We start from the raw sequence: 115343 nt of genomic DNA, 5'->3' as shown, positions 1-115343 counted from the left end.
TCCCGCCGCGGTTTCGTGCGCGCCGAGCGCACGCAAGGCGCGGCCGAAACGAGAATCCACAATTCTGAAAGAGAACAGGAACAGCACGATCGCGATGCCCCAGATGAGGTAGTACATCTTGAGTTTGGTGTCGAAGCTGAACCCAAAGACAGAGAAGTCCGGCACGCCGGGAATACCGGTCAGCCCGCCGGTGACTTCCGTCCAACGCGTACTGACGATGATCACGACCTGGCTAAAAGCCAGCGTAATCATCGCGAGGTAATGTCCTCGTACGCGCAGAATGGGCGCGCCCATGATGAACGCTACCAATCCGGTGCTGGCCGCGGCGGCAATCATGGCCGACAACGGCGACCATTCGTAACGAACGGTCAGTATTCCGGAAGCATAGGCGCCCATCGCCATGAAAGCGTTGTGCCCAAATGAAATCTTGCCGGTGTATCCGACCAGAAGGTTGAGACCGATCGCAACGATGGCGTAAAGTCCGCCCAATGCCATGACAGTCACGGTGGACGCGCCGCCGAAAAGCGGGAAAATGATGGCGATGGCGGTCAACGCCACCACGCCCGCGGTGTTGGTAGGACGCCAGCTCATATTTCTTCGTGCTGCAGTTCGATGAGCGGCCGGAAGAAACCGGCAGGCCAGATGATCAAAAGCACGAACAATACTCCGTAGATCACGGCGTCGCCGTAGACGGAGGAAATAAAGGCCGTGCTGAGCGATTGAAGAACTCCGATCACGAGGCCGCCGACGATGGCACCGCGGATATTGCCCATGCCTCCGATGATGGCAGCCGCAAATCCGTTCAGCGTCATGGCAACGCCGGTATCGAACTGGGTGCTTATCAAAGGTGTAAACACCACGCCGCCAATCGCGCTCAAGAGGGCCGCGAGTCCAAAAGACATCGCTACCATTCGCTCGACCGGTATTCCCAGCCACGCCGCGACGCGAGGATTGATCGCGGTCGCTTTCATGGCCTTGCCAAGCAGGGTGCGATCAAAAAAACCTTGCAGCGCGACAACCACGACAACGGTCACGACCAGCACCCACAAGGCCTGGCTGCTCAATGTGGCTGTACCCAGTTGGACCGACGGCAACCCGCCAAACGAAGGGAAGGTGAGGGGATCGCGGCCGATGCCGAGCATGGCAAGGTTTGGAAGCACGGTCGCAACGGCAAACAGCATGAATACGTAAGTCCAGTCCTTGGCGCCGCGTCGCCATAGCGGTCTGATGACAATCCGCTCGATCAGCAGGCCGATGATGACGGTTGAGATGACGCCAAAGACGATCGCGAGCGGCAAGGGCAGGCCGACGTGGCCATAGAAGTATGCAGCCGTCATGCCTCCAAGCATGACGAAATCACCTTGGGCAAAGTTGATGATTCCCGTCGTGTTATAGACGATGCCGAGGCCAATGGCGTTGATGCCGTAGATCGCGCCGAACACGACACCGTTCACCAGCAGCACCGGTAGCAAATCCATCATGAGGATTCCCCCGCAGACCCGAGATAAATCTCTTCGACCAAATCGAGACCGGCTTCGCGCAACTCGGAACTCGATCCCTCCGTTATGATTTGACCGGTTCGAAACACGTAGCTTCTGCTGGTGGTCTCCAGCGTCACATGCGCATCCTGCTCAACCATCAGACATGCAAGACCTTCTTCGTGCAGTCGTCGCAACGTGCCGAGGATTTCGTCGAACACCATGGGCGCCAATCCAAAGGACGGCTCGTCCAGCAGCAGCAGGCGCGGCTTGCTCATGAGCGCGCGGCCAATCGCCAGCATCTGTTGCTCGCCACCCGACAGGGTCGCCGCGAGTTGTCTGGCGCGCTGGCGCAGGATCGGAAACAGGTCGAGCATCATCTCCTGATCCCTGGCGATCTCGGCCCGGGACGCGCCGCGACGGTGGAATCCACCTAATTCCAGATTTTCCATCACCGTCAGCGGTCCCAAAACCTGGCGACCTTCGGGGACAATGGCGATGCCGTTACTGACGCGCAGATGCTGGGGCAGATGAGTCACATCCCGGCCGTCCAACATGACGCTGCCGCCCTTCGTTCGCACCGCTCCCGAAAGCGCCATCAAAAGCGATGTCTTGCCGGCCCCATTGGCGCCGATCACGCCGACGAATTCGCCACGATCGATTCGCATCGAGACGCCCTTGAGCGCCTCGATCTGACCGTAGGATACTTTCAGGTCCTTGACCTCAAGCACCACGTTCACCGCTTCCGAGATAGGCTTTGATCACTTCGGGATTGCGACGCACTTCCTGCGGCGTGCCGCCGGCCAGCTTGCGACCGAAACTGAGGACGGTGATCTGATCGCAAATCTTCATGACCAGGCTCATGTCGTGCTCGACCAGCACCAGCGTCTTGCCTTGCTCACGAATGGCGAGCAGCAGGTCGGCAAGACGGGCCGTCTCGGATGCGTTCAGGCCGGATGCCGGCTCATCGAGCAACAGGACCCGGGGCTCGGTCACGAGGCCGCAGGCCAGTTGCAACATGCGCTGATGCCCGAGCGGCAAGGCGTCGGCGAGCGTGGCCGTCTGCGCTTCGAGCCCGACGAACGCCAACGCGGACCGGGCGGCGTCGCGAATACGCCGCTCCTCTTCCCTTACCCAGGGAGGGCGCAGCATGGCGGAAAGCAACCCAGCGCGGCTGCTCGTGTGGCAGCCGACCATCACCGATTCAATCACGGTCATTCCATGGAACGGGTGAATTTTCTGGAAGGTGCGCACCATTCCCAGGCGGACCCGGGCATGGGGAGGAATGCCGTCCATCGGCTTGTTGTTGAACCAGATCTCGCCGCCATTGCTGTTTAAGACACCTGTCAGAACATTGAAGAAGGTCGACTTGCCAGCGCCGTTGGGGCCGATCAAACCGGAGATCTGTTGCGGCTCGACCGAAACACTAACCTTGTCCAGCGCGGTTACGCCGCCAAATTTCTTGGTGAGATTTCGGACGTCGATTAACGAGGTGGACATCACTTTACCAGCACGACCTTCCCATCCTTGATTTGCGCCACGACGACGCCACTAACGCCCGAATGGTGCTCAGGAGAGAAATTGAAGCTGACGCCGAGGACCCCCTGATAGCCCTGAATGCTTTCAAGCGCGGCCTTTAGCGTTGCTCCGGTGGCATCTGGACCGGCGCGCTTGATGGCTTCGGCGAGCAACATGCCGATGTCGTAGTTCTGCGCAATCCACCAATGGCCGGGTTCCGGATAGTTGTTGTACTTGGCCTTGAATGCCTCGCGGAACTCACCGATGGCTTTGTAGCGGGGGTCTTCCGGAGGAAACGCATCCCAAACCGAGAAGGGTGCTGTGGCGAAATAGGTTCCATCGACCGCCGCGGGGCCACCGATTTGTACCAGCGTTGATATTCCCGCGACCGGGAAGACCGTGCTGCCAAACACATTGGCGGTGTAACCGATTTCAGCCTTCTGTTTCAAAATCAGGCCGGCCGCGGGTCCGGCACCCGTGACCAGGATCCAGTCAGCGCCAGCCGACTTGAACTTGGATAACTGCGGGATGAAGTTCTTGTCGGTGGCGGAGTTATAGCTTTCGGCGGCCACCACCTTGAGGCCCTGCTTTTCGGCTTCATCGGCCCAAGTCTTGGCAAGCGTCCTGGCCCAGACATCGATGGCGCTCAATATCGCGACCGACTTCGCGCCGCTCTTTTTCAGGAACGCGATCGCAACCGGCGCTTCCTCTTCCGGCGTGGGCGCAGTGGCGAAAGCATAATTATGCTTGGTGGGCAGTATCGTCGAACCCACCATGTCCACGACCTGGCTCTTCTCCATCATCGGAGCCACGGCTTCGACGATATCGCTTCGCACCGGCCCGACCACGGCCAGGACCTTTTCGCCCTCGAGCAGACTGACCGCCAAGGGAACTCCTTTGGTCGCATCCGATTCGTCGTTCAGCGGAATGATCTTGATCATCCGGCCGTTGACGCCGCCGCGCTTGTTGATCTCATCGACCGCCAGCATCAGGCCGTCGCGGCCGCCGAGACCCATATTCGCGACGTAGCCAGAAAATGAACTCAGCATGCCGATCTTGTAGGGCTGGTCGGCGCCATACGCGCTGGTGTCGGCAATGCTCAGCGCAACAGTCAGCATCGCCTGCGCAAGCCTGCGAATTCTCATGTAATGTCTCCCCACTAATTCTTTTTCGTTACTGCCTCGTCGGCGATACCTGTTGCGCCCGTTACGAAGGGCATTTCAAGCGATGCATCTTATGGAAATCTGCTCCCATGCGAACCGGTTAATTCCTGATAGGAAGCATCACAAAAGATGATAATGCACCTGCGAAAACTGATAACCGCGGACACGATCGGCTCCGGCGGCGGTTTGCCGCATGCTCGGCCACTCCGCCGATATCTGCTGCCGGGCGATTGACCCGAGGCGGACCGACATCCGATCATATCCGCACCACCATAGGCAGACCGCGATTCCAGGATATCGCGCCGCACCATCATCACGGCGACCGATAGTTAGTATCAAGATTTGGCCAATTCCGTCGCACGCCGATCGACGAATAAATGGCAATACCGATCCAGCGTCGGTCCTGGCCACGAATCCAAATCGGCTAACCAGGGATCTAATCAAAGCTCATGCGAATGAAACAGGCGATCAATTTCGACGACGTCAGGGTGCTTGCGCGAAAGCGTCTGCCGCGCATCGCGTTCGATTTCATCGACGGCGGGGTGGATGGCGAGGCGGGGCTCGAGCGTAACCGTGCCGCCTTTGATCGCTACAAGCTTTTGCCGCGTTATTTGATCGACGTCGCCAACCGCAGCCAGGCGGTGAAGCTGTTTGGTCACGACTATGCAAGCCCGTTCGGCATCTCGCCGATGGGGATTGCCGGGTTCTTTCGTCCTGGCGCGGATTTGATGTTGGCCCGCGCGTCGGCGCGCTTCGACATCCCCTACATCATGTCGAGCGCAAGCTGCGACTCCATCGAAGCCGCCATGGCCGAGGCGCCCAAGACGACGTGGTTTCAGATCTACGGCACGCGCGACCCGCATATCACGCTCGATCTGGTCCGCCGCGCCAAGGCGCTCGGCGTGCGCGTGTTGCTGATGACGGTCGATACGCCTGTCATGGGCAAGCGCGAGCGCAATATTCGCAACGGGTTTCGCCGGCCGATGAAGATGACCCCGTCGGTGATCCTGCAGGGATTGAGCCGGCCGGGTTGGACCTTCCGGTACCTAACCAAGGGAGGGATCCCGACGATGGAAAACTGGCGTCCTTACGCCCCCACCGGCGCAACTGCGAATGCGATAGCCGACCTCTATGGCGAGCAGACCCCGGCGCCGGCGCAGACCTGGTCGATCTTCGAACAGGTTCGCAAGGCCTGGGATGGCCCACTGGTCGTCAAGGGCGTGATGCATCCGGCGGATGCGCTGAAATGTCTCGAACTCGGCGCCAACGGCATCATGGTGTCGAACCATGGTGGGCGGCAACTCGACAGCGCGCCCGGATCGATCGACATGCTGCCTGCGATCGCCGACGCCGTCGGCGGCCGGATGGAGGTGCTGATCGACAGCGGCTTCCGGCGCGGCAGCGATGTCGGGAAAGCTTTGTGCCTCGGCGCCAAGGCGGCGTTTTTCGGCCGGCCGGCGATGTTCGGCGTTGCAGCCGGCGGCGAGACGGGGGCAGGCGAGGTGATCAACATCATGCGCCAGGAAATCAGCCTTCTCATGGGCCAGCTCGGCTGGACCGATCTCGATAAAGCGGGGCGAGACAGCCTCATCGATCTTTTGGATCCCCGAACGGGACGGAATTAGCAACCAGCACGAACCGGCAGATATCAGTTCAAGAGTGACCGACGAGGACCGCCGTGACCAAACGCATGCATTTGATCGGCTTCTACATGCACAGCCCGATCAATCATACCACGCTGAGCTGGGCCGATCCCGAGGACGACCGCGTGGAAGGCATGCGGCAGTTCGAGCATTGGAAGAACCTCGCACGGACACTCGAGCGCGGAAAATTCGACGCGGCGTTCTTCGCCGATACGCCGGGTGGGATGGAGCGCTACAAGGAGAGTTTCGAAGACTATGTCCGCTACGGCGTCACCTGGCCGAGCCACGATCCGATGGCGCTTCTGGGCGTGATGCTGGCGGAGACGAAGCATCTCGGGCTCGCGGTCACGGCATCGACGGCGGGAACGCATCCTTACCATACCGTGCGCCGCCTCTCGACACTGGACTATCTCAGCGGCGGCCGCGTCGGCTGGAATATCGTTTCAGGTCATCTGCGCGGCGAGCATCGTGCGCTCGGCCTCGATCAGATCGAACACGACAAGCGTTACGACCAGGCCGACGAGTACATGGATATCTGTTACGCGTTGTGGAATGGCGTCAAGCCCGGTGCCATTCTCTTCGACAGGCAGACGGGTAAGTTTGCCGATCCGGCCAAGGTCGACGTGATCGATTTCGTCGGTTCGCACTATCGCTGCCATACCGTTCCGCCGACGATGCCATCGGCCCAGGGACGCCCGGTGCTGTTTCAGGCCGGATCCTCAGGGCGTGGACAGAAATTCGCGCTGAAACATAGCGACGTCGTGTTCTCGATCCAGGCGCGCGGTGTCGATGGAATGAAGTCTTTCATTGAAAAACTCAACGTCTCGTCGCAATCCGAGGGACGTGCCGAGCCGCCGAAGGTCGTGTTCGGCATTCAATGCGTGCTCGGCGGCACCGAAGCCGAAGCCAAGCGCCAACAGGCCGAAATTTTCGATCGCATTCCGCTCGACGCCGCGTTGAGCCGGATGTCCGGCACGCTCGGCATCGACTTCAGCAAGATCGACCTGGATACCCCTCTTGCGGCGAATACCACCGATGCATCGCGTGGCATGCTGACGGCGCTGGCGAACATGGCCGGAGATGGCAACGCGACGGCGCGCGACGCAGCGCAAATCTTCGGCGCGACCTGCGGCATGCCGCAACTGGTCGGCACGCCGCGGCAGGTGGCCGATCAACTGGAGCATCTGTGGCGCGCCAGCGGTTGCCACGGCTTCAACATCACGCCGACCACCAACACCAGGAGCATCGAGCATTTCGTCGATGAGGTCGTGCCGCTGCTTCAGGCCAAAGGAGTCTTCCGGACGGATTATGAAAGCGAAACGTTTCGCGACAACCTGATGAACTGACAGATGCCGGACAGACCGGATACACGAACTCCGAAACTTGAGGTGCCCTCCGGCGCCTGCGATACGCATATGCACATCTATGACAGCGCATATCCCGCATCGTCGAAGGCCTGGCTTTTCCCGCCTGATTTCAGCGTCGATGACTATCGCAAGGTGCAGGGGCGTCTTGGGCTGCAACGCACGATCATCGTGCAGCCGGTGACGTATGGGTTCGACAATAGTTGCACGCTCGACTCGGCCGCCTTGTTCAGCGGCAACGCGCGCACGGTCGTGACAGTTCCGACCGGCATTACCGACAGCGAGCTGAAGCAGCTCTGGCAACGCGGCGCGCGCGGCCTGCGCTATCACCAGATGCGGGGCAGCGTCACCGAATGGCCGGATGTTCCGGTCATGGCCGAGCGGATTAGTGGTACTGGCTGGCATCTTCAGATTCAGTTCGATGGGCTGGAATTTCCCGATCATGAAGACCTCATCGCGCGTTTGCCTTGCACGGTGGTGATCGATCACATGGGCCGATATGCCCGGCCGCTTCCGCTCGAACACCCGGCCGTCCAGTCGCTGTTGCGTGTCGCGGCGCGCGAGAACGTCTATGTCAAGCTGTCGGGCGCCTATCACATCGCGCATGGGAGCGGCCCCGATTACAAGGAGGTCGCGCCGCTTGCGCGAGCCTTGGTCGAGCAGGGGACCGACCGTTTGCTTTGGGGATCGGACTGGCCGCATCCGACCGAGACCGCGGAGACGATGCCTGACGACGCCGACCTGCTCGATCTTCTTTTGGCATGGGTGCCTGATCCCGCGGCCCGCCGCGCCATTCTCTCCGACAATCCCGCGCGTCTTTATCGGTTCGGGCCTTAGATCAGCGCAGGAAACCCGGTATGTCATTTGCTGCGCTGCAATATACCTCACGCCGGAGCTCTGATCGAAACGGATGCCCCGCCCAAGTATCAGATATATTGATGCAGGGCCCTGCTGACCATTTCATCTACCTGATGGGAAGGCCGGCACGGCCTGACGCAAACCATTGGGTTAGGTGGAACATGCTCTCCAGAATGACGCTGGATCAACTCCAGATGCTGATCGCTGTCGCGGACACCGGTAATTTCTCGGCGGCTGCGCGCAAGGTCAACCGCGTGCAGTCCGCCGTCAGCCAGTCGATCCAATCGCTCGAAGACGCGCTTGAGCTCGAGCTGTTCAATCGTTCGAGCAAGCTGCCGCGCCTGACCGATGCCGGCAAGGCGATCGTCCAGGATGCGCGGCGGATCATCAGCAGCACGGACGCACTTCGTGCGCGCGCGAAGAACATGGCCTCGGTGGCCGAGCCGGAGATCAGCCTCTCGATCGAGCAGGTGTTTCCGAGCACGGTGCTGATCGAAAGCCTGCGCGCGTTCCGGGAGCGTTTCCCGCTCGTCTCGGTGAATTTGTTCGCCGAAGGGCTCGGGGCACCGGAGCAATCGCTGTTCGAAGGAAATGCACGGCTGGCGATCTACTCGACCGCCCTCGATGGCATGCCGGGCTTTCAGATGGAATTCCTCGGCGATGTGCCGATCTCGCTGGTTGCATCGTCCCGGCACCCGTTGGCGCAAATCGAAGGACTCATTTCGCAGTCCACCCTCGAAGAGCACATTCAACTGACCATGATCGACCGCACCAAACGCTATCGCGGCGTGGTGATGGGAACGCGCACCTGGGCCTTCATCGATCAGTTCAGCCGTCTTGATTTTGTCCGCAACGGCTTCGGCTGGTGCGCCATGCCGACGCATCTGGCCCAAAGCTATCTCGACTCCGGCGAGTTGGCGGAATTGAAGCTCGCCACCCACAAGGGCGAGCCGCTTCGGTTTCCGCTTTATGCCGTCCACAAAATCGAGCAACCGCCGGGACCGGCGGCGAAATGGCTGTTGAGCGAATTGCGCCGCCGTTTTTCCGATTGGATCGAAGTGACTGCCGACGATCAATCGCATCGCAGGGGCATTCAGATCCGCGTGACCACGGTTTGAACGGGAAGTAATGGCGGCGTGTGCCGCGGAATTGACGCTGAGGATATGATGGGCCAAGCCGCTGAACAGAAGCCGTCGACGAGGTCGCCTGTCGAGAGCGGCGATCCTCGCGTCGAGACCGACGGATTTCGCCGCAGCCTGGCCGAATTCGCAACCGGCGTCACGGTGATCGCTACGTCTGTTGACGGCGAGCGGTTTGGCCTGACGTCGAACTCCTTTGCCTCGGTCTCGCTTGAGCCTCCGCTGGTCTTGTGGTCGATACGCCGCGAGAGCAAAAGTTTCGCGGCCTTCGCGGCCTGCTCCCATTTTGCCGTGAACATTCTCGCCGAGGAGCAGATCGAGCTGTCGCAGCGCTTTGCGCGGTCGGGGCCGGACAAGTTCAGGGATTTGGATTGCGGTGTCGGGCAGGGGGACACGCCGATATTTGCGGGCGTGGCGGCTTCTTTCGAATGCGTCCGCACGCAAACCTATGATGGCGGCGATCATCTCATTCTGGTTGGGCGGGTCCTGCGTTACAGCCGCTATGAACGCCAGCCGCTTTTGTTCGTCAAAGGCCGCTATGCCGTCTCGGCCGATCACCCCGACACGCGCATTTTCACCACGGACGCAAAAACCGGCCAGCTTGAAGACGGCGAGGAGCGCGTGCTGTCCAATCTCATGATCCGAGCCTACAGCGCGATTGCGTCGCGGCTGGAGCGAGGGCGGCAAACCGCGGGCCTCGGGCTCACGCTGATGCAGGCCCGTCTGCTCCGGGCCGCGGCGTCGTCGCCGGATCGCACCATCGACGAATTGATGCCGGAGCTGTTGCTTGATTTCAACGCCAGCCGGAATCTTCTGGGATCAGTCGTGTCGTTGGGCCTCGTTGCCGTCGATGATCGCGGTCGCGTTCGCCTTACGTCGGAGGGCGAAGCGCGTCTTCACGCGATCGTGGCGCATGCGCATGCCAACGAGGAGATCATGTTCCAGGGTATACCCGATACGGATCTCGCGACGGTCAGGCGTGTTCTCAACACGATGGTGTCGGAGCAATTCGGCCAGGCGAAGCCGGCCGCTGCGCGATGATCTGACAGACCGAAAGCGCGCACAGGCAATCGCGAATTTTTCACCCTTCGGAAAGGAAATCACATTGCAGTCAGTCGTATACAAACGAATTCCCAGGCTTGATCCAGTCCTCATCGAACGCGCCAAGCGCATCAACGTCGCCGATCTGCATGAAGGACTGGGGCCGGTCATCGGGCGGCAGTGCCTGATGCAGACGCAAATGCGCGCACTCTTTCCGACGGCGCGAGTGTGCGGACAGGCCATCACGTCCTTCAATTTTCCCGGCGACAATCTCATGCTTCATGCGGCGTTTCGGGTCGCCGAGCCCGGCGACATTCTCGTTCTGACTAACGGTGGCAGCCCGCAAGGCGCCTTGTGGGGGGAAATAGCGACCTACTACAGCCAGATCAGGAAGCTCGGAGGCGCCGTGATCGACGGCGCGACGCGCGACACGTTGCAGATCACCGAGATGGCGTTTCCGGTTTTCGCTTCGCATATCTCGGTGTCCTATCCCGGCAAACGGGGACCCGGCGCGGTCAATGTCCCGGTGGTAGCGGCCGGTGTGACGGTCAATCCCGGCGACCTGGTGGTTGGAGATGCGGATGGCGTCATAGTCATTCCGCCAGCTCATGTCGAAACCGCGGTTCGCAATGCCGAAGCGCGGATTGCGAAGGAGGCGGAGATCAAGCGGGGGCTCGACCAGGGCAAGGCGCTGTACGATCTGGGCAACATGAAACCGCTGTTTGAGGCCGCCGGTATCGTGGAGATCGACGGCGTCTGGAGCGATAGCTAGATCCCCCGGCGAAGTGCGGTTGGCTAAAAAGCCATTTTTAACAGCACCTGGGATGCAAAAGTACGGCTCGCGGCAAAACCCGCGGGTCCGCTGGTTCCAGTCCGGCCACCCGACCGCTCTCATATCCGACGAAACGATCCTGAAACCATTTTGATCGGGGCGCGAAAACGGCAGGAAACGATGCAGTGCGACAGTCTCATCCGCCTCAGCCGAGGTGGAATTTTGGAGGTCGCCAATGACTGCACTCGTCCAAGCTTTTTCTCGCCTGTCGGGAACCGAAACCGAGACGGATGTTTTCATGATCGTCGCGATATTCTGCGGCGTCGGTCTGTTTGTCTCTCTTACGATGGCAACTTACGGCCTCGATCTGAGCCCGGGCTTCTTCTAACTGCCTGTGGCTGGTCCGGCTTTTTGCGTTAGTGGTTCTAGCCCCGGCAATTCGACGCTTTGCCGGAACGATTTGTGAACGGATGGTCTCCAGGATAGCGGCCTGTCGAGACGGATATCGAATCGGGACCGGCCAAGTGAGTGCCAATGACTCAGGCGATACGACGCGCCGATGCTGGATGTGCGGTGCGCCTGCCGTTCCCGGATGTCACGCCAAACTGGTGATGACAGCGTTATCCTCCCGCCATCTTGACGGGCTCGGTTATCCTGTTCAGAGGGGCCGAGCCCAGGACAAAGTCCGTATCGAGGTGCCGCGTTGCGCGGGCTGCCGTAGCTGGGTCATCGGCTGGATTGCGGTTTTGGCCGTTGTGACGGTAGTGGCCGGTATCGCTGGTACGCTCTTACAATCTTTTGGGTTTCCCACAGCAGCAGCGCCGGCGTGGCTCAAGGTCTATCACCATGGCATCGGCAACGTCGGGACCGTCATCGGACTCGTGCTCGGTTTCGTGGCGGTCCTATGGGGGATGGCGCGGGAGCGCAAGCGATCAGGGCGTCAATCGGCCAATACCTACCCGCCTGTCGTGAGCTTGCGCCAGTTGGGCTGGAGCTTCATATCGGATTAGAGTGGCAACTCGCCGATAAATCACGACCGCAGTTGGTCGGCGCCGGGGAGTTGAAATATCGATGCATGAAGTACCATTCGATCTCGTCAGCCTGTCGCGCGGCGTGAGAGCACAATGACGGCCACGTCGCGCCGTTGCGCGCTCGTTACAGGCTCAAGCGGGGGGCTCGGCTATGCGATCGCCGAGAGCCTCGCCGCTGCCGGACATGACATCGTGCTGCATGGGATCGAAGAGCCGGAAAAGGTCGAGCCGGTGCGGGCAGCGTTGCAAGGCCGCCACGGCGTGACGGTGGCTTACTGCCGGGCCGATCTGTCCGAACTCACCGGCGTCGAACGGCTGATGACGTTTACGCGGGAAACCGTCGGTGGTCCCGATATCATCGTCAACAACGCCGTGATCCGGCATTTCGCACCGATCGAGCAGTTTTCGAGCGCCGATTGGCAGCAATCTCTGGCCGTCAATCTGACGGCGCCATTTCATATTATTCGGATGGCGCTGCTTGCGATGCGAGCGAAAGATTTCGGCCGCATCATCAACTTGTCCTCGCACTACGGCCAACGCGGCGCGCAGGGCCGAGCCGATTACGTGACAACCAAGACTGGCATTATCGGCCTGACTCGCGCCGTGGCGATGGAGACGGTTGGCACCGGCATCACCTGCAATGCAGTCAGCCCCGGGACGTTGCCGACGCCCGCGATCATGAGCCGTATCGATGCCATGGCGTCTTCGCGCGGCATCTCACGCGAGGAAGCGACGCGCGAATATATGAAGGAACGCCAGCCCAGCGGCCGTTTTGTCCGTCTGGAGGATGTTGGAGCGATGGCGGCCTTTCTGTGCAGCCCGGCTGGCCGCGACATCACGGGCACAGTTATCCCGATCGACGGCGGCTGGTCGGTGGCTTGAAGTCTTGGTGCTTGAAGTCTTTGGGCTTGAAGTCTTGGGGCACCGGGGCAACGCCGCGGAACCCGAAGGCTTCTAGCCGCGTTCAAGAGGTCACCGGAGGACCGCCATGCTGACCGATACGCAAGTATCCGTGCTCTGCGATATCGCCCAATCGGTTCCGCTCGCCGGCGATCGCAGGGCGGAGGTCGATCGGCTGGTGAAGGAGGCATACGTCGCCAAGGACGGCGACCTCTACGAACTGACGCCCAAGGCAGAGAAAATCCTGTCCGACCGTGGCGCCGGATTGAACGAGGCCTGATAGCGCTAACTTTCCTCAGACCTGAACGCGAGGGTTAGAGCCTGCAACTCGTCTCTCACGCGGTCGAGCACGCTCCCGTATTCGCGGGTTTCACTTTGCCGGAAGAGCCGCACGCTCGGGTACCATGGGCTGTCGGTGCGATCGAGCAGCCATCGATAGTCCGGCGTGTAAGGCAGCAGAATCCAGGTCGGACGCCCGAGCCCGCCGGCGAGGTGGGCCACGCTGGTATCGACGGTGATAATCAGATCGAGACAGGCAACCAGTGCAGCGGTCTCGGTGAAGTCGCCGAGGTCGGCGGTCAGGTCGATAATGTCGTCTCGTTCCTGCAGCATCGCCGCATCGCCAGGGCGCAGATCTTTCTGCAGGCTGATAAAGGTCGCGTCGACGTCGAACAGCCGTGCAAGGATTTGCAGCGGAACCGATCGGTTGTGGTCGTTCAAGTGGTTTGGACTCCCCGACCACACCAGGCCGACGCGAAATTTGTTTCGCGGACCGAGGCGGTCCTTCCACGCTTGCACACGATCGGCCGCGGGTGAAGGCAGATAGGATGCCGCCGACGGGATCGTTTCGATCCGAGTTTTGAAAGCCATCGGCAGGCTGGATATCGGACAATGCAGATCGAAAACGGGCAACGTGCTCACCGCCGATGTCGGCGCGCACTGTACGACGCCGCTGAGACCAGACAGCAGACGATGCAATGAGTCCTGAACCACCAGGAGGACGCGTGCCCCGCGTTCTGCGAGCATCGGCACATAGCGGACAAACTGAATTGTATCTCCCAGCCCTTCGTCCGCGGCGATGAGAATCGTCTTGCCTTCGATGTCCTGCTCGCCGAGCCACATCGGCCGCGGAATTTGCGGATACGTCGCCGATGGCAAGGTCAACCGCAACTGGTGGCCGTTCCAGCCGGCTTCAAAGTTACCTGTCAGAAGATGGACGAGGGCCACATTCCAATCGGTGAGCGTGTGCTTCAGTCCGAGGGCCTTCATGCGATCGTGGAGCGCAAAAACCTCGTCGAAGCGGTTAAGATGGAAGAGCGCGATGATCTTGTTACCGAAGGCCGCTGCAAAGTTCGGTCGAATTTCGATGGCCCTGTCGTACCAGGGCAACGCCTCTTCGTTCCGGCTCAGCCGCCACAACGCAAGGCCAAGGTTATTGCAAGTATCGGCGTTGCCCGGATCGAGCTCATAGGCTTTCCTGGCTTCGGCCAGGGACTCTTCCCACCTTTTCAAGTGGTACAGCGCCCACGCACGAGCTTGCCGGGTTGGAACGTGGCTTGGCGCCGACACGTCGCTGCGATCGAGAAGGGCAAGCGCCTCTTCGTGCCGCCCGAGTTGGTTCAGGAGAGCCCCGCTTTTAGACAAGGCGTCCTGATGATGCGGGTCGAGTTGTAGGGATTTATCGAATACCTTGAGCGCGTCCGCGTGTCGTCCTTGCTGTTGCAACGCTGTCCCGAGGCTCACCAGGTATTCCGGGTTGGGAGCGAGCCGGATCGCGCGGGTGAGCCACTCGGTCGCGTGGTCGTATTGTTTGGCGTGCAGGGACAATAGCCCCATCAGGTGCAGGGCGGCCGCGTGATCGGGTTTCGCCTCGAGCGCCTGCTGACAGCAAAGCTGAGCATCGAGATACCGGCCCGCGCGGAAATGACGAAGGCCTGTTTCACAAAGCGCGTCAGGCGCGCCCTTTGCCGATGTATTGCGCGCTACCCTGGAGCTCTTGGTCGTTGCCCGGCGCTCGCGGCGATTCATCAAAGCATCGTCAGGTTTAATGGACAGAATATCTGCAGGAGTAGAGGTAGGTGATTCTCTCCGTGATAGTGTAATGGAAAGTAACCCTTCCAGGCCTTGAGATATCGATGAACAGCCCGCCTCCGCAATTTCCTGTCCAACCGTTCCCCCTCGAACACGGTTTGCCAAACCTCGCCAAGGCGATAGGCGGCACGGAAGCCGTCAAGATCGTCGCGCTCGGGTCTTCGACAATGGAAGGTGAGGGCGGCATCGTGGCCTTTCCCTACCGTCTGGAAGCGGCGCTGCGGCAGGCCTATCAGGAAAGGCACCTCAATCAGCGGCGCATGATCGATGTGCTCAATCGGGGGATCGGCGGCGAGGAAGCGCCGAAAGAATTGGGCCGAATGGATCAAGATGTCCTCGCCGAGAAGCCTTGCCTTGTCATCTGGCAGATTGGCACCAATTCGGTCTGGCAGAAGGACGCAGATACGCCCTCAGCAGAAAAGACTATCGGTGCTCTCGGCGATGGGGTCGACCGGCTTCGCGAGGCGGGCGAGATCGACATCGTTCTAATGGATTTGCAATACACTCCGGCGATGCTGACGCCGGAACTACTGGGTGCGACCAACGCCATGGTGTCGGCCATCGCAGCGGTCGCGTCCGAAAAGAAGGTCAACCTGTTCCGGCGTTTTGAGCTCATGAAAGCGTGGCATGAGCTCGGACAAATTCCAATCGACGATCTGGTAGACAAGAATGACCCAAATCATCTGCACGACAGCGATTGGGCGACCCAGATTCTGGCTTCTATGCTTTGCCAATTCATGTGGGACGCCATCGACAAGAGCCAGGCGCCGCAACCATCCTGAGAATTGTGTCAGGTCACCGGCGCAGGATTGAACAGCGTGAGATCGTTGTGAATGCCCCAGTGGTCGGACCAGACCTTGGTGCGGCCGCTGGCGACATCGAGGATCAGGCGGAACAGTTCCCAGCCGGTTTCTTCGATCGTCATCTCGCCGGTGGCAATGCGGCCAGCATCGAAATCGATCAGGTCTTTCCAGCGCCGCGCCAGTTCACTGCGGGTTGCGACCTTGATCACCGGCGCTGCCGCGAGCCCGTAAGGTGTGCCGCGGCCGGTCGTGAACACCTGCAAGGTCATGCCGGAGGCAAGCTGGAGCGTGCCGCAGATGAAATCGGAGGCCGGCGTGGCCGCAAATAGCATGCCCTTCTGCCGGGCCTTCTCGCCCGGCGCCAGCACGCCGGCGATCGGGCTAGAGCCTGACTTTACGATCGAGCCGAGCGATTTTTCGACGATATTGGCGAGCCCCCCCTTCTTGTTCCCGGGCGTCGTATTGGCACTGCGGTCGGCGCCGCCGCGCGCCAGATAACTGTCATACCAAGCCATCTCGCGGATCAGTGCCTGGCCGACGTCTTCGTTGATTGCCCGGCGCGTCAGAAGCTGGATGGCGTCGCGCACCTCGGTCACCTCGGAGAACATGACGGTTGCGCCAGCGCGCACCAGCAGATCGGCGACAAATCCGACAGCAGGATTGGCGGTAACGCCAGAGAAAGCGTCGCTGCCGCCGCATTGCAGGCCGATCACGAGATCGGAGGCCGGGCAGGTTTCCCGGCGGCGCTTGTTGAGCACAGCCAATTTGGCCTCGGCCATCGTCATGATGTGTTCGATGATCGTACCGAAGCCATCGAAGGCTTCATCCTGCATTCGCACGATGGCATCGCCCAGACCTTCGGGCACCAGCCGTTCCGGGACGAGCTTTTCGCAGCCAAGTCCGACGACCATGACCTCGCCGCCGAAGTTCGGATTGAGGGCGATATTTTGCAACGTCCGTATCGGCACGACGGCGTCTGGGGCCGAGATCGCCACGCCGCAGCCATAGGCATGGGTGACCGCGATGACGTCGTCGACGTTGGGATATTTCGGCAGTAACTCGGCGCGGATGCGCTTGATCGCATATTCCAGCGTGCCCTTGACGCACTGGACCGACGTCGAGATGCCGAGAAGGTTCTTGGTGCCGACGGAGCCATCCCGGTTACGATAACCTTCGAACGTAAAGCCTTCCAGCGGCGGCAGCGGCTCGGGCACGGCGGTTGCGATTTCGAGCCTGTCGAGCGCGGGAGCGTCGGGCATTCGGATGCGTGCTTCGTCGACCCATTCGCCCGCGAGAATAGGGGAGGCGGCATGGCCGATGACCTCGCCATAACGCAGGATCGGCGCACCTTCGGCGATATCGACAAGCGCGGTCTTGTGCCCTTGCGGAACGAAAGCGCGAAGCTCGAGGCCGCAGGCGAAGCGTGAGCCGACCGGAAGGCCGAAATCGTTGACGACGATCGCGACATTGTCGCGCTCGTTGAGCTTGATGTAACGGGGTTGTTCGGTGACGAGTTCTCTTTTGCCCATCGTCAAAACTCCTGCCGGGCCGGATCAGACCAGTCCTAAGGGACGTATAGAGGGTTTTTCCGACGCCGTATAATCCCGTTTTCAGGCCGTCCGCAGCTTCACCCGCTCGATCTTGCCGACGATCACGAGATAGGCGAACGCGGCGACCAGCGCATTGGCGCCGACAAAAACCAGCGCGCCGTTGAATGAGCCGGTTGCGGCCAGAATATAGCCGATGATGATCGGGGTCGTGATGCTGGACAGGTTGCCGAAGGTGTTGAACAACCCGCCCGAGACGCCGCCGGCTTCCTTCGGGGAGGTGTCGGAGACGACCGCCCAGCCCAGCGCGCCGATGCCCTTGCCGAAGAAGGCGAGCGCCATGAAGCCGATGACGAGCGCCTGGCCCTCGACATAGTTGCAGGCGATGATCGTCATCGACAGCAGCATGCCTCCGACGATCGGAATTTTGCGCGCCAATGTCAGCGAATTTGTCTTGCGCAGAATGGCATCGGAAATGACGCCGCCAAGTACGCCACCGATAAAGCCGCACAGTGCGGGAAGGGTCGCGACAAAACCGGCTTGCAAAATCGACAGGCCGCGTTCCCTGACCAGATAGACCGGAAACCAGGTCAGGAAGAAATAGGTCAGCGTGTTGATGCAGAACTGACCGATATAAACGCCGAGCATCATGCGGTTGGACAATAGCTGGCCGATATAATTCCATTTCGGACCGTTATCGGTGGCGCTCGCGTTCTCTGTCCCATCGAGATCGACCAGGCCGCCGCCATCCCTGATGTAGTCGAATTCAGCTTCATTGATGCCGGGGTGATCCTTCGGACCGTACATCGTCTTGATCCAGATGATGCCGACGAGAATGCCGAGTGCGCCCATTACATAGAAAACGTAAGGCCAGCCGAAATCGTGCGCGATCCAGCCCATCAGCGGCGCGAAGATGACGGTCGCAAAATATTGTCCGGAATTGAAGAATGCGGATGCGGTGCCGCGCTCGTTGCCGGGAAACCAGGCTGCCACGATGCGGGCATTGGCCGGGAAGGACGGTGCTTCGGCAAGCCCGACCAACAGCCGCAGCAGGAATAACACTGTGACCGCGGTGGCTCCTGTGAAGAATCCGACCATACCTTGCAGCAGCGTGAAGAACGACCAGATCAGAATGCCGAAGGCATAGACCCATTTCGACCCGTAACGATCGAGCAGCCATCCGCCGGGAACCTGCGCCGCCACGTAGGACCAGCCGAAGGCAGAGAAGATGTAGCCCATGGCGACGGGATCTAGGCTCAAGTCCTTGGCCAGCGCGGTGCCGGCAATCGAAAGTGTGGCGCGGTCGGCATAGTTCACGGTCGTCACGAGAAAGAGCAGCGTCACGATCAGGAGGCGGACGCGAGACCTCCGCGCGTCGACGGCCGACGCTACCGTACTGCTCATCCTTGAACCTCCCGACGTTTTTGTTTGGGGATCGTAGAACTTCTGCGGCCCGTGTAAACCCGGGCCGGATATGGGAAACACCCATCCGAATGCGCCCCCCCCCCGACGAACGGCCGGTTAAGCGATCTAGCCGAATTGCGGGCCGTCGTCCGCTGCTTGGACCGGCCCTTGGGTGACGCCGCGGCCGAGGGCAAATAGACCGACCGGGCCTTCAGTGGAGAATTCCAGTCCGGTCATTCGCGCGAACCGGTCGATATTATTGGTGCCTATCGCGCATCCACCAAGTCCCATGTCGGTCGCCGCCAGATAAAGCGTTTGCGTCAGCACGCCGACGTCCTTGAGGATCAGCGAATAGGCTACCGAACTATATTTCCAGGAGACCCGGCCGAACCGCGCCGCAATGACGATCAGGACCTGCGGTGCGCCGGAGGCGCCAATGGCGAACTCGGCATCTGAAAGCTGCGCATCGAGGTCGTCAGGGCGGACTTCGATCGGCGTCAATGCATGCCGCTCGGCATTGTAGTGGTAAAATCCCCGCGCTAACCCTTCGCATTGGTTGACCGCGAGATAAAGTTCCAGCTCGTAGGCCGCGCCGCCCGATGGATACGGCCGCGACGCGTAGGATACTTCCGGGCCTTCCTCGCCCATGTCGGAGGGAGCCGTCCATTTTGCGCGCACGCGCGCGGTGGTTTGCAGCAGCGTGGCCAATTCGCCCAATGTGATCGGATGCCTATCGTCGAAGTCGCGTATCGAGTGCCGCGCGTCGAGGAGAGCTGCGAAGGGCGACGGCGGAGGCGTTACCACGCCGTCCAGGTCCGCGCTGTCGAGGCCAATGGCTTTTCCGGGCCATGGCGGGCGTACCGCGGGCAGAGGCGCCATGAGATCGGAGTAGGAATAAAGTCCGCCAATCGGATTGGCTTGCCGGCCCTCGGTGCTGTGGGTGTGAAACAGCAGATCGTGAAAGTCCCACAGCACCAGGCTCGAGTCACCTTCCGACGGGCGCAAGCCGTCGGTGTCGCCGGCCCCGAGCTTGAACAGGATTTGGCAATCCATCAGCAATCCCAGGAATTCCAGTCCGGGAAAGCCGCGCTCCTTGCGATAGCGGCTGATCTTCTGCGGCGTCGACAACGTGACGAGCGCGGCGGCCATCTTCGGATCGGCGATCCTGAACAAGGCGCTCGCACGCGGCGATTCCAGCACCAATTCCGTGCCCCGGCGCCGCAGATAGGCAAATCTAGACAGCGCGATCGTATCCGTGTTGGCGATCTTCGAGATTTGCGGCGAATAGTCCGCAAGCTGCGGCTCGATCACGACGCTGTCGCGGCTGCCGCGTGCGGGACCAAGGCGGTATTCCAAAAGACCGCTTCGCGCCAAACGCTGCACCAGCAGATTGATTTCCTTGTCGCCGGCGCGGCCACGCGCCATCGAGGCAAGCGGCAGTCCGGTGCGAAGTTCAGGGAGGCGCTTGACGGTTGCAAGCGCAAACTTTCCGAGACGCTGGGCGTAGCCTTGGAAGCGCGCAACGACATTGCCGTCTGCCTGCCCCTCAAGCGCGACATGGTCACTCAAGCGGACGGCGATGACCTGCGGCGCGATCTTGCGCCCTTGTTTTCTTCCGGAAGCGGGCAAGCCGGATTCACTCCATCAGAGCGTTTTCGAGCGAAGTGGAAATCGGTTCGCGCGAAGAAAACGCGGCAAAACAAAATGGCGAGCCAGGTTCTGATTCAATCAGAACCGAATGGGCTCTAGTGTGGCCGTCTAGAAGTCCGCATTGTTTATGCCTCAAGCTCGTTATGCGGACTTCTGAACGAAAGCCACACTAGATCAATAAGTTTGCTAGTGTCCCATCGATTCCGAAGTTCGAAACGTGGCTCCGCAAAGGCTGCGAACATCGGAATCGGGACACTAGGTATGAGGCACGTACTGCGTCAGTTCGTTCTCCGTCAACGGCACGTCGCGCAGGCCAAGCTTCACGGGAACGTCGTAGAGCCGGCCGGGGCCAAAGCGGCGATAGAAATGCCGCAGGCCGGGAACGATGACTCGCGCAATCGAGGTTTCGACGTCCGGCCTCGTCTGGTCGAGAACGAGAAAGTCGAGGCCCGCTTGTCGCGCGATCTCGACGCAAGCATCGACCTGTTTGCGGGTATCACCGAGCGGACCGAATTTCGAGCCCGAGATGATCGGATTGGCCGGATGGCCGTTCGGCGACAGGAACGGGTAATTTTTCAGCTCTAGCGGCGTGATATTATCGAGGCTGGGCTTCTCGCCCGATCCACCGTTCATCAAGCCGATCGACAGGAACTGATTGAGTTCGGTCAGCGTGCGGAGCAGTGCGATGCGGCTATCGAAATGCGCGCCGGAGCCGAACTCGATGTTCTCATGCCCGTTCTGCATCCAGTGCAGTATCGCGACATAGGTCGGAATGCCGAGATCACTGGTGATGTCGAGCACCCAGAGCTTGCGGCCCTGGTCGCCGAGTTGAGTTCGCAGATCCTGCACGTAGGAATCGTCGAACTGGCTGAGGTCCAATTCCGCGCGCTGCAAGCGATTGTACCACCAGATGGCGTAGGCATCGCGCTCCACGAGCTCGAGGAAGCCCTGGACAATCGCTTCCTGAAGCGTGTTGCCGGCCGCGCAGCCGTTGGAATCGGCGTTGTAGGCGGCTTCGCCGCCGCCGTAGAAGAAATACATCAGGCTGGTCGGCAGATATTTGAAACGTTGATCGCGGAGCGACCAGACCGGCGACCACTCGATCTTGGCCGAGGGATCGAAGCGCGCCGGCACCCGATGGGAGTCGTCCGGCTCGGCCTCGGGGGAGCGATATTGCGCGTCGCTAAACAGCAGCACGTCCTCGGGATTGACGACCTCGCCAGGTTCGAAGTCGGTGAAACGCTTGGCGGTGCGGATTTCATCACCCTGGAAAATGCCGGAATAGCGCTCGATCGCCTCCATCAAGGCGCTGGCCTCAGCCTGCTCGGCGGTCGAGCCCTTACCGAAGCTTCCGCCCGTCAGTCCCTCCCGGAGCGTATCGACGTTCAGCGCCGGTCCGGAGAAGTTGTGGCTGGCGAAGTAATTCGTGTTCAGCGGCAGGTCGGCCTCGATCCGTTCCAGTTTCTTGACGACGCCGGTGAGCGGGCTGACGTGCTTGCGGAAGCGCGCCACCGTCGCGCGCGACGATACGGTGCGAAATCCGCCGCTCGTCATTGTCAGCTTGAGCCCGGGCCCGAGTTCGATCGGCGCCGGCGCTCGGCGCGGATCGCGCAACTTCTTGCTGCCGCAGGTCGGGCACTGCGGACGATGCGCCACATAGTGCTTGACGGTCGTCGAACCCAACAAATCGTGACTGACGATGTGATTATTCAGGTCGGTACGAAAACCGCTGGCGATCGCCTTGGCGACTTCAAGCGCGGCAAACGGAATCGCGCCTTGACCGAGCGGACTACGTACCAGAGGCGAGGCGGAGACCACGTGCGCATCGGTGCGATCGAGGAATCCCTTGACCTCGCGATTGCGGATCATGCGATCGAACAAACATGTCCAGCATGGACCCTTGCCCGGATTGAGCAGGGGGCCGAGGAGCGGAAAAGCCCCAGAGGGCTGCGCCAGCAGCCAAAGCGTGCCGTCCGATACCCGTTTTTGATTCAATTCGGCAAGGCGCCGCTCGAGATAATCGTTGGTGAGCGTGATCGTCAGATCGGCCGCGCGGCCGGTGACGACGCGCACGCCGAGGTCGCTGAGCGCTTTCGCGAATTCTTTGGCGCCCTCAACATCAATGGCTTCAATTCGCACGCGGCAATTGGCAAGATTTTGCTCGGCCATACCAGGCGGCAGGCCAAGGCTCGCCCAATAGCCGGCCTGCACGCTGTTTGAAGTGCGAGATGCTTCGACGACGTATTGTCGTTCGATCAGGCGCTTGAGCGCTTCCTGGACCTTCTCGGGCGGAAAACGTTTTCCTAGCTCGACCACGAGCTGTTGCAGGCTTTTCCCACCTTTGCCGATGGCAGTAGCCAGCGCGCAGTAGAGCTCGCCGTGCAGAAAGAATTTGCGATCTTCGGAATAGAGGCAGACTTGATCCGGCGGTAGCACGTAGACCGTGAAATTCGGCGCAAATTGCGCGATGTCCTTGGCCGCCTCCTTGGCCGCGCGGCGCCCCGGAGTGGCCTTGCGCTTGGGTTTGGACGGAACAGTCTTGCGTTTTGTCTTCATGATCTAGCACACGGAGCTTGTCTGTGACGCCGGTCTGCACATGCGGGATGTTTCCTGGATGAGAGTATCGCTCGATCCAGTCGGCGTGCGGACGTGTTTAGGGAGGCGGGATTTCGGCGTGATCGCGATGCGCCAAAAGAGCGTTTTGAACGACACCGGCAGTACACATGCATAGGCCGGGTCGACGGTGTCGAACCCGGCCATGATTGTTGTTGGTGTCGATCACGCGAGGCAGATGACCTCGTTTAGCACCAGCGGCACGAACCCCAGGATGCGCAGCAGGCGCCCCAGCCAACACCGCAACCGCAACCGCGGCCACAGCCACGGCATCCGCGGCAACCACGACCGCCGCAACCACGGCAACCGCAACCGCGGGCGAGCTGAACGTTGCCGTCCTTCGCTGCAGCGGTGCTCTCTTTGTCGAAGACATAGAAGGTGGCGAGGCTGACGTCAGCGATTTCTTCCTCACCGAGCGTGATCTGATGATTGGGTGTATAGTTGGTCGTTTGAGTTGCGTCGTTAGCCGGCACAGCTGCTGCCGACGCGCCGCCTACCATCGAAAAGGTCAAGCCGGCTGCGCCCAAGGCCGGTAGAGCGGCCTTAATGCGCTTCGAAGATTGCTTCTGTCGTGCCATTATTCGAATCCTCCATTTTCTCGCAAGCGGTTCGAGTAGGATAACTTTACTGCATGGGTTGGTCGCCCGCAAGCTGAGGAAGGTTCACGAGAGCTCAAAGGCCCTTCAATGGCCAAGATTTCACATTCATGAACGTCGCCTGAATCGCCATTTATTCATGCTCCGTTCATCATTCCCGGTATCGGGAAAATCCGTGTCATTTCTTGGAATCCGTCAGCCGCGTGCGGAGCAACATCAAACCTCTTTCAGGCACCGGACAAGTGAGGCGAGTTGTTTCTGGTTGTCTCGCGCTATGTCTACTTGTCTACCAAAAGGCTCAGCTGCGCACCTTGCACTGGAACTGAGCGGCCAGTACGGCTGAGCCGCGCTTCGGGTTTTGCAGGCGCGAACGGAGAAGTGAACTTGGCGAACGACCCCCGTTATTTCACCTGGTACGAGTTGATCACCACCGACGTGACGGCGGCTGCCGTTTTTTATAGTGACGTCGTTGGTTGGGGTACGCAGGCAACTTCGACCTCGCATCTGCCTTATGTGCTGTTCACGGCTGGAGAGGTTCCTGCGGCCGGTATGATGGAGTTGCCTGAAGCGGGCCGCAAAATGGGCGCGATGCCGAGATGGATGGGGTACGTGGGCGTCACGGATGTGTACGCTACAGCGGATCGGATCAAGCGCCTGGGTGGGGATGTGTATGTGCCGCCTACCGATACCAATATCGGCCGGATTTCGGTTGTGGCCGATCCCCATGCCGCAACGTTTGGGGTCGTCGATCGCCTGCTGGTAACGGCACAGCTTTCGACTGATTCCGGCAAGCCGGGCCGGATCGGCTGGCAGGAGCTGTTTGCGACCGATCCGGATAAGGAAGTTGCGTTCTATTGCGACCTGTTCGGTTGGCAGAAGGCGGACACCGAAAACCATCTGACGGATGCCTATGTTGCGTTATCGGCGGGCGGGCAGGTTATCGGCGGCGCGTTCAAGAACCCCTCCAAAGGAGCGCCACCGTTCTGGCTCTTCTACGTTAATGTCGTGGATCTGGATGCCGCGGCAGAGCGCGTGAAAGCGGGAGGCGGGCAGGTTTCCGGTAACGATGTAGAATTACCCGGCGGATTGTGGGTCGCCCACTGCGTCGATCCGCAAGGCGCGGCGTTTGCCCTTCAGGGAAAGAAGGGCCACGGCCCGAAAGTCGGGTGGAGCACGCAGTGGCAGGGCTTCTCCTCGCGCGGGCAATTGGTCGCGCCGAAACCACAGCGGAAATCCGAAAACTAGCGCCGCCTTCGTCGTCAGGCCGGCTTCGGCGCCGGCGCCTTGGCTGGCTTATCCTGTCGCTTCGACCATGAGATGTAGTAGGCGACGACGGTCATGATCGCTATTCCGGTCACGCTGACAAAGAGCTGTGCGAACAGTGAGCCCGAACTCATCATCAGCTCGAAATGTCCGACAAAGGACAGGAAGACCCCGACGCAGAATACAGCCAGTGACTGCTGGCCGCAGACAATCAGCGGATCAAACCCTTTCCATTCCAGCCCCGGCCAATCCTTGGGCAGGAAGCGAATGACGAGAATGACGATCATCACAAAATGGATGAAGCGATAGGGCGCGAGGTTGGTCTTGTCGTTCGGGTTGAATGTCGCAAACAGCCAGTGCGGGAACATGTTGCCGAAATCCGGAAACCGGCCCGCCATGGTCATCACCAGCGCAAACAAGAGATACGCGATACACACCCAGAGCGTGATCGGGGAATCGATCAGCCAGCGGTTGCTCCGCGCGCCGCCAAGTGCGCACCATGAGCCGAACACGAAAAGCACCTGCCAGCAATACGGATTGAAATACCAGGTTCCGGCAGGATAGGCCTGAAAATTCCAGCCGAATTGGCGGGCGGTCAACCACAACACGATCGAGGCAAGCATCGTCAGGTTGGGTTGCCGCAGCATGATCCAGAGAACCGGCGGAAAAAATCCCATCAGAACGATGTAGAGCGGAAGCACGTCCAGGTTGACCGGCTTGAATTTCAACAGCAAGCCCTGGCGTAATGTCTCGGTCGCTTGATCGACGAGCCCTGCGACGTTGAATTCGTTGATGATCTCTGAATCGCCGAAGCGCAGCGCCAGATAGCTGATCGAGGCGATGTAGATGACGAACAGAATGATGTGAGCGACATAGAGCTGCCAGACCCGTTTGGTCAAACGGGTGGCGCCGACGATAAAGCCGCGGTCCAGCATCATCCGCGCATAGACGAAGGAGGCCGTGTAGCCTGAAATGAATACGAAGAGGTCGGCCGCATCGCTGAAACCGTAGTTCCGGGTGGTAACCCAGTTCACGACGTTGTCCGGAATATGGTCCAGAAAAATCGCCCAGTTGGCGACACCGCGGAACAGATCGAGCCGGAGGTCGCGTCCTTTTTCCGGCAAAGTGGCGTTGATTTTCATGGGCGGCGGTTTCGATGTGATGCGTCCGTGGAGGACAGGGCGGCGGGCAATCGGCCTTTTAGCCCGGCAAGATTGTCACCGGACGACATAATGAATATACCATTTTGGCAGATGTTACATCACAGGCCGCAGAATCGATCGATCTGGCTTCGGGATGGGAATTTTGCGTGATCCCCGGCTATTTCGACCTGCGCCATTCAATGCTTTCTCGATCCAATGCTCTTAAAGGGGCCGACCTCCATGACCGCCCGCATTTTCAAGCCCGTCAAAAACGCCATGCAATCCGGCAAGGCCAAGACCAAGGATTGGCAACTCGACTATGAGCCGGAGCAGCCGTGTTTCGTCGAGCCTCTGATGGGCTGGACCAGTTCTGGCGACATGAAGCAGCAGGTGACGATTCGCTTTGAGACCAAGGAAGAGGCAATCGCCTATTGCGAGCGCGAGGGCATCGCTTACCAGGTGTTCGAACCGAAGGAATCGGCGCATCGGCAAATCGCCTATGCCGATAATTTTGCATTTCGCCGCGGCGAGCCTTGGACCCATTAGAAATTGGACCCGTTAAGAATTGGACTCGCTGGAAACTGGATCGACCAGAAGTTGGTCCACTCAAAATGCGAATCCGCCGGAAATCGGATTCGCAGGCTGAGACAAAGGTTCGCGAGCGAGCAGCCTAAAATAACCCATCAAAATCTGGACTTAAGGCGCTGATTTCGCGATAATTTCTAGCCGGCATCGATGGTAAGCCGTTTTGCCGGTTGCGTAAGCCGCCGGCACGATGACACGATGGCAAGCCCAGCTCGCGCAGATTGCGGCGCATCATCAAATTGCCGGAAACCATGCCGCTCCACTCCAGTATCGATCCGACCTCATCCGACTTTGCTCGCAACGCCGAGGCGATGCAGAAGCTGGTCGCAGAGCTCCACGAAAAACTCAATCAAGTGGCGGGCGGTGGCGGAGAGGCTTCGCGCCTCAGGCATACCTCCCGGGGCAAGATGCTGGCGCGCGAGCGCGTCGATCTCCTGATCGATCCCGGTACCGCCTTTCTCGAACTATCGCCCCTGGCGGCTCACGACCTCTATGGCGGGGACGTGCATTCGGCGAGCATCGTCACGGGCATGGGACGGATCTCGGGGCGCGAATGCGTGATTGTCGCCAACGACGCCACCATCAAGGGCGGCACCTACTACCCGATGACGGTGAAGAAGCATTTGCGGGCCCAGGACGTCGCCCGGCAAAACAACCTTCCTTGCGTTTATATGGTGGACTCCGGCGGCGCGTTCTTGCCCCAACAGGACGATATCTTCCCGGACGAGCGGCATTTCGGCCGCATCTTCTACAACCAGGCGCAGATGTCGGCGCTTGGCATTCCGCAGATAGCGATCGTGATGGGTTCTTGCACCGCTGGCGGCGCCTATGTTCCGGCCATGTCGGATGAGAGCATCATCGTGCGCAATCAGGGCACGATTTTTCTCGGCGGACCGCCGCTGGTCAAAGCTGCAACCGGCGAGGTTGTAACGGCAGAGGAACTCGGCGGCGCCGACGTCCATTCACGGCAGTCGGGCGTGACCGACCACTACGCCCAAAACGATTCCCACGCGATCGGCATTGCGCGGCGGATCGTTGCCACGCTGAAGCCGCCGGTACCGGCCCATCTGAACATGCGCGAGCCGCGCGAGCCTGTTTTCGCACCTAAGGAAATCTACGGCGTGGTGTCGGCCGACGGGCGCAAACCCTTCGATGTGCGCGACATCATCGCGCGATTGGTGGACGGTTCGGAATTTGACGAATTCAAGAAACTTTATGGTCAAACGCTGGTCTGCGGCTTCGCGCATATCTGGGGTTATCCGGTCGGCATCATCGCCAATAACGGCATCCTGTTCAGCGAAAGTTCACTGAAGGGCGCGCATTTCATCGAACTATGCTGCCAGCGAAATATTCCGCTCGTGTTTCTACAGAACATCACCGGTTTCATGGTCGGCAAGAAATACGAAGCCGGCGGCATCGCACGCGACGGCGCCAAGCTGGTGACCGCGGTCGCCACCGCCAATGTGCCGAAATTCACCGTCGTGATCGGCGGCTCCTACGGCGCCGGCAATTACGGCATGTGCGGACGCGCTTACAGTCCACGTTTCCTCTGGATGTGGCCGAATGCGCGGATCTCGGTGATGGGCGGCGAGCAGGCCGCGATGGTCCTGAGCCAGGTCCGACGCGACAATATCGAGGCCAAGGGCGAAACCTGGTCGGCCGCGGAAGAGGAGAAATTCCAGGCGCCGATCCGCGCCCAGTATGAGAAGCAGGGCAGTCCCTACTACGCGACCGCGCGGCTCTGGGACGACGGCGTGATCGATCCCGCCGATACGAGGCTCGTGCTGGGGCTCGGTCTTTCGGCCGCTACCAACGCGCCGATCGAGCCGACGAAGTTCGGCCTGTTCAGGATGTGACGATGGATCGGTCAAAACTCTACCGGCGATTTCACACGCTCCTGATCGCCAATCGCGGCGAGATCGCCGTGCGTGTGATCCGCACCGCCAGGGCGATGGGGCTGCGGACCGTTGCCGTCTATTCCGAGGCCGACCGTGGCGCCATGCATGTGGCGGTCGCTGACGAAGCCGTTCTGCTTGGCCCCGCTCGTGCGCGCGACAGTTATCTCAATATCGAGCGGGTGATCGAGGCGGCACGCAAGAGCGGCGCGCAAGCCATCCATCCTGGTTACGGATTTCTGTCGGAGAACGCGGAGTTCGCTCAGGCCTGCCTCGATGCCGGGCTGGTTTTCGTCGGTCCGACGGCCGCGATGATGCGGGCGATGGGCTCGAAATCGGGCTCAAAGCTTTTGATGGAACAGGCCGGCGTGCCGCTGGTGCCGGGCTATCATGGCGAAGCGCAGGACGACGCCACGCTGGCAGCGGCGGCAAAGAAGATCGGCTTTCCCGTTCTGGTCAAGGCCTCGGCCGGCGGCGGCGGCCGCGGCATGCGCATCGTTCGGGCGGCCAATGAGTTGGCGGCTTCCGTCGAGAGTGCCAAGCGCGAGGCGAAGGCGGCTTTCGGTGACGATCGCATGCTGATCGAGAAGCTGGTCGAAAACCCGCGCCATATCGAGGTGCAGGTGATCGGCGACAGCCACGGCAATCTGCTGTCGCTGTTTGAACGGGAATGCACGCTTCAGCGCCGCCATCAGAAGGTGATCGAGGAGGCGCCGTCGCCGACGCTCGATTCTATCAAGCGCGAAGCGGTTTGCGCGGCCGCTCGGAAAGCTGCCGCCGCCGTCGGCTATGTCGGCGCCGGTACGATCGAGTTTGTCTCCAACGGCAAGGATGTGTTCTTCATTGAGATGAACACGCGGCTGCAAGTCGAGCATCCGGTGACCGAGATGATCACAGGCATCGACCTCGTCGAATGGCAGTTGCGGATAGCGGCGGGCGAGAAGCTGCCAATGACGCAGGAGCAAATTACGCTTCGAGGCCACGCCATCGAGGCGCGGGTCTATGCGGAAAATCCTGACAAGAATTTCATGCCTTCCGTGGGCACGATACGAAGCTGGCGCATGACGGAGCCATCGGCGGGCTTGCGGATCGATGCCGGTTATCGCGAGGGCGATACGGTCTCGCCGCATTACGACGCCATGCTGGCCAAGGTGATCGCCTGGGCGCCGACGCGCGAAGTTGCCATCGATCGTCTCAACCACGCGCTTGAGGAATCCGACGTGCGCGGCGTCGTGACCAATATTCCGTTTTTGGCCGCTCTGGTCAGCCACTCTGCGGTACGGTCGAATGCGATCGATACCGGCTTCATCGAACGCGAACTGAAAGTTCTCACCGCCCAGCCAAAGCCGCCGCACGATCTCGAATTCGCCACGGCCATTGCCGCAATCCTCCATGAGGAGGCCAAAGCGGCCAAAGACCAGAAGACGTCGCCCTGGGCAACGGCGGGCTGGATGCCGGTTGGCCGGCGTCAGCGGGTGTTTACGTTCCGGCAGGGTCAGGGAAGCGAGCACAAAGTCACACTGCATTACGGCAAGGGGGCCTCGACGCTCACGATCGGCGAGCGCGAAATCGGCTTTCAAGCCGTGCCCGGTGCCGGCGGGATTGACCTCACGCTGCACGGAATCAAATCGCAGGTTGTGGCGATCGTCGAGGGCCATGAGCTTTACGTGCGGACGCGCAATGGGCGCTTCGAGCTGCACTGGGTCGATCCATTTGGCGGCGACGATGAGGAACAGGTCGGCGAGGACCGGATTGTTGCGCCTTTGCCCGGGACGGTCGTGGCGTTGCTGGCGGAGGTTGGGGCGACGCTGGCGAAGGGGGCGCCGATCCTGACACTTGAAGCCATGAAGATGGAACAGACGCTGCGCGCGCCCTTTGCTGGCGTTCTGAAGGCCATCAAATGCAAGGTCGGCGATATCGTCGGCGAAGGCGTCGAACTCGCCGAAATCGAGCCGGCTGGCCCATGAGCGATCAGGTGCGCATCGTCGAAGTCGGCCCGCGCGACGGTCTTCAGAACGAGAAGACGCCGGTCAGTGTCGAGGGGCGGGTTGCCTTTATCGAGGCGCTGCTGGCGGCCGGACTGCACACGGTCGAGGTCGGCGCGTTCGTCTCGCCGAAAGCCATTCCGCAGATGGTGGGTTCAGACGAGGTGCTTCGGCGCGTCAGTCAACACGCGGTCGGCGAATTTCACGTGCTGGTCCCGAACGAGAAGGGCTATGAGGCCGCGCGCGCGGCCGGCGCGAAGGTGATTGCCGTGTTCGGCTCGGCCTCGGAAGGTTTTTCGCGCGCCAACATCAATTGCTCGGTCGCCGAGTCCATCGAACGCTTCAAGCCGGTGATTGCACGCGCCGGGGCCGACGGCATCAAGGTGCGTGGCTATGTCTCCTGCGTTCTCGGCTGTCCCTATGACGGCGAGATCAAGCCGCAGGCGGTGGTCGATGTCGCAAAAATCCTGTGGGATCTCGGCTGCTACGAGGTCTCGCTCGGCGACACGATCGGCGTCGGTACGCCAAAGAAGGCGCGCGCGTTGCTTCGGACTGTCGCGGGCCATGTGCCGATGGCGCATTTGGCAATGCATTTTCATGACACGTACGGCCAGGCGCTCGCCAATCTCTATGCCGGCATGGAAGAGGGCGCGCGCGTCATCGACTCCGCGGCCGGCGGTCTTGGTGGATGCCCTTACGCGCCAGGCGCCACCGGTAATGTTGCGACCGAAGATGTCGTCTACATGCTGAAGGGTTTAGGGATCGCCACCGGCGTCGACATGAGGAAGCTCGTTCAGGCGACCAACGAGGTCAGTAAGCTCATCAGCCGGCCGCCGGTGAGCCGGGTCGCGGCCGCGCTCAATGCGAAGAGAAAAGCGAATAGCCAATAGGGAGTAGCGAACAGAAAATTCCATTCGCTATTTGCCACTCGCTATTCTCTTACTTGCTTCCCTCCGGCCCCAGCACAAGGTCCGGAAAACCGGTCGCAATATCCGGTACGAAGCACAGGATCAGTACCGCCAGCATCATCAGGAGCACGAATGGCAAGGTGCCGAAAATGACATCGCGCAGCGGAATGTCGGGGGCGACGTTGCGGATCACGAAAATATTCAACCCTACCGGTGGGTGAATCAGCCCCATCTCCATGACGATGGTCATGACGATGCCGAACCAGATGATGTCGAAATTGGCGGCCCGAAGCGGCGGCAGGACGATCGGCGCCGTCATCAGGATGATCGACACCGGCGGCAGGAAAAAGCCGAGTATCACGACCATGACCAAAATCGCGACCAGCAACTCCCAGCGCGGCAGGTGCATCGCGACGATGGATTCGGCCGCCGATTGCGAGATGTGAAGATAGCTCATCACATAGGAATAGAGCAGCGACATGCCGATGATCAGCATCAGCATGGTGGATTCGCGGATCGTCGAGGTCAGGATCGGCGCGAGATCGGAAGGCCGCCATACGCTGTAGATCAAGGCGATCAAAACCAGCGCCAGCAGACCGCCAAGGCCGGCGGTTTCCGACGGCGTGGCATAACCGCCGTAAAGCGCGATCATCACACCGGTCAACAACAGTACGAACGGCAGAACCCGCGGCAATGAGCTGAAGCGCTCGGCCATGGTGAATTCGTCGTGGACCAGGATGGCCGATTCCGCGCCGGTCGTGTCGTAGGCGGCGCTCGCAGCCGCATACTCTTTGCGGAAGCGCATCACCGCATAGACGCCAAACAGAGTGACGAGCAGCAGGCCAGGTCCGATGCCGGCGAGGAACAGCCGTCCAAGCGATTTTTCCGAGGCGACCGCGAACAGGATCATGGTGATCGACGGCGGCAGCAGAATGCCGAGCGTGCCGCCCGCGGCTATGATGCCGGCCGCGAAGCCGCCGGAATAACCGCGCTTGCGCATCTCGGGAATGCCGGCCGAACCGATCGCCGAGCAGGTGGCTGGCGAAGACCCGGCCATGGCGGCGAACAGGGCGCAGGCGAATACGTTGGCGACGCCCAAGCCACCGGGGACGCGGTGCAGCCAGGCATGCAGCGCGGAATAGAGGTCTTGGCCAGCGCGGGACTTGCCGATCGCCGCACCCTTGAGGATGAAGAGCGGGATCGACAGTAGCGTGATCGAGGCCATTTCCTCGTAGACGTTCTGGGTCACGGTATCGAGCGAGGCCGCCGGCATGTAGATGCCCATGAACACGACGGCGACGGCACCGAGCGCAAAAGCGATGGGCATGCCGGAAAACATCGCAAACAGTGTCGCGACCCCGTAAGAGACGCCGATTCCAAAAACCGTCATCGGCGGGAAGCTCCGGCAATCGGTGCAATGAGCTGCAACAGGATCTGTGCGCACAAGAGCGTCATGCCAACTGCCATCAGGCCATAGGGAATGTCGAGCGGTGGCGACCACATCGAGTTCGAGACTTGGCCGTCGTCCCATGCTTCGTAAGCCAGCGTCCACGATTTCCAGGCAAAGAATACGCAAAAGGCGAAGCTTGCGAGATCGACCAGCCACAGGCGGATGCGGTTGGCGCGCGGCGACAGCAGCCCGACGAAAGCTTCGATACCGATATGGCCGCGCTGCTGCTGGACATAGGCCGCGGTCATGAAGGTGGCGCCGACCAGCAAAAACACAGCGGCTTCATCCTGCCAGTAGTTCGGACTCTGAAACAGCGCGCGCGCAATCACGCTGAAGCTGAGTACGCCGCACGCACCGATCAGCGCGAGAGCGGCGAAAACCAGAATGACTCGGTTGCACAAGGCAAGCGCATATTCCAGCGCCGCGACAAGCCCAGAGCTGGTCGCGGCAGCCGGCGCGGTGGTTCGATCCGAAAGCGGACCATGCATCATGCTGAGATGTCGGATGCAAGTTTCAGCAATTTAGCGGCGGTTGCCGTCTTGGCGCCGTAGTCCTTCCAGGCGGTATCGCGGGCAATGTCGCGCCACTTGTTGACGGTTGCGACGTCGAGTTCGCTGACCTTGGCACCGGCCTTGGCGTAGACCTTCGCCACTTCCGCATCGTCCGCCTGCGCGCCCTTGCGGCCGAAGGCTTCCATCTCCACGCCGAGCGCCAGAATGGTGTCCTGGTGGTTTTTCGGCAAGGTATCGAAGATCGACTTCGACATCAGAAGTGGCTCCAGCATGAACCAGTAAGAGGCTTTCGCGCCCGAGGTCAGCGATTTGGCGACCTCTTCGAGCCGGAAGGAAATCAGGCTGGTGGAGGAGGTGATGCCGGCGTCGCATGCGCCGGTCTGCATCGCGGCGTAGATCTCGTTCGACGGCACCGACAGCACCGCCGCTCCGGCCGTCTGAAGCACCATATCCATTTCGCGCGAACCGCCGCGAACCTTCAGCCCCTTGACGTCTTCGGGCGACACGATCGGCCGTGAACGGCTGGCGACACCGCCCGCCTGCCAGACCCAGCTCAGGATGATAATGCCCTTATCGGCGAGGAAATCCGTGAGCGTCTTGCCGACCGCGTTTTTCTTCCAGCTCATGCCCTGGTCGTAGGTCGAGACCAGGCCGGGCATCAAAGCGATATTGGTCTCCGGCAATTCACCGCCGGCATAGGGAAGGGGGTAAAGGCTGATATCGAGGGCGCCTTTGCGCATCGCGGAGAACTGCGCGTTGGTCTTGACCAGCGAGGAGTTCGGATAGACGTCGGCCGTGATCTCGCCGCCGGTGCGCTTGGCCAATTCGGCCGCGAACACCCGGCACAACCGGTCGCGGAAATCGCCGGTATCGATCGAGCCGCCGGGAAATTGATGCGAGATTTTGACGGTGGTGGCAGCTTGGGCCGTACCAATTCCGATGCGCAGGATAGCTGGTGCGGCAAGCGTGGATGCAAGGATGTGGCGACGCGTGTACATGTTAACCCTCCCTGGGCGATGCTGGGGCAATTTCTCGGAATCTTCCGGACGGAGTTAAGGCGTAAGACATCCTAACCCGTCTTTCTTCCCCCGATGACCGTTATCGAAAAGTCCAAGACGAGCAGGCGCGTATTGGTGCGCTGCAAACTGTGGCAAAATTGCTGGAGGCGTCTGCTTATTTCAAATTTTAGCTAGATAGAGCCGACCCTGATGGCCAATGCGTGTCACAGGGTAAAACTTTTTTCAATGCCGCGTAACGAAGGCCACGACCGAAGCGTCGTTACGGTTAGCGGCTCAGGCCGCCATTAACCGGTTTCAGGCCTTCCAAAAAGGAATCCATCCATGACCATCAGCACTCGTTTGGCGCTCGGAATTTCGGCTGCGGCGCTCTCGCTCAGCCTGGCGCTTGCCCCTGTCGCCTTCGCCCAGGACTCGATGAAGAAGGACGACGGCATGAAAAAAGACAGCATGTCCAAGGACAGCATGAAAAAGGACACGATGTCCAAGGATGCCATGAAGAAGGACGACGGCATGAAGAAAGATGACGGCATGAAAAAGGACAGCATGTCAAAGTAGTCACCGGGATATCCAGTTGGCGGGCTCGCCGGGAAGGGCGGGCCCGCTGTGTTTCTACGGTTCAGCGCTGCAATGCACTGTGCCGTGCTGCGGCCCGGTGACGCATCAGTGGAATATTTTCCAGGACGCCGTAACAGCCGGGCGCAAGGAATCGGAGAAGCGATCTTTCATGCCGTTGAACCTCCGCTTCGGTTCTCGGGGGTGATTTTGAGAGACGACCAACCCATCATCTTCCGCTTGCGTCCCGCTCAGTGCCTCGCCGCGGCCATCCTCTTGCTGGGGCCGGCGCTCGGCACGATGGCATCGGCGCAGGAAGCCATGCAGCTCGACCTGGAGTTCAGGAACTCCTTGTTACGGGGACAGGCCTTGGCGGAGCCAGCAGAGCGGCGTGATCTCCGGCAACAGCCTATCGAAGTGGCAGGTCGCCATCCGAGGCGGCACCGGCACCATCACGGGAAGGTGTGACCGGCGATCGAAAAATTTTGCGATCCCGGCCGGATTCGAAGCTGCGAGCACGGCGTTGAAAAATGACGCCGGGATCAGCAGCCCCGGCAGATCGACGAGATCATTTTGTTAACCCTCGCCTCTTCACGGTCTATGGCGGGATTGGTGCCAAGTAGCGGTCCCTTCTGGGGGCCGCTGCCGAAGCCGCTCGACGACAGGGCGGTACCCAAAGAGTTGGTGCCCGGGGCGCCGACGCGCTCACCAAAGGCGCCGCCACTACCGACGGCACTGGCACTGGCCGAATGGTGCGAGCTCATACCTCCGCCGCGGGCAAACGCAGCCGGGGCGGAAAGGCCGACGCCAATGGCGACGCAAAGAACAAGGGATTTTTTCATGCTCATGCTCCCTGAATGGCGGAATAACGCAAGCACTCGAAGGACGTTCGGCCGTAACATCGAATTTAAATGCCAAGCGAATGGCCCGATCGTCGAAACGGGGCAGATAGTATCTCGAGTCACCAAACTGTGACACGTGGACGTTCAATCAAAGCCCGCCTGGCTCGTTCCGCCAACCCGACAACGCATCTGAAGATGCGCATCCCCCGACGGCTCCGATCGCCCGCGGGTCGGCCGCCAGCCGCCCTCCCGGAATCCGGCGTAAGGCTGACTTTCTCCTCATGCGGCGGCCTCTTCACACGGCGGCGCGCAACACGTATTGAACGTGCCGCACTCCGCGCTTTGGCGGCGCAGCCTTACGGTGGCAGCGACTTCTTCAATTGCGCTGTGATCTCGGACGTATCTGCCGCAACATCCGGCGCGATGCTCCAGGCAGCTATCGCCAACAACATAAGCATGATCGCAAGGGTCAAGGCGCTGACACTTGCCGCAAGGTAACGTTTCGACGCTGTGTACATAGAGTGCTCACGCTGCAATCCTCCCCAGGGCCAGCGTTTACCGGCGTCACCGAGTCGCGGGGCAAGTTCGTGGCAGGCGAGCGGCGATTTTCCGGCTTGTTTCCGCTGCCGCCAAGGCGGTTGGAACGGCGGGGAAGCTTTTGATGCCTGGGCAGATGGCAGTAGGATTCGAACCTGCAACCCAGGGAGAAGATGGTCACAGGCCAACTTGGCCTGCTAACATATCGCAAAATGCATTAATTCCCGGCTGCCGAGGCTTTGCCGCCGGCGCTTTTGAGATCGCTTACGTCAACAGAAGTGGATTTAAAGCCAGAACTCACGCCAGACGGCGCCGTCAGAAATCCGAGCCAAGCCACAATGGACGTATCGGTAGACCGCGGCCTCATTTTACAGATCGTCTTCCGCGTCCTCGGTTTCGTCCAGCTCTTTGTCCAACTCTTCTTGCTCTAGCTCCTCGATGGCGACGTCGACGACTTCGATCGCCCGCTGAACTTCAACGAGGCCCCGGATCGCGTTCTCGGAGGTATCGCCTGGAGCCGCGATAGTTTGAGCCAATGTGAGGCGCCGGGTGACGAGAGCTTCGCGCGCGTTCATCAGGTGTTGGATGTCGTCATCAGCCATCGCGTTGCTCCAAGCTTTCCCGCCGGATTTAGCAACGGCTTGTGTCGCGGGTGTGTCGCGTCGGGCGGACGGAGCAGGATATTTATCGGTCCAGGGTAGCGGCGGTAAGCCGACAGGTCTGATGCGTTCGCTTGCTTTTACGGCTTGCCAAAGTTAGCGCCGGATCCGCCGTTAATCACCTTTCAGTCTAGCTTGCTGGGTTAACCCATTGGTTATTTTTTTGCGGGCATTTTCGCGCTTCCATTTATCAGGGAGGCACCATGTCTGACGTCACTATTCCTGGCGGCAAGATTCGCGCGTTCGTCGAACGGATCGAAAATATCGATACCGAATTGCAGGAATTGAACGAGCAAAAGAAGGAAGTATTTGCGGAGGCCAAAGGCGAAGGGTTCGACGTGAAAATCCTCAAAGAGATCATCAAACTCCGAAAGCAGGACGAGGAAGAGCGCGACGAGCGCGAGAGTATGCTCGATCTCTACATGCGCGCGATGGAGCAGGCCGCACCGGAGAACGTTGCAAAGGCCGCATGATTAAGCAGGGCGGGTTGGCGACAGCGAACTCGCCCTTTCTCCACGATAATGACCTAGCTTTCGAGTTGCAGGGCGCGTATAGGTATGCCGTCGCAAGACGATGGCGCTGAACCTCAGTGCGGACCGCGGGCAGACCCGGGGGCAGTACCCGGCGCCTCCACCTTAGCAGCTTGAGCTTAAAGGTCTCATTTCGATGAGATTGATTTTGTCGAGAGGCAGAATTCCAAAGCTGTTAAGGCGGGGGCGAACCAGGATCGATGGTCGCGAAGAAGCTATGAGCTGTGCTCGGCATGATACCGCCGTTATCGGGTCAAAAACCTAAATGCAAACGATAACGTTGCATTGAACGAAGTGCGCCTCGCGGCGTAACCGTTCGGGGTAGGTACACCTAGCAACAGAACGGCCATTGCCGCGTCAGCCTTCGGGTTGGCGCGGCTTTTATTTTCCTTGCGCTGCAATTGAGATCAAAAGCGCTTCTGTAGCACGGGCAAATCCGGTCCAGAGGTTCAGTGCAGCGCGCCGTGAATCACGGCATGCTTAATTCTCGTCCAACGCCACCAGCCGATCGGCCTCGGCGATGTCTTCCATCGTATTCGCATTGAAGAACGGATCGAACGGTTCGGTCGGCCAGATGACGGTAGCAAGAGGGTAACGAGAGGTCCACCGGTCGATTTTTCGGACACCTTCGACGACCAACGCCTGGCGCAGTTCCTCGCGAAGGCGGACGCTCCAAAGGCCAATAACCGGATGCGTCTGACCACCGGACGCCGCAACCGCGAGTTCGGCATTTTGCTGCCTTCGTTCGCTATCGAGCCGCGCCGCTAGATTGCGGGGCAGGAACGGGCAGTCGCCCGCCGCGCTCAAGATCCAATTAACGCTGGGACGGTTTGCCGCCGTCCAATCAAGCCCGGCAAGTATGCCGGCAAGGGGACCTGGAAAGCCCGCAACGCTGTCCGCGATGACGGGCAAGCCGAATTGAGCGAAACGGGCAGGGTCCCCATTCCCGTTCAGGATCAACCCGTCACACTGCGGCGCCAGACGCGCGATCACGCGATCGAGAATAGTTCGTCCGGCAATCTGGCGCATCGGCTTGTCGCCGCCGCCCATCCGGCGCGCCAGCCCACCGGCCAATAATACGCCGGGTATTTCATTCATCGTGAGCCTCGCGCGTGCGTCCGTGTCGCCCTTTTCGACGCAAAATCAACGGGTGCAAAAACGGCTGGCGATCCCAGCAGGATTCGAACCTGCAACCCACGGAGTAGAAATCCGTTACTCTATCCAGTTGAGCTATGGGACCGTTGGGCGACTTTTATACCACCGAATGTAAAAAATCAGCATTCCCGCCAGGCACACCCGAACCGATTTCAAGGGGCCCGCGACAAAGGGTGAGCAGGCCGGATAACGCCTCGGCCGGGGCCTACCTTGCCGCGCCTGACGGCGGAGGCTTGAGGATCCCAAAGGCTTCGACAAATGTCGCATACGACTTTCTTGCCCCTTGGTGTTTCCGCCACGAGTCCGTCACCTTTTAGCGCACTTCTCTTCATCGGCGGCGTATTCGCCGCACCAGGAGCTCCGTCATGATCGGTTTGGTTCGGGCTGCAATTCTTTGCGCCACGCTGTCGCTTGGCCTGATTTCAGCCGGTCTGCCGTCGGCCCAGGCCGCCGACAAGCCGTTCAAGCGCGATGACCTCGCCGATTCGGCGATCAAGCTCGAGGCGCAGATCAAGAGCGAGGCAGGCGTCGTGAGCAAATCCGGTGGGGCACTGAAAGCGGACGCGGATGCCGCGTTCAAGCGCAACGATATGCGGACGGGCCTACAGATCCTGGGGCAAATCGCAACCACCGCGCCCGATGACAGCGGCAACTGGTTGCGGCTGGCCCGCACCATCTTCCAGATCCGCCCCGCCAATTCCAGCGAGCAGACTTTCCTGATCGAGCGCGCCTCGACGGCTGCCTATATCGCCTATCAACGCGCCGGCAATCCCGCCGATGAGGCGGATGCGCTCGCCGTGCTCGGCCGGGCGATGCTGGAACGCAAGCTGTGGCGACCGGCGCTGGATAGCCTGCGGATGTCGCTCGATCTGCGCGAGGTCGCCGAGGTGCGCGCTAGTTACGAGAAGATGCGCGACGAGCACGGCTTCCGGCTGCTCGACTACACGATCGATTCCGATTCAGCTTCGCCGCGGGCCTGTTTTCAGTTCTCCGAGGATCTTGCCAAGCGCACCGACTTCGCGCCCTTTGTCGCGCTCGCCGGTAACGACAAGCCGGCTTTGACCTCGGAAGGGCGGCAGCTCTGCGTCGACGGGTTGAAACACGGCGAACGCTACAACATCAATCTGCGCGCCGGCCTGCCGTCCACCGTCAAGGAGGGGCTGCCCAAATCGGCGGAATTCAATGTCTATGTGCGCGACCGCAAACCGTTCGTCCGCTTCACCGGCCGCGCTTATGTGCTGCCGCGCACCGGTCAGCGCGGCATTCCGCTGGTCAGCGTCAATACGCCTTCGGTTTCGATCGACGTATTTCGGATCGGCGACCGCAATCTGATCAACACGGTGATCGATGGCGATTTTCAGCGCGCCTTGAGCCGCTACGAATTGTCCAGTCTGGGCGATGAGCGCGGCGTGAAGGTCTGGTCCGGGCAGCTCGCAACCGCCGCGACGCTTAACCAGGACGTCACGACGGCTTTTCCGGTCGATGAGGCGCTCGGTGCCATGCAGCCGGGAGTTTACGTCATGACCGCGGCTGCCAAGGGGCCGGGCAGCGACAGTAGCGGCGATGACGGAGGACTGGCGACGCAGTGGTTCATCGTCTCCGACCTCGGCCTCACCGCGTTTTCCGGCAATGACGGCATTCATGTATTTGTGAATTCGCTGGCGTCGACAGAGGCGATTTCGAAGGCTGAAATCCGCCTGGTAGCCCGCAACAACGAAATCCTGGCGACCCGTAAGACCGATGACGCCGGTCACGCGGTGTTTGAGGCGGGGCTCGCGCGCGGCGAGGGCGGTCTTTCGCCGGCGATGCTGACGGTGACGACCGACAAGGCCGACTATGCTTTCCTTAGCCTGAAATCCAGTGCGTTCGATCTGTCCGACCGCGGCGTTTCGGGCCGGGCCGTGCCTGCCGGGGCGGATGCCTTCGTTTATGCCGAGCGCGGGGTCTATCGTTCCAACGAAACGGTCTATCTTACGGCGCTTTTGCGCGACGGCCTGGGGAATGCGATTTCGGGCGGCCCTTTGACGATGGTGGTCGAGCGCCCCGATGGCGTCGAATTCCGCCGCGCCGTACTGCCTGATCAGGGCGCCGGTGGCCGGACCCTGGCGCTGCTGCTCAATTCGGCCGTCCCGGCGGGCACCTGGCGGGTACGGGCCTTTACCGACCCAAAGGGTAATTCGGTCGGCGAAATGACCTTTATGGTCGAGGACTATATCCCCGAGCGCATCGACTTCGAAGTCACCAGCAAAGACAAGCAGATCAAGGTTGATGCTCCGGTAGAGCTCAAGGTCGACGGTCACTTCCTGTACGGCGCGCCGGCCTCCGACCTCCAGCTTGAGGGCGACATGCAGGTGGGGTCCGCCGACGAGCGGCCGGGCTTTGCCGGCTATCAGTTCGGCGTGGCGGATGAGGAAAACGCCAGTAACGAGCGAACGCCGATTGAGAACCTGCCGGAGTCCGATGCCAAGGGCGTTGCGACGTTCCCGGTGAGCCTGGCAAAACCGCCGACCTCCACCCGCCCGCAGGAAGCGCAGATCTTCATCCGCATGGCGGAGGCCGGCGGCCGTGCCGTCGAGCGCAAGATCGTGCTGCCGGTGGCGCCGGCTACCGCGATGATCGGCGTGAAGCCGTTGTTCGGCGACAAGAACGTCGCCGAGGGTGACAAGGCTGCCTTCGACGTCGTGTTCGTATCGCCCGACGGCAAGTCGCTGTCGCGAGACGGCCTGCGCTATGAACTCTTGAAGATCGAATCCCGCTATCAATGGTATCGCCAGAATTCATCCTGGGAATTCGAGCCGGTCAAATCGACCACGCGAGTGGACGATGGCGATCTGACGGTCGCGGCCGACCGTCCGGCACGCATCACCTTGTCGCCGCAACCCGGCCGCTATCGGCTCGACGTCAAATCGGACGACGCGGATGGTCCGTTGACCTCGGTCCAGTTCGATGTCGGCTGGTATTCGGACGGCAGTGCCGATACGCCCGATCTTCTGGAGACCTCGATCGACAGACCGGAATATCAGTCGGGCGACACCATGGTGGTCTCGGTCAATGCGCGTGCCGCCGGTAAACTGACGATCAACGTTCTCGGCGATCGGCTGCTGACCACGCAAACCACCGACATCAAGGAGGGTACCGCCCAGGTCAGGATTCCCGTGGCTAAGGATTGGGGAAGCGGCGCCTATGTGGTGGCGACCTTGCGCCGTCCGCTCGATGCGGCTGCGCTCCGCATGCCCGGCCGTGCCATCGGGCTCAAATGGTTTGGCATCGACAAGAAATCGCGCACGCTCGCCGTCAACCTGTCACCCCCGGCGCTGGTGCGTCCGAATACCACGCTGAAGTTGCCGGTGAAGCTGACCGGCCTCAATCCCGGTGAGGACGCCAAGGTCGTGGTTGCCGCTGTCGATGTCGGCATCCTCAACCTCACGAATTACAAGCCGCCGGCCCCGGACGAATATTACCTCGGCCAGCGTCGATTGACGGCCGAGATTCGCGATCTCTATGGCCAATTGATCGACGGCATGCAGGGTACCCGCGGTCAGCTCAAGACCGGCGGCGACGGCGCAGGCGCGGAATTGCAAGGCAGCCCGCCGACGCAGAAGCCGCTCGCGCTTTATTCCGGGATCGTGACCGTTGCTGCCGATGGCGCCGCTGAGGTCAGTTTCGACATTCCGGAATTTGCCGGCACCGCGAGGGTAATGGCGGTGGCATGGACGGCGACCAAGCTTGGCCGCGCCACGGTCGACGTCATCGTGCGCGATCCCGTCGTGCTGACGGCGACGCTGCCGCGCTTCCTGCTTAACGGCGATCACGGCACGATGAGCTTTGATCTCGACAATGTCGAAGGCGCGCCCGGCGACTATACCCTCAGCGTAAAAACCGCAGGACCCGTGAAGGTCAGCGGCAATCCCGTATCCACCACGAAATTGGCCGCCAAGCAGAGATCGTCGATGTCGCTGGCGCTCGATGCCGGCGGCGCCGGCTCGGCCGCTCTCGATGTCGATATCAAGGGACCGAACGGTCTGACGCTGGCGCGGCACTATGCGCTGGATGTGAAGCCGGCGACGCAGGTTCTGACGCGCCGTTCGGTCCGCACGCTGGCGAAGGGTGAAAGCCTGACCCTGACCTCCGACATGTTCTCCGACCTGGTTGAAGGCACTGGCACCGTCTCGGTCTCTGCGAGCCTCTCCGCAGCGCTCGATGCGGCGACCATTCTGAAAGCCCTCGACCGTTATCCGCACGGCTGTTCGGAGCAGATCACGAGCCGCGCCATGCCGCTGCTTTACGTCAACGATCTAGCCGCTGGCGCACATCTCGCAATGGATACCGCGATCGACCAACCCATCAGGGATGCCATCGACCGCCTGTTGGCGCGACAGGGCTCGAACGGTTCGTTCGGCCTGTGGTCGGCTGGCGGCGACGATGCCTGGCTGGATGCCTATGTCACCGACTTCCTGACGCGAGCGCGTGAAAAAGGATTCTCCGTGCCGGACGTGCTGTTTCGTAGTGCGCTCGATCGCATCCGCAATTCGGTGGTGAACGCCGAGGAGCCGGAAAAAGACGGCGGCAAGAACCTTGCTTATGGGCTCTATGTGCTTGCCCGCAACGGTACCGCGCCGATCGGGGACCTGCGATACCTCGCCGATACCAAACTGAACAATCTGGCGACGCCGATTGCCAAAGCACAACTGGCTGCGGCGCTCGCGCTTGTCGGCGACAAATCAAGGGCCGAGCGGGTCTATGCTGCGGCTGCCGACAGCCTCGCGCCGAAGCCCGCGCTCGAGTTCGGGCGGGTCGATTACGGCAGCGCCTTGCGTGACGCGGCGGCGCTGGTGTCGCTGGCAGGCGAGGGCAATGCGCCACGGGCAACGCTCACGCAGGCCGTTTCGCGGGTGGAAGCGGCGCGCGGACTTTCGCCTTATACCTCGACCCAGGAAAATGCCTGGCTGGTGTTGGCCTCGCGGGCGCTCGCCAACGAAACCATGGCGCTCGATGTCGACGGCGCACCGGTCAAGACTGCGCTCTATCGCAGCTACAAAGCGGCGGAGATGTCGGGCAAGCCGGTCAGGATCACCAATACCGGCGATGCGGCGATCCAGGCCGTGGTTTCGGTCGGCGGTTCACCGGTCACGCCGGAGCCGGCCGCGACCAACGGCTTCAAGATCGAGCGTAATTACTTCACGCTCGACGGCAAGCCGGCCGACATATCGAAGGTCAAGCAGAACGACCGCTTCGCGGTTGTGCTCAAGATCACCGAAGCCAACCCGGAGTTCGGCCACATCATGGTGTCGGACTATCTGCCGGCCGGCTTCGAGATCGACAATCCGCATCTGGTCTCGTCCGGAGACACCGGCACGCTGGCCTGGATCGAAGACGGCGAAGAACCGCAAAACACCGAATTCCGTGATGACCGCTTCACGGCGGCCGTCGATCGCGCCGCCAACGACAAGTCGATCTTTACGGTGGCCTATGTGGTGCGCGCGGTTTCTCCCGGCAAATATGTGCTGCCGCAGGCCTATGTCGAGGACATGTACAATCCCTCGCGCTATGGCCGCACCGGCACAGGTTCGGTCGAGGTCCGCTCGGCTAAATGAGTGCGGAGATCGACCAAGCAAGCATCATCAGGCCCCTTCGCCGCGTCAGGCGGACGGGGCTGATGGCGTTGGCTGGAGTCGGCCTGACGTTAGCGGTGATGGTTACGGCTTGGGTGGCCTCGCTCGGACCGCTGCCGCTTCAGGAGGCGCGCGCAGTCTCGACGACGATCGTCGACCGTCACGGCAAGCTGCTGCGGGCTTACGCGATGGCGGATGGTCGTTGGCGGTTGCCGGTCAATGCCACGACCGATGTTGATCCCACCTATCTCAAGCTGTTGTTCGCCTACGAAGACCGCCGCTTTCATTCCCACGCCGGTGTCGATCCTCTCGCGCTTGGCCGCGCAGCTCTTCAACTGGTTACGCGCGGCCATATCGTGTCCGGCGGTTCTACCATCACCATGCAATTGGCCCGGCTGATGGAGCCGCGGCGGCAACGCTCCATCTCCGCCAAACTCAGGCAGATCGCTCGTGCCATCGAGATCGAGCGGCAAATGAGCAAGGGCCAGATTCTCGATCTGTATCTGGCGATGGCGCCGTTCGGCGGTAACCTCGAAGGCGTTCGCGCCGCCTCGATCGCCTATTTCGGCAAGGAGCCTAAGCGCTTGTCGCTTTCGGAAGCGGCCTTGCTGGTGGCGTTGCCGCAATCACCGGAGAACCGCAGGCTCGACCGCTATCCGAATGTCGCGCGAGCCGCGCGTGACCGCGTGCTCGATCGCATGGTCGAAGACGGCGTGGTTTCCGAGGCCGATGCGGCGAGCGCGGAGGCCATTCCTGTGCCGAGGTTGCGGAAGCCGATGCCGGTGCTGGCGCCGCACTCCGCCGACAATGCGATGCTGTCGGTGAAGAACAATCCCATCATTGCGTTGACGCTCGACGCTGGCTTGCAGCAGACGCTTGAAACGCTCGCGCACGACCGTGCGGCCACTTTGGGGCCAAATATCTCGGTGGCCATTCTCGCGGTCGATAATGCGAGCGGCGAGGTGCTCGCCCGGGTCGGCTCGCCGGATTATTTCGACGATCGCCGCGCCGGTCAGGTTGATATGACGCGCGCGGTGCGCTCGCCGGGATCCACGCTGAAACCGTTCATCTATGGTCTGGCATTTGAGGACGGCTTTGTTCACCCGGAAAGTCTGATCGACGACCGGCCGATCCGCTTCGGCTCTTACGCGCCGGAAAATTTCGACATGACGTTTCAGGGCACGGTCCCGGTACGCAAGGCGCTGCAAATGTCGCTGAACGTGCCCGCGATCGCACTGCTCGATCGCGTTGGTGCGAGCCGGCTTTCGTCACGTCTTAAGCAGGCGGGCGCCAACCTTGAGCTGCCGAAAGACGAAGCCCCGGGATTGGCCATGGGTCTCGGCGGCGTCGGCATCACCTTGCAGGACCTCGTGCAACTCTATTCGGGGTTGGCGCGGCTCGGCGACGTCAAGCCGTTGCGGGAAATCCAGAACCAGCATGCGGGGGCAGGGGAGCCGCAGCGGTTGCTGGATCAGGTCGCCGCCTGGCAGGTCGGCAATGTTCTGTTGGGAACGCCGCCACCGGAGAACGGCGTGCATAACCGGATCGCCTTCAAGACCGGCACGAGTTATGGCTACCGCGACGCTTGGTCGATCGGCTTCGACGGGCGGATCACCATCGGTGTCTGGGTCGGCCGCCCCGATGGCGCGCCGGCGCCGGGTATCGTCGGGCGCACCGCCGCCGCACCGATCCTGTTTGACGCCTTTGCCCGAACCGGCAAGCTGCCGGCCGCCTTGCCCAAGCCGCCTAAGGGCACGCTGATCGCCAGCAACGCCAAATTACCGCTCCCTTTGCGGCGCTATCGGCCAATCGGCGAATTGGTTCGGACTGATGGCGAGCGGGCGCCGCATATCCAGTTCCCCCTCGACGGTTCCCGGATCGACGCTTCCGGTGGGGCAGGGGCGTCTTCTGTGGCCATGCCGGTAAAAGTGGCAGGCGGCGTGCTTCCGATCACCATGCTCGTCAACGGTGTATCGGTCGGGGAACTTGATAATCGCAGGCAGCGTCTAATCGATTCACCCGGTCCGGGCTTTACCAGACTGACGGTTATTGACGCCAAGGGTGCGGCGGACACAGTCGTCGTCAGAATTCAGTAAAGCTTCGCTAAGCGGTTGTCGCGACGTTGGTTTCGGCGTATGCGGAACCGATGAGCGAGACCTATGCCCGCCCCCGGTTTGGACAGCCACGCGAACCTCAAAAAAAGGTCGATCGGGGCAGCCGTCTCGTCGATCTCCTTGATTTTTCAGCCGCGAATAATGTCCACGCCATAGCACTTCTGATGCTGTGCGGATTCTTGTTGTTCCTACCCGGCTTCTTCAGCATCCCGCCGATCGACCGCGACGAAGCGCGGTTTGCACAGGCGACCAAGCAAATGGTCGAAAGCGGCGATTTGGTCGATATCCGCTTTCAGGACGACGTGCGCTACAAGAAACCGGTCGGCATTTACTGGATGCAGGCGGTCGCGGTCGAAACCGCTTCCGCGTTGGGTCTGCCGCGTGCGCAGGTCCGCATCTGGATTTACCGGGTGCCGTCGCTGATCGGCGCGTTCGGCGCCATGTTGCTGACCTACTGGACGGCGCTTGCGTTTGTCACCCGGCGCGGCGCCATTCTCGCCGCACTGATCATGGCCAGTTCAGTCCTGCTCGGTGTCGAGGCAAGGCTCGCCAAGACCGACGCGATGCTGCTGTTGACGGTGGTGGCCGCGATGGGAGCGCTGGCGCGGGTTTATCTGTCCTGGCAGCGCGGCGACGATTCTCCTCATCAGCCCTGGACATGGCCGGCCATTTTCTGGACGGCGTTAGCGGGCGGCATCCTCATCAAGGGGCCGCTGATCCTGATGTTCGTCGCGTTGACCATCGTGACGCTGGCCATTCTCGATCGCTCGGCCGCGTGGCTTTGGCGGCTTCGGCCGGTATGGGGCTTGATCTGGCTGCTGGTTCTCGTCTTGCCGTGGTTCGTCGCGATCTTCTGGCGCGCGGGCGATGCCTTCTTCACCGATTCAATCGGCGGCGACATGCTGAGCAAGCTGTCGGCGCAGGAATCGCACGGCATGCCGCCCGGTCTCTATTTGCTGCTGTTCTGGCTGACATTCTGGCCCGGCGCGCCACTGGCGGCGATGGCGGCTCCTGCGGTTTGGCGGGCGCGGCGAGAGCCGGGCGCGCAGTTTCTGCTCGCTTGGTTGATCCCTTCCTGGATCGTGTTCGAGGCAGTGCTGACCAAGCTGCCGCATTATGTCCTGCCGCTCTATCCGGCGATTGCGATCCTCACCGTCGGCGCGCTCGAGCGGCGCGTGTTGTCGCGTTCGTGGCTCATGCGCGGGTCGGCATGGTGGTTTGCCATTCCCGCGCTTGCCTCGCTTGCTGCCGTCATCGGGGCCGTAACTGTGACGCGCCAACCGGTGTTTTTGGCGTGGCCCTTCGTGGCAGCGGCCCTGATCTTCGGGTTGTTCGCCTGGTGGCTCTATGACGACAACCGCGCCGAGCGCTCGCTGCTGAATGCGGTGGTGGCTGCGTTGTTTTTGGCGTTTGCCATTTACGGCGTCGTGGTGCCCGCGCTGACGCCGTTATTTCCCAGCGCCGAAGTGGCGCGGGCGCTTCGTAATGTCGTCTGCGTCGGGCCGAAGGCGGCTGCGGCCGGCTTCCATGAGCCGAGCCTGGTCTTCATGACCGGCACCTCGACGCTTTTGACCGATGGGTCGGGCGCGGCCGATTTCCTCGCCCAGGGCAGCTGCCGATTTGCACTGATCGAGCAACGAGCAGAGCGCAGCTTTGCCCAGCGCGCTGAAGCGATCGGGCTGCGCTACGAGTTGGCGTCTCGCGTCGAGGGCTACAACATTTCGCAGGGGCGGCCGATTTCGATCGCAATCTTCCGCTCCGAAGGGACGGAATAGATGTCCCTTCAGTCCGGCGCCGAGGGATCGACGGGCTATCTCTCGCGCCTTTCCACCATCGTATCGACGTCGGCCACGCAACTGATAAGCGCGCCGTCGCAGCCGCATCGCACGGAGGCGAGAAGGGCACTGGCACGTCAAGCGCTGCTGACATCGGCCGTGGCGGCCATTCTGATTGCGGCGCTGATCATCTGGTTCGATGCGCAGGAAATCGCGCTGATGCCGCCCCGCGGCACCGCGAGCCTTTGGCCGTTTCGCATTTTGACCGACTTCGGCAAGGATAATTACGTGGTGTTGCTGTTGGCCGTCTTGCTGCTTGCGGTTTTGCTAGTGGCGCCGGCCCTGCATGGCCCCAGCGGACAACGGCTGCTCGCGATCGGTTTGCGTCTGCAATTCATGGTGCTCGCGATATCAGTGCCGCTCATCGTCGGCGAGTTGGTGAAATGGACTGCCGGACGGGGCCGCCCGTTCGTTGGCGGCGAGGCCAACGCCTTCAACTTCACTCCTTTTTCGGGAACCGAAGCTCACGCCAGCTTCCCATCCGCTCATTCGATCACGGCCTTTGCGCTGGCCTTTGCCGTGGCTGCGATCTGGCCGCGATGGCGGGGCCTGATGATCGCCTATGCGCTTCTGATCGCGTTTACGCGTCTTGTGCTTCTGGCGCATCACCCAAGTGACGTGGTGGCGGGCGCTACGATCGGGATTATCGGGGGCATGGGCGTGCGATACTGGTTCGCGGCGCGCGGCCTGGGCTTTGCGATTGACGATCGCGGCGTCATTTCGCCGGTCGCCGAGGGGCCTCTCGAGGGGGTTGCCGCCGGGGCACCGGCCCCATAAGAAGCGAACCGTCGGCCGGTCGCGGCCAACCCAACGGGTGAGATTTGCCTTCCTCTGACACAGCCGCCATCGCCGTTTCCATCGTTGTTCCCGTGCGCAACGAGGCCGAAAATATCGCTCCGGTGATCGGCGAGATCGCCGCGGCTCTCGATGGCCGTTGGAATTACGAAATCATCTATGTCAATGACGGATCAACGGACGCAACGCCCGAGCGGCTCGCCTCCGCGATGAAAATCCGTCCCAATCTGCGCCAGGTGCGCCATGCGACCTCAACCGGACAATCGGCTGCGGTGCGCAGCGGCGTTCGATTTGCGCATGGCGCGATCGTGGCCACGCTTGACGGCGACGGCCAGAATAATCCGGCCTTCCTGCCGGCCCTGATCTCAGCCATCGAGCAAGGCGGCGAGCGCACGGGACTTGCTGCCGGCCAGAGGGTGGGTCGCAAGGATACCGGCTTCAAGAAGATTCAATCACGCATTGCCAATTCCGTGCGCAATTCGATCCTGCATGACGGTACCCGCGACACCGGCTGCGGCCTGAAAGCATTTCGGCGCGAGGTGTTCCTGGCGCTGCCTTATTTCGATGGCCTGCATCGTTTCTTGCCGGCGCTGGTGCGTCGCGAGGGCTATGACATCGTCTATGTCGATGTGATCGACCGTCCCAGGCATTCCGGCGTGTCGAACTATGGCTTTTTCGACCGGCTATGGATCGGAATCATGGATCTCGCGGGGGTGTGGTGGCTGATCCGCCGCAAGAAGCCGACACCTGTTGCCACCGAGGTGAAATGATGCTGATCCAGTACGGCCAGGCCCTCAATAATTATTTCTACGATATTTTCGTCGCCAAGTTCGACTTCTGGCTGGCCTTCGGCCTGATTGCACAGCTTGCCTTTGCCGCGCGTTTCCTGGTCCAGTGGATCGCAAGCGAGCGGGCAGGAAAAAGCGTGGTGCCGCTCGCATTCTGGTTCTTCTCGATCTGCGGCGGCCTGTTGACGCTGATCTACGGCCTAGTCAAGCGCGAGCCCGTGATCATCATCGGACAACTGGTCTCGAATATCATCTATGTCCGCAACTTGATGCTGATCTTCAAGAACCGCGCCAAGGAATCGGAGACGCTGGATCGTTAGGCGGCGCGCAAGGCTTCAAATCCGCCGACAAGATCGGCCTTGAGGTCTTCGACGTTCTCAAGACCGATATGTAATCGCAGCGTCGGTCCGCCCGGTGTCCATGGCGTCGCCGTGCGATATCCGCTGCAATCGAAGGGAATGATGAGGCTTTCAAAACCGCCCCACGAATAGCCCATGCCGAACAGCTTGAGCGAGTCGAGCATGGCGTCGACGGCTTTTTGGGGAGCCGGTTTGAGAACGATACTGAACAAGCCGGAGGCTCCGGTGAAATCCCGCTTCCAGATTGCGTGACCGGGATCGCTTTCGAGCGCCGGGTGCAGCACGCGCAAGACTTCGGGCCGTTCGGCAAGCCATTGCGCCATTTCCAGCCCCGAGCGATGGTGCTGTGCGAGCCGCACCGCGAGCGTTCGTAGTCCGCGGATCGCAAGAAAGACATCATCTGGGCCGGCACAGATTCCAAGCAGCCGGATCGCTTCGGTAATCGCTGGCCACGTTCTGACGTTGGCCGAAATGGTTCCAAACATGATGTCGGAGTGCCCGCCGATATATTTGGTGGCAGCCTGAACGCTGATATCGATACCTTGCTCCAGCGAGCGATGAAACAATGGGGTTGCCCAGGTATTGTCATCGATCATGATCGCGCCATGGGCGTGCGCGCCGGTCGCAATGGCCCGAATATCCGGCATTTCGAAGGATTGCGACCCGGGCGCCTCGATCAGTACAGCGCGGGTGTTGGGCTTGAGTAGACTGGTGATCCCCGCGCCGATCAGCGGATCGAAATAGCTGGTCTCGACACCGTAGCGAGCCAGCAGGCCATTACAGAAATTGCGCGTCGGCTGGTAGGCATTATCGCAGACCAAAAGATGGTCGCCGGATTTCAGAACCGCGAGGAGGGCAGTGCTGATCGCGGCGGCACCCGATGGAGCTAGGCCGACGCCCGCGCATTGAGGCCCTTCCAGCGCCATCAACGCCTGCTGGAGCGCCTTTGTCGTCGGGGTGCCGTGGCGGCCATACCGGTACTCGCCGCGGTGGGCGCGCAAATCGCCGGCTGTCGGATAAAGCACGGTGGAACCGTGGACCACGGGTGGATTAACGAATCCCTTCTGCCCCTTGGTGTCGCGTCCCGCCGTCACCAGTGCGGTTTCCGTTTTCAACGGCTTGGTGCCTTCATCATCGCCGGAGCTCATATTCTAGTGGCCTCCTTCATCGTGATCCGGCCGCCAGGCAATGTGAAAAGTTTGCTAAGCACCGGAAGACGGCTTTCTGGCTAATAGCAGGGCAGGGAAGACCGGCGTCAACCCCTTGACCCGGCCCGCCAGTCGTTCTGTGATAGAGTTTACAACTTCGCTGCAGCTTTGAGGGGGCCTGTTGCGACCGTCGCTTCGTCTTCGAGCCGGAATAAGGGCCAGTGGCCTGTCCGGGTCGGCGTTTGCGGCGGCGGGTTGGCCCACTTTCGCCTGCGTCGACAAGTCATCGTTCCCGGACGACCTTCGAAAGGCTTCGCCATGAAACGTGCTTCTCTTGTCTTTGCCATTGCTCTCGCCACCGGTATTTCGGGCCAGTCTGCGACCGCGCAGACTCTCAAGACCGTCAAGGACCGCGGCATGGTCGCCTGCGGCGTAAGTCAGGGGCTGCCGGGCTTCTCGTCGCCCGACGACAAGGGCAACTGGACCGGGATCGACGTCGACATCTGCCGCGCGGTCGCAGCCGCAATCTTCAACGATCCGACCAAGATCAAGTTCGTGCCGTTGTCCGCCAAAGATCGTTTCACGGCCCTGCAATCCGGCGAAATCGACGTGCTGTCGCGCAACACCACCTGGACGCTGTCGCGCGACACCACGCTTGGCGCAAATTTCACCGGGGTGACCTATTACGACGGACAGGGCTTCATGGTGAGAAAATCGCTCAAGGTCAATTCAGCCCTAGAACTGAACAGCGCCTCGGTTTGCGTGCAGACCGGCACCACCACGGAACAGAATCTCGCCGACTTCTTCAAAAGCAACAACATGAAATATGAGGTGGTCGCGTTTGCCGGCGGAGACGAGACCGTCAAGGCCTATGAGTCTGGACGCTGCGACGCCTTCACCACCGATGCCTCGGGGCTATATGCCTACCGTCTGAAAATGGCCAGTCCTGACGATCACGTGGTACTTCCGGAGATCATCTCGAAGGAGCCGCTCGGCCCGATGGTGCGTCATGGTGACGACCAATGGTTCGACCTGGTGAAATGGGTGTTATTCGCGATGGTGGATGCCGAGGAACTCGGCATCACTCAAAGGAACGTCGACGAGATGGCGAAATCCGACAAACCGGAATTGAAGCGGGTGCTCGGCACCGACGGCAATTTCGGCGAACAGCTCGGCCTGACCAAGGATTGGGTGATCCGGATCGTCAAGGCGACAGGCAACTACGGCGAAACCTTCGATCGCAACGTCGGTGCCGGTTCGCCGCTGAAGATCGCCCGCGGCCTCAATCAACTTTGGAACAAGGGCGGCATTCAATACGCGCCGCCGATCCGCTGATCGCGCCAAGCCATCGCAACGATGAGCATCGAGCCACGACCACCGCCGCGGCAGCTTGTCGCGAAACTGCGGCGGGTGCTGGGTGGCGGCGCGGGCTGGAGAGGGGTCTTCCTTCAGCTCGTGTTCGTGGTTGTGCTCGCCTGGATTGCTTACGAAATCGTCGCCAACGTACGGAATAATCTGGCGTCGCAACGGATTGCGGCCGGCTTCGGGTTTCTGACCAACAATGCGGGTTTTGACGTCAATCAGACGCTGATTCCCTATTCCGGATCAGATTCCTATGCGCGCGTGTTCGTTGTCGGCCTGCTCAACACGCTGCTGGTCGCTGTTATCGGTATCTTCTTTGCGACCGTAATCGGATTCCTGGTGGCACTGGGCCGGTTGTCGCCGAACTGGCTTCTGGCGCGAATTTCCGGCGGCTATGTCGAACTGCTGCGCAACATCCCGCTGCTGTTCCAGATCCTGTTCTGGTATCTCGCCGTGCTCGGGGCGCTCCCACCGCCTAGACAAAGCATTTCGTTGTTCGATCTTTTCTTCCTTTCCAATCGTGGGCTTGTCGTTCCAACGCCGATTCCGCATGCCGGGCTCGAGGCCGTTGCGATCGCACTCTCGATAGCCATCGCAGCTTCGCTGCTGCTGCGATTCTATGCGCAGCGGCAACTGTTTCAGAGCGGCCGGATGATGACGATCTGGCCCACCGTCGTCGGCATGCTGATTGGACTGCCGCTCATCGCCTCACTGGCGTTTGGCGCTCCCGTCAGTTTTGAAATACCTCAGCTCAAAGGATTCAATTTCGCCGGCGGTTCGCGGATCATTCCGGAATTCGTGGCGTTGACGCTGGCGCTGTCGACCTATACGGGCGCCTTTATCGCCGAGGTCGTTCGCGCCGGGATTCTGTCGGTTCACAAAGGGCAGATGGAGGCCGGCGCGTCGCTTGGGCTGTCGCGGGGCGCGACCTTGCGGCTGATCGTGGTGCCGCAGGCGCTGCGCGTCATCCTGCCGCCGTTGACCAACCAATATCTCAACCTCACCAAGAACTCATCGCTTGCGGTGGCGATTGGCTATCCCGATCTGGTCTCGGTATTCGCAGGCACAGCGCTGAACCAGACCGGGCAGGCGATTGAAATCATCGGCATCACGATGGGCGTTTATCTTCTGATCTCGCTGGTGACCAGCGCGATCATGAGCTTCTACAACTGGCGGATCGGCCGGAGCATGGGCGCATGAGCGATCCCGCATCGTCATTCGTTCGACAGGAATTGCTTCCCGAGCGGGCGGCGCCGGTCAAGGTGACAGGCTTTGTCGGTTTCTTGCGTGCACGTCTGTTCAATTCGCCGACCAATATCCTGCTGACGATCGCAAGCGCGCTGCTGCTGTGGTTTACCGTCGTGCCTGCGGTCAAATTTCTGTTGATCGATGCGGTCCCTCCAGTAACACTTTCTCCGACATGGACGCTGGTTTGGAACGGTAAGGATCGCACCGTTTGTCTCGCTAAAGATGCCGAACACGCGGTGGGAGCCTGCTGGCCCTTTGTGGCTGCGAAATTCAGTCAGTTCATCTACGGCTTCTATCCGGAGGCCGAACGCTGGCGGGTCAACCTGACTTTCCTGCTTGCGGCCCTTTTGCTGCTGCCGCTGTTGATCCCGCGATTGCCGGCCAAGGGACTCAATGCCGGCCTGTTCTTTGTCGCGTTTCCCGTCGTCGCTTTCTTTCTGCTTCGCGGCGGTGGACTGAGCGGCTTTGGCATGAACTGGGCAGCCAACTTGTTATCGGGGTTTGCAGACAGCATCGGCGATCTCGGCGGCAGGCTTGCGAGGGCAGGCGAGGCAACAGCGGTGATCGGGCCGCCGGTGCAATGGCTCGGTAAACTCGTTGTACTGTTAGGCGCGGCGGTTTCCGGTCTGGTCTGGCCGCTGGTCCGGCTGAACGGCCAAATCCAAGGCGCCTCCCGCCCGGTATGGGTCGATTTCGCGGTAACGTCGGTGATCGTATCGCTGATCCTGTTTTTCCTCAGCGGCGGTTTTCGCACCGGATGGCGCATATTGCTTGGTGCTATCGCGACCTTTGCCGGCATCGGCATCGTGATCGCGGTGATGGGTCTCGACCGTGGTGGCCTTCCAATTGTCGACAGCGGCCTGTGGGGCGGCCTTTTGGTGACGCTGGTGGTTTCGGTCACCGGTATCGTCACTTCCATGCCGATCGGGATTGCGCTGGCGCTGGGCCGTCGCTCGACGATCCCGCTGATCCGCTTCTTCTCGGTCGGGTTTATCGAATTTTGGCGCGGCGTTCCCCTGATCACCGTGCTGTTCTTTGCAACCTATATGCTGCCGCTGTTTCTGCCGGGCAATTTCAAGATCGACGGTCTGGTTCGCGCCCTGATCGGTATCGCGCTGTTTTCGGGGGCGTATCTAGCTGAGGTCATCCGCGGCGGATTACAGGCGATCCCACGCGGGCAGGGCGAAGCGGCAAGCGCCATCGGCCTCTCCTGGTGGAAGACCACCGCGTTGATCGTGATGCCGCAGGCGCTGCGCCACGTCATTCCCGGGCTCGTCAACAGCTTTATCGGACTGTTCAAGGACACCTCGCTGGTATCGATCGTGGCGCTGTTCGACCTGTTGGGACAGGTGCATGCCTCGTTCGCCGATCCGGTCTGGGCAACGCCGACGACGCTGTTTACGGGCTTTGCCTTTGCCGGAATGATCTATTTCGTGTTTTGTTTTGGAATGTCTCGCTATTCAATGTTCGTCGAAAACAGGCTGAATACTCATCGTGGGTAACCGGGAAACTTCATGACCACAGATTCGATCGTTGGCATTGCCGGGCTCAACAAATGGTACGGCGACTTTCACGTGCTGCGCGACATCAATGTCGATGTAACCAAGGGTGAGCGCATCGTGATCTGCGGTCCGTCCGGCTCCGGAAAGTCGACGTTCATCCGCTGCATCAATGCGCTTGAGGAGTTTCAGGAAGGCCGAATCGTGGTCGACGGCATCGAACTCGGCCCACAACTGCGACGGGTCGATGAGGTCCGGCGCGAAGTGGGGATGGTGTTTCAGAGCTTCAATCTGTTTCCGCATCTGACGGTGTTGGAGAACTGCACGCTCGCGCCGATATGGGTTCGCCATGTCCCGAAGAAAGACGCCGAGGCGGCGGCCATGAAATATCTGGAGCGGGTGAAAATCCCGCATCAGGCCAACAAATACCCGGCTCAGTTGTCGGGCGGCCAGCAGCAGCGGGTCGCCATCGCCCGCGCGCTGACCATGAACCCCAAAGTCATGCTTTTCGACGAGCCGACCTCGGCGCTCGACCCGGAAATGGTCAAGGAGGTGCTCGACACCATGGTCGATCTCGCCAAGGAAGGCATGACCATGCTGGTAGTCACCCACGAAATGGGCTTTGCCAGGGAAGTGGCGAACCGCATCGTTTTCATGGACGCGGGTCAGATCATCGAGACCAACACGCCGGCAAATTTCTTCGCCAATCCGCAGCATGCGCGGACCAAGCTGTTCCTGAGCCAGATCTTGCGCTGATCTCTGATGTTCTCGCAGATGGGCGTCGGCTATCCGAAATGCGCCGTCTCGAACGGAATGTCGATCTTGCTGCGCTTTTCCAGCCACGCCGGCACGGGCAGGTTTTTCGAGCGCATGAATTGCGGATTGAACAATTTTGATTGATAGCGATTTCCGGAATCGCAAAGGATTGTCACGATGGTCTTGCCGGGGCCGAGCTGTTTGGCAAGCCGGATCGCGCCGGCCACATTGATGCCGGTCGAGCCGCCGAGGCAAAGGCCTTCATGCTCGAGCAATTCGTAGATGACGGGAACGGCTTCCTCGTCCGATATCAGATAGGCCTCGTCGACTTTGGCCTGCTCGATGATGGGGGTCACGCGGCCAAGACCGATACCCTCGGTGATCGATCCGCCCGGCGTGGCCTTGGCTTCGCCGTGCTTGAACAGTTCGTACATCGCAGCCCCATGCGGATCAGCGCAACCGATCACAACTCCCTTGTTCTTCTCTTTTAGAAACCGGCTCGTTCCGGCGAGCGTGCCGCCCGATCCGACCGAGCAAATGAAGCCGTCGACCTTGCCGTCCGTCTGTTGCCAGATTTCGGGCCCGGTCGATTCGTAATGCGCTTTCGGATTATCGAGATTGTTCCATTGATCGGCGAACAAGACGCCATTCGGTTCGCGTGCCCGTAATTGATCGGCCAGCCGTCGTCCGATGTGCTGGTAGTTGTTCGCGTTGGCATAGGGCAGCGCGGGCACCTCGACCAGTTCGGCGCCGCAGAGCCGCAACATGTCCTTCTTTTCCTGGCTTTGCGTTTCCGGAATCACGATCAGCGTGCGGTACCCGCGCGCGCTGGCAACGACCGCAAGGCCGATTCCGGTGTTGCCGGCGGTCGCCTCCACCACCAAGCCGCCCGGTCTGAGTTCGCCACGCTTTTCAGCCTCGAGGATCATCCACTTTCCGGCGCGGTCCTTGACGGACTGGCCCGGATTCATGAACTCGGCTTTGCCCAGGATGGTGCAGCCGGTCAGTTCAGAGGCCCGCTTCAGCTTGATCAGCGGGGTATTGCCGATCGCCTCGATGACGTTGTTGTTGATGTTCATGCGCGTTAGATATGCTCGAAGTCGACCCAGGGAAGGCGGACACTAGAGGGCGGGCAATGAAAGTGGAAGCAGGTTCTATCGCCGTTTTGTGCGCTGCGGTCTATTTCGCCTTGGCGAACACGACCTGGCGAACGTCGATATTTCCGGACAGGAATCCGGCTTCGCAGTAGGCGAGATAATATTCCCACAACCGCCGGAACCGATCGTCAAAGCCGAGTCGAATGAGATTCGGCCAGGCCGCGCGAAAGTTATCTCGCCAGGTCGCGAGCGTCTTGGCATAATCTTGCCCAAAGATGCGCTCGCGAATGACGGGCACGCCGAAACGCTCGCCAAGCGCTTTGAGTATCTGTGGGGATGGCAGCATGCCGCCGGGAAACACGTAACGCTGGATGAAATCGACGTCGCGGCGATAATCCTGGAACAAGCTGTCCTGGATGGTGATCGCCTGGATGCCGGCCAGGCCGCCGGGGAGCAGGCGGTCACGCAGTTGCGAAAAATAGTTCGGCCAAAATTCCTCGCCCACCGCCTCGATCATTTCGATAGAAGCGATGCGATCATACTGGTCGCGTTCGTCGCGATAGTCCTGCAACCTGATCTCGACTTGGTCGGCAAGGCCCGCAGCCTGGATACGGGCCTGGGCGAAGTCGCGCTGCTCCTTGCTGATGGTCAGTCCGACCACCTTCGCACCCAAGGCTTTCGCTGCATATTCGGCGAACCCACCCCATCCGCAACCGATCTCGAGCAATCTTTGACCCGGCTTGAGGTCGATCGCCTCGGCAAGCCGGCGGTATTTGTTGTTTTGGGCAGCGGTCAGATCCGCTGTATCGCCCTCAAACAGCGCCGACGAATACGTCATGCTGGGGTCGAGCCACGCCGAATAGAAAGCGTTTCCGATATCGTAGTGTTTGTAGATGTTACGGCGCGCCTGGCGTCTCGTATTGCGGTTGAGCCAGTGCCGGACCACCTGCATGGCCCGCACCATTGGCTTGCCGATCAGCATCGAGCGCATCCAGTCCTGATTCACGCAGAACAGGTAGAGAAATTGGGTCAGGTCGGGCGTGTCCCATTCGCCGCGCAAATAAGCTTCGGCAATGCCGATGTCACCGCCGCGAATAAGGCGCGAGGCAAAACCATAGTGATACACTTTCATCGCCGCGGTCGGCCCCGGCGCGTTGTCGCCGAGTTTGACGGCGCGGCCATCCGGCAAGGTCACTTCGAGCGAACCGTAACGCAGCCTGGCGCCATAGCCGAGCGCCAAACGGACCATGCGAGGCAGGTTCGCCGGCAAGCGATCCACCGTATCTGACGTGATCGGAATCATCTCGGGCATGGCCGACCGACCTAACTTCACCTTCCGCGGACAGACGTCACAGTCGAAATATAATCACTGCGCGCCTCGGTCGCCAAGGTTTCATCCGCGGTCTTGCCCTGCCGGGGCACCAACCGGACCCCCTTCAGCCGGAGCCGCAGCGCCTCCCAATGAATGGCGGCCATGATTTTCAGGGTCACCACGGGGAGCGAAAAGAATGAGCGTAGCAACTCCTGGGTGGTCAGGATGCGCCGATGTCCGTTAAAGGTTGCCGAAAGCAGCGGGCCTTCGCTATCGGTTTCGAGAATGCGCAGTTTGACCCGGTCTAGCGGCAGCATGACCCTGAAATGGTAGCGCATGGCCATCTCGACGAAGGGCGATACGTAAAACCGCTTGTCTTGGGTCTGGCGGATGCCGGCCGGGCTGATGTCGCCGTGCTTCACCGGCAGCACATAGGCATGGATGTCGCCGAACGTGTTGCGGACCTCATAGATAAGGAGGGCAGGCTGGCCGTGTGTGCCGTAGCAGAAGTAAACCGAAAGCGGATTGAAGGTGTAACCGAACAGCCGGGGATAGCACAGCAGCAACACCCGCCCGCCGGTCAGATCGATACCGTGTTCGGCTGCGCAGCGCTCCGCATAGAGCCGCAACGATGAGCCGTCCCGGTCGCCGTGATCGGCCTCGTGGAAACTGTACAGTGCGCGCCGGTTGACGCCGAACAACGGCGTTTGCCGGTCGGCGACCTCCAGTCGATCGAGGTCGATCAGCAGGCTCATCACGCGATAGCTGAAGCGATGCCCGACCGGCTTGAGGCGGGCATGCATGACGTCGCCGACGTAAAGCGCGGCTGCATCGCCATCGATCCCGGCTGGTTTGACGTGAACATTCCGCATGGCCTACTCCGCGGCCTCAGCCAGTTCCGGCAGGGGTTCGCGCCAGGGCGCGGTGGCACCCAACGCTTCCGCAACCGACAATGCCGACCTTAGCCCGTCTTCATGGAAGCCGTAACCGGTCCATGCGCCGCAGAACCAGGTATGGCGTTTGCCCTGGATGTCCTCGAGCCGTCGTTGGGCGGCAAAGGCTGCTGCGTCATACTGGGGATGTTCGCAGATATATTTACCGAAAGTGAGCGTGGGATCGGGTTCGAAAGGAGGATTGAGGCTGACGAACAGCGGTTTGCTTTTGTCGATGCCTTGAAGCTCGTTCATCCAGTAGGTCACGGCAACGTCGTTGACGGCTGCTCCCTGGCGGGGCCAGCGCAGAAAATTCCACGCCCCCCATACCCGTCGCCGTCGCGGCATGAGTCTGGTGTCGCGGTGCAGGTAAATCGTGTTGGGGGAATAGCCGATCGCGCCCAGAACGGAGCGCTCCCGTTCGTCGGCATCGGCGAGCATCTTGAGAGCTTGATCGCTGTGAGCTGCAATCACGACATGGTCGTAGGTTTCGCTGGCGCCATGGCTGTCGGTCACGACTACGCCACGCGCTTTCCGCTCGATCGAAGTAACCGCGCAGCCGAGACGAATGCAGTCGCGAAACGCGTCGGTCAGCTTCTCGACGTAATTTCGGCTGCCGCCCTTGACGGTTCGCCAGACCGGCCGGTCATACTGCAAGAGGCGATGATTGCTGAAAAACGCGACGAAATTCTCGGCCGGAAAGGCGAGCATATCGCGGGCCGGCGTCGACCAGATCGCAGCGCCCATCGGACCCAGATAGTCCGATAACAGTCGCGGTGCGAAATTCCTCCGGCGAAAATATTCGCCCAGGCTTAATCCGGCCAGCCGCCCGGCGGCGTAGTCTTCGACGCTCTGGCGGTTGAAGGTCAGGATGTCCCGCAGCATCCACAGATAACTGGGCGCAAGCAGATTTCGCGGCTGCGCAAACAGCCCTGTTGCCGTCTCCCACCATCCGTTGCCGCCGCCTTTCCACTCGAAGCGGCCGCCATCGGCGGTCACGGCAAAGCTCATGCGGCTTTCCACCGTCTCAACACCGAGGTGGTCGAACATCGCCGTCAGATCCGGGTAGTTGAGTTCATTGTAGACGATGAAGCCGATATCGACCGCGATCGGCGTGCCGTCATAGTCGACGTTGATGGTGTGGCTGTGTCCGCCTGGCCGGATTTCCCGCTCATAGACGGTTACCGGGTAACGTTTTGACAAGGTCCACGCAGCGGCATTGCCGGCAATTCCCGTCCCAACCACCGCTATGCGCATACCATTCCTCGCCCCGCTGACACTCCAGATACGGGAAGTCGTACCGGAAGTTTCGCGTAAGGAGAGTGCTGTATGGATTTGCGAAGGCAAACCCCGGACTATCCCGGGCCGTTGAAGCCCTTCGCCGCGCGGCGTATAGCAGGCCTATGTCAAGACCATCCGAGGCTAAAGATGGCATCGTCCCGACCTTGGCGACGCCGGAGTGCCCGCATTGCCGCAAACCGACGCCTTTATGCGTCTGCGAGGGCGTCAAGCCGATCAAAAACCGCCTCGACCTCTTGATCTTGCAGCATCCGCAGGAGCAGGACCGGGCGCTTGGCACGGCTCGCCTGACGGCGATGCACTTTGACAGGGCGGTCCTCAAGATCGGGCTGTCCTGGCCCAGTCTCTCGAAAGCCTTAGGACGACCCGTCGCCGACCCTTCCCGCTGGGCGGTGCTCTATTTAGGATCTGCGAAGGCAGCCGATCTCGACACGACCGAAGAAGTCGTCGCCATCAATCGCAAAGGCGAGGTAGCGGAACATCAGCGCGCCACTCTGCAGGAGATTGAGGGCGTGGTGCTGCTGGACGGCACCTGGAGCCAGGCCAAGGCACTGTGGTGGCGCAATGCGTGGATGCTGAAATGCCAGCGGGTGATCCTCGGACCCGCGCAGCCGTCGCGTTACGGGAAGCTTCGCCGCGAACCACGCCGCGACGGGCTCTCCACCATCGAGGCGGCGGCGCTGATTCTTTCCCGTCTTGAACGGCGGCCCGACATCGCCGACACCCTGAACGCCAGCTTCGCGCAGATGCTGGAAAGATACCGGAAAGCCCTCGATGAGCAGCCTTCGCTGGCGCCTAAGCCGCGGCCGAAGCGGGATTATCGGCGCCGGCGGCGGCCATGAGCGGGAGTTTCCGGCTCTTGCCCACTCGCGGGATAGTGGCCCATTTTAAGTCGTCGTTATCGGGATCGGAGGTCTAATTACTCATCGGTTATAAGGACGGGCCGGGTCCGGCAAACCTTTGTTCGAGAACCTCTTGTTTGAAAAACCTGGTCCAGACGCAAGGATATTCCAATGATTTTGGTAACCGGCGGTGCCGGATATATCGGATCTCATACCTGTGTCGAGCTTCTAAATGCCGGCAAGGACGTCGTGGTCCTCGATAATTTTTCCAACTCTAGCCGAACGTCGCTCGAACGCGTTCAACAGATTTGCAGGAAGCGGCTCGCGGTCGTCGACGGCGATATTCGTGACCAGACGATGGTCGAGAAGGTCTTGAATGAATTCGGATGCACCGCGGTGATCCATTTCGCCGGCCTGAAATCGGTGTTCGATTCCGTTACGTCGCCGCTCGACTACTACGATAACAACGTCATTGGCACCCATCGCCTGTTGCGCGCCATGCAAGCGAGCCACGTCAAGCGCATCATCTTCTCATCGTCCGCGACCGTGTATGGAGACCCGAAGTTTCTGCCTTACACCGAGGATCACCCGCTCAAGCCGGTTAATCCCTACGGCCAGACGAAGTTCGTTGTTGAGGAAATGCTGCGCGATTTATCCGCCAGCGATTCCACCTGGAGCATCGGCATACTTCGTTACTTCAATCCGATCGGTGCGCATGAAAGCGGTCTGATCGGTGAGGATCCGAAGGGAGTGCCGAACAATCTCCTGCCATTCGTTGCTCAGGTTGCGGTCGGGCGGCGCGATCGCCTGAACGTTTTCGGAGGCGATTACGACACGCCTGATGGAACGGGCGTACGTGATTACATTCATGTCGTGGATCTGGCTCAGGGGCACGTCGCTGCGTTGGCGTCGCTTGAGCAGCCCGCATGCATTGCGGTCAATCTGGGGACGGGCCGGGGCTATAGCGTGCTGGAGGTCGTCAAGGCTTTCGAGAATGCCAGCGGCAAACCGGTTCCTTACGAGATCCGGCCGCGGCGCTCCGGCGATATCGCCTCATGCTATGCGGCGACCGATCGCGCAGAGAAATATCTGGGGGGATGGCGGGCCAAAAGAAACCTGGAGACGATGTGCAAAGACCATTGGCGATGGCAAAGCCAAAATCCCAACGGATATGACGGATAGCGCGGGCGGGGTCGGGGGTGGTTGCCTAACCCTGTGGCCACCTGTATTGATCCGCCCATGGGGCCACGTGGCGGAGTGGTTACGCAGCGGTCTGCAAAACCGTTTACTCCGGTTCAATTCCGGACGTGGCCTCCATCAATTAAATCAAAGACTTATAGCGGGTTTTGGAGAAGGAGCTGAGGGCTCATCCAAGGCGCCCCCGCGCGCGGCATTTGCGGCCGGCAGACAAACGCCAAGCACATGCTTTAGCAGGCCGCGTGCCAGCCGTCGGGGAACGGAATAAGCGGCCAGGCCAAGCCGTTGTCGTTGGCGGCCTCAGGCTGTGGACCGAACGTCATCATGCCGGTCACGAAATCCTCTTGGGGAATCGGTGCAACGGCCGCGTTCACGGCGTCCAGCAACCGTTCGAATTCCGCTTCACCCATCGTGCGCTCCTAAAGTCCGAGCGTCGAGCGTCGCAAAAGTCCCCTTTTTCGCGGTTGAGTAAATCGCTCAAATTGTATCGATCCGGCTATCGCGGCCCGGTTTGGTTGCCGAAGCCTTAACGAATGGCGGGAAAGACTGTTGGTGCTTGGGGCCGATTGAGTCGGCGCGTTCAGTGATCGTCCGCCTGACGTGCGGAAACCCGGATCGACGGTTGCGAGTGACCTAACCGCGCAGCGTCGGCTCGCTTGCTATTTCCCGTAAAGATTTTGGCGTGTGTGGGATTTGCTTTCCTTCTGTGCAAGCCATGCCTGCAAGCCATGGCGCGTTGCTTACCGCAATTCACCAAAACTTTACGGCGCGCTGCCACGTTTGAATCGCAAGTCATTTTTCCGCGTGCCGCTGAGGAAATGAAGAGTTTCCCCAACATCCAAATGCTGCTGATCGGAGCGGTGGCCCTAGCAATCGGGGCGGCCGCTGTCCCGGTGGCGCTTGGCATAGTGGAACTGGGGCACCTGCGCGGCAGCATCACCAAGATCGAACGAGCCGTCTCGGACGTGAAGCTTGCACGCGACGTCATCGACAAGGCTTCACAGAGCCTCGTCAATTTCACCGCAGTCGCGCTCGAGCTGTCGCCGGCGGATCGCTCGAAGGTTCTGGCTGACGCCGAACGGCAATTCAACGAGCTCGACGCAGCCGTCGAGCGGGTCACAAAATCCAAGTCCAACGCGTTGTCTTTCGATGAACAGCAGAGGCTTACCCAGGCGATTGCTTCGCTCACGCACAGTTGGGAGGAGTTGCGCGATCAGGCGCCCGGCGAGATCACGTCAATCGAGAAGAGTTACCACTTCTTGCGTATTCTGGAGCAGACCAGGATCGCAAAGCATCTGCTTCTCACATTCGAGGCTGAAGCCTCGCAGGCGGCGCAAAATGAAGCTGCCGCCTCGTTTGACCGGCTCGGCAGGTCGGCGCTTCTCCTGGTGTCGACGATGCTGGTCGGCAGTCTCGCGAGCGTTGTGGCGCTGTTTGGAATTTACCACTTCGCGACCGGGACCAAGGACGTCAATGCCCGCCTGAGGGAGGCCATCGCGGCCGCGGAGCGCGCCGAACATTCGGAGCGCGCGGCGCATGCCCGGTTACGGGAGGCGTGCGACGTTATTCCGGAAGGATTTGTCCTGTTTGACGCCGACGATCGTTACGTGATGTGGAACCGCCGCTTTGCGGAGCTTCACGAGTGGGCCGGTCACAAGATAACGAGCGACATGCGGTTTGAGGATTCGCTCAGGGCCGGTCTGAAGGCCGGGCGATATCCCGATGCCGAAGGTGACGAGGAGGGATGGCTTGCCGCACGGCTGGAGCGGCATCGCCGGGCAGAGAACGAGGAAGAACAAGCGCTGCTCGGCAATGGCTGGCTCAGGATCATGGAGCGGCGGACATCCGACGGCGGGTGCGTTGGAATCCGCGTCGATATCACGGATCTGAAACGGAAGGAGGCATCGTTCCGCCTGTTGTTCGACAGTCATCCGCTTCCGATGTTCCTGTGGGATCGGAACACTTTCAAATATCTCGCGGTCAACGCCGCTGCCTGCAGGCACTATGGCTATAGCCACGAAGAATTCATGAAAATGACTTCGCTCGACATCAGGTCGAAGGAAGATCAGGAGTTGCTGCGCAACACGGTTGCCACGGCAGCACCGGGCGACGTTCGGGCCGATCGTGTTTGGCGGCACATCAAGGCGGATGGAACGCCGATCGAAGTCATCATCTATGCCAAGATGCTCCCTTACGAGGGCCATCTGGCGACGCTGAGCGTTGCGGTCGATGTCACCGAGCGCAGGCGGGCGGAGAAGGAGTTGCGTCGCACCCGTTCGTTCCTCGATGCGGTCGTGGAAAACATGCCGGCAATCCTCTTCGTCAAGGAACCGCAGGAGCATCGCTATGTCCTGATCAATCGCGCCGGCGAAGAGTTTTTCGGAATGCCGAGCGAGGAGATCGTCGGCAAGACCGACTTCGAGCTGTTGTCGACAGACGAGGCCAGCCTTTCCTTTGTGCGGGACCTCGAAGTACTTCATGGTGCGCAAAATCATTCCTTTGACGAAGAAGTAGTCGAGACGCGTCAGCACGGTCAGCGCCTGATTGCCACCCGGCGGCTTGCCATTCCCGGCGACGACGATCAGCCGAAATACCTGCTCGGCGTGGCCGAAGACATCACGGAGCGGAAAAAGGACCAGGAGCGCATTGCGCGTCTGGCCCATTACGACGCGCTGACCGACCTTCCGAATCGCGCGTCGTTCACCAAGCACCTCGGTTCGACCATCGAACACGCCGCAGCCAACAATCAGATGTTCGCCGTCCTTTGCCTCGACCTCGATCGTTTCAAGGAAATCAACGACACCTATGGCCATCTTGTCGGAGACGGGCTGCTGCAGGAAGTTGCGCGACGGCTGCAGGCCGCAGCCGAGGGTGAATTTGTGGCTCGACTCGGCGGCGATGAATTCACGATCGTGACGACCGGGCCGCAACCGGCGAGCGCAGAAGCGCTTGCACAACGGCTGATCGCCGAGTTTTCGAATGACTTCGTCATTGACGGTCAGCGCTTGCGCAACGGAACGAGTATCGGAATCGCGATATTTCCGACCGACGGCGACGATGCGATGACCGTTGTCGGTAACGCCGACGCCGCACTTTATCGCGCCAAGGCGGAAGGCCGCGGATCCGTTCGGTTCTTCGAGGCGCAGATGAACGCCCATCTTCGCGAGCGGCGCGCGATGCAGCGCGACCTCGAGACCGCGGTCGCCAATGGCGAAATCATGCTCTATTACCAGCCGCAGATGCGCATCGGCTCGGCCATTACCGGCTTCGAGGCCTTGGCGCGCTGGAAGCATTCTCAACGCGGCTCGGTCCCGCCCAACGTCTTCATTCCGCTTGCCGAGGAATCGGGAACGATCCTGGGTATGGGCGAGTGGATTTTGCGCGAAGCCTGCCGCGAAGCGGCATCGTGGCCGCGGCCTCTGAATGTTGCGATCAATCTGTCGCCGGTGCAGTTCCGTGACGGCGATCTCCCGTCGCTGGTTCACACCATCCTGCTCGAAACCGGCCTTGCACCGGGCCGGTTGGAGATCGAAATCACGGAAAATGTGTTGATCGGTGATTTTTCGCGCGCCTTGTCCATCATGCGACGGCTGAAGGCGCTGGGTATACGGATATCGATGGACGACTTTGGGACGGGATACTCCTCGCTGGCTTATCTGCAGGCCTTTCCGTTCGACAAGATCAAGATCGACCAGTCATTCATTTCGAGCGTTGTAGCCAACCCACAATCGGCGGCCATCGTGCGCGCTGTCATCGGATTGGCGCGCGGGCTCAACCTGCCGGTCATCGCCGAGGGCGTGGAGACCCACGACCAGCTTGCGTTCCTGAGCCAGGAAGCCTGTGACGAAGTGCAGGGCTATTACATCGGCCGGCCCTCGACGATCGACCAATATGAAGAATTGGTCGGCCGGGCGAACGAGGCGGCTCGGGAAACCGCCTGACCAGGCCACGAAGGCGGCGCCAAACAGGCACTTCGCAGGCAAAGTGCACCGTTTGCATGCGCAAATTCACAGCTCGGTCTGCGTAAATCCCACATCCTCCTGGCACAGGCCTTGCTAAATACAGATCGCAAGAGAGATCTATTGGGGGGAGGGGACGGGATGAAGTCTTTGGCGAGCGCGTGCAAGGTAGCGATAGCCGGTCTCGCCTTCACAGGCTTCGTTGCGCTGGCATCGGCAGCCAGCGACGGCGAGATATCCAACGGCGTCGTCAAGATCGGGGTGGTCACCGACGCGAGCGGCCCGCTCTCGGATTCCAACGGGCAAGGCTCCCTCATTGCCGCCAAATTGGCCGCGGAAGATTTCCAGAAGCAAAATCCCGACATCAAGGTCGAGTTGCTGTTTGCCGACCATCAAAACAAGCCGGATATCGGTTCGGCGATCGTGCGCAAATGGTTTGACGTTGACGGCGTCGATGCGATTGCCGACGTCGGCAATTCCGCGGTCGGACTGGCTCTCCAGACCATCATTCGCGACAAGAACAGGATTGCGATTTACACCTCCGTTGCGACCACGGCGCTGACCGGCAAGCAATGCGTCAAAACCGGCTTTGCCTGGCTTCATGATGCCTACACGCTGGTGGCGGGTCCGCTCCGAACGCTTGTCGCCCAGGGACAAGACACCTGGTTTTTTGTCGCGGCGGATTACGAGTTCGGCAAGAACATGGTCGCGGAATCGCAACGGCTTCTTCAGCGCGTTGGCGGCAAGTCGCTCGGGGCCGTCTATCATCCCATGGCAAATGCCGACTATAGCTCCTTCCTCCTGCAGGCACAGAGCTCGGGCGCGAAGGTGGTGGCGTTTTCAAACGTCGGCGACCAACTCGTCAACTCGATGAAGCAGTGGAAAGAGTTTGGCATGGACGCGGGTAAGCAACGGCCCGTCGCTCAGCTATTGTTCCTGACCGACGTCCACAGCATGGGACTCGATGTTGCGGCTGGCCTGACATCCATGGTCGGTTGGTATTGGGGGTTGAACGACGAAACCAGGACCTTTGGTCATCGCTTTTTTGAACGTCACCAGCGAATGCCGACGGCGCCGCAGGCTGCGGTTTATTCGGGTGTTCTTCATTTCCTCAAAGCTGTGGCCGCCACCGGCTCCGACGATACCGATACGGTCGCCAAGTGGATGCGCGAAAATGCGGTCGACGATTTCTACGCGCGCGGGGCAAAGATTCGCGCGGACGGAAAGCTGATCCATCCCTTCTATCTCATTGAGGTGAAGAAGAGGGCCGATGTGAAGGAGCCGTGGGACTACTATAACATCCTCCGTCAGGTTCCAGCCGACGAAGCCTTCATTCCCTTGTCAGAAAGCGAGTGCCCGCTCGTGAAAGCATCAAACTGAGTGCTAGCGGAGTGGATTTGACATTCGCAGCCCTGTAGCCGGGAGTGCGTAAGGCGAATGTCAAATCCAAAACTCCACTAAAAACCCATATTTGCTGGTGGTCCTTCGATTCTAACATTTTGCAGAGCGACAGCCAGATCGGGATGCAAATGTTAGAATCGGACCACTGGGTTGGCGCCCTCATCATCGCCCTCGGGAAAAACGGACGAACCCGTCACGATTTGGCATTCGTACCGCGGGCAGTGTCTGCGCATCCATCGTCTCGTTCTCTGCGATGACGCCGTTGAGCTGCAGGATGTAGGCAACCACCGCATATACCTCGTCATCGCGAAGCGACTTGGGTTCGTTCAGCGGCATGGCGCGTCGCACATAGTCGAAGACCGTGGTGGCGTAGGGCCAGAAGCTGCCGATGGTCTTGGCCGGCGCGTGACCCGGTTCGAGCGATCCCTGTCCGCCGACCAGTTGATCGTTCGGTTTGCCCGAGCCTTTCTCGCCGTGACATGCGAGGCATTTGGCGAGGTAGATCTGCTCGCCTTGTTGCGCCGTTCCACTCCCGGATGGAAGGCCTGCGCCGTCGGGGCCGATGCTGACGTCCCACGAGGCGATTTCCTCGGGGCTCGCCGCTTTGCCGAGATTGGGGCTTTCAGCGGCCGCGGTGCTGTAGCCGATAAGGGGTGCCAAACAGGCCACCAGGAAAGCGTTACGCATAGACATGTTTGACCTCGCCGCCCTGTGCGACGCCCCAGCTCGCAATCCCGTTGAAATGGTAGTTGGCCCGCGCGCCGCGATCGGCGATGAGTTTTGACCGCGACGGCTGTACATATCCGGATTCGTCGGTCGCGCGGCTCTGAAGAGTGGCCGCGCCGCCATCCCACCGCCAGGGCGAGCGGAACCGCGTGACCGCTTTCGGCAGTACCGGCTCCTGCAGCGCTGCCAATGCCCAGCTTGCGCCGCCGTCAGCGGAGACTTCGACCTTTGCGATCCGTCCAGAGCCGGACCAGGCGAGACCCGTGATCTCGTACAGGCCTGGCGTTCCCATCGTCAGGCCCGGCGAGGGGCGCGTAATCACCGACTTGGCCTCTTGCTCAAAACAGAACTGCAACGATTTTCCATCGTTCAGCAGCATCGTGTATTTCGAGGTTTCATCCTTGGTCATCGTCGGTCCTTCGGTCAACTTGATGCGCCGAAGCCATTTGACATTCATATTGCCTTCATACCCCGGCAACAGCAGCCGCATCGGGTAACCGTTTGACGGCCGCACCGGTTCGCCGTTCTGGAAGATTGCAACCAGCGCGTCGTCCATCGCTTTGGCTAGCGGTATGCTGCGGCTCATGCCTGATGCGTCGGCGCCTTCGGCAAGGAGCCACTGCGCACGAGGGTCGACGCCGGCTTCCTCTAGGAGCGTCGCCAGCCTTACACCGGTCCATTCGGCGCAAGACAACAGGCCGTGGATCGGCTGGACGCCGAGCGGGGCCGGGTCTTTTTGATAAAGCAACGCGCTGTTGCCGGCACACTCGATGAATGCGATGCGGGATTCCATCGGGTAGCGCATCAGTGCGTCGAACGTGAAGATGAGCGGGCGCCTGACGAGACCATGGATCAGCAGCCGGTGGGCCTCGGGATTGATGTCAGGAATACCGTTGTGGTGGCGCTCGAAATGAAGCCCGTTCGGCGTAATCATGCCGTCGAGCAAATGATGCGGCGTGCGTGAGGTGCCGGTGCCGGTCGTCCCAGGAGCACTCGCGAAAACCCGCGCAACCTTGCTTGTGTATCTCGACGGCTGCCCATAAGCGGTAAAAGGCGAACCGGGTGTTTTCATCCAAGGCTCGACCGGCAGCAGCTGAACCGGCGGGACCTCCGCCGCGCGCGCCGTGTCCGACAACGCGGCGCTTCCGATCGCGGCCGCACCGCCCGTTAGAAAGAGACGGCGGTCAAGGAGTCCATTTCCGGCAGCCTGTTCCGGTTCGCTCGGCGCTGGTCGCTTCTTGCGCATCGTCGTCTCCGAATTGACAAAGGAAGTGTTGCCACACTGAAAATAATAAATTTGCTAGTGTCCCTTTGGTTCTGACATTCGTAAAAGTGCCACCACGATATGATACGCTAGGGTCCAAGCCGTGCGCGGATGGCGTCCGCGATGGCATCAGGCGCGGAGCCTGGCGGCAGGAAGCCGAGATACCGCCCATCCTTCCCGACCAGATAGATGAAGCCGGTATGGTCGACCGAATAGTCGCTCGGTGTTGAAGCGCCGTTTTTCACAAAGAACGTCCGGTAGGCGATCGCCGTTTTTCGGATATCGGCCAGCGAACCGGTCAAACCGATCAGCCGCGGATGAAACGACGAGACGAAATCGGCGAGTCGTGCAGGCGTGTCGCGTTCCGGATCAACAGTGATGAACAAAGGCTGCACGGACTCGGCTGCGGCGCCAAGCTTGTCGAGAGCGAGCGAAATCGATTGAAGCTCGGTTGGGCACACGTCCGGACAAAACGTATAACCGAAATAGAGTACGACGATCTTGCCGCGAAAATCCGAATCGGTGCGGCGATGGCCGGTTTGATCGGTAAGCTCAAACGGACCGCCGACCGGCGCGCGGCCCGACAACAGGCCTTCGATCAACTCTGTTGGCGATGGTTCGGTGGCTTCATTCGCGGCAATGGGTGCCGAGAAAAGAATACAGGCTAGCGCAAGCGAAATCCGCAATCTACGTGAGCCGCGCGCCATCGGAACGCCTGGACGCACCTTTTCACCGGACAACGCCACCTCATTAACTCCAGAAAAATAACGCCTTCTCGCGGGGAGACCGCGAAAAGGCGTGTTGGACGCATTCAGCTTCGACAACCGATCACTCGACGATTACCTGACCGTACATCCACGGATGCGGCGAGCAGATGTAGTAGTAGACGCCCGGCTTGTCGAATTTGACCGTCTTCGTTTCACCCTTCGAAATCGCACCTGTGCTCCAACCGTTCTTGTCCTGCACCAGCGAGGTCGAGTCGTGCGGTACGTCGCCCACATTGGTGAAGCTCAACGTGGTGCCGCTCTTGATCCGGGTACGGGCCGGAGAAAAGCTGTACTCGGTATTGCCGGCCCCGATCTTGATCGCATCGACGCCTGCCGCGATTGGCCCGGTCGGACCGGCAATCGTCGGCGGCGCCGGTGGCGGCCACAGCGGCCCGAGCTGGCCCGTCAGCGAAAAAGTCCAAACGGCGTCACCATAAGCACTACCCTGCATCTGGTTGCCGCCGGTTGCGATCGTGATGTATTCCTCGCCATCGACCTCATAGGCGACGGGTGGAGCGTCGGCGCCAAATCCGGTCTGGAAGCGGAACAGTTCCTGGCCCGTCTTCGCATCGAGCGCGAGGAAATTGCCGTCGGGTTCGCCACGCAAGACGAGCCCGCCGGCTGTGACGGTCGAGCCGCCGCCGCCACCGACGCGATAGGGTGTCTTGGTCTGCCAGGCGATCTTGTTGGTCTTGGCGTCGATGGCGGTGAAAGTACCGCTCATGGGTGAGCCGATTGGCGCCGCCTGACCGCCGCCGGTGTAGCGGACTCCCTTGGAATACGTGGTGGGGAAGCGCGTGTAGGCGCTGGTTCGTACCGTTCCCGGCACATAAAGGTAGCCGGTATCGGGACTGTACGGCATGGGCGACCAGTTGGTGCCGCCGATACCAGAAGGCTGAACCAGAACCGGGGATTCCCAGAACGGCGTGTAGAGGCAGCCCGCCTCGTCGTAGCCGGGCATCTTCTCGGCGCACTGCGGCACGGTCGGATCACCGACCGGAATCGGCTGCGTCGCCGCGGTCTTCTGCCGCGGCTCCTGTGGCACCGGCTTCTCCTCGATGCCGACCAGCGGTTTTCCGTTGGTACGGTCGAGGATGTAGACCCAGCCGGTGCGGCCTGCCTGGGCGACGCCCTTGCGAGGCTGCCCATCGATGGTGGTATCGAACAGCACCACCGGGCTCGCGGCGTCGAAGTCCCAGATATCGTGGTGCACCTCCTGGAAGTGCCAAGCGTATTCGCCTGTCTTGATGTTCAAGGCGACCACAGAGGTGCAATACAGATTGTCGCCCTCACGCATCGAACCGTCGTAGTCCGGCCCGCAATTGCCGACGGCAAAATAGAGGAGGCCGAGCTCAGGATCGACGGCCGGTGTGTTCCAGATCGGCGCGCCACCGCGCATTGCATGATCGGTGCCGGCCGGCCAGGTCTCGCTGCCTTTCTCGCCCGGAGCGGGCAGGGTGAACCAGCGCCACTTGATCTCGCCGGTTTTGGCATCGAGTGCCGTCAACCGGCCGCGGACGCCGAACTCGCCGCCGGTGATACCGCTGTAGATCATGCCGTCGTAATAAAGTGGCGCGCCGGTGATGCCGTAGCCGTTTTGCCATTTCTCGATCGGCGTCTTCCAGGCGACCTTTCCGGTTTTCATGTCGAGCGCAACGACGTTGGCATCGAGCTGGCCGAGGTAGATTTGCCCTTCACCCATCGCGAGGCCGCGATTGACCCAGCCGCAGCAAACGGTCGAGATGTTCTGTTCGATACCGGACCAGTATTCCCAGACGGTCTCGCCGGTCTTGGCGTTGAGAGCGAAGACGTCATCGTTGCCGGTAACGACGTACATCACGCCGTCCTTCACGAGAGGCGTTGCCTCGAAAGAATACTTGCCGCCGACGCCGGAACCCTTCAGTCGGGTCATCCACGCGCCCTTGAGCTTGCCGACATTGGTGGTGTCGATCTGCTTCAGGGAGGAATAGCGATTGTTGGTGAGGTTGCCGCCGTTGGTAACCCAGTCCTTGCCGACCGGGCCTCGAAGTAACTTGTCCATCTCGGGATCGGTGGCCCGTGCCGGCGCGATAATCAACAAGCAAAAAACGGCCAACGTCGAGACCGTCCACCATGCGAGACGACGCATTATTGCCTCCCCAATTTTTTGTGCTGGCGTTCGGCCAGTCGCCGTCACCGTACAGCCGGCTAAAAAATTTAGCTATGCTGTTTAGAGAAGTCAGGACTGTGTCGAAGAGTTTGTGCCGTTCATGAAGGGACGAGCGAGCGGCATGGACGTGCGCCGTCACCATGGGCTGACGCCGCGCCGGAACTGTGCTGAACGGCCGCGCGCTCGCTGCGATATATTCAAGGTGGCGGTAGACCGCGCTTTATTTTTTCTCGCCCATGGTGACGTAGGCCCACAGTGCCTCGATGTCATCGCTCTGGAGCAGGTCGCCCCACGCCGGCATCTGGCTTTTGCCGTTGGTCACCGATCGCACGAAACGATCGTGCTCGCCGGGCGGAAACTTGCGCAGGTCGAACGCGCCTTCCGGGTCCAGCATCCGCGCTCCGTGGCAAGGGGAACAGTTGCGGGCGAAGATTTCGGCCCCGGTTGCGATCTGCTGCGGAGAAAAGCTTTGATCTTGGGCGGCGGCCGTCGCGCACCACAGCGCAACTGCCGCCGCGAGACTTATGCTAGTGCCGCCTATTTGAAGTTTCTGCATCACAAGCCGCGAATTCCGTTCAGAAACTTCAAATGGACAAGCGGCATTAGAATCATGGGTTTGCTAGTGCCCATGACTTTCCGAAGTTCGTGAAAGCTGATTGCTGAGATGTAACACGAACTTCGGAAAGTGGGCACTAGTCGTCTGTCCTGTCATGCCTGAAACCTTGTGGAGCGCATCGCGAAGAGGAGTCGGAAACTCGCGCTCTCAATCCGGCATCAGGGCGAAGGTCCACACCGAGCCGCCGGGCGGCACGTCCTTAAGCGCCTCGCGCGCCTGGTTCGCGTACACGCCGCCCAATCCCGACAGCACGGTGACGTATTGCCGGCCCTTGTAGGTGTAGGTAATCGGCTGCGAGTTGATGCCGGAGCCGGTCTGGAACTTCCAGAGCGTCTTGCCGTCCGCTGCGTCGATGGCGACGAATTCGCCGGTTTCCTTACCAGTGAACAGCAATCCGCCGCCGGTGGCCACGATCGCTGACCACTGCGGATGGTCCCAGAGCGGCGCGCGCCACACCTGCTTGGCAGTCAGCGGTTCGATCGCGTCGACATGACCGATCGGCTCGCCCTCAGGCTGCTTGGACGGGAGATTTTCCACGAACATATAACGTTGTCCCGGCACGTAAGGTCCAGTCGGTAGCTGCTTGAACAAGCGCGCCGAGTGCATGGTGTTGGCATAGAGCAGCCCAGTCTCGGGGTTGAACGCGGCATGCGGCCAGTTCTTGGCGCCGCGCTGGGTCGGCCAGATCTCGACCCGTTCTCCGGCGCGCAGTTTCCTGGCGACGTCGGTTTCGATCGGACGTCCGGTTTTCATGTCGACGCCGCTGGCCCAATTCACCCGCTCGAACGGCTTGGCGGAAATCAATTGGCCGCTGGCCCGGTCGATCACATAGAGAAAGCCGTTGCGGTTGAGCTGCATCAGCACCTTGCGTTTTGCGCCGTCGACGTCGAGTTGGCCCAGGATCATTTCCCAGTTGCCGTCGTAATCGTATTGGTCGTTCGGCGTGAACTGGTAGTGCCAGACGACCTCGCCGGTCTTCGGGCGCATCGCCAGCACCGAGGCAGTGAAAAGGTTGTCGCCGGGTCGCGATTGCGATGACCAGGGCGCCGGATTGCCCGTGCCCCAATAGGTCAGGTCAAGGTCGGGATCGTAGGAGCCGGTGATCCAGCTCGAACCGCCGCCAGTCTTCCAGGCGTCGGTATCCTGCGGCCAGGTCTCGTTGCCGGGTTCGCCGCGCGCGGGAATCGTGTAGCGGCGCCACAGATGTTTGCCGGTTTCCGGGTCCCAACCGTCGATGAAACCGCGAATGCCGAACTCCGCGCCGGAAATGCCGGTGATCAGCACGTTGTCGGCGATCAGCGGCGCGACCGTCATGGAATAGCCTTCCTTCCACTCGGCCACCTTCTCGTTCCAGATCTCCTTGCCGGTTTTCATGTCGAGCGCGACGACATGGGCATCGAGCGTGGTGCGGTAGAGCTTGCCGTTGAGGATCGCAGCGCCCTTGTTGGAGACACCACAGCACACGATACGCGGCGTCTCCGGCACCGTCGAGCACCAGCGGCTGCGCCTGCTCGCCCCACGGGTTGTCGAGGCTGAGATTCCAGATCGGCACCAGGCGTTTGACCGTCGCCTTGTCGATCTCTTTGAGCGGGCTATAGCGGTTGAGACTATAGCCCATGCCATAGGTCAGCACGTTGTCGGGGTTCTTGCCGTCGTTCTTGAGATCGTCGAGCGTCTGTGCCGATGCGGCACCGCCGAGCATAACCATGACGGCCGCGGCCGCTATCGTTTTCATGAAAATCCTCCCGTGACGACGGGTCATGCGGCCTTTGGCCGTCGCCACGTCATTGCGGGAGAAATTAGCGCAACGCCAACACCTGTCGAGCCCGGTGGAGTCTCGGCTTTTTCACGCAGCCATGCGTCAGACGCAGGGTGCGGCAAGTCGAAGCAGACGGGCTCTAGATGACCGCGCTCGCCTGAAAATCAGACAGCGTCTCGGTGTGTTGAAAACAGGCTTCGCGTGGATTGCGTCACGTTATCATATCGAGATTTTGCCTAAGCTTGGCCTTTTGGAATGTATTTGCCCAGCACGCACTTGTAGCTTTCGACCCGCCACTCCCGGTAGGGTCCATTTTGAAGCCACTCTGCGATACCCACTTGGGCATGAACCTGGCAATCCATCATGGAGATGCTGGACTGATCACTGTTGGTGACGACCTTTTCCAGGCAGATTTGGCCGTTGCACAATAGCGCCACGAGAGTAACGAGCATGGAGTCTCCGTCCAAAGAAATCCGGCGGATGTTGCCATGCAGCGTTCATGCCAAACGGCGGACGCACAAAACTTCCCTCCCGTACAGGTACGGAGGCACGTCCGTTCAGCGAAAGGCGGCCTCGCCCGCAAAAGTGGCAGGCGAGGCCCTCAGTACGGGCCCGGGAGGAGGCTGGAATTAAGACCCGTCCTTATTTTCCGGCCAATGAAGGGCAAAGACCGGTTTCGTCGTAAGCCTCGCGCAGGCCGAAAAGATGCCGCGCGAATTTTGCTTCGCCGGCGGCTCAAGCCGCCTTTGATTTTGCCACGTGGCTGGCGATCGCATCCATGAGCGCCGGAGACAGGCAGTCGTAGGGTTCAAGGCCCAATTCCTTGAGTCGGCCCCGGATGGCGTCCATCTGCTCCGGTTTGACGCCGGACTCGATGACCGAGGAAACGAATGCCGCAAACCCCGGAGCCGCTGACCCCGATTCCTGAAACAGCTCGGGATGAATGAAGTCGAGGCCGTAGAACGGGTGCCCCTTGTTTTCGATGCGGCCATACATGTGTGTGCCGCACACCTTGCAGGCGTGCCTCTGGATGGTCTTCGAGGCATCGACGATTTGAAGCTTATCGCCGTTCTCCAGCACGGTGACATTCTCGCGCGGCACCACGGCGACGACCGAGAAAACAGCGCCCTCCGGTTTCCAGCATTGGGTACAGCCGCAAGCGTGGTTGTGCGCGACGTCACCCTTGATGCCGACCTTGACCTGCTTGTCTTTGCATTTGCAGACGAGAACCCCGCCGGCAAAGTGGCCTGAGCCTTTCTTCACACCGTTGTCGACCGAGGGATGGATATGAACGTTCATGGGCCTATCCTCCTTGCGTTTGAAAATTCCGTCAGTAAACGACGACCGATCGGATCGATTTACCTTCGTGCATCAGATCGAACCCTTTGTTGATTTCCTCGAGCTTGAGGGTGTGGGTGATCATCGGGTCGATCTGAATCTTTCCGTCCATGTACCAGTCGACGATTTTCGGTACGTCGGTGCGGCCGCGGGCGCCGCCGAAGGCGGTACCTTTCCAGACGCGGCCGGTGACAAGCTGGAACGGCCGGGTGGCGATTTCCTTGCCGGATTCGGCCACGCCGATCACCACGGATACGCCCCAGCCACGGTGACAGGCTTCGAGTGCCTGCCGCATCACGGTGGTATTGCCGGTGCAATCGAAGGTGAAATCGGCGCCGCCGTCCGTGAGCGTCACCAGGTGCGGTACGATATCGCCCGTGAGCTTCTTCGGATTGACGAAGTCCGTCATGCCGAACCTGCGGCCCCAGTCTTCCTTGGAATCGTTGACGTCGACGCCGATGATTTTGTTGGCGCCGACCATCTTGGCGCCCTGGATGACATTGAGCCCAATGCCGCCGAGACCGAATACGACGACATTGGCGCCCGGCGTTACCTTGGCGGTGTTGACCACGGCGCCGACGCCGGTCGTGACGCCGCAACCGATATAGCAACTCTTGTCGAAAGGGGCGTCTTCGCGGATTTTCGCGACTGCGATTTCCGGCAGCACGGTGAAGTTCGAGAAAGTCGAGCAGCCCATGTAATGATAGATGGTCTTGCCCTTGTAGCTGAAGCGCGAGGTGCCATCCGGCATTACGCCTTTGCCCTGGGTGGCGCGAATTGCCGTGCACAGATTCGTCTTCTGGCTCAGGCAGCTTTTGCACTGGCGGCATTCGGGCGTGTAGAGCGGGATGACGTGGTCACCCGGTTTCACCGAGGTCACGCCGGCGCCGACTTCGCGCACGATGCCAGCACCCTCATGGCCCAGGATCGATGGAAACAGTCCTTCGCTGTCGAAGCCATCGAGCGTGTAGGCATCCGTGTGGCAAATGCCGGTCGCCTTGATTTCAACCAGGACCTCGCCCGCTTTCGGCCCTTCCAGATCGAGCTCGACGATTTCCAGCGGCTTCTTGGCTTCGAAAGCGACGGCGGCGCGTGTCTTCATGGTCTTATCCTGTTTAGCTCAGATCGAATGGCTCAGTTCTTGGTGGCCATGCAGGAGTCCTCGGCCTTGGTGTAGGCAGGGGATTTATCTTCATGTTTCGCCGGACGCACGCGTGCCAATGCGTCGTTCGCGCGAGCTCTCAGGTAGACGTATAGATCGTCGAGGTAGCAGGTCACATTCGGATTGTTGCCGAATGCCGGCATGACGTTTTCCTGCGCCGAATTGACGTTCTTGCGGCCGCTCGCCACCGTGGCGAGGAATTCGCCGTAGCTCATCGTCTTCAGCGAGTCCTTGAGGGCCGGCGCGTAACTCGATCCCATGCCGTCAGGCCCATGGCAGACGTGGCATTCGGAGTGATACCGGCGGTATCCCGAATAGGTGTACCAATCGACGGTGCCGTCAGCCTGGATCTTGTAAGTAGGGTTTCCCTCTTTATCGAGATACTTTCCGTTTTCGGATTTCACCGCGGCGGGATCGCCCGAACCGTCGGCGAAAGCCATCCCTCCAGCAGCGATCAACACGATCGCTGCGGTCGCAAGGCTAATGATACGCAAGAGCTTGTCCTCGGCTATCGATGCGAAGTTATCCGGTGCGCGGGACGAACCCACGCACCGGAACGAGGTCTTTCAGCTCATTGCTGCGGCAGCGTGAACACGGTGAGTGCCCCGCCGAGCGCGGTGTAGTTGCTCAGTGCCGCGTAACCGCCGACGGCACCAAGACCTGCGCTTGGGTCAGTCAGGCCGGCCGCGAGGCCAATACCTGCCCACCCGCCGACACCGGACAGCACGGCAATATATTGCTTACCGCCATGCTCGTAGGTGGTGACGTTGCCGATGATGCCGGACGGAGTCTTGAACTTGTAAAGCTCCTTGCCCGTCTTGGCGTCGACCGCTTTCAGATAACCTTCCAGCGTTCCGTAGAACACGACGCCGCCGGCGGTCGCGAGTGCGCCTGACCAGACCGAGAACTGTTCCTTGTTCGACCAGACGATCTTGCCCGTCTTGCCGTCCCAGGCAATGAAGTTGCCCATGTTGGTTTCGCCGGGAGGCGGATACATCGACAGCGTCGCACCCACATAGGGCTGACCGGCGGTGTAGCTCACCTTGAACGGTTCGTAGTCCATGCAGACGTGGTTGGTCGGAACATAGAACAGCTGCGTGTCGGGCGAGTAGGCTGCTGGCTGCTCGTCCTTGGAGCCGAGCGCGGCCGGGCAGATGCCCTTGTTGTTGTGATCCTCGCCCTGTTTGTCGGTCGAATATTCGTCAAGCACCTTGGGCCGGCCATAGGTCGGCGAGTTCTTGTTCATGTCGACGCCGGAAGTCCAGTTGACCTTCGGGTCGAACTTCTGCGCGACCAGTAGTTCGCCGGAGGCGCGGTCAAGCGTGTAGCCGATGCCGTTACGATCGAAATGAGTCAGCAGCTTGCGTGCTTTTCCGTCGATCGACTGATCCGTGAGGATCATTTCGTTGACGCCGTCATAGTCCCACTCGTCGTGGGGCGTCATTTGATAGACCCACTTCGCCATGCCGTTATCGGGATTGCGGGCGAAAATGGTCATCGACCATTTGTTGTCGCCGGGGCGCTGCTTCGGATTCCAGGTCGAAGGATTGCCCGAGCCGTAATAAACGAGGTCCAGCGCCGGGTCATAAGCGAGCCAGCCCCACGTGCAGCCGCCGCCGATCTTCCACTGATCGCCTTCCCAGGTCTTCAGGCTCGAATCCTTGCCCACCGGCTTGCCGAGCGCCGTTGTCTTCTCGGGGTCGAGCAAGATCTGGTCGTCCGGGCCTTCGGAGTAGGCTTTCCAGGCCTGCTTTCCGTCCTTGACGTTATAGGCGGTCATACTGCACTGGACGCCGAATTCGCCGCCGGATGTGCCGACCAGAACCTTGTCCTTGACGACCATCGGCGCCGAGGTGCCGGTTTGTCCTTTGCTCGGATCGCCGTTGGCTATCGACCACTCGACATTGCCGTTCTTTGCGTTAAGGGCGACCAGCTTGTCATCGGCCTGATGCAGGAAGACCTTGCCGTCAGCATACGCCAGACCGCGATTGACGGTGTCGCAGCACATCACCGGAATGACGTTCGGATCCTGCTTCGGCTCATAGCTCCAGACGATCTTGTTGTCGTTGGAAAGGTCAAGAGCGTAGACCTTGTTGGGGAAGGGGGTGTGAACGTACATCATGTTATCGATGATGAGCGGCCCACCTTCATGGCCACGCAGCACGCCGGTCGAGAAGGTCCAGGCGACCTGCAATTTGCCGACATTGGAAGCGTTGATCTGCTTGAGCTTGGAGAAGCGGGTGTTGGCATAATCGCCAGTCGGCATCGCCCATTCGGCCGGATTTTGCGATAGCCGGTTCAGTTGATCGTTGGCTCCAGCGCTTCCTGCGGCGAATGCCGCCATGGCACCGAGACCGGTCGCGAATAGCACTTTTCGCATCGTAGTTCCTCCCAGTTTAGAGCCTTGGTTTCCGCGGGACGCGGCCCAATTTCGAGGTCTTGTTAACCTCCATGCGTATCTGCTTCGAAAGGTTCAAACTTGCCCAAGAGTGAAACCGGTTTGCTCGTAAGCGAAACGCGATAAATTTTTTCGCTTACTCGTGCCGAAGATAGAGTTCCAGCTTCAATGTTGCGGAGCACCAAATGTTTGCCGAAGCGGATCTCTATCGGAGGTTCTCCTTGACGGCGCGGAAACTTAGACAGAGGATTGAGAACGAGACAGCAAGAGTGGTGCCGCGCGGCCGCCTCAACTTGGCCTCAACTTGGATGTCCCCTTACCGTGACTCGTTGCACGGTTACCCTCAAATCGGTGGCAGTAAATGCCTGACACAGTTCACTCGCTCAGCACTGCGGGACTGGGGCCGAAGAGGCAGATCCAGTATTGGTCAGATGCACTGACCGATCTGTGCGGCCAATTCGCCGTCGATCCGCTCGAGGCCTCGTCGCTGGAGGCGCGGATCAACTACACCACCGTTTCGAAATTGAAGCTGTGTCAGATCGAGGCTAGCCAGCATCGAATCGCGCACGTCGTTTCGGCAAACCACAACAGCGAACACCCTTACGTTAAAATCCTGTTCCAGACCTATGGGATTTCGTATTTCGAGCAGAATGGCTGTCAGATTCAGATCAAACCTGGCGATTGTCTCGCCTACGACGTTTCCTGTCCGCACACCATCATCAGCCCCGCGCTGACCCGGCACGAAGTCGTCATTGTGCCAAAGGAGCTGTTGCGAGAACGCGGGTTCAACTTTGGCAAGATGTCCGCCTGCAAGCTGTCGGCTCTGACGGGCACCGGCCGCATTGCGCATGATTTCGTGCTTGCAGCCTTTGGCGAGGCTGCAAAGCTTTCAGCCAACAGCGCGGCGGGCGTTGCCGAATCGCTGATCGATCTGTTGCTGCTGCCGCTGCGGGAGGCCGACAAGGCGTTTGACCGTGCCGGCCCGGAAGCGATGTATGTACGGGCGCAGGCCTTCATCCGCGAACATCTGCGCGATCCGGATCTGTGCATCGACCAGATTTCATCGTCGCTCGGCTGCACCAAGCGTTACCTGCACATGCTGTTCAGCGAACGGGGTATGACCGTCAGCGACTATATCTGGCGGGCGCGGTTGCAGCATTGCCGCCAGGAACTCGAGGCGCATGGGGGTAAGACGATCACCGACGTTGCGTTCTCCTGGGGATTTTCGAGTTCGTCGCATTTCAGCCGCGTATTCCGGAAATGCTTCGGCGTTTCGCCCTCCGCCGTTCAGAAGGGGCAGCCCGGCAGCGTGTCCTCTGACGTCATTTGATCAATTGATCAGCTGGTGGGGCTGTTCGGGCAAGCGTCGGGTCTCGGTTTGCTGCCGCGTTTATCGATGGGCACCTGGCAATTGTCGATTCGTTGCTCGTCCGTCCATTTCGGGCCGAGCCTTTCCTTCCCAGTCAGTTTCGGCCGGTGCGTTCCGTCCTGGGCTTGCGCGCAGAAGGTGAATGCGAAGGATAGTATTAGCGCGCCGAGCGCTCGAAACGGCAATCTCATGAAAGCCTCCGTGAGCGTTGCTTTCCGATATCGCTAGCAAATCCGCCACTTCCGGCGCCACCCGGAACCTGAAGTTCAACGATCCGTTTGCGTCTAACGATGACTCAAGTTCTTACACAGGAGATCAAAGATGATATCGCGCCGATCTATCTTTTTGTTATCCGGGGCATTTCTGGCGGGGAGCTGGTCGTCCACCTTGGCCGCTTCCGGCCACGATCTGATCAAGATGTTCGATCTCGATTCCGATGGCACGCTTGACCTGGCGGAAGTCAAGAAAGCCGCAGCAGAGCTGTTTATGCGGCTCGATCATGACCATGACGGCACACTCGACAAACGCGAATTAGCCGGGCGATTGAGCGCGCGCGAGCTTGCTGCCGCCGATCCTGACCATGACGGTACCCTGACGCTGGATGAATATCTGGCCGTCGTCGAGAAGCGTTTCAACGCAGCCAACCGGGACGCCGACGGAACGCTTGATGCCAAGGAATTGCGAACGCCGGCAGGACGAGCCCTGCTTCGTTTGCTGAAGTAGACCGATTTGCGACATGCGACCTACGGACCCTTGCGTCGAGCGCGCGGCGGTTTTACGGTCGCGATGGTGCGAGTGTTGCACCATCACGTGGGAGACCCAAATGACTTGGAAGACTCCAAAGATCGTTGAAGTGCCGGTTGGCATGGAGATCAACATGTACGCCTGCGCGGCGCGCAAGTAGCCGCGAAGTGTTCTGCCCGGCTCCAGCAGTCATCTGTTGCGAGTCGCGGCAGACGCTACGGGCTTTCCTCCGTCTCTATGAATTCCGCGATAGCCCGCTGTGAACCTGGCATAGGTTCGCGCCCTCTGATCTCACATCTTGGGTCACGTCGATGGCTCTTGGAACGGGAACAGTCATTCCCGCGAGGACAATCTGGGCGGCGACGCTGTGGCTGTTGCCCACTTGCGGATTAGCCGAAGGTATCGACACCGAGCACATTTACGGTTTCATGATCGGCTCGGACGTCGGCGACGTCGGCGAACGTGAATTCCAGGCGACGACAACGGGACTGTTTTCCAAACAGGCCGGGGCTTATCAGGCTTACGGGCAGCAACTTGAGCTGGAATTCGTGCCCGTCAAGAATTTCCGCATCGAAATCGGAACGACGCTTTCTGCCTATGATATCGCAGCCGTTCCAGGCTTCGTGGATCGCACGCTGGCCGGCTGGCAAGGCGCCGCACTGGATTTACGTTATCGGTTCCTTGACCGTGATACGGCTCTCTTCGGCCTGACGCTCGCGCTGGAAACTCATAGCAACCGCGTCGACGAGACCACAGCGTCACGCGAACAAAATTACGGAACTGAGCTGACGCTCGCGATGGAACGCAATCTGATTCCCGGGCTGGCGGTGGCGACGCTCAATCTCGGTTACCAGCCGGAATGGACGCACTTCGCGGGCGTAGCTGTCACCCAGCAGGATTCCACACTCGCGGCCGCGTTCGGGATCATGGCGCAGGTGCGCCCCGATTTCCTGCTCGGCGGGGAGGTGCGCTATTTCCGCAAATATGACGGGATCGGCCTGCAGGAGTTAGCAGGGGAGGCGCTCTTCGTCGGCCCAACCGCCTATTTCCGGCTTTCGGAACGCGCACGTCTCACGGCAACATGGAGCATTCAGGCGTGGGGTCATCCTGCCGGTACAAGTGCAACCCTCGACCTCGTCAATTTCGAGCGCCAGCAGGCGCGGTTGGTATTTGGCTTGAATTTCTAAAAAACTGTCCAGGGTCGTTGCACGCCTGCGCGGCTAGAAACAGCCTTGTGCTATCCTCTGCGGCTGGGAGGGTAGCGGCCGTCAGCTTATTGGAGGCACAAATCCCCGTTAAAAAACGTGGTCCATGGGTTCTTGCGGACTTGAGAGTGGTGACGCCGCTCCGGCGACGATCCCGATTAGGAAGATGACGATTGGCATAACCCAGACCCTCCTGCTCACGATTGAACGGAGGATGCTATGTCCAAGACGACGACCGAGAACCGCCCGGAGTTGAAGCCGGTCAACTTCGGGGCCGCAGCCATCGACATTGGGTCCAAGATGCACATGGCTGCGGTGAACCCCGCTTGCACCGTCGTAGCTGTACGCTCGTTCGGCACATTCACATCAGACCTGCATGATCTGGCGGACTGGTTTAAGGCATGTGGCGTGACGAGTGTCGCGATGGAATCCACCGGTGTCTATTGGATCCCGGTCTATGAGATCCTGGAGCAGCGCGGGTTTGATGTGATTCTCGTCAATGCTCGGTTTGCCAAGAATGTGCCTGGGCGCAAAACCGATGTCAGCGACGCCGCGTGGTTACGCCAGCTTCATTCCTATGGCCTGTTGCGCGGGAGCTTCCGGCCTGATGCCGAGATTGCAACCCTGCGCGCCTATCTGCGCCAGCGAGAGCGGCTTGTGGAATATGCCGCGGCCCACATCCAGCATATGCAGAAGGCCCTGATGGAGATGAACCTGCAGCTCCATCATGTTGGCTCGGATATCACCGGCGCGACGGGCATGCGGATTATCCGAGCCATCGTTGGAGGCGAGCGCAATCCCGACGTGTTGGCAACCTACCGGGATGTACGGTGCCATTCTTCGGCCGAGACGATCCGCGCGGCACTGGTGGGCAACGATCGGGATGAACATGTCTTCGCCTTATCCCAATCGCTGGAACTCTACGACGTCTATCAGGCAAAGATGCTGGATTGCGACCGCAAGCTCGAAGTCTTGATCGCGGCGCTGAGCCGCAAAGGGGCAAAACCTGTCGGAAAGCTATCCAAGCCACGCATCAAGACCAAACAGGTCAACACGCCCGCCTTCGATGTCCGGACCGCGCTGTACGGCGTGCTTGGCGTCGATCTGACTGATATCCATGGGTTGGGTCCGTCACTCGCACTGAAGCTCATCGGCGAGTGCGGTACAGACCTGAAGGCATGGCCGAGCGCCAAGCACTTCACTTCCTGGCTCTGCCTCGCACCGGGCAACAAGATCTCCGGCGGCAAGGTGCTGTCTTCACGCACACGCAGATCGTCCAGTCGGGCAGCCGCGCTGTTGCGTCTGGCGGCCACAACGGTCGAGCGAAGCGATACGGCGCTCGGGGCATTCTATCGTCGGCTGTCCTCACGTGCGGGCAAAGCGAAGGCCGTGACGGCGACCGCCCGCAAGATCGCTGTCCTATTCTACAACACCCTTCGGCACGGCATGAGTTACAAGGATCCGGGCGCTGACCACTATGAGCAGCAATATCGCAGCCGTGTCCTCGCGAACATTCAGCGCCGGGCCAAATCGCTGGGCTTCGTCTTGCAAGCCATTCCGGGAGACGCCGATCAGGCTGTTTCTTAGGAAGGCCGGGTGGGAGGGTGAGCGCGAAACTTTGTTCCGGGTTGTGCCGTAGTTGGCTATGTTGTTGTCAGCTGAATGCGCCGGAGGATGTCGGCATGAACGCGATCGAGCTAATCATTACGGTCTGTGCCGTGCTCTCGCCGAACAGCTGTGAGGAAAGACATATATCATTTTCCGCCGATTTCAGCCTGCAACAATGCACCATGAACGCGCCGCCCTATATCGCGCAGTGGATCGGGCAGCATCCGAATTGGACAGCCGTGAAATGGCGCTGCCAATATCCGCATAGCCGCGAAAAGGCTTGAGTTACGGCGGTTATTTGTTGCAATCCTTTAGGTCTTTGTCGGAAATTGAGAACACGGCGTCGGCCCTGATTTCGATATCCCGCACAAAGCACTGCCTGGCGTCGCGATAGCCGACCTTGGCATCGTAGCGGCCAGGTTCGACGCCGGAGATCCGCAGACGCTCGTCATGATCGACTTCCTTGTCCTTGTCGTTCAGCGCCTGGTTCGGACCCCAATTATCCTTGCCGGCGGGCGATAGTTGAAAACCGGAGACGGTCGCCGTCGTCAGGTTCCAGAACCGGATGCCTTTGCCCTGCGCCATGACCGAGCTTGGCGGCACCAGCAAAAAAAGGCAGATCGCGATCAAGTTGCGCGGCATGGCAGGCCTCCCAATATTTCGTTCATCGCAACGTGGCATCGTGACCATTTTCGCGAATGCTGGCTTTTCAGCGCGAATGCGATAGCATAGTTTTTGTACATGGGAGAAACGTCATGACTTCGGTCGGAAGGATGCGACTTGTTGTCGTTGGACTGGGTAGTCTACTGGCAACGGCCCTGGCCGCTCGGGCAGAGGACGTCAAAGACTACCCGACATCGGCACGGTCGGAATACGTCTTCGGCTGCATGAAAGCCAATGGCGAAACGCGGCAATCGATCGATCAGTGTTCCTGCTCGATCGACATTATTGCGTCGCTGTTGCCATACGATCGCTACGTGACGGCCGAAACCGTATTGAGCATGTCGCAGGTCCGCGGCAACCTGGGCACGCAGTTTCGCTCGTCAGAGCAGGCCAAGGGCGCACTCGACGATCTCAGGCGTGCACAGGCCGAGGCAGAAGTGCGATGCTTCTAGGAGCTGGTTCAAAGGCCCGGATACATCCGGATACATAACGGCTATCAACTGCCGGAATCATCGACCTTCCATTCTTTTTGAAAGACGTGCCCCGAGGTATCCCTTGCCTCGGCGCGGAAGGTCTTGGCTCCATTTGCGACATAGGTGAAACGGATATTGGGGTCTTCCGAGATCGAAATGCCGCCTTCCATCGACAAGACCGGGCTGTTGTCCTGCCACAGGTGTAATTCATCGACGAAGAAGGCCGGAGTGTAGAGATGGGTAATCTGATCCATTTGCAAGCCGGAATTGTTGGGATGCCCGATCATCACCTGAGCTTCACGCGCGCCATTGCTCGGTCCCTGATCGGCCCGAGCGAATTGCCGGTATTTCATCTGGCCGATATGATTGCGGGCCTCTTCCGCATTCTTGGCGGCAGGCGCAGAACAGCCGCCGGATGCCTTCACATAGGTCTTGACCACGTGGAGCGTGCCGTCACTGAGTTCAGCGACCGCATGAACATCGGTGTAGCTATTGACCCGGACGCGCGTTGAAATTTCCGAAACCCGTGTATCGGATCCGATCTCGAATTTGGCCGCCATCGGCGCCGGATTTTGATCGATGACCAGCGTGATCGCCTTCAGGCGTCGGCTGTCGTCAGGCGCAAGTTTCGATCGCAACGTCACCGGAACAATTGCCGCATCCTCGGCCCGGTACGGCATTTCGATCGCGATCACGTCGCTGCCGTCGCTCATCGGGCGATTGCTGAAGATATCTTGAACGAGACCGGGCCATGGGTCCTTCGACGGATCGTTTGGCTCGGCGGCACCTGACGCTGAGATGCCTGTCGCCGACACGATGCCAGACAACACCAATATGCAGAACAGATGAGGACGTAACATGGTCGCGCTCCTTGTGCGGATCGAAGCAGCAACTAATTCGATATAGTGTATCGCGGACGCTATTCCCACTCAATCTCCGAAAATGCTGCAGTTGCGTTGCGGGCGTTGTAGTCATCGAACAACTGCCATCGGGACCGTTCGGAAGCCGCGGCCGTGTCGGCGGCAACGCCGATCGGCGCACCTCGTTTGATCAATGTACGAACGTCGGCCGCGAGTGTTTCGAGATAGCGGCGTTCGCCGGCGAGTGCCGTCGGCCATTGGCTCACAGGGCCGTGACCTGGAACAACGCGTTCTGCTGGTTGCTTGGCCAGATCATCCATGATTCGCAACCAACCGCGGACGCTGCCGTCCATCACGGGAATATGGTCCAGGAAGACGAGATCGCCCGCAAACAAGGTCTTCGTCGTCTCGTCGAGCACGGAGAGGTCGCTGTCGCTGTGCGCGGCTGGCCACGCCTGCAGAACAAGGGTACGGCCACCGAGATCAAGTCTGAGCGATCCTTCGACCAGCAGCGTCGGAGGCACGATGCGCACGTCATCAATCAGGCCGTCGCCCATGATCTTGCGGAAGGCATCGAGATAAAACGGGCCACGCGCGGCGAGTGCCTGCGGCAAATTCTTGTGTCCGACGAAGGCGGTTCCTTTACCGAGAAAGGCTGCGTTGCCGAACACGTGGTCGGGATGACCGTGGGTGTTGATGACATAGCGGATCGGTTTGTCGGTCCGGGCGCGAATCGCGGCAAGGAGTTCCCGTCCTTCACGAACGCTGCCGCCGGTATCGACGACGGCGACCGCGTCGTTGCCGACCACAAATCCGATATTGGCGATAGCTCCCTCATTCTCGCGCGTCATCAGCGCGATGGCTCCGACGTGGACGAAGAGACCGGGGGCGAGTTCGGTGATAGACACCTGCGGCTGTTGCGCGTGTGTCTGGGGAACGTTGAAGAACGCGGCAAGCAGAACTGCCAGCGCGAGACAACAGTCCATTCGTTTGGATGATCGTTCCATGCTGGTAGCACCACATCTGTGGTTCCGGTTTGCGCCGCAACAAATCAGCAAACGCCGCGAATTTCAGACGTCGAATATCCTGTTGCACGCCCGGATCGAGGAGCCTAGCATTTTGATGGGAGAGTGGCGCTTAGCTGAGGACAGCAATCGATGATGCATGCCACGCTCAAACGCTCCCTGTTTATGCCGCTTCTGGCGATGGTGGCAATTCTCGTCAGCCGCGATGGCGTGCGAGCACAGTCAGACAACGAAGGGCTCGATCTTTCAATCGAACTTGTCGATCCGAAGGTGCTGAGGGTTTGCGCCGATCCGCGCAACCTGCCGTTCTCCAACGAAAAGGGCGAGGGGTTTGAGAACAAGCTCGCCGAATTCTTTGCGACCAAGCTGCAGAAGAAAATCGACTACATGTACTTTCCGCAAGCGACCGGATTCGTTCGCATGACGCTCGGCGCGCATCGCTGTGACGTCATCATGGGCTTTCCGCAAGGCGACGATCTCGTTCAGGGCACCAATCCTTATTACCGCACCGCCTATGCGCTGGTTTCGAAGCCAAACTCCGGCCTGGACGATGTCACGACGCTGGAAGACGCTCGCCTCAAAGGCAAACATATCGGCATCGTCGCCGGCACGCCGCCCGCGACGAACATGGCCGTCAACGGCCTGATGACAAACGCCAAGCCCTATCCGCTGATGATCGATACCCGCGTGGATTCATCGGCCGAAGCCATGATCAACGATCTCAACAAGGGCGACATCGATGCCGCCATTCTTTGGGGCCCGATGGCGGGCTTCTACGCCAAGAAGGCCAGCCCGCCACTTCACGTCACGCCACTGGTGAAAGAGAAGACAGGACCGCAACTGGTGTATCGGATCGGCATGGGTGTTCGGCGTGCCGACCAGAACTGGAAGCGGTTGCTCAATCGGTTGATCCAGGAGAACCAGCCGGAGATCAACAAGATCCTGTTCGACTACGGCCTTCCGCTGCTGGACGAGAATAATCAACCGATCACCGCGGAGGCGGCGGCGAAGTCGCCATGATCCGGTATGTGTCGTGTGTTACGCTTGCGCTGATGGCGCTTGCCGGCGCTCTACGCGCGGAAGAACTCGTTCCCGAGCCCGGCGGATATCGCACCGGCGATTATCGAGCGCCGGTTCCGGATACGCTGACCGGCGCGCGCGTGCTTTCGACCGCCGAAGCCGAGGCGATCTGGCGCGCCAAGGCCGGCGTGTTTGTCGACGTGCTGCCGCGCCCACCAAAACCGGCAAATCTTCCAGCCGGCACGGTTTGGCGCGACAAGCCCCGTTTCAACATTCCCGGCAGCATCTGGCTGCCGGATACCGGTTACGGCGAACTGGCGGCACCGACGGAAAATTATCTGCGGCAAGGGCTATTGCGCGCATCCGGCGGCGACCGTGCCGCGCTGATTGTCGTCTATTGCCAGGCCGATTGCTGGATGTCGTGGAATGCCGCCAAGCGAACACTGTCCTATGGATATTCCAACGTCGCCTGGTATCCGGACGGCACAGACGGTTGGCAACGGGCCGATCTGCCGGCCAACGAGGCGCAGCCCGAGCCGCGGCAGACAGAGTAGAATCCGAACGCCAAATGCGGCGGGACTCTATTCGATCTCCTGCTGGATGGTGCGGCCGAGCGCGAATAGCCGCTGATCAATTGCAGTCGGCACGTCGCAAACGAATTTTACCACGCGACGACGGTCTTCAAAAATCCGCGTTTCCCAAACGAGCTGATTGCCAAGCTCCTCGATCTTGGGCTGGTCGGGCGGCGTAACGTCTTGGAGTGCTTGCAACGCGATCGTATCGGTGCGGATTTTGTCGGCGGCCTGACGCTGCTTGCGAGTTACCCGCTCGAGTCCGCCCATGACAGAAGATCGTTCGGCATTGAGCTGTTCGAACAGACCGGCAAACAACAGCTTGCCTGTCGGTATTTTGTCAGTCCCGGGCGCGGAAAGAAATTCCGTGATCACCTTTTGGGCATCATCGAGTGGCGTCTTCCTGGCCGCTGCCTTTTCGACCAGCGCGCTGACTTTGGGATCGTTTTTCCATTTCTCCTCGGCATCGCCGAGCGGGGGACCGGCCCATACCGCGGCAAGGGAGATTTCCGGTACCTTGGCCTGCGCGCAGGGCCAATCCGGATAGCGCGGATCTGCGGCGAGACAAAGCTGCGTCGATGCGATACCTGCGAATAATGCTCCGATTGCAGCGCGCGAAATCATGCCTCGCCTCCCGCGAGCCCGCGGCGGGCCAGTCCTCGCGATGGATCATAGGCGAAAATCGCGCCGATCATGAAGGCCGCGGTACATCCGCCGACCACCGCCAGCGAAATCCAGTTCATTTGCCCATACAGGGCAAAACGGATCAACTCGACAGCGTGAGTAAACGGATTGAACTGGCACACATAGTAGAGCATGGGGCTGCCCTCCCGAACCCGCCAGAGCGGATAAAGCGCCGACGAAGCAAAGAACATCGGAAAGATCACGAAGTTCATCACGCCGGCAAAATTCTCCAGCTGCTTGATGCCGGAGGAAATCAGCATGCCCAGCGCGCCGAGCATCAGCCCGGAAAGGATGAGCGCCGGCAACACGGTTAAATACCCGATCGGGGGCGGCGCGATGTCCCAGAACCAGGCGATCAGCAGGAACGCATAGACCTGCAGCAAGGAGACCGCCGTGCCGGCGAGCAGCTTGCAAAACAACAGATACCAGCGCGGTAGCGGGCTCACCAGCAAGGTGCGCATGTTGCCCATCTCACGGTCGTAAACCATGGAGAGCGAAGACTGCATGCCGTTGAACAGCTGGATCATCGCCATCAATCCCGGCGCGATGTAGACCTCGTAGAGGATGTACGTCTCATACGGAGGAATGATGGATATACCGAGCACCTGCCGGAATCCGGCGGCGAAGATAAAGAGCCACACCAATGGCCTTACCAGCGCCGAGACGAACCGTTCGCGCTGATGGAGGAAACGCAGGGCCTCACGCCATACGATGCCATTGAGGCAGATGACATATTCCGCAAAATAGAAGCCGCGGCGCGTCCGATCGAGGGTGACGGATGTCATGGGGCGAGGCTCCCGGACTTGGCACCTGTCAAACGCATAAAAGCCGTGTTGACGTCGCGTGCGCCAGAGTCGTCCAGCACGCGCGTGACCTCTCCGTTTGCGAGGACGCGACCCTCGTGCAGAACGACGAGGTTGTCGCTCGGAATAACCTCGTCGAACAAATGGGTCGCCCATAGAACGCCGATGCCTTGCTCGGTGACGAGATGGCGGACATGGCCAAGGATGTCGGCACGGGCCTTGACGTCGAGCCCAACGGTCGCCTCATCCAGCAACAGCAGCCGCGGCCGGTGCAGCAGCGCGCGTGCGATCTCGAGTCTGCGCATCTGCCCGCCCGAGAGATCACGTACCTTGCTGCCAGTGCGGTCGGAAAGGCCAATGCGTGACAACACCTCGTCACCCCTCAAGCGGGCATCGCGCCGGCCGATGCCATGCAAGGCGGCGTGATAGAGCAGGTTCTGCATCACCGAGAGATCGAGATCGAGCGTACGGGGCTGGAACACCACGCCCATGAGCCGCAGGGCTTCGCCCGGCTCCCGACGGATATCGTGGCCGAAAATCCTAATGCCGCCGGCCTGAATTCCGAACAGCCGCGTCACAAGCGAGAACAAGGTGCTTTTTCCGGCGCCGTTCAGGCCGAGCAAAGCCGTAAAACTCGCGGGCGCCACGGTGAAATCGACGCCGATCAGCGCGCTTCTCGCACCATAGGAATGGCTGACGGCAGAGATCGAAAGCGCCGGAGTCGTCGCCGCTTCGCGCCCGACAGGTTTGTCCGGAAGCGGGGAGGCGACTACGCTCGGTGGGTCGGATATTGTCATGGCGATATTGTCACGCCCCACGGAAGCTCGCCGACCTGTATCGTCTTGACAACCTTTTGTGCGGCGACATCGATCACGGATACGTCGTTGGAAACGCCGTTCGTCACCAGCAGATATTTTTCGTCCGGCGTGAACGCCAGGTGCCAGACCCGCTGCCCGACCAGCAGATATTTGGTCACAGCATGGTTTGCGGCATCGACCACTGCCACGCGGTTGGCCGGGCCAAGCGCCACAAACGCGGTCTTGTCGTCCCTGGTCATGGCGATCCCGACCGGCTGGATGGCCTCGCTCCGTAGTCCGGGAATATCGAAGGTGACCTTGCCAACAACAGCATGTTTGGCGGGATCGACGATCGAAACCGTGCCTCCGATCTCGGAGGAGACCCATAATTCGGAACCGTCGTGCTTGAATTCGGCAAAACGTGGCCGCGAGTCGACCAGCACATTGGCGACGATCTCACGGGACGCGGTGTCGATGAAATGCGCCATATTGGTCGTCTCGGAGGTATTGATGAGGATCTTGCCGTCCGGACTGACCGTCATTCCCTCCGGTTCGACGCCAACCTGAATATCGCCAAGCCGTGTCCGCTTCTGAATATCGATGATGGTGACGGTGTTGTCGTTCTCGTTGGCGACATAGAGAATCTTGCCGGCGGCATCCTGCGTAAACAATTCGGGGTCGGGGCCGGAGGGCAGGGTGTCCACCACTTGCTGGGTTTTCGTGTCGATCATCTGGATGGTGTCGTCGTCACCCACAGCCACCATCACGAATTTTCCGTCGCGGGTGAACTCGATGCCCCGCGGCCGCTGACCGACCTTGATCGTCGCCGTGATGGTCCATTTGTCGGTATCGATGACCGAGACGGTGTTGCCTTTTTCATTCGAAATATAGGCGGTGTACGCCCAGGCCTGACTCGTAGCCGCGAGCCACAGCGCCGATAGGGTAAGCAGGGTAGCGCGCATGCGCGATCTCTCCGCTGTCATTGCAGTTTGCATTTGGTTTCGGGCCTGTCGATGCCGAGCGTATCAAGCTCGGAGTTCTGGTGCAGGAAGCCCTCTTGCGGTGACACCGACACAACCATGCGGCCGTCGGCGAGCAGGATCGGCTGCCGCAGCTGCAAATTCCAATCCCGTAAAGTCAGCCGCTGGCCCTTGAAAGCACCAATGGAAAAGTCCTTTCCCTTGATAAAGCTGAACACGGTCTTCGGGTCGCCGGAATTGGTGCGCGAGGTTGCTTCGCCAACGATACGCGCGGCCGTCCAGGCCTGCATGTCCAGCGCGGTCATGTGCCGCGAATTAAGTCTGACGAAACGGTTCTGGATCTGGACGGCGCCCCACTGGTCGTGCGAGGCGTCCCAGCTTATCGGCACCAGCCCCGCCGAACCCGCCACCGGCCGCGGGTCCCAGGTCCGGTAGGGTAGATAAGAGCCGAAGACTTCGCTCTCGTCCGCCGCTATGAGGACGTCATAAGCAGGCGCTTCTTGGGTAAACACCGGCATTTGACGCTGGATTAGCGTCACGCCGCTATCGGTCCGGCGGGCGCCGCCGGTGTCTTCGAAGGTTCGCTCTTGCACGATCTTGGCGCCGAACCGGATCGCGGCGCGGCGCAGGGCATCGGCATAAAGCTTGTCCTTGTCATGCGAGCCCACCACCAGCAACCAGCGTTTCCACCGCTTCCAGACCAGATATTGCGCAAGCGCGTCTGCGAGCATCGAGCGGGTAGGCGCCACATGGACGACATTGGCGCGGCAGTCCTGCTCGCGCAGGCGGTCGTCGATGGTACCAGCATCGAGCAAAACGGTGCCTCGATCGCGTAGCGTATCGGCAACTTTCAGCAATTCGTCGGCCGGCAGGTCCGCGATGATGAAGCCGTCATGGTCGGCGAGCGAACCAGCCGCCGCTGCGACGTCGTCGTTGTCTTTGAGCTTTACTTCCGTCAGCGTGAAATGCTGGTTGAGAAACTTGCCAGTGGTGTTGTTATCCTCGATGGCGAGGAGCGCACCGGCCACGCCGTCATTGTCGGCCGGCAGCGCAACCAGCGACAACGTCGATTTGACGCCGGCATGGCGGAGATAGCCGATGCCGATCTCGATGGGTTCGGCCGCCAGCGCATGGGTAGCCATAACGCTTAAGCCGATTGCGCCAATCAACCCTCGGAGCATTCGTTTCCCTTGCGGTTCCCGCGAACGGAGAACTCTTGTCTTGAACCAAGACCAGATTGTCGTAGCTTGCAAGCCTACTTTTTGCCGTTACATCGTTGCTGAATTTTCCGGATCACGATGATGAGATCGCTTGCGGTGCTCGCACTGTTATCGCTGATGAGCCTGGCGCCGGCGCACGCGGCCGAGCCGCCCCGGCTTGCCGTGTTCGATCTGGAGATGGTCGATACCAGCCTTCAGGACCAGACGCGCGGGCTGCGCGCGGACGACCGTGACCGGCTGCAGCGGACCAGTGACCAATTGCGAAAAGAACTGGGGGAGTCCGCCAAGTTCCAGGTCGTTGACATCTCTCCGGTGAATGTTGCGGCGCATCAGAGCAATATGCAGGCTTGCGGCGGTTGTGACGTGAAGTTGGCGCAGCAACTTGATGCTGATCTGGAAATAACGGGCGTTGTACAAAAAATTTCCAACCTGATTCTAAATATCAGGCTGTATCTGCGGGACGCTCACACCGGACGACTCCTCGTCGCGGTTAACGCCGATATGCGCGGCGACACCGACGAGTCCTGGTCGCGCACCATACGCTATCTCGTTCATGAACGATTGCTCGCGCTGAACTACGGCGCGCCGCAGGCGCGACAGTAGGGTGCATTTAGGCTTTCAACCGCTGCGCATGCCAGTGAAGATGATCGCCCATGAAGGTGGAGATGAAATAATAGCTGTGATCGTAACTGCTTTGTCGGCGCAAGGTGAGGGGCATGCCGGCCTTATCGCAAGCGGCTTGCAGCAATTCAGGGCGAAGCTGCTCGGTCAGAAACGGGTCGGCATCTCCGTAATCGACCAGGAATTCGCGGAATTTGGCGCCGTCCTCGATCAAGGCGACGGTATCGTGCTTACGCCACGTCGCCTTGTCGTTGCCGAGATAGCCGCCGAGGGCCTTGATGCCCCACGGCACCTGCGACGGGGCGACAATCGGCGCGAACGCGCTCGCCGCACGATAACGGCCGGGATGACGGAGCGTAATCGTCAGCGCACCATGACCGCCCATGGAGTGCCCCATGATCGATTGCCGCCCGGTATCGACGGGAAAGTGCTCCGCGACCAGCCTGGGGAGCTCTTCAGTCACGTAGCTCCACATGCGGTAATTGCGCGAGAAAGGAGCCTCCGTGGCGTCAACATAGAAGCCCGCGCCCAAGCCGAAATCGTATGAATTGGCGGGATCGCCCGGTACGCCTTCACCCCTTGGACTGGTGTCGGGAGCAATGAAGATCAGCCCATGTTCTGCGCACGCGCTACGAAACTCGCCTTTCTCCGTCACGTTGGCATGGGTGCAGGTCAGCCCGGACAAATACCAGACCGCCGCGAGTTTCGTGCCCTCGCGGTGCGGAGGGACGTAAACCGAGAAGGTCATCTGGGTCTGGGTCTGTTCGCTGGCGTGCCGGTACACACCTTGGGTGCCGCCATAGGACCTATTCAGCGAAACCGTTTGCAGGGTCATGCTCTTGCGGCTCCAGCTTCATGTATTCCCGTCAAGCCACGCCACTCTCGATGGCAAGCCTTACCAGCTCCGCGGAGGTTCGTACGCCGAGCTTCTGGCGAATGATCGATGAGGTATTCGCGACCGTCTTGTAGGGCGAATGAACCAGCCACGCGATCTCGGAAAGGCTCTTGCCAGCGCTCAATAGCCGCAGAATTTCCATTTCGCGCGAGCTGAGCTTCGACAGCGGATTGCTGGCGACCCCGGGACCGGCAAAGGCCATGCTTCGTGCCAGCTCGGGCGGCAAATAAACGCCGCCTTTTCCCACCTCACGGATCGCATCGACCAGATCCTGCGGATCGCCGGTCTTGGAAACGAAGCCCTTGGCCCCGACCTCGATGGCTCGACCGACGAAGACCGGATCGTCATTCATGCTGAACATGATGATGCGCGCGCCAGCGTCTTGCGCCAACACGCGGCGCGCCAATTCGAAGCCGGATACCGTTGGCAGGTTGATATCGATCAGGCAGATGTCGGGATGTTCGCTTACGAAGATACGTTCCGCAGTTTCCGCATCGGGCGCTTCGAGAAGGACAACATCCGGCTCGTCGGCGAGCACGGTGCGGCAGCCGGACGCAACGATCGGATGATCATCGGCGATCAGAATGCGCATATCTCCGCCCTATAATTTTGTTGTTGCGCCGCATCATACGAAAGCCGGCGCAGGAAAATCAATCCGCCATGCAACTTGGGCGACAATGCGGTACGTTTCAATTAGACAGACGCACGTTCTGCCTGTCAACGCTACTGATGAGGAACTGAAATCGGCGCGATGGGTATCGTCATGTGGCAGAGATTATCGTTGCGTTCCCGTATCAATTTGCTGATGGCGCTGGTGCTGACATTGGGTCTCGCCGTCAATGTGACGCGGCTGGTGCTTGAAGCCGGACCTCGTGTGCAGGCCGAAGATCAAAGCGTAACGCGGCTGGCGCGCGAATTTGTTGAAACCATTGTCGCAAGTCTGAACGCGGCGCCCAACCCAGAGGAGCGGCTGGATCAGATCGTTCAAGATCTCAAGCGGCTGCGCCATGTCAGTATCACGTGGCAGACTGATAACAGCACTCCGGCTGACATTCACGAAGAGGAGGATGATGCGCGTTCGGTGCCCGGCTGGTTTGTCGCGCTTGTGCATCCCCGAACGACTTCCGTGAGCGTACCGGTTTCGCTCCACGGCAAGAACACGGCGATTGTCATCACCTCGATCCCGAACGACGAGATCGCCGAGATCTGGGATGGGGTACTGACACAGCTTGCAGTCGGTTCGGCAGTCGCGCTGGCACTGTTTCTGATCACAATGGTCGTCGTCGGCCGCGCGTTGGCGCCGTTGGAAACACTTTCGCAGGCGATGAGCGGGATCGAATCCGGTTCCTACGGTGTCCACGTCGAGCCCGGCGGAGCGCCTGAACTCGCCGCGATCTGTACTAAAATGAATCGCCTCGCGGAAACGTTGGGGGAAGCGATTGAGGAAAAGCGACGGCTCGCCGAGAGCGCGGTATCATTACAGGATGGCGAACGCGAGGAGATCGCGCGCGAGCTTCATGACGAGTTTGGGCCGTATTTATTTACTCTGCGAGTCCACGCTGGCGCACTGATGCGGCTCACAAAGGCCGGGTTACCCGACGCGGATGGGGTACGCAAACACGGCGGCGCGATTCTAGACCAGATCAACGATCTCCAGCAATTTACGCGCAGGATCTTGGAAAGGCTGCGTCCGGTCGGGCTTGCCGAACTCGGATTGCGCGAAGCGCTCGGGGCCCTCCTGCGGTCGTGGAACGAATCCAATCCCGAGGTCGAGATCGAGACGATGATTTCGCGTTCGCTCGGCGAAACCGGGGAAACCGCCGATCTGACGATTTATCGCGTCGTGCAGGAAGCGCTGACCAATGTCTTCCGCCATGCCAGGGCGACAGCGGTAAATGTCAGCATCGAGCCCGCCGAGCGGCCTGCGGGAATAAAGGGCAACCGTGACTACGCCCTGGTTCGGGTGCGTGACAATGGTTGCGGCTTGAAGCCTGGCGAAAAATTCGGGTTCGGTTTGACCGGAATGCGCGAGCGAATATTGGCATTGGGTGGAACACTGACGGTAGCTTCGGGTGAGGGCGGCGTCACCATCGAGGCGATGGTTCCCACGCAAGCGGTATAGCTGCGCTTTCTAAACGTCCAACCCTTTGGCGACGCTGGATGTATCCTCGTCCAGCAGCATATCCAGAATCTGTTGGTCCCTCGGTGAGAGGGCTTTTTGTCAAACGCCAGATTGAGAGCGAGCTGAGGATCAATATAACGACGACCTGATCGCGTCTGCTCCACCGCCTTCGCGAACTCGTGAACCGGCGAGTCCTTCATCACGTAGCTAGTCGCGCCGGCCTCGATAGCCGAAAGGAAGCTCCTGCGGTCAGACCTCATGGTGAATATCAGTATTTTGGCGGTACCTTCGTGGGAGCGGATGCGCCTTGTTAGGGCAATGCCATCGGGCTGTGCCCTATGGAAAGTTAGATCAATGACACACAAATCAGGCCGGTGATCTATGAAGGCCTTAAAACCCGACTCCACGTCGTCGGCAGCAATGACGTTTTCAAATCCGATCGACTCAAACACGTGACCGCAGGCTCTTGCGATCAAGGGATGATCGTCAACAATAAGTATCCCGCTCAAGTCTTGCTCCTCTCTTGTCTCCGCGAAAGCGGTGGGATGACTTCAAGGCTGCACTTTTACCAAAGGTTCTTATGGCGGAAAAATTCCCGCTTTGCTGTCGGGAAAATTCCCGAATAGTTCGGGACTTTTTGCGCGTGCGCATCCCTAACCCAGGGATAGGATCGACAGTCCAAACCGGTGGGGAAAAAGGCCGGAACGGAATGGGGAGTACAGTAGATGCGTATTCGGGGCCTGCTTATTGCGTCGCTAGCGGCGGCGACCGCTATTACCGAGAGCGAGCAAGCTTGCGCGCAAGATTCGCAAAACAAGGGCAGCTATACCACTGAGCTGCCATCGGTCGAGGTTGCTCCGGCGGAGACCGGTGCAAGATCCGTGGCCAGACGTCCCCGAACGCCGGCTCAGCCAACAACAGCGGCTCGCCAGCCGACAGTGACAAGACTTCAGGTCTATCCAACAACGCCAGCTTCCACGCCAAGCACGGCGTTGGCCGTCGACAAGGTCCCCTCCAGCATCAACTTTGTAAATACTCCTGAAATTCAGCGCACCAATTCCCTTAACGTCATGGACGCCCTGCAGCAGAACGTAGCAGGGGTCAACCTCAGCAACGTCGCCGGAAACGAGTTCCAGTCCAACCTCGAGTTCCGTGGATTTGTCGCATCGCCCGTCTCGGGTAAGCCGCAAGGATTGGCGGTCTATCAAAACGGGGTCCGTATCAACGAGGCGTTCGGCGACACCGTCAATTGGGACCTGATCCCGACGGCGGCGATCAAGTCGATCGCGGTCGTGACGAACAATCCGGCCTATGGCCTCAACGCGCTTGGCGGCGCCGTCACCATTCAGATGAAAGATGGCTTCAACTATCACGGTGCCGAGGTTGACGTGATGGGGGGCGCATTCGGTCGTCTCCAGAGTTCGCTGCAATGGGGCAATCAGATCGGCAATTGGGCGGTCTACGGCGCCCTGGAAGGCGTGCATGACGACGGCTACCGCAATTTCGGTACCTCGGATGTCCGACGCTTCTACGGCGATATCGGGTATCGATACGATGGCAACGAAATCCATCTCAATATGGGCGCCGCCGACAACAGCTTCGGTGCGGCTGCGACGACGCCCCTCGAACTGCTGCAGACATATTGGGGCGCGACTTACACGACGCCACAGACGTCCACCAACCAGGTCGGCTACCTGAACCTGACCGGGAAGTTCGAGGTTACGCCCACCTGGACCATCGACGCCATCGCTCACTATCGCGCTTTCAGCCAGCGGACGCAGGACGGAAATCCGACGGGGACGCAGCCTTGCGACGCCGACGCGACATTGCTTTGCTACGGCGACGGCAGCACGCCGGCGAAGGGGCTCAACGGCCAACAGCTTTCCAATCCGTTCCCCGCAGGTGCAATCCTGGGCGAAAACGATCGGACATTCACCACTTCGAACACCGGCGGGTTCTCGCTGCAGGCGACGAATAGCGACCAACTGTTCGGCCATGATAATCGCTTTGTCGTCGGCGCAAGCTTCGATGCCAGCGTCACGCATTTTGGAGCCAGCGCCGAGCTCGGAACGATCGATACCAACTACGTCGTCAGCAGCAGCGGGATATTTCTCGGCACGTCCGGCGTGCCCATTGCGGACGGTCCGGTCGGACTGCGTTCGACCAACCAGTATACCGGACTTTACGCGCTGGACACTTTCGACGTCACCAAGGCGTTCTCGATCACCGCGGGCGGCCGCTTCAATGACGCCCGTATTTCCCTGCAGGACGAGACAGGCAGTGCACCTGCACTCAACGGCAACGAAGCCTTTGACCGGTTCAATCCGATCATCGGTGGCACCTACAAGATCATGTCAGGTCTGACCGCCTATGCCGGTTATTCGGAAGCCAACCGGGCGCCGACCCCGCTCGAACTCGAATGCGCCAATCCGAATATGCCTTGCATCATCGCGACCTTCCTGGTCTCCGATCCGCCGCTAAAGCAGGTTGTGTCGCACACCTACGAGGCCGGTTTTAGGGGGACCAAGGATCTGAGCTTTGGTACGCTTGATTGGAAATTGGGCGTATTCCGCGCCACCAATACCGACGACATCCTCGCGATCCCCTCGTTGGTGCAGGGCTTCGGCTATTTCCAGAACGTCGGTGATACGCGCAGGCAGGGTGTCGAGGCGGAAGCGAACTTCAAATCGTCCAGATGGCAGTTTCACGCCAGCTACGCCTTCATCGACGCGCGCTTCCTTGACTCGCTAACGCTTGGTTCGAACAGTCCGTTCGTCGACGCGAACGGCAACATCCAGGTGTCGCCGGGCAACATCATCCCGGCGATCCCACGCCATCGCATCAAGGCCGGGTTCGATTATGCAGTCACCGACGCATTCAAGATTGGCGGCGACGCGCTGTGGGTCAGCAGCCAATATCTGGTGGGCGATGAATCCAACCAGTATCCGCAATTGCCGTCTTACGCCGTCTTCAACGTCCACGCTTCGTATCAGCTCGACAAGACGTATCAGATCTATGGCCGGATCGATAACCTCTTCGACAATCGCTATTATACGTATGGCGGGTTCTTCGATACGACCGAGGTGCCGAACTTCAACACAGGCAATCAGTTTGCGAACCCGCAATCGCTCAGTCCGGCCCGTCCACGCGCTTTCTATGCCGGCCTGAAGGCGACCTTCTGAGATAATCGCCCGTAATGCATGCGCTTGCCGTTAGAGCGGTAGTCGAATCGCCAATACTTCGCGTCCGTCGCAAAGTGCGATCTTTCCGACAAAGACATCAAGCCGGTTCTGAGGCTCAAGCACGACGAAGTTGGCCGTTTCTGCGAAGCGCAAGGTGTCAATTTCGGATGGCTACTCGAAGGCATCGGGCCGATATTCAAGGTCCGGGCACCGCGGTGAAGCGCCGGCGGCGATCGATCAGAAAGCGCAACCGGCTGCGGCTTTTCGCACCTGCCAGATGACTAAGGCGATCGTAACTTGGGATTAACTGCCAAGGCCCATCTTCGTTGTGACCTTCTACTTGGTCACGCGTATCGATAGAGCCGTCGCTGACCTCAACCACAGCGACGGCTTTTGCTTGCGAAGCCCTCGAAGGGCCCTAAACTGCCCCCGCGATCATAAAGGGAGTGCGGACGTGGCGACGGCAAAGATGTATTCGTGCACATCTCAGCCGTCGAGAAAGCAGGCCTGAGCAGCCTCAATGAGGGTGCCAAGGTGAGCTACGAAGAGACGGAAAACCGCGGAAAAACATCCGCGGAAAATCTACGGGTTGGCTGAAGCGTGGAGCAGGGCGCGGGGCTTCGGTCCCGCGCCTGTCACTTCAATGGGTCGGCCAACCTCGCCTTGTTGATCAGATATGAGACGAGCGCCGAACAGGCCCCGGTCATAAACAACGCATCCGTCTCGTCGACTTTCGGCGCGTCCGCTTCAATTGCGCCGGCAACGGCTCGGCACCCTCGGCTTGGGCGAATGTCAGTTCCCGTCGGCGCGCGATTTCATCGTCGTTCGACATCGCGATGCTCAAGTTTCAGCGCAACGTGTTTGCAGACACTATGTAGACACAGCGGTTTTCGAGGATTTTAAGTTTCGCGGTAACTGATTGGTGGCTCCCCGGGCTGGATTCGAACCAGCGACCATTCGATTAACAGTCGAATGCTCTACCACTGAGCTACCGAGGAATAGGCGAAGCTGGGTGTTCGCTGGGCGGAGCGTATAACAAAGCCTCCGAGGCTTGCAAAGGACCAAATAGGGTGGTTTTCGCAGGGCTTGAATGGCGCCGGAGCGCTTTCGGCCGGGCTAAGCGGCGCTTTCGTACCTTTATACGGCAAAAACTCCGCCCCTAGGTCACTTCCCGCGCCAGTCGTCATGTTGCGTTTTGACAGGCCTTGTATCAAAGATGGCGCCGATTTTTCCTCATTCTCCGCGGCCATGACCGCTTGCCACCGGGGTCTCCAATGTCCGATTTCTCGACCGCGCGCCAGAAAATGGTCGATGGCCAGGTGCGTCCGAGCGATGTCACCGACAACCGAATCATCGATGCGATGCTCGCGATCCCGCGTGAAGCATTCGTTCCGGAGGCGCAGCGTTCGCTGGCCTATCTGGACCTTGATATCGATGTCAGCGCAGGCGGCCCGGCCAAGCGCTTCCTGTTGCGGTCGGCGGCAACGGCTAAAATGATTCAGGCCGCTGAAATCAGCGAAACGGACGACGTCCTGGTGGTGGGATGCGCAACCGGCTATCTGGCGGCTTTGGCAGCCCGTCTGGCCCGGCGGGTCACGGCGACCGAATGTGATTCCGCGCTCGCGGCAAAGGCTGCGGCAGCTTTGGCCACGCTTGCTCTCGGAAACGTGACGGTGAAGTCGGCGCCGGTCGCTGACGGCGATTCGGCCGGCGCGCCGTTCGACGTCATTCTGCTTAATGGTGCCACCGAAATCGTGCCCGAATCCCTCTATCGGCAGCTGAAGGAAGGCGGTCGCTTGGTCGGGGCTTTTGCTTTGACCGCTCCCCAGCGGGCGATGGTCGTGACCCATTCGCACGACGACTTCGGGCACCGGGCGCTTTTCGACACCGCGATACCGGTATTGCCGGGTCTTGAGCGGCCTCCGGCCTTCGTTTTTTGACGCGAGGTGGCTTTCCGGATCGCCGGGGCCGTCAAGTGTGGCCCGGATGCCCCATCTGCCGAGTTTCCCACCGTCCCCGCCGTTCGGGGGGTTCCTTCGCTCTGGCGTCACGAATAAGGTGTGGCGTGGGATATCTGTTTGGAATGACTTGATGACCCGGTTCAAGGGCTGTGGAACCCGGGACAGAATGATTGGAATATCTGGGATGTACGGGGTGAAGGTCGTTACCGGGGCTGCGGCGACGGTACTTCTTTTGGCATTGGCAAATCCGGTGCCGGCTTTGGCCGACACGATCGAGGCCGCGTTAGTGCGCGCCTACCAGAACAATCCTCAACTCAACGCGCAGCGCGCAGCAGTCAGAGCCACCGACGAAAACGTTCCGCAAGCCTTGTCCGGATATCGGCCGAAGGTCGCCGTGACCGCGAGCGCCGGCTATCAGTACACCGACCTGAACTCCACGTTCGGCGGCACGGCTACACAAATCGTCCGCTCCGAGGTTCACGGCACCGATCCACCGCGGTCGGCTGGTCTCACCGTGACCCAGACTTTGTACAACGGCAATCAAACCGCCAACAAAACGCGCATGGCCGAGAGTCAGGTCTCCGGTGCCCGTGAGGGTCTACGCGTGCTCGAGCAGACGGTGCTGCTGTCGGCAGCCACGGTCTACATGGACTACCTGCGCGATTCGGCCATCGTCGAGGTGAACCGCAGCAACGTTCGCGTTCTCGATCAAACGCTGAAGCAGACCCAGGACCGCTTCAATGTCGGCGAAGTAACCCGCACCGACGTTGCCCAGTCGGAAGCGCAACTCGCGGCCGGCAAGACGCAGCTTCTGGCGGCCCAAGCGACGCTGACGACAACGCAAGCCAATTTCCGCCGCATCATCGGCAACGAGCCCCAGTCGCTGGCGCCGGGCTCGCCGGTCGATCGGTATCTGCCGGCGTCGCTTCCCGCAGCGGTCGAACTCAGCCTGATCGAAAATCCGAACGTGACCGCGGCGATGTTCGGTATCGACGTCAACTTTCTCACCGTCAAGGTGAACGAGGGCGCACTGTTGCCGACGGTCACGTTGCAGGCGTCGGTGCAACAGGCCTATGAGCAGAGCCTTCAGGTCTTCCGCACGTTCGGGGCTTCCGCGATCGCGCAGGTTTCGATTCCGGTTTATCAGGGCGGTTCGGAATATTCGTTGATCCGTCAGTCCAAGGAATCGCTCGCGCAACAGCGTCTGGTTCTCGAACAGACCCGCGATCTGACCCGCGCCAACACCGTGACGGCTTGGGGACAGCTGGTGGCCGGCAAGGCCCAGGTAACCTCGGCCCAGTCGCAGGTGACGGCGTCGGAAATCGCACTCAACGGCGTGCGCGAAGAAGCCAAGGCCGGGCAGCGAACCACGCTCGACGTGCTCAATGCCCAGCAGGCGCTGGTCAACGCGCGGGTCGCGCTCGTGACGGCGCAGCACGATCGCGTCGTGGCTTCTTATAGCGTGTTGTCTTCGGTGGGGCGGCTGTCGCCGCAGGTCCTCAGTCTGGCGACCCAGACGTATGATCCCAGCGTGCATTACCAGCAGGTGCGTGACAGCTGGTTTGGCGTTCGTACACCCGACGGCCACTGATCGTAGCCATGCTGTTGCAAGATCCGGCTAGGCTATGGCCGGCTTGTAGCATTGCCGACTTCCGCTTCTCGCCGCACCGCCCTCGGGCCTTCCATAGGCCATGGCGTTGCTTGCAATCATTTATCGCCCTGACGTAGCGTTCTTCGAGGCAGCAGGGCGATTCGCACCGCATCGGATTTTTTTGGGCGGAATGTCGGCGTGCCGGGCGGGGCAAAGGTCGTGCGATGTGTCGGACGGCGTTTGTCTGGGGACAAGTCGGGTCGGCGCGATGAATTTCCGAACCGGTCTATTCGGAACCAGCAAATACCTGCCTCGCTTGGTGTAAAAACGCTTTCGAGGGCGTTGATGAGGTGGGATCGGAAATGACGCAGCCTGCAAAGGTTCAGGAACCCTCGATGGAGGAGATTCTGGCGTCGATCCGGCGCATCATCGCCGATGACGAGGCGAAGCCCGCGGCTGCCGAAAAGGCCGCACCACCTCCACCAAGTCCTCAGGCTTCAAGTCCTCCGCCTCCAAGTCCTTCGCCCGCAGCTGCAGCCGCCAAGCCGGAGAAGCCTGCGCCGGCTCCCGCCGCGCGCGCGCCTGTCGCGCCGCCGCCGGCGGCTCCTGCGCCAGCAAAAGCCGCGGCTCCGCCAGCGCCGCCCCCGGCGCCAGCCCCCGCAGTGAGCAATAGTCAGGACGATATTGACGCGCTCCTCAACGGGCTGGACGAAGCCACGACCCCGGAAGAAATCCGCCCTGCCGCGCCTGAGCCCGAGCCGGAGGCCGATGTTTTAGACCTTACCGATGAGATGGCGTTGCCCGATCCGGCGCCTCAGACTGCCTTCAGGAAGGTAGAGCCGCCGGACGATCTCGAGTTCACCGAAACGGCGGCCAAAGCACCGCTGCGTGACATGGCGTTCGATCTGCCTCCGCCAAGCCCGATGGATTCTCCACCCATTCTGTCGCGTTCGACGGTGTCGGCGGTCGAATCGGCGTTCAACAGCTTGGCGCACACGGTGTTGAGCAACAACGCGCGGACGCTGGAAGACCTGGTCAAGGAAATGCTGCGGCCGATGCTGAAATCCTGGCTCGATGACAATTTGCCAGGACTCGTGGAGCGCATCGTCAAGGCCGAAATCGAGCGGGTTTCGCGCGGGCGCTGACATGATCGCCGGAACCGGCCAATTGCCGGTCGCGATTTCCGCCATTACATCGACTTTATGCCTTTGGCCGGCCTGACAGTGTGTTGACTTGGCACGCCGGGGCGGCTTCTTAGCCCGTTCCAGGTCCCCCGAATGCAGCCGTCATGATCGAGAAAAACTACCAGCCCGCCGATATCGAAGGCCGTATGTCCGTCATTTGGGAGGACAGCCGCGCCTTCAGTGCTGGACGCCCGGAACGGCGTGATTCCGCGCCCTTTACCATCGTGATCCCGCCGCCCAACGTGACGGGGTCGCTGCACATGGGGCACGCGCTCAACAACACCTTGCAGGACATTCTGTGCCGTTTTGAACGGATGCAGGGCCGCGACGTGCTGTGGCAGCCCGGCACCGATCACGCCGGCATCGCGACCCAAATGGTGGTCGAGCGGCAGTTGATGGAACGGCAGCAGTCGGGCCGCCGCGACCTCGGCCGCACCAAGTTCCTGGAACGCGTCTGGCAATGGAAGGCCGAAAGCGGCGGCATTATCGTCAATCAGCTGAAGCGGCTTGGCGCCTCCTGTGACTGGTCGCGAGAGCGTTTCACGATGGATGAGGGCCTCTCGCGGGCTGTCGTCAAGGTGTTCGTGGAACTGCACCGTGAGGGTTTGATCTACAAAGACAAGCGGCTCGTGAACTGGGATCCGAAGCTGCTCACCGCTATTTCCGACCTCGAGGTGCAGCAAACCGAGGTCAAGGGCAGCCTGTGGTATCTGCGCTACCCGATCGAGGGCAAGACGTTCAGTCCGGACGATCCCGCAAGCTTCATCGTGGTTGCCACCACACGGCCCGAGACCATGCTCGGCGATACGGCCGTGGCCGTGCATCCCGACGATGAGCGCTACCAGCATCTCGTCGGCCAACATGTGATTCTGCCATTGGTCCGTCGCCGGATTCCGATCGTCGCCGACGAATATTCCGATCCGGAAAAAGGCTCGGGCGCCGTCAAGGTGACGCCGGCGCATGACTTCAACGATTTCGAAGTCGGCAGGCGCCACAACCTGCCGCAGATCAGCGTGCTCGACAAAGAAGCCTCGCTCGCACTTGTCGGCAATGAAGACTACCTGCGAGGACTGCCCGAAGGATCGGACGGGCTTGCAGAAGAGTTGAACGGCCTCGACCGTTTTGTTGCGCGCAAGCAGATCGTGGCGCGGATGGAAGATTTCGGCTTCCTGGAGCGGATCGAACCGAACACGCACATGGTGCCGCACGGCGACCGCTCCGGCGTCGTGATCGAACCGTACCTGACCGACCAATGGTACGTCGACGCCAAGACGCTGGCCCAGCCGGCGATCGCGGCCGTGCGCAACGGGACGACGACCTTCGTTCCGAAGAATTGGGAAAAGACCTATTTCGACTGGATGGAGAACATCCAGCCCTGGTGCGTCTCGCGCCAGCTTTGGTGGGGTCATCAGATTCCGGCCTGGTACGGTCCGGACGGCAAGGTATTCGTCGCGGAGACCGAAGAAGAAGCTGTTGGCAATGCGCTTGGCTATTATGTCGAGCAGGAGGTCATCACCGCCGAGCAGGGGCGGGAGATGTCGCTCGACCGCAACAAGCGCGAGGGTTTCATCACCCGTGACGAAGACGTGCTCGACACCTGGTTTTCCTCCGCGTTGTGGCCGTTCTCGACGCTTGGCTGGCCCGACGACACCCCGGAGGTGAAGCGCTACTACCCGACGAATGTTCTGGTCACTGGCTTTGACATCATCTTCTTCTGGGTCGCACGCATGATGATGATGGGTCTCCATTTCATGAAGGAGGCGCCGTTCTCGACGGTCTACATCCACGCACTCGTCCGCGACGAGAAGGGCGCCAAGATGTCGAAGTCGAAGGGCAACGTCATCGATCCCCTGCACCTGATCGACGAATACGGCGCCGATGCGCTGCGCTTCACGCTGGCGGCGATGGCCGCGCAAGGCCGCGACATCAAACTTGCGGCAAGTCGTGTCGAGGGCTATCGCAACTTCGCGACCAAGCTATGGAATGCCTGCCGTTTCGCGGAAATGAATGCGTGCGCCGCGCCTACCGCTTTCGATCCAGCCAAAACCACGCAGACGTTGAATCGCTGGATCGCGCATGAGACGTCACGCGCCACGCGTGAGGTGACCGAGGCCATCGAAGCCTATCGTTTCAATGATGCTGCCGGCGCAACCTATCGCTTCGTCTGGAACGTCTATTGCGACTGGTATCTGGAATTGGCAAAGCCGGTGCTGATGGGCGAGGACGGCGAGGCCAAAGCAGAAACCCGCGCGACGGTGGCTTGGGCGCGGGATGAAATTCTCAAACTTCTCCATCCGTTCATGCCATTCATCACCGAGGAGCTCTGGGCGGTCACGGCCAGCCGCGAGGGTCTGCTCGCTTTGGCGCCATGGTCGCGCAAGGTAAACGAGTTGACGGTCGACCAAGTGGCGCTGATGGCGGCGGCGAGCCCCATCGAACCGATGCCGGCGCTGGCTTTGCCGGTGGTCGACACCGCCGAATTCACCGATCCGGCCGCCGAGGCCGAGATCGGCTGGGTGGTCGATCTCGTTACCGCGATACGATCGGTCCGCGCCGAAATGAACATCCCTCCGTCGACGCTGACTGCGCTCGTGCTGTCGGGGACATCGGCGGAAACCAAACAGCGCGCGCCACGCTGGAGCGATGTTATCAAACGGATGGCGCGGCTCTCCGACATTTCTTTTGCCGACCGGGCGCCAGAGGGATCGGTGCAACTGTTGGTCCGCGGCGAGGTTGCTTCATTGCCGCTCAAGGGTGTGATCGATCTATCGGCGGAAAAGGCTCGCCTCGACAAGGAACTGGCCAAGGCGGACGCCGACATCAAACGGGTCGATGCGAAGCTCGCCAACGAGAAGTTCGTCGCCAACGCGCCCGAGGAAGTCGTCGAAGAGGAAAAAGAAAAGCGCGAGGCCGCCTCTGCCCGAAAGGCCAAGATCCTGGAGGCGCTGGAGCGCCTGAAAAGCGCCGCGTCGTAATACGGAGCGCCACCGATGCAGATTTTCCTCGCAGGCGCGACGGGTGTTGTCGGGCGGCTGTTGGCTCTCCTGTTACGGGACGCAAAGCACGATGTAACCGGCACAACGCGTGACCCGGAAAAAGCTATCCGTCTGCAAGCGCTGGGCGTCGAGCCGGTCGTGGTTGATGCGTTCGACGCGGATGCTTTGGCCCGAGCGATGGCGTGTGCGAAGCCGGACGCGGTTATCCATCAGCTCACGGACTTGCCAAACGCGCCGGGTACGCCGGGTTATGCAGCCGGGCAGGAGGCCAATCGGCGCCTGCGTATCGAAGGCACGCACAATCTGATGCGCGCAGCGGTGATGACCGGCGTTGGCCGGGTCATCGCTCAAAGCATCGCCTTTGTGTACGCGCCGGGCGAGGGGGCGTGAGGAAAACGATCCCCTCGATATCGCCGCCGAACCACCGCGTCAGTTCACGGTGCAGGGCATTCTCGCGCTCGAGCGCGAGGTGTTGCAGACATCGGGTGTTGCCGGGGTGGTGCTGCGTTGCGGCTATTTCCATGGCCCGGATACTTGGTACGCGACGCCGCCCAAGCCGCCGTCAATCCATGTGGATGCGGCGGCTCATGCCGCACTGCTCTCGCTCGACAAGGGAAGCGGCATTTACAATATCGCCGAGGATGGTGGCGCCGTATCGTCGGCGAAGGCGAAGCGCGAATTGGGATTCGATCCAGCGTTCCGAATTCGAGCGCGGCTTGCTCAGGAGTTCGAAGGTTGGGGCTGAGCGATCGCTTCTTTGCTGCGGACGCCGTACATCGCTAGACCGAGCAGAATATAGGCGCCGGAGGTCCAGCCCGCTTGCCAGTTCTGGGGCCCCTCGATGAAGACGATATAGAGCGCGCTGAAAAAGAAAATTCCCGCAAACACCGTCTCGGCGATGGGGCGAGCGCCCGCTTTGGGCCGGTTCAGCCATGACAGCGACGCCAGCGGCACCGCCGCCATGGTCAGCGAGGCGAAGGGGAGATCCTGCCAGCGCGGATCGAACACCGAGCCCAAGGCAGCACCGGTTGCGATCACGGCGATCGCGATCAGGACGATGCCGAGGGCAAATGTAGGGAATGACCGGGGCCTGTTCTCGCCCGGTCCCATCAATTCCACAAACGCAGGCAGCGAACGGCCTGACATCAGGGCAATGGCGCACAGCAGCGGTGCGGCAGCCGCGGCCGCCAGTAGCGTCCCCCATCTGAGCCAACCGCCCAACCCGAAGCTTTCATACGTCATCTTGTCGATCGCGATCCCCAGCAGGATTCCGGCAACGGTTGCCGAGATGCTTACGGCGATCCACGACGAGGAGCGGGGTTTCCATGGCTTTCCCCGCTGGCTGGACCAGGCCGCCGCGAAAACGGAGATCGCCAATATCATCCCGCTTCCCATCAGCAGTTTCCACAGTGGGTAGTTGCTGATGGCAATGCCAGGTGGATATTTCAGGGTTTGATGGTCGGCATCGAACAGGCCCCAGTTGCCGCCCACGGTGCCTTCCCAATACCGTTTCCAGGATGCATCAAAGGCCTCGATCAGGTTGACGCGAAAGTTGTCGCGCCTGGCAACCTCGAGGATTTCAGAGATCACGCGAGCCTGGTTGATCCGCGACGGAAGCGCGCCCTCGCGCATGCGTCCCATGCTGGGCCAGCCGGTTTCGCCGATTACCACTTCCTTGCCCGGAAAAGCGAGGGACACTTGCTTGTGGACCGCGGCGACCTGTGCGGCCGCATCCTTGGCCTGGCTTGGAATATCGTCCCAGTAGGGCAGGACATGGATCGTCACGAAATCCACGGCATCCTGAATCTCCCGGTAGCGAAGCCAATATTCCCAGACTTCCGCGTAGGTCACCGGCACCGTGACGCGCGCTTTGACCGACAACAGAAGCTGGCGAAGATCGGACGGGGTCATGTCTCCATGCAACAACACCTCGTTGCCGACGATGATTGCGGTGATCGTATCCGGATATTTATGCGACAGCGCGATCGCGGTCTCGACAAGCTGTGCATTCTTGAAGCGGTTGTTGCCGATCCAGATTCCCAGGAGAACCTTTAGCCCGACCTGCGATGCCAGTTCGGGCACCTTGTTCAAACCGTTGTCGACGGAATAGGTACGGATGCAGCCCGATATTTTGGAAATTTGCAGCAGGTCCTCGCGGATTTGTTCCGCACTCACTTCCAGCGTGGGATTCAGCGGCGTCTGGTCGTCGCGGAACGGCGCGTAGGATACGCATTCGAGCTTGGTGGCCGCGTCGATCGGGGCGCGCGCGAGCGTAACCGGTTCGGCCAGCCACCACCAAACCGAGGCAATGATCGTTAGGGAAATCAGCAGAAGCGCCAGCGGCGCGCGAACGGCAATTGGTTCTATCCTCCAGAAGACTTGTCGATTATGGTCCAGCCGTTCATGGTAGAACGCAACAGGGGTCGTGATAGCAAATTGCTTTCACCAATAAAGGCCGGCCCGTTCAACAACAAGTGACGTGATGTTTTTCAACGGATTTTCCCGGCGACGGTTTGCCAAAATGGCAGCGTGGTCAGCCCTCGGAATCCCGACCATATCTGCCGAAGCCGCCGAGGGTACCTCAACCTCGGCGACCCAATTTCCAACCAATAGGCCGGCCACTTTTCCGCCGGACTTTTTATGGGGCACGGCGACGTCAGCCTATCAGATCGAGGGTGCGGTCAACGTGGACGGTCGCGGCCCGTCGATCTGGGATCGCTTCGTTCACCTCAAAGGCAAGATCATCGACCACAGCACCGCTGACGTCGCAAACGACCACTACCACCGTTACAGAGAGGACGTTCAGCTCATCAAGGAGCTCGGCGCCAAGGCCTATCGTTTTTCGATCGCGTGGCCTCGCGTGTTTCCGGAAGGAACGGGAATGCCGAATCCCAAAGGTCTTGATTTCTATCAGCGGCTCCTCGACGAACTATTGGCCAACGGCATCGAGCCGTTTGCGACGCTCTATCATTGGGATCTTCCGCAGGCGCTTCAGGATCGCTACGGCGGCTGGAGGTCGCGCGACACGTCCAAAGCATTTGCCGATTATGCCGGATATGTCGCTGAGCGCATCAGCGATCGCGTCAAGCACATCTTCACGATCAACGAGTGCGCGAGGATGGTTCAGGCCGGCTTTGGCACCGGCATCGATGCGCCGGGGCTTATGTTGCCGCAAAAGGAAATCAACAAGGTTCGCCATCACGTGGCGCTGGGTCATGGCCTTGCGGTGCAGGCTATCCGTGCGCATGCGCGAGCTGGGACAAAGGTCGGTCCGGCCGAGAACATCGAGATTTGCATTCCGGCCATCGAAACTCCGGCCAATATTCGCGCGGCAGAAATCGCCACGCGCGAGCTTAATGCAGGTTATCTCACCGCTATCCTGGAAGGGAAATACACCGACGGTTTCCTGACCTATGCCGGCGCCAATGCGCCGAAGTTTACCGCCGAAGACCTCGCCGCCATTTCATCGCCGATCGATTTCGTCGGGCTCAACGTCTACATGCCCAACCAGTATGTCGTGGCAGGTGAGAACAGCAACGATTTTGCCCTGCTGCCGTTCGCGGCGACGTACCCGCATATGGATTCAAACTGGCTCAGGATCGGCCCCGAGGCGATGTATTGGGCGCCGCGTCATGTCGCCAAGCTCTGGAATGTGAAATCGATCCATATCACCGAGAACGGAACGTCGGCAGCAGACCAAGTGAGCGCGGACGGCAAGGTCTACGACGTCGATCGGATCATGTATCTGCGCAACTATCTGACGCATCTCCATCGCGCGACGTCCGAAGGCGTGCCGGTCCAGGGCTATTTCGTCTGGAGCCTGATGGACAATTTCGAGTGGGCGGATGGCTACGACAAGCGCTTCGGACTGTACCGCGTCGACTTCCAGACCCAACGCCGCACGCCAAAACTTTCGGCCTCGTACTATCGGGAGGTCATCCAGCGCAACGCCGTGATGTGATCCGGCGGGGCTGCCGATCGATACCGCCGATCTAGTCAGCGAACGGTTTCGAGACGAATTTCGAGCCTTTCAATCCGTAGCGCCAGGGCAGGTCGACCGCCTTGGTGAGGCCGATCCGCAAGCCGGTGACGACGTCGGGCCTGGCAGCGGGCGCATATAGCGCCATCGGGGGCTTGTCGAGCGGCAGTCCGTTATGGGTGTGGGTGATGCCGAGTGCTTCCGTCAGCTTGCCCGGTCCCGAACACAGCGATCGCTCGTCATGAAGGCCGCGCCGGCGCCGCATCGCCGCGATGCCATGGGTCGGCTCCAGCGCCCGGATCAGGACCGCGCTCGCGGAGCCCGCTTTTTCGCAGACGAAATTGACGCACCAATGGATGCCGTAGGAGCGGTAGACGTAGACGAAGCCGGCCGGCCCGAACATCACGGCATTGCGCGGCGTCATCCCGTTGTAGGAATGCGCCGCAGGCTCGGTGTGGTGATAGGCCTCGACCTCTACGATGATCCCCCCGACGCCGTCGACCAACAGGGTCACGCCGATCAGGTCGGGGGCAACCTCAAGCACGCGTCGGTCAAAAAACGCTCTTTTGAGCTGCTTACCGAGTTTTGGGCTGCTTCTAACGGAATTTGGGGGCATGGGATGGTATGCTAGGTATCTGTGCCGGCCAAAGCGAGCGGTTGCGGTTCGCGGTCCACCGGATTAGCTAGACTATTAGGAAAGCTTACGGATTCCCCATGGTCGTCATCGTCGATACCGTCTCCCCCACGTCGGTGCGCCCGCGTCACCCCGAAAAGGCGAACCGGCCGGACGCGCTGTCGCCGCCGAAGCCGGACTGGATCCGCGTCCGCGCCCCCACCACGCGCGGATATGCCGACACCCGCAATATCGTCAAGGAAAACGGCCTCGTCACGGTTTGCGAGGAGGCGGGTTGCCCGAACATCGGCGAGTGCTGGGACAAGAAGCACGCCACCTTCATGATCATGGGCGACACCTGCACCCGGGCGTGCGCGTTCTGCAACGTCAAGACGGGGATGCCGGGTGCTCTGGATGCCAGTGAGCCGGCGCATGTCGCGGAAGCCACCTTTAAATTGGGATTAAAGCATGTCGTGGTCACCTCCGTGGACCGCGACGACCTTGCCGACGGCGGAGCGCAGCATTTCGCAGAGACCATCGGCGCGATCCGAGCGCAATGCCCAGACACGACCATCGAAATCCTCACGCCCGACTTCCTGCGCAAGGACGGCGCGCTCGAGATCGTGGCCGCAGCAAAGCCCGACGTGTTCAACCACAATCTTGAAACAGTGCCGTCGCGATATCTGAGCGTGCGGCCGGGCGCGCGCTATTTCCATTCGATCCGCTTGCTGCAACGGGTGAAGGAAATCGACCCGACGATTTTCACCAAATCGGGCATCATGGTCGGCCTCGGCGAGGAACGTCATGAGGTCTTGCAGGTGATGGATGACCTGCGCTCGGCGGATGTGGATTTTCTCACCATCGGCCAATATTTGCAGCCGACGCGAAAGCATCACGCCGTGATGCGCTACGTGACGCCGGATGAATTCGCTGGCTATGAGAAGGTCGCCTATGCCAAGGGCTTCCTGATGGTGTCGGCGAGCCCGCTGACCCGTTCCTCGCATCACGCTGGCGAAGATTTTGCGAGGTTGCAGGCGGCGCGCGCTGCAATATCCCGCTAATTCAATGCCAAGTTTTTCCAACAAGCGCCGGGTGCTTCACAGTGCACCCGAGATGTTCGACCTCGTCGCCGACGTCGAGCACTATCCTGAATTCGTGCCGCTCTGCCAGTCGCTGAAAGTCCGCCAACGGACGCCGAAGCCGGACGGCACAGAGATCGTCGTGGCCGACATGACGGTGTCGTTCAATCTCGTGAAAGAGGGCTTTACCAGCGAGGTGACGCTCGACCGTCCCAATTTGAAGATCACCGTGCGCTATCTGCGCGGGCCGTTCTCCAATCTGGAAAACCGCTGGACCTTTGAGCCGAAGGGCGACAACGCCTGCGATGTCGGTTTCTTCATCTCCTATGAATTCAAGAGCCGGATGCTCGCGATCCTGATGGGCTCGATGTTCGATGCGGCCTTTGCGCGGTTTTCGGCCGCCTTCGAGAAGCGCGCGGATGTCGTCTACGGAAAGCGGGCGTCCCAGTAGGTTTGTTCGGCCTTCGTCGTCGTGGCACGCCTAACAAATCCTTCGTCATTCCGGGATGTGCCGCTAGGCGCAGGCCCGGAATCCATTGAGCCGCAGACGCGCCGGGAGAAATGGATTCTCAGGTGCGCAATTGCGCACCGTAGCTCGCTCGCTTCGCTCGCGCCCCGGAATGCCGACGCGTGTTGGACCCCGATAAACCTGTCAAACAGCGCACACAAATCAGCCTTCCCGCGACGCGAACCGCGCCCGAGCTGTTGGTTCAGTCAC

At 60.4% G+C, this 115343-nt stretch carries 100 protein-coding genes, 3 tRNA genes, 1 other RNA gene and 2 pseudogenes (1 of these 106 running past the window's edge); 56 read left to right on the top strand and 50 right to left on the bottom strand.

Going from position 1 to position 115343, the window contains the following annotated elements; genetic code table 11:
- The 5 genes in view from ABSE61_RS22710 to ABSE61_RS22690 are tightly spaced (each overlapping or abutting the next) and all read right to left on the bottom strand, a layout consistent with a single transcriptional unit that may run on beyond the window.
- A protein-coding gene (locus ABSE61_RS22710; RefSeq protein WP_423873378.1) for a branched-chain amino acid ABC transporter permease crosses the window boundary here: on the bottom strand, window positions 1-591 show its 5' portion. Its footprint begins 342 nt before the window's first position; only the first 591 of its 933 coding nucleotides appear in the window; the start codon lies at window positions 589-591; the stop codon falls past the left edge of the window.
- Window positions 588-1481, bottom strand: a complete 894-nt coding sequence (locus ABSE61_RS22705; RefSeq protein ID WP_423873376.1) for a branched-chain amino acid ABC transporter permease — start codon at window positions 1479-1481, stop codon at window positions 588-590. Before ABSE61_RS22705 ends, ABSE61_RS22710 begins: the two co-directional genes overlap by 4 nt.
- The gene (locus tag ABSE61_RS22700; RefSeq protein ID WP_423873375.1) at window positions 1478-2209 is read right to left on the bottom strand and encodes an ABC transporter ATP-binding protein; all 732 of its coding nucleotides are present in this window, start codon (window positions 2207-2209) and stop codon (window positions 1478-1480) included. Before ABSE61_RS22700 ends, ABSE61_RS22705 begins: the two co-directional genes overlap by 4 nt.
- Window positions 2202-2978 (bottom strand): ABC transporter ATP-binding protein, encoded by a 777-nt coding sequence (locus ABSE61_RS22695; protein ID WP_423873374.1) that lies wholly within the window; start codon window positions 2976-2978, stop codon window positions 2202-2204. Before ABSE61_RS22695 ends, ABSE61_RS22700 begins: the two co-directional genes overlap by 8 nt.
- Window positions 2978-4141 (bottom strand): ABC transporter substrate-binding protein, encoded by a 1164-nt coding sequence (locus ABSE61_RS22690; RefSeq protein ID WP_423873373.1) that lies wholly within the window; start codon window positions 4139-4141, stop codon window positions 2978-2980. Before ABSE61_RS22690 ends, ABSE61_RS22695 begins: the two co-directional genes overlap by 1 nt.
- Before the next feature lie 467 nt (window positions 4142-4608).
- Here ABSE61_RS22690 and ABSE61_RS22685 point away from each other — a divergent pair, with 467 nt between their 5' ends.
- From ABSE61_RS22685 to ABSE61_RS22640, 10 genes are all read left to right on the top strand, one after another.
- Window positions 4609-5784: an alpha-hydroxy acid oxidase gene (locus ABSE61_RS22685; RefSeq protein ID WP_423873372.1), complete on the top strand. Its 1176-nt coding sequence runs from the start codon at window positions 4609-4611 to the stop codon at window positions 5782-5784.
- Window positions 5785-5837: 53 nt separating this feature from the next.
- Complete coding sequence (locus ABSE61_RS22680; RefSeq protein ID WP_423873371.1) at window positions 5838-7148, top strand: NtaA/DmoA family FMN-dependent monooxygenase; 1311 nt, start codon at window positions 5838-5840, stop codon at window positions 7146-7148.
- A gap of 3 nt (window positions 7149-7151) precedes the next feature.
- Entirely contained in the window at window positions 7152-8003 is an 852-nt protein-coding gene (locus ABSE61_RS22675) for an amidohydrolase family protein (RefSeq protein WP_423873370.1), read from the top strand.
- Between the two features lie 182 nt (window positions 8004-8185).
- Complete coding sequence (locus ABSE61_RS22670) at window positions 8186-9142, top strand: LysR family transcriptional regulator (protein WP_423873369.1); 957 nt, start codon at window positions 8186-8188, stop codon at window positions 9140-9142.
- Window positions 9143-9187: 45 nt separating this feature from the next.
- Entirely contained in the window at window positions 9188-10204 is a 1017-nt protein-coding gene (locus tag ABSE61_RS22665) for a flavin reductase (protein ID WP_423873368.1), read from the top strand.
- Between the two features lie 64 nt (window positions 10205-10268).
- Window positions 10269-10976: an RraA family protein gene (locus tag ABSE61_RS22660; protein ID WP_423873367.1), complete on the top strand. Its 708-nt coding sequence runs from the start codon at window positions 10269-10271 to the stop codon at window positions 10974-10976.
- Between the two features lie 235 nt (window positions 10977-11211).
- Window positions 11212-11364, top strand: coding sequence for a hypothetical protein (locus tag ABSE61_RS22655; protein WP_423873366.1), 153 nt, complete (start codon window positions 11212-11214; stop codon window positions 11362-11364).
- A 136-nt stretch (window positions 11365-11500) separates the two neighbouring features.
- Window positions 11501-11986: a hypothetical protein gene (locus tag ABSE61_RS22650; protein ID WP_423873365.1), complete on the top strand. Its 486-nt coding sequence runs from the start codon at window positions 11501-11503 to the stop codon at window positions 11984-11986.
- Between the two features lie 114 nt (window positions 11987-12100).
- On the top strand, window positions 12101-12889 hold the full coding sequence (locus ABSE61_RS22645) for an SDR family oxidoreductase (RefSeq protein WP_423873364.1): 789 nt from the start codon (window positions 12101-12103) through the stop codon (window positions 12887-12889).
- A gap of 106 nt (window positions 12890-12995) precedes the next feature.
- Window positions 12996-13187, top strand: coding sequence for a hypothetical protein (locus ABSE61_RS22640; RefSeq protein WP_423873363.1), 192 nt, complete (start codon window positions 12996-12998; stop codon window positions 13185-13187).
- Between the two features lie 5 nt (window positions 13188-13192).
- Here the strand turns inward: ABSE61_RS22640 and ABSE61_RS22635 are convergent, their stop codons facing one another.
- Window positions 13193-15103: a tetratricopeptide repeat protein gene (locus ABSE61_RS22635; protein WP_423873362.1), complete on the bottom strand. Its 1911-nt coding sequence runs from the start codon at window positions 15101-15103 to the stop codon at window positions 13193-13195.
- Between ABSE61_RS22635 and ABSE61_RS22630 the strand changes: the two genes are divergently transcribed.
- Window positions 15097-15780 carry an SGNH/GDSL hydrolase family protein gene (locus tag ABSE61_RS22630; RefSeq protein WP_423873361.1) on the top strand — a complete coding sequence of 228 codons (684 nt, stop codon included), beginning with the start codon at window positions 15097-15099 and terminating at the stop codon, window positions 15778-15780. The genes ABSE61_RS22635 and ABSE61_RS22630 overlap by 7 nt on opposite strands.
- Window positions 15781-15788: 8 nt before the next feature.
- Here ABSE61_RS22630 and garD read toward each other — a convergent pair whose 3' ends face one another.
- The 4 genes from garD to ABSE61_RS22610 all read right to left on the bottom strand — a co-directional run bounded on the left by garD (window position 15789) and on the right by ABSE61_RS22610 (window position 22958).
- Complete coding sequence (gene garD / locus ABSE61_RS22625; protein WP_423873360.1) at window positions 15789-17330, bottom strand: galactarate dehydratase; 1542 nt, start codon at window positions 17328-17330, stop codon at window positions 15789-15791.
- 81 nt (window positions 17331-17411) lie between these two features.
- Window positions 17412-18752 carry an MFS transporter gene (locus ABSE61_RS22620; protein ID WP_423873359.1) on the bottom strand — a complete coding sequence of 447 codons (1341 nt, stop codon included), beginning with the start codon at window positions 18750-18752 and terminating at the stop codon, window positions 17412-17414.
- Window positions 18753-18878: 126 nt separating this feature from the next.
- Window positions 18879-20381 carry a SagB/ThcOx family dehydrogenase gene (locus ABSE61_RS22615; protein WP_423873358.1) on the bottom strand — a complete coding sequence of 501 codons (1503 nt, stop codon included), beginning with the start codon at window positions 20379-20381 and terminating at the stop codon, window positions 18879-18881.
- Window positions 20382-20657: 276 nt separating this feature from the next.
- Complete coding sequence (locus tag ABSE61_RS22610) at window positions 20658-22958, bottom strand: TOMM precursor leader peptide-binding protein (RefSeq protein ID WP_423873357.1); 2301 nt, start codon at window positions 22956-22958, stop codon at window positions 20658-20660.
- A 905-nt stretch (window positions 22959-23863) separates the two neighbouring features.
- Here ABSE61_RS22610 and ABSE61_RS22605 point away from each other — a divergent pair.
- Window positions 23864-24856, top strand: a complete 993-nt coding sequence (locus tag ABSE61_RS22605) for a VOC family protein (protein WP_423873356.1) — start codon at window positions 23864-23866, stop codon at window positions 24854-24856.
- 14 nt (window positions 24857-24870) lie between these two features.
- Here ABSE61_RS22605 and ABSE61_RS22600 read toward each other — a convergent pair whose 3' ends face one another.
- Window positions 24871-26016, bottom strand: a complete 1146-nt coding sequence (locus ABSE61_RS22600; RefSeq protein ID WP_423873355.1) for an OpgC domain-containing protein — start codon at window positions 26014-26016, stop codon at window positions 24871-24873.
- A 240-nt stretch (window positions 26017-26256) separates the two neighbouring features.
- On the opposite strand from ABSE61_RS22600, the gene ABSE61_RS22595 reads away from it, so the two are divergent.
- The gene (locus ABSE61_RS22595) at window positions 26257-26562 is read left to right on the top strand and encodes an ETC complex I subunit (protein WP_423873354.1); all 306 of its coding nucleotides are present in this window, start codon (window positions 26257-26259) and stop codon (window positions 26560-26562) included.
- A 124-nt stretch (window positions 26563-26686) separates the two neighbouring features.
- Here ABSE61_RS22595 and ABSE61_RS22590 read toward each other — a convergent pair whose 3' ends face one another.
- Window positions 26687-26854 carry a hypothetical protein gene (locus ABSE61_RS22590; protein ID WP_423873353.1) on the bottom strand — a complete coding sequence of 56 codons (168 nt, stop codon included), beginning with the start codon at window positions 26852-26854 and terminating at the stop codon, window positions 26687-26689.
- On the opposite strand from ABSE61_RS22590, the gene ABSE61_RS22585 reads away from it, so the two are divergent.
- Genes ABSE61_RS22585 through ABSE61_RS22575 form a run of 3 tightly spaced genes read left to right on the top strand, consistent with a single transcriptional unit; the run spans window position 26853 to window position 31371 of the window.
- Window positions 26853-28457 carry a carboxyl transferase domain-containing protein gene (locus ABSE61_RS22585; protein ID WP_423873352.1) on the top strand — a complete coding sequence of 535 codons (1605 nt, stop codon included), beginning with the start codon at window positions 26853-26855 and terminating at the stop codon, window positions 28455-28457. The two genes, ABSE61_RS22590 and ABSE61_RS22585, sit on opposite strands and share 2 nt — an antisense overlap.
- A gap of 2 nt (window positions 28458-28459) precedes the next feature.
- Window positions 28460-30463: an acetyl/propionyl/methylcrotonyl-CoA carboxylase subunit alpha gene (locus tag ABSE61_RS22580; RefSeq protein ID WP_423873351.1), complete on the top strand. Its 2004-nt coding sequence runs from the start codon at window positions 28460-28462 to the stop codon at window positions 30461-30463.
- A complete protein-coding gene (locus tag ABSE61_RS22575) occupies window positions 30460-31371 on the top strand; it encodes a hydroxymethylglutaryl-CoA lyase (protein WP_423873350.1) in 912 nt (303 codons plus the stop codon). Before ABSE61_RS22580 ends, ABSE61_RS22575 begins: the two co-directional genes overlap by 4 nt.
- A 49-nt stretch (window positions 31372-31420) precedes the next feature.
- Here ABSE61_RS22575 and ABSE61_RS22570 read toward each other — a convergent pair whose 3' ends face one another.
- The 3 genes from ABSE61_RS22570 to dctP are packed head-to-tail and all read right to left on the bottom strand — an operon-like array spanning window position 31421 to window position 34349.
- On the bottom strand, window positions 31421-32779 hold the full coding sequence (locus ABSE61_RS22570; RefSeq protein WP_423873349.1) for a TRAP transporter large permease: 1359 nt from the start codon (window positions 32777-32779) through the stop codon (window positions 31421-31423).
- Window positions 32776-33330 (bottom strand): TRAP transporter small permease, encoded by a 555-nt coding sequence (locus ABSE61_RS22565; RefSeq protein WP_423873348.1) that lies wholly within the window; start codon window positions 33328-33330, stop codon window positions 32776-32778. Before ABSE61_RS22565 ends, ABSE61_RS22570 begins: the two co-directional genes overlap by 4 nt.
- Window positions 33327-34349, bottom strand: coding sequence for a TRAP transporter substrate-binding protein DctP (gene dctP, locus ABSE61_RS22560; protein WP_423873347.1), 1023 nt, complete (start codon window positions 34347-34349; stop codon window positions 33327-33329). The genes ABSE61_RS22565 and dctP overlap by 4 nt, the downstream gene beginning before the upstream one ends.
- Before the next feature lie 342 nt (window positions 34350-34691).
- Between dctP and ABSE61_RS22555 the strand changes: the two genes are divergently transcribed.
- A complete protein-coding gene (locus tag ABSE61_RS22555) occupies window positions 34692-34925 on the top strand; it encodes a pentapeptide MXKDX repeat protein (protein WP_423873346.1) in 234 nt (77 codons plus the stop codon).
- Window positions 34926-35464: 539 nt separating this feature from the next.
- Here the strand turns inward: ABSE61_RS22555 and ABSE61_RS22550 are convergent.
- Together ABSE61_RS22550 and ABSE61_RS22545 are read right to left on the bottom strand one after the other, a co-directional pair.
- Entirely contained in the window at window positions 35465-35764 is a 300-nt protein-coding gene (locus ABSE61_RS22550) for a hypothetical protein (protein WP_423873345.1), read from the bottom strand.
- A gap of 905 nt (window positions 35765-36669) precedes the next feature.
- Window positions 36670-36903: a hypothetical protein gene (locus tag ABSE61_RS22545; RefSeq protein ID WP_423873344.1), complete on the bottom strand. Its 234-nt coding sequence runs from the start codon at window positions 36901-36903 to the stop codon at window positions 36670-36672.
- Between the two features lie 260 nt (window positions 36904-37163).
- Here ABSE61_RS22545 and ABSE61_RS22540 point away from each other — a divergent pair, with 260 nt between their 5' ends.
- A complete protein-coding gene (locus tag ABSE61_RS22540) occupies window positions 37164-37433 on the top strand; it encodes a DUF2312 domain-containing protein (protein ID WP_423873343.1) in 270 nt (89 codons plus the stop codon).
- Between the two features lie 50 nt (window positions 37434-37483).
- Window positions 37484-37841: a transfer-messenger RNA gene (gene ssrA / locus ABSE61_RS22535) on the top strand.
- Between the two features lie 129 nt (window positions 37842-37970).
- On the opposite strand, the gene mobA is transcribed toward ssrA, so the two are convergent.
- Window positions 37971-38588: a molybdenum cofactor guanylyltransferase MobA gene (gene mobA, locus ABSE61_RS22530; RefSeq protein WP_423873342.1), complete on the bottom strand. Its 618-nt coding sequence runs from the start codon at window positions 38586-38588 to the stop codon at window positions 37971-37973.
- A 65-nt stretch (window positions 38589-38653) separates the two neighbouring features.
- A tRNA-Arg gene (locus ABSE61_RS22525) sits at window positions 38654-38730 on the bottom strand.
- Window positions 38731-39010: 280 nt separating this feature from the next.
- Between ABSE61_RS22525 and ABSE61_RS22520 the strand changes: the two genes are divergently transcribed.
- The 6 genes from ABSE61_RS22520 (at window position 39011) to ABSE61_RS22495 (ending at window position 50109) form a co-directional block, all read left to right on the top strand.
- On the top strand, window positions 39011-44239 hold the full coding sequence (locus ABSE61_RS22520; protein WP_423873341.1) for an alpha-2-macroglobulin family protein: 5229 nt from the start codon (window positions 39011-39013) through the stop codon (window positions 44237-44239).
- 62 nt (window positions 44240-44301) lie between these two features.
- Window positions 44302-46353, top strand: coding sequence for a penicillin-binding protein 1C (gene pbpC, locus ABSE61_RS22515; RefSeq protein ID WP_423873340.1), 2052 nt, complete (start codon window positions 44302-44304; stop codon window positions 46351-46353).
- Between the two features lie 50 nt (window positions 46354-46403).
- Entirely contained in the window at window positions 46404-48146 is a 1743-nt protein-coding gene (locus ABSE61_RS22510; protein ID WP_423873339.1) for an ArnT family glycosyltransferase, read from the top strand.
- Window positions 48147-48983, top strand: coding sequence for a phosphatase PAP2 family protein (locus tag ABSE61_RS22505; protein ID WP_423873338.1), 837 nt, complete (start codon window positions 48147-48149; stop codon window positions 48981-48983).
- Window positions 48984-49027: 44 nt separating this feature from the next.
- Window positions 49028-49771 carry a glycosyltransferase family 2 protein gene (locus ABSE61_RS22500; protein WP_423873337.1) on the top strand — a complete coding sequence of 248 codons (744 nt, stop codon included), beginning with the start codon at window positions 49028-49030 and terminating at the stop codon, window positions 49769-49771.
- Window positions 49771-50109 carry a lipid-A-disaccharide synthase N-terminal domain-containing protein gene (locus ABSE61_RS22495; protein WP_423873382.1) on the top strand — a complete coding sequence of 113 codons (339 nt, stop codon included), beginning with the start codon at window positions 49771-49773 and terminating at the stop codon, window positions 50107-50109. The genes ABSE61_RS22500 and ABSE61_RS22495 overlap by 1 nt, the downstream gene beginning before the upstream one ends.
- Here ABSE61_RS22495 and metC read toward each other — a convergent pair.
- Window positions 50106-51296 carry a cystathionine beta-lyase gene (gene metC / locus ABSE61_RS22490; RefSeq protein WP_423873336.1) on the bottom strand — a complete coding sequence of 397 codons (1191 nt, stop codon included), beginning with the start codon at window positions 51294-51296 and terminating at the stop codon, window positions 50106-50108. The two genes, ABSE61_RS22495 and metC, sit on opposite strands and share 4 nt — an antisense overlap.
- A gap of 318 nt (window positions 51297-51614) precedes the next feature.
- Between metC and ABSE61_RS22485 the strand changes: the two genes are divergently transcribed.
- From ABSE61_RS22485 to ABSE61_RS22470, 4 genes are read left to right on the top strand one after another with little or no spacing between them, the layout of a single operon-like run.
- Window positions 51615-52631, top strand: a complete 1017-nt coding sequence (locus tag ABSE61_RS22485; protein ID WP_423873335.1) for an amino acid ABC transporter substrate-binding protein — start codon at window positions 51615-51617, stop codon at window positions 52629-52631.
- Between the two features lie 21 nt (window positions 52632-52652).
- Window positions 52653-53858 carry an amino acid ABC transporter permease gene (locus ABSE61_RS22480; RefSeq protein ID WP_423873334.1) on the top strand — a complete coding sequence of 402 codons (1206 nt, stop codon included), beginning with the start codon at window positions 52653-52655 and terminating at the stop codon, window positions 53856-53858.
- Window positions 53855-55408, top strand: a complete 1554-nt coding sequence (locus ABSE61_RS22475) for an amino acid ABC transporter permease (RefSeq protein ID WP_423873333.1) — start codon at window positions 53855-53857, stop codon at window positions 55406-55408. The genes ABSE61_RS22480 and ABSE61_RS22475 overlap by 4 nt, the downstream gene beginning before the upstream one ends.
- 12 nt (window positions 55409-55420) lie before the next feature.
- Window positions 55421-56161: an amino acid ABC transporter ATP-binding protein gene (locus ABSE61_RS22470; RefSeq protein ID WP_423873332.1), complete on the top strand. Its 741-nt coding sequence runs from the start codon at window positions 55421-55423 to the stop codon at window positions 56159-56161.
- Between the two features lie 29 nt (window positions 56162-56190).
- Here the strand turns inward: ABSE61_RS22470 and ABSE61_RS22465 are convergent, their stop codons facing one another.
- The 4 genes from ABSE61_RS22465 to ABSE61_RS22450 all read right to left on the bottom strand — a co-directional run bounded on the left by ABSE61_RS22465 (window position 56191) and on the right by ABSE61_RS22450 (window position 60759).
- Window positions 56191-57240, bottom strand: a complete 1050-nt coding sequence (locus ABSE61_RS22465; RefSeq protein WP_423873331.1) for a cysteine synthase A — start codon at window positions 57238-57240, stop codon at window positions 56191-56193.
- A 100-nt stretch (window positions 57241-57340) separates the two neighbouring features.
- Window positions 57341-58570: a class I SAM-dependent methyltransferase gene (locus ABSE61_RS22460; RefSeq protein WP_423873330.1), complete on the bottom strand. Its 1230-nt coding sequence runs from the start codon at window positions 58568-58570 to the stop codon at window positions 57341-57343.
- Window positions 58571-58587: 17 nt separating this feature from the next.
- Window positions 58588-59442, bottom strand: a complete 855-nt coding sequence (locus ABSE61_RS22455) for a DUF1365 domain-containing protein (RefSeq protein WP_423873329.1) — start codon at window positions 59440-59442, stop codon at window positions 58588-58590.
- 3 nt (window positions 59443-59445) lie between these two features.
- Window positions 59446-60759, bottom strand: coding sequence for an NAD(P)/FAD-dependent oxidoreductase (locus tag ABSE61_RS22450; protein ID WP_423873328.1), 1314 nt, complete (start codon window positions 60757-60759; stop codon window positions 59446-59448).
- A 146-nt stretch (window positions 60760-60905) separates the two neighbouring features.
- Between ABSE61_RS22450 and ABSE61_RS22445 the strand changes: the two genes are divergently transcribed.
- The 3 genes from ABSE61_RS22445 to ABSE61_RS22435 all read left to right on the top strand — a co-directional run bounded on the left by ABSE61_RS22445 (window position 60906) and on the right by ABSE61_RS22435 (window position 62960).
- Window positions 60906-61643, top strand: coding sequence for a tRNA-uridine aminocarboxypropyltransferase (locus ABSE61_RS22445; RefSeq protein ID WP_423873327.1), 738 nt, complete (start codon window positions 60906-60908; stop codon window positions 61641-61643).
- 171 nt (window positions 61644-61814) lie between these two features.
- Window positions 61815-62825 carry a UDP-glucose 4-epimerase GalE gene (gene galE, locus ABSE61_RS22440; protein WP_423873326.1) on the top strand — a complete coding sequence of 337 codons (1011 nt, stop codon included), beginning with the start codon at window positions 61815-61817 and terminating at the stop codon, window positions 62823-62825.
- Between the two features lie 61 nt (window positions 62826-62886).
- Window positions 62887-62960, top strand: a tRNA-Cys gene (locus ABSE61_RS22435).
- Between the two features lie 110 nt (window positions 62961-63070).
- On the opposite strand, the gene ABSE61_RS22430 is transcribed toward ABSE61_RS22435, so the two are convergent.
- Window positions 63071-63250 (bottom strand): hypothetical protein, encoded by a 180-nt coding sequence (locus ABSE61_RS22430; protein WP_423873325.1) that lies wholly within the window; start codon window positions 63248-63250, stop codon window positions 63071-63073.
- Window positions 63251-63658: 408 nt separating this feature from the next.
- Between ABSE61_RS22430 and ABSE61_RS22425 the strand changes: the two genes are divergently transcribed.
- Together ABSE61_RS22425 and ABSE61_RS22420 are read left to right on the top strand one after the other, a co-directional pair.
- Entirely contained in the window at window positions 63659-66781 is a 3123-nt protein-coding gene (locus tag ABSE61_RS22425; RefSeq protein ID WP_423873324.1) for a sensor domain-containing protein, read from the top strand.
- Between the two features lie 159 nt (window positions 66782-66940).
- A complete protein-coding gene (locus ABSE61_RS22420) occupies window positions 66941-68179 on the top strand; it encodes an ABC transporter substrate-binding protein (protein WP_423873323.1) in 1239 nt (412 codons plus the stop codon).
- A 183-nt stretch (window positions 68180-68362) separates the two neighbouring features.
- On the opposite strand, the gene ABSE61_RS22415 is transcribed toward ABSE61_RS22420, so the two are convergent.
- The 11 genes from ABSE61_RS22415 to xoxF5 form a co-directional block, all read right to left on the bottom strand.
- The gene (locus tag ABSE61_RS22415; protein WP_423873322.1) at window positions 68363-68893 is read right to left on the bottom strand and encodes a c-type cytochrome; all 531 of its coding nucleotides are present in this window, start codon (window positions 68891-68893) and stop codon (window positions 68363-68365) included.
- Window positions 68880-70172: a sulfite dehydrogenase gene (gene soxC, locus ABSE61_RS22410; RefSeq protein ID WP_423873321.1), complete on the bottom strand. Its 1293-nt coding sequence runs from the start codon at window positions 70170-70172 to the stop codon at window positions 68880-68882. Before soxC ends, ABSE61_RS22415 begins: the two co-directional genes overlap by 14 nt.
- 107 nt (window positions 70173-70279) lie before the next feature.
- Window positions 70280-70936: an SCO family protein gene (locus tag ABSE61_RS22405; protein WP_423873320.1), complete on the bottom strand. Its 657-nt coding sequence runs from the start codon at window positions 70934-70936 to the stop codon at window positions 70280-70282.
- Between the two features lie 82 nt (window positions 70937-71018).
- Window positions 71019-73085 (bottom strand): outer membrane protein assembly factor BamB family protein, encoded by a 2067-nt coding sequence (locus ABSE61_RS22400; RefSeq protein ID WP_423873319.1) that lies wholly within the window; start codon window positions 73083-73085, stop codon window positions 71019-71021.
- Between the two features lie 241 nt (window positions 73086-73326).
- Window positions 73327-73662 (bottom strand): c-type cytochrome, encoded by a 336-nt coding sequence (locus tag ABSE61_RS22395; RefSeq protein WP_423873318.1) that lies wholly within the window; start codon window positions 73660-73662, stop codon window positions 73327-73329.
- Between the two features lie 207 nt (window positions 73663-73869).
- A complete protein-coding gene (locus ABSE61_RS22390; protein ID WP_423873317.1) occupies window positions 73870-75207 on the bottom strand; it encodes a PQQ-dependent dehydrogenase, methanol/ethanol family in 1338 nt (445 codons plus the stop codon).
- Window positions 75208-75717: 510 nt separating this feature from the next.
- Window positions 75718-75933, bottom strand: coding sequence for a hypothetical protein (locus tag ABSE61_RS22385; protein ID WP_423873316.1), 216 nt, complete (start codon window positions 75931-75933; stop codon window positions 75718-75720).
- Window positions 75934-76216: 283 nt separating this feature from the next.
- Window positions 76217-76780: an S-(hydroxymethyl)glutathione synthase gene (gene gfa / locus ABSE61_RS22380; protein WP_423873315.1), complete on the bottom strand. Its 564-nt coding sequence runs from the start codon at window positions 76778-76780 to the stop codon at window positions 76217-76219.
- Window positions 76781-76811: 31 nt separating this feature from the next.
- Complete coding sequence (locus ABSE61_RS22375; RefSeq protein ID WP_423873314.1) at window positions 76812-77921, bottom strand: S-(hydroxymethyl)glutathione dehydrogenase/class III alcohol dehydrogenase; 1110 nt, start codon at window positions 77919-77921, stop codon at window positions 76812-76814.
- Between the two features lie 32 nt (window positions 77922-77953).
- A complete protein-coding gene (locus tag ABSE61_RS22370; protein ID WP_423873381.1) occupies window positions 77954-78421 on the bottom strand; it encodes a c-type cytochrome, methanol metabolism-related in 468 nt (155 codons plus the stop codon).
- A 131-nt stretch (window positions 78422-78552) separates the two neighbouring features.
- Window positions 78553-80361, bottom strand: a complete 1809-nt coding sequence (gene xoxF5, locus ABSE61_RS22365) for a lanthanide-dependent methanol dehydrogenase XoxF5 (RefSeq protein WP_423873313.1) — start codon at window positions 80359-80361, stop codon at window positions 78553-78555.
- A gap of 379 nt (window positions 80362-80740) precedes the next feature.
- Between xoxF5 and ABSE61_RS22360 the strand changes: the two genes are divergently transcribed.
- From ABSE61_RS22360 to ABSE61_RS22335, 6 genes are all read left to right on the top strand, one after another.
- Complete coding sequence (locus ABSE61_RS22360) at window positions 80741-81709, top strand: helix-turn-helix domain-containing protein (protein WP_423873312.1); 969 nt, start codon at window positions 80741-80743, stop codon at window positions 81707-81709.
- Between the two features lie 360 nt (window positions 81710-82069).
- The gene (gene lanM / locus ABSE61_RS22355; protein ID WP_423873311.1) at window positions 82070-82471 is read left to right on the top strand and encodes a lanmodulin LanM; all 402 of its coding nucleotides are present in this window, start codon (window positions 82070-82072) and stop codon (window positions 82469-82471) included.
- Between the two features lie 100 nt (window positions 82472-82571).
- Window positions 82572-82652 carry a pyrroloquinoline quinone precursor peptide PqqA gene (gene pqqA / locus ABSE61_RS22350; RefSeq protein ID WP_035721241.1) on the top strand — a complete coding sequence of 27 codons (81 nt, stop codon included), beginning with the start codon at window positions 82572-82574 and terminating at the stop codon, window positions 82650-82652.
- Window positions 82653-82803: 151 nt separating this feature from the next.
- Window positions 82804-83679 carry a DUF6662 family protein gene (locus ABSE61_RS22345; protein WP_490338374.1) on the top strand — a complete coding sequence of 292 codons (876 nt, stop codon included), beginning with the start codon at window positions 82804-82806 and terminating at the stop codon, window positions 83677-83679.
- A 237-nt stretch (window positions 83680-83916) separates the two neighbouring features.
- Complete coding sequence (locus ABSE61_RS22340) at window positions 83917-85284, top strand: IS110 family RNA-guided transposase (protein WP_423873309.1); 1368 nt, start codon at window positions 83917-83919, stop codon at window positions 85282-85284.
- A gap of 95 nt (window positions 85285-85379) precedes the next feature.
- Window positions 85380-85589, top strand: a complete 210-nt coding sequence (locus ABSE61_RS22335; RefSeq protein ID WP_423873308.1) for a hypothetical protein — start codon at window positions 85380-85382, stop codon at window positions 85587-85589.
- 10 nt (window positions 85590-85599) lie between these two features.
- On the opposite strand, the gene ABSE61_RS22330 is transcribed toward ABSE61_RS22335, so the two are convergent.
- Window positions 85600-85947: a hypothetical protein gene (locus ABSE61_RS22330; protein WP_423873307.1), complete on the bottom strand. Its 348-nt coding sequence runs from the start codon at window positions 85945-85947 to the stop codon at window positions 85600-85602.
- Window positions 85948-86060: 113 nt separating this feature from the next.
- Between ABSE61_RS22330 and ABSE61_RS22325 the strand changes: the two genes are divergently transcribed.
- Window positions 86061-86420, top strand: a complete 360-nt coding sequence (locus ABSE61_RS22325; protein ID WP_423873306.1) for a hypothetical protein — start codon at window positions 86061-86063, stop codon at window positions 86418-86420.
- A 44-nt stretch (window positions 86421-86464) separates the two neighbouring features.
- Here ABSE61_RS22325 and ABSE61_RS22320 read toward each other — a convergent pair whose 3' ends face one another.
- Both ABSE61_RS22320 and ABSE61_RS22315 read right to left on the bottom strand, forming a co-directional pair.
- Entirely contained in the window at window positions 86465-87301 is an 837-nt protein-coding gene (locus tag ABSE61_RS22320; protein WP_423873305.1) for a quinoprotein dehydrogenase-associated SoxYZ-like carrier, read from the bottom strand.
- Between the two features lie 59 nt (window positions 87302-87360).
- Window positions 87361-88308 carry a quinoprotein relay system zinc metallohydrolase 2 gene (locus ABSE61_RS22315; RefSeq protein WP_423873304.1) on the bottom strand — a complete coding sequence of 316 codons (948 nt, stop codon included), beginning with the start codon at window positions 88306-88308 and terminating at the stop codon, window positions 87361-87363.
- Between the two features lie 198 nt (window positions 88309-88506).
- On the opposite strand from ABSE61_RS22315, the gene ABSE61_RS22310 reads away from it, so the two are divergent.
- Both ABSE61_RS22310 and ABSE61_RS22305 read left to right on the top strand, forming a co-directional pair.
- Window positions 88507-89346 carry a substrate-binding domain-containing protein gene (locus ABSE61_RS22310; RefSeq protein ID WP_423873380.1) on the top strand — a complete coding sequence of 280 codons (840 nt, stop codon included), beginning with the start codon at window positions 88507-88509 and terminating at the stop codon, window positions 89344-89346.
- Window positions 89343-89900, top strand: coding sequence for a PQQ-dependent catabolism-associated CXXCW motif protein (locus ABSE61_RS22305; RefSeq protein ID WP_423873303.1), 558 nt, complete (start codon window positions 89343-89345; stop codon window positions 89898-89900). Before ABSE61_RS22310 ends, ABSE61_RS22305 begins: the two co-directional genes overlap by 4 nt.
- Before the next feature lie 27 nt (window positions 89901-89927).
- Here ABSE61_RS22305 and ABSE61_RS22300 read toward each other — a convergent pair whose 3' ends face one another.
- From ABSE61_RS22300 to ABSE61_RS22280, 5 genes are read right to left on the bottom strand one after another with little or no spacing between them, the layout of a single operon-like run.
- Complete coding sequence (locus tag ABSE61_RS22300; RefSeq protein ID WP_423873302.1) at window positions 89928-90542, bottom strand: hypothetical protein; 615 nt, start codon at window positions 90540-90542, stop codon at window positions 89928-89930.
- Window positions 90539-91387, bottom strand: a complete 849-nt coding sequence (locus ABSE61_RS22295; RefSeq protein WP_423873301.1) for an ABC transporter permease — start codon at window positions 91385-91387, stop codon at window positions 90539-90541. The genes ABSE61_RS22300 and ABSE61_RS22295 overlap by 4 nt, the downstream gene beginning before the upstream one ends.
- On the bottom strand, window positions 91384-92202 hold the full coding sequence (locus ABSE61_RS22290) for an ABC transporter ATP-binding protein (protein WP_423873300.1): 819 nt from the start codon (window positions 92200-92202) through the stop codon (window positions 91384-91386). The genes ABSE61_RS22295 and ABSE61_RS22290 overlap by 4 nt, the downstream gene beginning before the upstream one ends.
- Window positions 92199-93164, bottom strand: a complete 966-nt coding sequence (locus tag ABSE61_RS22285; RefSeq protein ID WP_423873299.1) for a YVTN family beta-propeller repeat protein — start codon at window positions 93162-93164, stop codon at window positions 92199-92201. Before ABSE61_RS22285 ends, ABSE61_RS22290 begins: the two co-directional genes overlap by 4 nt.
- A gap of 17 nt (window positions 93165-93181) precedes the next feature.
- Window positions 93182-94363 carry an ABC transporter substrate-binding protein gene (locus tag ABSE61_RS22280; protein ID WP_423873298.1) on the bottom strand — a complete coding sequence of 394 codons (1182 nt, stop codon included), beginning with the start codon at window positions 94361-94363 and terminating at the stop codon, window positions 93182-93184.
- 120 nt (window positions 94364-94483) lie between these two features.
- On the opposite strand from ABSE61_RS22280, the gene ABSE61_RS22275 reads away from it, so the two are divergent.
- The gene (locus ABSE61_RS22275) at window positions 94484-95005 is read left to right on the top strand and encodes a DUF3280 domain-containing protein (RefSeq protein ID WP_423873379.1); all 522 of its coding nucleotides are present in this window, start codon (window positions 94484-94486) and stop codon (window positions 95003-95005) included.
- A gap of 7 nt (window positions 95006-95012) precedes the next feature.
- Here the strand turns inward: ABSE61_RS22275 and fghA are convergent, their stop codons facing one another.
- Complete coding sequence (gene fghA / locus ABSE61_RS22270) at window positions 95013-95858, bottom strand: S-formylglutathione hydrolase (RefSeq protein ID WP_423873297.1); 846 nt, start codon at window positions 95856-95858, stop codon at window positions 95013-95015.
- 31 nt (window positions 95859-95889) lie between these two features.
- On the bottom strand, window positions 95890-96510 hold the full coding sequence (locus ABSE61_RS22265) for a response regulator (protein WP_423873296.1): 621 nt from the start codon (window positions 96508-96510) through the stop codon (window positions 95890-95892).
- A gap of 171 nt (window positions 96511-96681) precedes the next feature.
- Here ABSE61_RS22265 and ABSE61_RS22260 point away from each other — a divergent pair, with 171 nt between their 5' ends.
- Entirely contained in the window at window positions 96682-98040 is a 1359-nt protein-coding gene (locus ABSE61_RS22260; RefSeq protein ID WP_423873295.1) for a histidine kinase, read from the top strand.
- A gap of 173 nt (window positions 98041-98213) precedes the next feature.
- On the opposite strand, the pseudogene ABSE61_RS22255 reads toward ABSE61_RS22260, so the two are convergent.
- Window positions 98214-98549 (bottom strand): annotated as a pseudogene (locus ABSE61_RS22255) (response regulator); the annotation flags it as partial.
- Between the two features lie 216 nt (window positions 98550-98765).
- On the opposite strand from ABSE61_RS22255, the gene ABSE61_RS22250 reads away from it, so the two are divergent.
- Window positions 98766-101222: a TonB-dependent receptor gene (locus ABSE61_RS22250; RefSeq protein ID WP_423873294.1), complete on the top strand. Its 2457-nt coding sequence runs from the start codon at window positions 98766-98768 to the stop codon at window positions 101220-101222.
- A gap of 462 nt (window positions 101223-101684) precedes the next feature.
- Window positions 101685-101819, top strand: a pseudogene (locus tag ABSE61_RS22245) (cold-shock protein); the annotation flags it as partial.
- 326 nt (window positions 101820-102145) lie between these two features.
- Here the strand turns inward: ABSE61_RS22245 and ABSE61_RS22240 are convergent.
- A tRNA-Asn gene (locus ABSE61_RS22240) sits at window positions 102146-102220 on the bottom strand.
- 276 nt (window positions 102221-102496) lie between these two features.
- Here ABSE61_RS22240 and ABSE61_RS22235 point away from each other — a divergent pair.
- From ABSE61_RS22235 to ABSE61_RS22210, 6 genes are all read left to right on the top strand, one after another.
- The gene (locus ABSE61_RS22235) at window positions 102497-103162 is read left to right on the top strand and encodes a protein-L-isoaspartate O-methyltransferase family protein (protein WP_423873293.1); all 666 of its coding nucleotides are present in this window, start codon (window positions 102497-102499) and stop codon (window positions 103160-103162) included.
- Between the two features lie 205 nt (window positions 103163-103367).
- Window positions 103368-104774, top strand: a complete 1407-nt coding sequence (locus tag ABSE61_RS22230; RefSeq protein WP_423873292.1) for a TolC family outer membrane protein — start codon at window positions 103368-103370, stop codon at window positions 104772-104774.
- 362 nt (window positions 104775-105136) lie between these two features.
- Window positions 105137-105919 (top strand): PopZ family protein, encoded by a 783-nt coding sequence (locus ABSE61_RS22225; protein ID WP_423873291.1) that lies wholly within the window; start codon window positions 105137-105139, stop codon window positions 105917-105919.
- 143 nt (window positions 105920-106062) lie between these two features.
- Window positions 106063-108933 (top strand): valine--tRNA ligase, encoded by a 2871-nt coding sequence (locus tag ABSE61_RS22220; protein WP_423873290.1) that lies wholly within the window; start codon window positions 106063-106065, stop codon window positions 108931-108933.
- Between the two features lie 15 nt (window positions 108934-108948).
- A complete protein-coding gene (locus tag ABSE61_RS22215) occupies window positions 108949-109344 on the top strand; it encodes an NAD-dependent epimerase/dehydratase family protein (protein ID WP_423873289.1) in 396 nt (131 codons plus the stop codon).
- Window positions 109316-109699 carry a hypothetical protein gene (locus ABSE61_RS22210; RefSeq protein ID WP_423873288.1) on the top strand — a complete coding sequence of 128 codons (384 nt, stop codon included), beginning with the start codon at window positions 109316-109318 and terminating at the stop codon, window positions 109697-109699. The genes ABSE61_RS22215 and ABSE61_RS22210 overlap by 29 nt, the downstream gene beginning before the upstream one ends.
- Here ABSE61_RS22210 and ABSE61_RS22205 read toward each other — a convergent pair.
- Window positions 109675-111243 carry a glycoside hydrolase family 17 protein gene (locus tag ABSE61_RS22205; RefSeq protein ID WP_490338375.1) on the bottom strand — a complete coding sequence of 523 codons (1569 nt, stop codon included), beginning with the start codon at window positions 111241-111243 and terminating at the stop codon, window positions 109675-109677. The two genes, ABSE61_RS22210 and ABSE61_RS22205, sit on opposite strands and share 25 nt — an antisense overlap.
- A gap of 232 nt (window positions 111244-111475) precedes the next feature.
- Between ABSE61_RS22205 and ABSE61_RS22200 the strand changes: the two genes are divergently transcribed.
- Window positions 111476-112915: a GH1 family beta-glucosidase gene (locus ABSE61_RS22200; protein ID WP_423873286.1), complete on the top strand. Its 1440-nt coding sequence runs from the start codon at window positions 111476-111478 to the stop codon at window positions 112913-112915.
- A gap of 31 nt (window positions 112916-112946) precedes the next feature.
- On the opposite strand, the gene ABSE61_RS22195 is transcribed toward ABSE61_RS22200, so the two are convergent.
- The gene (locus tag ABSE61_RS22195) at window positions 112947-113549 is read right to left on the bottom strand and encodes a DNA-3-methyladenine glycosylase (protein WP_423873285.1); all 603 of its coding nucleotides are present in this window, start codon (window positions 113547-113549) and stop codon (window positions 112947-112949) included.
- Between the two features lie 98 nt (window positions 113550-113647).
- Between ABSE61_RS22195 and lipA the strand changes: the two genes are divergently transcribed.
- Window positions 113648-114607 (top strand): lipoyl synthase, encoded by a 960-nt coding sequence (gene lipA, locus ABSE61_RS22190; protein WP_423873284.1) that lies wholly within the window; start codon window positions 113648-113650, stop codon window positions 114605-114607.
- A 4-nt stretch (window positions 114608-114611) separates the two neighbouring features.
- Complete coding sequence (locus tag ABSE61_RS22185; protein WP_423873283.1) at window positions 114612-115076, top strand: type II toxin-antitoxin system RatA family toxin; 465 nt, start codon at window positions 114612-114614, stop codon at window positions 115074-115076.
- Window positions 115077-115343: the final 267 nt, after the last annotated feature.

This window comes from Bradyrhizobium sp., assembly GCF_049519115.1.
Lineage (GTDB): Bacteria > Pseudomonadota > Alphaproteobacteria > Rhizobiales > Xanthobacteraceae > Bradyrhizobium.
Note: the sequence above shows the minus strand (reverse complement) of the source record. Positions and strands in the feature narration are given on the sequence as shown.

Bases quoted from the DNA above. Each gene is read 5' to 3' on its own strand.
- ABSE61_RS22705 (WP_423873376.1), bottom strand. From the start codon at position 1,481: ATGATGGATTTGCTACCGGTGCTGCTGGTGAACGGTGTCGTGTTCGGC.
- ABSE61_RS22695 (WP_423873374.1), bottom strand. From the start codon at position 2,978: ATGTCCACCTCGTTAATCGACGTCCGAAATCTCACCAAGAAATTTGGC.
- ABSE61_RS22690 (WP_423873373.1), bottom strand. From the start codon at position 4,141: ATGAGAATTCGCAGGCTTGCGCAGGCGATGCTGACTGTTGCGCTGAGC.
- ABSE61_RS22685 (WP_423873372.1), top strand. From the start codon at position 4,609: ATGCGAATGAAACAGGCGATCAATTTCGACGACGTCAGGGTGCTTGCG.
- ABSE61_RS22675 (WP_423873370.1), top strand. From the start codon at position 7,152: ATGCCGGACAGACCGGATACACGAACTCCGAAACTTGAGGTGCCCTCC.
- ABSE61_RS22670 (WP_423873369.1), top strand. From the start codon at position 8,186: ATGCTCTCCAGAATGACGCTGGATCAACTCCAGATGCTGATCGCTGTC.
- ABSE61_RS22665 (WP_423873368.1), top strand. From the start codon at position 9,188: ATGATGGGCCAAGCCGCTGAACAGAAGCCGTCGACGAGGTCGCCTGTC.
- ABSE61_RS22655 (WP_423873366.1), top strand. From the start codon at position 11,212: ATGACTGCACTCGTCCAAGCTTTTTCTCGCCTGTCGGGAACCGAAACC.
- ABSE61_RS22645 (WP_423873364.1), top strand. From the start codon at position 12,101: ATGACGGCCACGTCGCGCCGTTGCGCGCTCGTTACAGGCTCAAGCGGG.
- ABSE61_RS22640 (WP_423873363.1), top strand. From the start codon at position 12,996: ATGCTGACCGATACGCAAGTATCCGTGCTCTGCGATATCGCCCAATCG.
- garD (WP_423873360.1), bottom strand. From the start codon at position 17,330: ATGGGCAAAAGAGAACTCGTCACCGAACAACCCCGTTACATCAAGCTC.
- ABSE61_RS22620 (WP_423873359.1), bottom strand. From the start codon at position 18,752: ATGAGCAGTACGGTAGCGTCGGCCGTCGACGCGCGGAGGTCTCGCGTC.
- ABSE61_RS22610 (WP_423873357.1), bottom strand. From the start codon at position 22,958: ATGAAGACAAAACGCAAGACTGTTCCGTCCAAACCCAAGCGCAAGGCC.
- ABSE61_RS22600 (WP_423873355.1), bottom strand. From the start codon at position 26,016: ATGAAAATCAACGCCACTTTGCCGGAAAAAGGACGCGACCTCCGGCTC.
- ABSE61_RS22595 (WP_423873354.1), top strand. From the start codon at position 26,257: ATGACCGCCCGCATTTTCAAGCCCGTCAAAAACGCCATGCAATCCGGC.
- ABSE61_RS22585 (WP_423873352.1), top strand. From the start codon at position 26,853: ATGCCGCTCCACTCCAGTATCGATCCGACCTCATCCGACTTTGCTCGC.
- ABSE61_RS22590 (WP_423873353.1), bottom strand. From the start codon at position 26,854: ATGGTTTCCGGCAATTTGATGATGCGCCGCAATCTGCGCGAGCTGGGC.
- ABSE61_RS22580 (WP_423873351.1), top strand. From the start codon at position 28,460: ATGGATCGGTCAAAACTCTACCGGCGATTTCACACGCTCCTGATCGCC.
- ABSE61_RS22575 (WP_423873350.1), top strand. From the start codon at position 30,460: ATGAGCGATCAGGTGCGCATCGTCGAAGTCGGCCCGCGCGACGGTCTT.
- ABSE61_RS22570 (WP_423873349.1), bottom strand. From the start codon at position 32,779: ATGACGGTTTTTGGAATCGGCGTCTCTTACGGGGTCGCGACACTGTTT.
- ABSE61_RS22565 (WP_423873348.1), bottom strand. From the start codon at position 33,330: ATGATGCATGGTCCGCTTTCGGATCGAACCACCGCGCCGGCTGCCGCG.
- dctP (WP_423873347.1), bottom strand. From the start codon at position 34,349: ATGTACACGCGTCGCCACATCCTTGCATCCACGCTTGCCGCACCAGCT.
- ABSE61_RS22555 (WP_423873346.1), top strand. From the start codon at position 34,692: ATGACCATCAGCACTCGTTTGGCGCTCGGAATTTCGGCTGCGGCGCTC.
- ABSE61_RS22550 (WP_423873345.1), bottom strand. From the start codon at position 35,764: ATGAAAAAATCCCTTGTTCTTTGCGTCGCCATTGGCGTCGGCCTTTCC.
- ABSE61_RS22545 (WP_423873344.1), bottom strand. From the start codon at position 36,903: ATGGCTGATGACGACATCCAACACCTGATGAACGCGCGCGAAGCTCTC.
- ABSE61_RS22540 (WP_423873343.1), top strand. From the start codon at position 37,164: ATGTCTGACGTCACTATTCCTGGCGGCAAGATTCGCGCGTTCGTCGAA.
- mobA (WP_423873342.1), bottom strand. From the start codon at position 38,588: ATGAATGAAATACCCGGCGTATTATTGGCCGGTGGGCTGGCGCGCCGG.
- ABSE61_RS22520 (WP_423873341.1), top strand. From the start codon at position 39,011: ATGATCGGTTTGGTTCGGGCTGCAATTCTTTGCGCCACGCTGTCGCTT.
- pbpC (WP_423873340.1), top strand. From the start codon at position 44,302: ATGGCGTTGGCTGGAGTCGGCCTGACGTTAGCGGTGATGGTTACGGCT.
- ABSE61_RS22510 (WP_423873339.1), top strand. From the start codon at position 46,404: ATGAGCGAGACCTATGCCCGCCCCCGGTTTGGACAGCCACGCGAACCT.
- ABSE61_RS22505 (WP_423873338.1), top strand. From the start codon at position 48,147: ATGTCCCTTCAGTCCGGCGCCGAGGGATCGACGGGCTATCTCTCGCGC.
- ABSE61_RS22495 (WP_423873382.1), top strand. From the start codon at position 49,771: ATGCTGATCCAGTACGGCCAGGCCCTCAATAATTATTTCTACGATATT.
- metC (WP_423873336.1), bottom strand. From the start codon at position 51,296: ATGAGCTCCGGCGATGATGAAGGCACCAAGCCGTTGAAAACGGAAACC.
- ABSE61_RS22485 (WP_423873335.1), top strand. From the start codon at position 51,615: ATGAAACGTGCTTCTCTTGTCTTTGCCATTGCTCTCGCCACCGGTATT.
- ABSE61_RS22480 (WP_423873334.1), top strand. From the start codon at position 52,653: ATGAGCATCGAGCCACGACCACCGCCGCGGCAGCTTGTCGCGAAACTG.
- ABSE61_RS22475 (WP_423873333.1), top strand. From the start codon at position 53,855: ATGAGCGATCCCGCATCGTCATTCGTTCGACAGGAATTGCTTCCCGAG.
- ABSE61_RS22470 (WP_423873332.1), top strand. From the start codon at position 55,421: ATGACCACAGATTCGATCGTTGGCATTGCCGGGCTCAACAAATGGTAC.
- ABSE61_RS22465 (WP_423873331.1), bottom strand. From the start codon at position 57,240: ATGAACATCAACAACAACGTCATCGAGGCGATCGGCAATACCCCGCTG.
- ABSE61_RS22460 (WP_423873330.1), bottom strand. From the start codon at position 58,570: ATGCCCGAGATGATTCCGATCACGTCAGATACGGTGGATCGCTTGCCG.
- ABSE61_RS22455 (WP_423873329.1), bottom strand. From the start codon at position 59,442: ATGCGGAATGTTCACGTCAAACCAGCCGGGATCGATGGCGATGCAGCC.
- ABSE61_RS22450 (WP_423873328.1), bottom strand. From the start codon at position 60,759: ATGCGCATAGCGGTGGTTGGGACGGGAATTGCCGGCAATGCCGCTGCG.
- ABSE61_RS22445 (WP_423873327.1), top strand. From the start codon at position 60,906: ATGTCAAGACCATCCGAGGCTAAAGATGGCATCGTCCCGACCTTGGCG.
- galE (WP_423873326.1), top strand. From the start codon at position 61,815: ATGATTTTGGTAACCGGCGGTGCCGGATATATCGGATCTCATACCTGT.
- ABSE61_RS22430 (WP_423873325.1), bottom strand. From the start codon at position 63,250: ATGGGTGAAGCGGAATTCGAACGGTTGCTGGACGCCGTGAACGCGGCC.
- ABSE61_RS22425 (WP_423873324.1), top strand. From the start codon at position 63,659: ATGAAGAGTTTCCCCAACATCCAAATGCTGCTGATCGGAGCGGTGGCC.
- ABSE61_RS22420 (WP_423873323.1), top strand. From the start codon at position 66,941: ATGAAGTCTTTGGCGAGCGCGTGCAAGGTAGCGATAGCCGGTCTCGCC.
- ABSE61_RS22415 (WP_423873322.1), bottom strand. From the start codon at position 68,893: ATGTCTATGCGTAACGCTTTCCTGGTGGCCTGTTTGGCACCCCTTATC.
- soxC (WP_423873321.1), bottom strand. From the start codon at position 70,172: ATGCGCAAGAAGCGACCAGCGCCGAGCGAACCGGAACAGGCTGCCGGA.
- ABSE61_RS22400 (WP_423873319.1), bottom strand. From the start codon at position 73,085: ATGCGTCGTCTCGCATGGTGGACGGTCTCGACGTTGGCCGTTTTTTGC.
- ABSE61_RS22395 (WP_423873318.1), bottom strand. From the start codon at position 73,662: ATGCAGAAACTTCAAATAGGCGGCACTAGCATAAGTCTCGCGGCGGCA.
- ABSE61_RS22385 (WP_423873316.1), bottom strand. From the start codon at position 75,933: ATGCTCGTTACTCTCGTGGCGCTATTGTGCAACGGCCAAATCTGCCTG.
- gfa (WP_423873315.1), bottom strand. From the start codon at position 76,780: ATGAACGTTCATATCCATCCCTCGGTCGACAACGGTGTGAAGAAAGGC.
- ABSE61_RS22375 (WP_423873314.1), bottom strand. From the start codon at position 77,921: ATGAAGACACGCGCCGCCGTCGCTTTCGAAGCCAAGAAGCCGCTGGAA.
- ABSE61_RS22370 (WP_423873381.1), bottom strand. From the start codon at position 78,421: ATGGCTTTCGCCGACGGTTCGGGCGATCCCGCCGCGGTGAAATCCGAA.
- xoxF5 (WP_423873313.1), bottom strand. From the start codon at position 80,361: ATGCGAAAAGTGCTATTCGCGACCGGTCTCGGTGCCATGGCGGCATTC.
- ABSE61_RS22360 (WP_423873312.1), top strand. From the start codon at position 80,741: ATGCCTGACACAGTTCACTCGCTCAGCACTGCGGGACTGGGGCCGAAG.
- lanM (WP_423873311.1), top strand. From the start codon at position 82,070: ATGATATCGCGCCGATCTATCTTTTTGTTATCCGGGGCATTTCTGGCG.
- pqqA (WP_035721241.1), top strand. From the start codon at position 82,572: ATGACTTGGAAGACTCCAAAGATCGTTGAAGTGCCGGTTGGCATGGAG.
- ABSE61_RS22345 (WP_490338374.1), top strand. From the start codon at position 82,804: ATGGCTCTTGGAACGGGAACAGTCATTCCCGCGAGGACAATCTGGGCG.
- ABSE61_RS22340 (WP_423873309.1), top strand. From the start codon at position 83,917: ATGTCCAAGACGACGACCGAGAACCGCCCGGAGTTGAAGCCGGTCAAC.
- ABSE61_RS22335 (WP_423873308.1), top strand. From the start codon at position 85,380: ATGAACGCGATCGAGCTAATCATTACGGTCTGTGCCGTGCTCTCGCCG.
- ABSE61_RS22330 (WP_423873307.1), bottom strand. From the start codon at position 85,947: ATGCCGCGCAACTTGATCGCGATCTGCCTTTTTTTGCTGGTGCCGCCA.
- ABSE61_RS22325 (WP_423873306.1), top strand. From the start codon at position 86,061: ATGACTTCGGTCGGAAGGATGCGACTTGTTGTCGTTGGACTGGGTAGT.
- ABSE61_RS22320 (WP_423873305.1), bottom strand. From the start codon at position 87,301: ATGTTACGTCCTCATCTGTTCTGCATATTGGTGTTGTCTGGCATCGTG.
- ABSE61_RS22315 (WP_423873304.1), bottom strand. From the start codon at position 88,308: ATGGAACGATCATCCAAACGAATGGACTGTTGTCTCGCGCTGGCAGTT.
- ABSE61_RS22310 (WP_423873380.1), top strand. From the start codon at position 88,507: ATGGTGGCAATTCTCGTCAGCCGCGATGGCGTGCGAGCACAGTCAGAC.
- ABSE61_RS22305 (WP_423873303.1), top strand. From the start codon at position 89,343: ATGATCCGGTATGTGTCGTGTGTTACGCTTGCGCTGATGGCGCTTGCC.
- ABSE61_RS22300 (WP_423873302.1), bottom strand. From the start codon at position 90,542: ATGATTTCGCGCGCTGCAATCGGAGCATTATTCGCAGGTATCGCATCG.
- ABSE61_RS22295 (WP_423873301.1), bottom strand. From the start codon at position 91,387: ATGACATCCGTCACCCTCGATCGGACGCGCCGCGGCTTCTATTTTGCG.
- ABSE61_RS22290 (WP_423873300.1), bottom strand. From the start codon at position 92,202: ATGACAATATCCGACCCACCGAGCGTAGTCGCCTCCCCGCTTCCGGAC.
- ABSE61_RS22285 (WP_423873299.1), bottom strand. From the start codon at position 93,164: ATGCGCGCTACCCTGCTTACCCTATCGGCGCTGTGGCTCGCGGCTACG.
- ABSE61_RS22280 (WP_423873298.1), bottom strand. From the start codon at position 94,363: ATGCTCCGAGGGTTGATTGGCGCAATCGGCTTAAGCGTTATGGCTACC.
- ABSE61_RS22275 (WP_423873379.1), top strand. From the start codon at position 94,484: ATGAGATCGCTTGCGGTGCTCGCACTGTTATCGCTGATGAGCCTGGCG.
- fghA (WP_423873297.1), bottom strand. From the start codon at position 95,858: ATGACCCTGCAAACGGTTTCGCTGAATAGGTCCTATGGCGGCACCCAA.
- ABSE61_RS22265 (WP_423873296.1), bottom strand. From the start codon at position 96,510: ATGCGCATTCTGATCGCCGATGATCATCCGATCGTTGCGTCCGGCTGC.
- ABSE61_RS22260 (WP_423873295.1), top strand. From the start codon at position 96,682: ATGTGGCAGAGATTATCGTTGCGTTCCCGTATCAATTTGCTGATGGCG.
- ABSE61_RS22250 (WP_423873294.1), top strand. From the start codon at position 98,766: ATGCGTATTCGGGGCCTGCTTATTGCGTCGCTAGCGGCGGCGACCGCT.
- ABSE61_RS22235 (WP_423873293.1), top strand. From the start codon at position 102,497: ATGTCCGATTTCTCGACCGCGCGCCAGAAAATGGTCGATGGCCAGGTG.
- ABSE61_RS22230 (WP_423873292.1), top strand. From the start codon at position 103,368: ATGTACGGGGTGAAGGTCGTTACCGGGGCTGCGGCGACGGTACTTCTT.
- ABSE61_RS22225 (WP_423873291.1), top strand. From the start codon at position 105,137: ATGACGCAGCCTGCAAAGGTTCAGGAACCCTCGATGGAGGAGATTCTG.
- ABSE61_RS22220 (WP_423873290.1), top strand. From the start codon at position 106,063: ATGATCGAGAAAAACTACCAGCCCGCCGATATCGAAGGCCGTATGTCC.
- ABSE61_RS22215 (WP_423873289.1), top strand. From the start codon at position 108,949: ATGCAGATTTTCCTCGCAGGCGCGACGGGTGTTGTCGGGCGGCTGTTG.
- ABSE61_RS22200 (WP_423873286.1), top strand. From the start codon at position 111,476: ATGGCAGCGTGGTCAGCCCTCGGAATCCCGACCATATCTGCCGAAGCC.
- ABSE61_RS22195 (WP_423873285.1), bottom strand. From the start codon at position 113,549: ATGCCCCCAAATTCCGTTAGAAGCAGCCCAAAACTCGGTAAGCAGCTC.
- lipA (WP_423873284.1), top strand. From the start codon at position 113,648: ATGGTCGTCATCGTCGATACCGTCTCCCCCACGTCGGTGCGCCCGCGT.
- ABSE61_RS22185 (WP_423873283.1), top strand. From the start codon at position 114,612: ATGCCAAGTTTTTCCAACAAGCGCCGGGTGCTTCACAGTGCACCCGAG.